The 110960-nt window shown below is 69.2% G+C and carries 105 protein-coding genes, 17 pseudogenes and 1 riboswitch (1 of these 123 running past the window's edge); of the genes and pseudogenes, 72 read left to right on the forward strand and 50 right to left on the reverse strand.

Annotated features, from left to right (window positions below; all coding sequences use genetic code 11):
• On the forward strand, positions 1 to 495 hold the 3' portion of the coding sequence (locus ACZ7DE_RS32175) for an FAD-dependent oxidoreductase (protein ID WP_470767390.1). 1320 nt of this gene lie to the left of the window's left edge; the window shows 495 of its 1815 coding nt (coding positions 1321-1815); its start codon lies beyond the left edge, outside the window; its stop codon occupies positions 493 to 495.
• 336 nt (positions 496 to 831) lie between these two features.
• Here the strand turns inward: ACZ7DE_RS32175 and ACZ7DE_RS32180 are convergent, their stop codons facing one another.
• The 11 genes from ACZ7DE_RS32180 to ACZ7DE_RS32230 form a co-directional block, all read right to left on the reverse strand.
• Complete coding sequence (locus tag ACZ7DE_RS32180) at positions 832 to 1890, reverse strand: LLM class flavin-dependent oxidoreductase (RefSeq protein ID WP_470767392.1); 1059 nt, start codon at positions 1888 to 1890, stop codon at positions 832 to 834.
• Positions 1887 to 3578 carry a dipeptide ABC transporter ATP-binding protein gene (locus tag ACZ7DE_RS32185; protein WP_470767394.1) on the reverse strand — a complete coding sequence of 564 codons (1692 nt, stop codon included), beginning with the start codon at positions 3576 to 3578 and terminating at the stop codon, positions 1887 to 1889. Before ACZ7DE_RS32185 ends, ACZ7DE_RS32180 begins: the two co-directional genes overlap by 4 nt.
• Positions 3575 to 4492: an ABC transporter permease gene (locus ACZ7DE_RS32190; RefSeq protein WP_470767396.1), complete on the reverse strand. Its 918-nt coding sequence runs from the start codon at positions 4490 to 4492 to the stop codon at positions 3575 to 3577. Before ACZ7DE_RS32190 ends, ACZ7DE_RS32185 begins: the two co-directional genes overlap by 4 nt.
• The gene (locus ACZ7DE_RS32195; protein ID WP_470767398.1) at positions 4489 to 5448 is read right to left on the reverse strand and encodes an ABC transporter permease; all 960 of its coding nucleotides are present in this window, start codon (positions 5446 to 5448) and stop codon (positions 4489 to 4491) included. The genes ACZ7DE_RS32190 and ACZ7DE_RS32195 overlap by 4 nt, the downstream gene beginning before the upstream one ends.
• A gap of 3 nt (positions 5449 to 5451) precedes the next feature.
• A complete protein-coding gene (locus ACZ7DE_RS32200; protein WP_470767400.1) occupies positions 5452 to 7065 on the reverse strand; it encodes an ABC transporter substrate-binding protein in 1614 nt (537 codons plus the stop codon).
• A 203-nt stretch (positions 7066 to 7268) separates the two neighbouring features.
• Positions 7269 to 7385 (reverse strand): putative leader peptide, encoded by a 117-nt coding sequence (locus ACZ7DE_RS32205; protein WP_351224973.1) that lies wholly within the window; start codon positions 7383 to 7385, stop codon positions 7269 to 7271.
• Positions 7386 to 7419: 34 nt separating this feature from the next.
• Positions 7420 to 7532: riboswitch (SAM riboswitch) on the reverse strand.
• 88 nt (positions 7533 to 7620) lie between these two features.
• Entirely contained in the window at positions 7621 to 8445 is an 825-nt protein-coding gene (locus tag ACZ7DE_RS32210) for a DUF1684 domain-containing protein (RefSeq protein ID WP_470767402.1), read from the reverse strand.
• Between the two features lie 61 nt (positions 8446 to 8506).
• Complete coding sequence (locus tag ACZ7DE_RS32215) at positions 8507 to 9430, reverse strand: LLM class F420-dependent oxidoreductase (RefSeq protein WP_470767404.1); 924 nt, start codon at positions 9428 to 9430, stop codon at positions 8507 to 8509.
• 1 nt (position 9431) lies between these two features.
• Positions 9432 to 9845 carry a hypothetical protein gene (locus ACZ7DE_RS32220; RefSeq protein WP_470767408.1) on the reverse strand — a complete coding sequence of 138 codons (414 nt, stop codon included), beginning with the start codon at positions 9843 to 9845 and terminating at the stop codon, positions 9432 to 9434.
• A 292-nt stretch (positions 9846 to 10137) separates the two neighbouring features.
• Entirely contained in the window at positions 10138 to 10566 is a 429-nt protein-coding gene (locus ACZ7DE_RS32225) for a nucleoside deaminase (RefSeq protein ID WP_470767410.1), read from the reverse strand.
• Positions 10563 to 11438, reverse strand: coding sequence for a TIGR03619 family F420-dependent LLM class oxidoreductase (locus ACZ7DE_RS32230; RefSeq protein WP_470767411.1), 876 nt, complete (start codon positions 11436 to 11438; stop codon positions 10563 to 10565). The genes ACZ7DE_RS32225 and ACZ7DE_RS32230 overlap by 4 nt, the downstream gene beginning before the upstream one ends.
• Positions 11439 to 11533: 95 nt before the next feature.
• Here ACZ7DE_RS32230 and ACZ7DE_RS32235 point away from each other — a divergent pair, with 95 nt between their 5' ends.
• The 14 genes and pseudogenes from ACZ7DE_RS32235 to ACZ7DE_RS32300 all read left to right on the forward strand — a co-directional run bounded on the left by ACZ7DE_RS32235 (position 11534) and on the right by ACZ7DE_RS32300 (position 25147).
• Complete coding sequence (locus ACZ7DE_RS32235) at positions 11534 to 12004, forward strand: Lrp/AsnC family transcriptional regulator (protein ID WP_470767413.1); 471 nt, start codon at positions 11534 to 11536, stop codon at positions 12002 to 12004.
• 299 nt (positions 12005 to 12303) lie between these two features.
• Positions 12304 to 13143, forward strand: a complete 840-nt coding sequence (locus ACZ7DE_RS32240) for a hypothetical protein (RefSeq protein ID WP_470767595.1) — start codon at positions 12304 to 12306, stop codon at positions 13141 to 13143.
• Positions 13144 to 13687: 544 nt separating this feature from the next.
• Positions 13688 to 14929 (forward strand): vanadium-dependent haloperoxidase, encoded by a 1242-nt coding sequence (locus tag ACZ7DE_RS32245; protein WP_470767415.1) that lies wholly within the window; start codon positions 13688 to 13690, stop codon positions 14927 to 14929.
• Positions 14930 to 15849: 920 nt separating this feature from the next.
• On the forward strand, positions 15850 to 16746 hold the full coding sequence (locus ACZ7DE_RS32250; protein ID WP_470767417.1) for a TauD/TfdA dioxygenase family protein: 897 nt from the start codon (positions 15850 to 15852) through the stop codon (positions 16744 to 16746).
• Complete coding sequence (locus ACZ7DE_RS32255) at positions 16743 to 17636, forward strand: ABC transporter permease (protein WP_470767419.1); 894 nt, start codon at positions 16743 to 16745, stop codon at positions 17634 to 17636. Before ACZ7DE_RS32250 ends, ACZ7DE_RS32255 begins: the two co-directional genes overlap by 4 nt.
• Entirely contained in the window at positions 17633 to 18364 is a 732-nt protein-coding gene (locus tag ACZ7DE_RS32260) for an ABC transporter ATP-binding protein (protein ID WP_470767421.1), read from the forward strand. The genes ACZ7DE_RS32255 and ACZ7DE_RS32260 overlap by 4 nt, the downstream gene beginning before the upstream one ends.
• A gap of 42 nt (positions 18365 to 18406) precedes the next feature.
• Positions 18407 to 19465 (forward strand): aliphatic sulfonate ABC transporter substrate-binding protein, encoded by a 1059-nt coding sequence (locus ACZ7DE_RS32265; RefSeq protein WP_470767423.1) that lies wholly within the window; start codon positions 18407 to 18409, stop codon positions 19463 to 19465.
• Positions 19462 to 20787 (forward strand): LLM class flavin-dependent oxidoreductase, encoded by a 1326-nt coding sequence (locus tag ACZ7DE_RS32270; protein ID WP_470767425.1) that lies wholly within the window; start codon positions 19462 to 19464, stop codon positions 20785 to 20787. Before ACZ7DE_RS32265 ends, ACZ7DE_RS32270 begins: the two co-directional genes overlap by 4 nt.
• On the forward strand, positions 20780 to 21562 hold the full coding sequence (locus tag ACZ7DE_RS32275; RefSeq protein ID WP_470767426.1) for an ABC transporter ATP-binding protein: 783 nt from the start codon (positions 20780 to 20782) through the stop codon (positions 21560 to 21562). Before ACZ7DE_RS32270 ends, ACZ7DE_RS32275 begins: the two co-directional genes overlap by 8 nt.
• The gene (locus tag ACZ7DE_RS32280; RefSeq protein ID WP_470767428.1) at positions 21559 to 22371 is read left to right on the forward strand and encodes an ABC transporter permease; all 813 of its coding nucleotides are present in this window, start codon (positions 21559 to 21561) and stop codon (positions 22369 to 22371) included. Before ACZ7DE_RS32275 ends, ACZ7DE_RS32280 begins: the two co-directional genes overlap by 4 nt.
• 27 nt (positions 22372 to 22398) lie before the next feature.
• Positions 22399 to 23061, forward strand: a complete 663-nt coding sequence (locus ACZ7DE_RS32285; RefSeq protein WP_470767430.1) for an FAD-dependent oxidoreductase — start codon at positions 22399 to 22401, stop codon at positions 23059 to 23061.
• 122 nt (positions 23062 to 23183) lie between these two features.
• On the forward strand, positions 23184 to 24320 hold the full coding sequence (gene sfnG, locus ACZ7DE_RS32290) for a dimethylsulfone monooxygenase SfnG (RefSeq protein ID WP_470767432.1): 1137 nt from the start codon (positions 23184 to 23186) through the stop codon (positions 24318 to 24320).
• Between the two features lie 109 nt (positions 24321 to 24429).
• Positions 24430 to 24624: pseudogene (locus tag ACZ7DE_RS32295) on the forward strand (SfnB family sulfur acquisition oxidoreductase); the annotation flags it as partial.
• A gap of 280 nt (positions 24625 to 24904) precedes the next feature.
• Entirely contained in the window at positions 24905 to 25147 is a 243-nt protein-coding gene (locus tag ACZ7DE_RS32300) for a helix-turn-helix domain-containing protein (RefSeq protein ID WP_470767434.1), read from the forward strand.
• A gap of 32 nt (positions 25148 to 25179) precedes the next feature.
• Here the strand turns inward: ACZ7DE_RS32300 and ACZ7DE_RS32305 are convergent.
• A pseudogene (locus ACZ7DE_RS32305) lies at positions 25180 to 25278 on the reverse strand (integrase core domain-containing protein); the annotation flags it as partial.
• Positions 25279 to 25455: 177 nt separating this feature from the next.
• Entirely contained in the window at positions 25456 to 26403 is a 948-nt protein-coding gene (locus tag ACZ7DE_RS32310; protein WP_470767435.1) for an alpha/beta hydrolase family protein, read from the reverse strand.
• A gap of 165 nt (positions 26404 to 26568) precedes the next feature.
• On the opposite strand from ACZ7DE_RS32310, the gene ACZ7DE_RS32315 reads away from it, so the two are divergent.
• On the forward strand, positions 26569 to 26940 hold the full coding sequence (locus tag ACZ7DE_RS32315) for a MerR family transcriptional regulator (RefSeq protein ID WP_470767581.1): 372 nt from the start codon (positions 26569 to 26571) through the stop codon (positions 26938 to 26940).
• A gap of 100 nt (positions 26941 to 27040) precedes the next feature.
• On the opposite strand, the gene ACZ7DE_RS32320 is transcribed toward ACZ7DE_RS32315, so the two are convergent.
• On the reverse strand, positions 27041 to 27178 hold the full coding sequence (locus ACZ7DE_RS32320; protein ID WP_470767437.1) for a hypothetical protein: 138 nt from the start codon (positions 27176 to 27178) through the stop codon (positions 27041 to 27043).
• 249 nt (positions 27179 to 27427) lie between these two features.
• Here ACZ7DE_RS32320 and ACZ7DE_RS32325 point away from each other — a divergent pair, with 249 nt between their 5' ends.
• From ACZ7DE_RS32325 to mscL, 5 genes are all read left to right on the forward strand, one after another.
• Positions 27428 to 27865: a hypothetical protein gene (locus tag ACZ7DE_RS32325; protein WP_470767439.1), complete on the forward strand. Its 438-nt coding sequence runs from the start codon at positions 27428 to 27430 to the stop codon at positions 27863 to 27865.
• Between the two features lie 105 nt (positions 27866 to 27970).
• Positions 27971 to 28426 carry a hypothetical protein gene (locus ACZ7DE_RS32330; protein ID WP_470767440.1) on the forward strand — a complete coding sequence of 152 codons (456 nt, stop codon included), beginning with the start codon at positions 27971 to 27973 and terminating at the stop codon, positions 28424 to 28426.
• Between the two features lie 309 nt (positions 28427 to 28735).
• Positions 28736 to 29182: an ATP-binding protein gene (locus tag ACZ7DE_RS32335; protein WP_470767583.1), complete on the forward strand. Its 447-nt coding sequence runs from the start codon at positions 28736 to 28738 to the stop codon at positions 29180 to 29182.
• Positions 29183 to 29319: 137 nt separating this feature from the next.
• Complete coding sequence (locus ACZ7DE_RS32340) at positions 29320 to 29835, forward strand: hypothetical protein (protein WP_470767442.1); 516 nt, start codon at positions 29320 to 29322, stop codon at positions 29833 to 29835.
• 270 nt (positions 29836 to 30105) lie between these two features.
• Positions 30106 to 30549: a large conductance mechanosensitive channel protein MscL gene (gene mscL, locus ACZ7DE_RS32345; RefSeq protein WP_470767443.1), complete on the forward strand. Its 444-nt coding sequence runs from the start codon at positions 30106 to 30108 to the stop codon at positions 30547 to 30549.
• Between the two features lie 774 nt (positions 30550 to 31323).
• On the opposite strand, the pseudogene ACZ7DE_RS32350 reads toward mscL, so the two are convergent.
• Positions 31324 to 32033 (reverse strand): annotated as a pseudogene (locus ACZ7DE_RS32350) (IS5 family transposase); the annotation flags it as partial.
• Between the two features lie 197 nt (positions 32034 to 32230).
• On the opposite strand from ACZ7DE_RS32350, the gene ACZ7DE_RS32355 reads away from it, so the two are divergent.
• The 4 genes from ACZ7DE_RS32355 (at position 32231) to ACZ7DE_RS32370 (ending at position 34631) form a co-directional block, all read left to right on the forward strand.
• On the forward strand, positions 32231 to 32581 hold the full coding sequence (locus ACZ7DE_RS32355) for an STAS domain-containing protein (RefSeq protein WP_470767445.1): 351 nt from the start codon (positions 32231 to 32233) through the stop codon (positions 32579 to 32581).
• Positions 32581 to 33513 carry an anti-sigma factor RsbA family regulatory protein gene (locus tag ACZ7DE_RS32360; protein WP_470767447.1) on the forward strand — a complete coding sequence of 311 codons (933 nt, stop codon included), beginning with the start codon at positions 32581 to 32583 and terminating at the stop codon, positions 33511 to 33513. Before ACZ7DE_RS32355 ends, ACZ7DE_RS32360 begins: the two co-directional genes overlap by 1 nt.
• A 481-nt stretch (positions 33514 to 33994) precedes the next feature.
• Positions 33995 to 34300: a hypothetical protein gene (locus ACZ7DE_RS32365; RefSeq protein WP_470767448.1), complete on the forward strand. Its 306-nt coding sequence runs from the start codon at positions 33995 to 33997 to the stop codon at positions 34298 to 34300.
• Positions 34301 to 34406: 106 nt separating this feature from the next.
• Entirely contained in the window at positions 34407 to 34631 is a 225-nt protein-coding gene (locus ACZ7DE_RS32370) for a hypothetical protein (RefSeq protein WP_470767450.1), read from the forward strand.
• A gap of 48 nt (positions 34632 to 34679) precedes the next feature.
• Here ACZ7DE_RS32370 and ACZ7DE_RS32375 read toward each other — a convergent pair whose 3' ends face one another.
• From ACZ7DE_RS32375 to ACZ7DE_RS32385, 3 genes and pseudogenes are all read right to left on the reverse strand, one after another.
• Positions 34680 to 35528 carry an RNA polymerase sigma factor SigF gene (locus ACZ7DE_RS32375; RefSeq protein ID WP_470767452.1) on the reverse strand — a complete coding sequence of 283 codons (849 nt, stop codon included), beginning with the start codon at positions 35526 to 35528 and terminating at the stop codon, positions 34680 to 34682.
• A gap of 784 nt (positions 35529 to 36312) precedes the next feature.
• Positions 36313 to 36828, reverse strand: coding sequence for a hypothetical protein (locus tag ACZ7DE_RS32380; RefSeq protein WP_470767453.1), 516 nt, complete (start codon positions 36826 to 36828; stop codon positions 36313 to 36315).
• Between the two features lie 29 nt (positions 36829 to 36857).
• Positions 36858 to 37523 (reverse strand): annotated as a pseudogene (locus tag ACZ7DE_RS32385) (IS256 family transposase); the annotation flags it as partial.
• Positions 37524 to 37930: 407 nt separating this feature from the next.
• Here ACZ7DE_RS32385 and ACZ7DE_RS32390 point away from each other — a divergent pair.
• From ACZ7DE_RS32390 to ACZ7DE_RS32400, 3 genes are all read left to right on the forward strand, one after another.
• Complete coding sequence (locus tag ACZ7DE_RS32390; protein WP_470767455.1) at positions 37931 to 38140, forward strand: hypothetical protein; 210 nt, start codon at positions 37931 to 37933, stop codon at positions 38138 to 38140.
• A 341-nt stretch (positions 38141 to 38481) separates the two neighbouring features.
• Positions 38482 to 39906, forward strand: a complete 1425-nt coding sequence (locus ACZ7DE_RS32395; protein WP_470767456.1) for a PP2C family protein-serine/threonine phosphatase — start codon at positions 38482 to 38484, stop codon at positions 39904 to 39906.
• The gene (locus tag ACZ7DE_RS32400) at positions 39903 to 40271 is read left to right on the forward strand and encodes an STAS domain-containing protein (RefSeq protein WP_470767457.1); all 369 of its coding nucleotides are present in this window, start codon (positions 39903 to 39905) and stop codon (positions 40269 to 40271) included. Before ACZ7DE_RS32395 ends, ACZ7DE_RS32400 begins: the two co-directional genes overlap by 4 nt.
• Before the next feature lie 825 nt (positions 40272 to 41096).
• Here the strand turns inward: ACZ7DE_RS32400 and ACZ7DE_RS32405 are convergent.
• On the reverse strand, positions 41097 to 41687 hold the full coding sequence (locus tag ACZ7DE_RS32405; protein ID WP_470767458.1) for an alpha/beta fold hydrolase: 591 nt from the start codon (positions 41685 to 41687) through the stop codon (positions 41097 to 41099).
• Between the two features lie 62 nt (positions 41688 to 41749).
• Here ACZ7DE_RS32405 and ACZ7DE_RS32410 point away from each other — a divergent pair.
• The 5 genes and pseudogenes from ACZ7DE_RS32410 to ACZ7DE_RS32430 all read left to right on the forward strand — a co-directional run.
• Positions 41750 to 42098: pseudogene (locus ACZ7DE_RS32410) on the forward strand (IS5 family transposase); the annotation flags it as partial.
• 52 nt (positions 42099 to 42150) lie between these two features.
• Positions 42151 to 42783 carry a hypothetical protein gene (locus tag ACZ7DE_RS32415; protein ID WP_470767460.1) on the forward strand — a complete coding sequence of 211 codons (633 nt, stop codon included), beginning with the start codon at positions 42151 to 42153 and terminating at the stop codon, positions 42781 to 42783.
• A 386-nt stretch (positions 42784 to 43169) separates the two neighbouring features.
• Entirely contained in the window at positions 43170 to 43541 is a 372-nt protein-coding gene (locus tag ACZ7DE_RS32420; protein WP_470767585.1) for a phage holin family protein, read from the forward strand.
• Entirely contained in the window at positions 43538 to 44020 is a 483-nt protein-coding gene (locus ACZ7DE_RS32425; protein WP_470767461.1) for a DUF3618 domain-containing protein, read from the forward strand. Before ACZ7DE_RS32420 ends, ACZ7DE_RS32425 begins: the two co-directional genes overlap by 4 nt.
• A gap of 313 nt (positions 44021 to 44333) precedes the next feature.
• The gene (locus ACZ7DE_RS32430) at positions 44334 to 44537 is read left to right on the forward strand and encodes a cold-shock protein (protein ID WP_010982331.1); all 204 of its coding nucleotides are present in this window, start codon (positions 44334 to 44336) and stop codon (positions 44535 to 44537) included.
• A gap of 626 nt (positions 44538 to 45163) precedes the next feature.
• Here the strand turns inward: ACZ7DE_RS32430 and ACZ7DE_RS32435 are convergent.
• Positions 45164 to 45673, reverse strand: coding sequence for a hypothetical protein (locus ACZ7DE_RS32435; protein ID WP_470767462.1), 510 nt, complete (start codon positions 45671 to 45673; stop codon positions 45164 to 45166).
• Positions 45674 to 45962: 289 nt separating this feature from the next.
• Between ACZ7DE_RS32435 and ACZ7DE_RS32440 the strand changes: the two genes are divergently transcribed.
• A complete protein-coding gene (locus tag ACZ7DE_RS32440; protein ID WP_470767464.1) occupies positions 45963 to 46271 on the forward strand; it encodes a hypothetical protein in 309 nt (102 codons plus the stop codon).
• A gap of 420 nt (positions 46272 to 46691) precedes the next feature.
• Here the strand turns inward: ACZ7DE_RS32440 and ACZ7DE_RS32445 are convergent.
• Positions 46692 to 46805 (reverse strand): annotated as a pseudogene (locus ACZ7DE_RS32445) (transcriptional repressor LexA); the annotation flags it as partial.
• Positions 46806 to 47096: 291 nt separating this feature from the next.
• Between ACZ7DE_RS32445 and ACZ7DE_RS32450 the strand changes: the two are divergent.
• The 6 genes from ACZ7DE_RS32450 to ACZ7DE_RS32475 are packed head-to-tail and all read left to right on the forward strand — an operon-like array spanning position 47097 to position 55983.
• Positions 47097 to 49640 carry a Pls/PosA family non-ribosomal peptide synthetase gene (locus ACZ7DE_RS32450; protein ID WP_470767465.1) on the forward strand — a complete coding sequence of 848 codons (2544 nt, stop codon included), beginning with the start codon at positions 47097 to 47099 and terminating at the stop codon, positions 49638 to 49640.
• Entirely contained in the window at positions 49640 to 52105 is a 2466-nt protein-coding gene (locus tag ACZ7DE_RS32455) for a non-ribosomal peptide synthetase (protein ID WP_470767466.1), read from the forward strand. The genes ACZ7DE_RS32450 and ACZ7DE_RS32455 overlap by 1 nt, the downstream gene beginning before the upstream one ends.
• A 30-nt stretch (positions 52106 to 52135) precedes the next feature.
• Positions 52136 to 53152 (forward strand): TauD/TfdA family dioxygenase, encoded by a 1017-nt coding sequence (locus tag ACZ7DE_RS32460; RefSeq protein ID WP_470767468.1) that lies wholly within the window; start codon positions 52136 to 52138, stop codon positions 53150 to 53152.
• The gene (sbnB, locus tag ACZ7DE_RS32465; RefSeq protein ID WP_470767470.1) at positions 53149 to 54216 is read left to right on the forward strand and encodes a 2,3-diaminopropionate biosynthesis protein SbnB; all 1068 of its coding nucleotides are present in this window, start codon (positions 53149 to 53151) and stop codon (positions 54214 to 54216) included. Before ACZ7DE_RS32460 ends, sbnB begins: the two co-directional genes overlap by 4 nt.
• A gap of 44 nt (positions 54217 to 54260) precedes the next feature.
• Complete coding sequence (gene sbnA, locus ACZ7DE_RS32470) at positions 54261 to 55250, forward strand: 2,3-diaminopropionate biosynthesis protein SbnA (RefSeq protein WP_470767471.1); 990 nt, start codon at positions 54261 to 54263, stop codon at positions 55248 to 55250.
• Positions 55251 to 55260: 10 nt separating this feature from the next.
• Positions 55261 to 55983 (forward strand): 4'-phosphopantetheinyl transferase family protein, encoded by a 723-nt coding sequence (locus tag ACZ7DE_RS32475; RefSeq protein ID WP_470767473.1) that lies wholly within the window; start codon positions 55261 to 55263, stop codon positions 55981 to 55983.
• A 3-nt stretch (positions 55984 to 55986) separates the two neighbouring features.
• Here the strand turns inward: ACZ7DE_RS32475 and ACZ7DE_RS32480 are convergent, their stop codons facing one another.
• Both ACZ7DE_RS32480 and sigK read right to left on the reverse strand, forming a co-directional pair.
• Positions 55987 to 56733, reverse strand: coding sequence for an anti-sigma factor (locus ACZ7DE_RS32480; RefSeq protein ID WP_470767475.1), 747 nt, complete (start codon positions 56731 to 56733; stop codon positions 55987 to 55989).
• Positions 56730 to 57341: an ECF RNA polymerase sigma factor SigK gene (gene sigK / locus ACZ7DE_RS32485; RefSeq protein ID WP_470767477.1), complete on the reverse strand. Its 612-nt coding sequence runs from the start codon at positions 57339 to 57341 to the stop codon at positions 56730 to 56732. The genes ACZ7DE_RS32480 and sigK overlap by 4 nt, the downstream gene beginning before the upstream one ends.
• A gap of 474 nt (positions 57342 to 57815) precedes the next feature.
• Here sigK and ACZ7DE_RS32490 point away from each other — a divergent pair.
• Positions 57816 to 58083: pseudogene (locus tag ACZ7DE_RS32490) on the forward strand (hypothetical protein); the annotation flags it as partial.
• Positions 58084 to 59212: 1129 nt separating this feature from the next.
• Here ACZ7DE_RS32490 and ACZ7DE_RS32495 read toward each other — a convergent pair.
• The 6 genes from ACZ7DE_RS32495 to ACZ7DE_RS32520 form a co-directional block, all read right to left on the reverse strand.
• Positions 59213 to 59620 carry a hypothetical protein gene (locus ACZ7DE_RS32495; protein WP_470767479.1) on the reverse strand — a complete coding sequence of 136 codons (408 nt, stop codon included), beginning with the start codon at positions 59618 to 59620 and terminating at the stop codon, positions 59213 to 59215.
• Positions 59621 to 59808: 188 nt separating this feature from the next.
• Positions 59809 to 61071 carry a multidrug effflux MFS transporter gene (locus ACZ7DE_RS32500; protein ID WP_470767481.1) on the reverse strand — a complete coding sequence of 421 codons (1263 nt, stop codon included), beginning with the start codon at positions 61069 to 61071 and terminating at the stop codon, positions 59809 to 59811.
• A gap of 40 nt (positions 61072 to 61111) precedes the next feature.
• On the reverse strand, positions 61112 to 62053 hold the full coding sequence (locus ACZ7DE_RS32505; protein WP_470767483.1) for an SMP-30/gluconolactonase/LRE family protein: 942 nt from the start codon (positions 62051 to 62053) through the stop codon (positions 61112 to 61114).
• 95 nt (positions 62054 to 62148) lie between these two features.
• Positions 62149 to 62799 carry an NADPH-dependent F420 reductase gene (locus tag ACZ7DE_RS32510; RefSeq protein WP_470767485.1) on the reverse strand — a complete coding sequence of 217 codons (651 nt, stop codon included), beginning with the start codon at positions 62797 to 62799 and terminating at the stop codon, positions 62149 to 62151.
• Positions 62800 to 62837: 38 nt separating this feature from the next.
• Positions 62838 to 63842, reverse strand: coding sequence for an SMP-30/gluconolactonase/LRE family protein (locus ACZ7DE_RS32515; protein WP_470767487.1), 1005 nt, complete (start codon positions 63840 to 63842; stop codon positions 62838 to 62840).
• A 46-nt stretch (positions 63843 to 63888) separates the two neighbouring features.
• The gene (locus ACZ7DE_RS32520; RefSeq protein WP_470767489.1) at positions 63889 to 64668 is read right to left on the reverse strand and encodes an MBL fold metallo-hydrolase; all 780 of its coding nucleotides are present in this window, start codon (positions 64666 to 64668) and stop codon (positions 63889 to 63891) included.
• A gap of 128 nt (positions 64669 to 64796) precedes the next feature.
• Between ACZ7DE_RS32520 and ACZ7DE_RS32525 the strand changes: the two genes are divergently transcribed.
• The 8 genes from ACZ7DE_RS32525 to ACZ7DE_RS32560 all read left to right on the forward strand — a co-directional run bounded on the left by ACZ7DE_RS32525 (position 64797) and on the right by ACZ7DE_RS32560 (position 70412).
• Positions 64797 to 65699 (forward strand): AraC family transcriptional regulator, encoded by a 903-nt coding sequence (locus tag ACZ7DE_RS32525; RefSeq protein ID WP_470767491.1) that lies wholly within the window; start codon positions 64797 to 64799, stop codon positions 65697 to 65699.
• A gap of 62 nt (positions 65700 to 65761) precedes the next feature.
• Entirely contained in the window at positions 65762 to 66277 is a 516-nt protein-coding gene (locus ACZ7DE_RS32530; protein ID WP_470767587.1) for a MarR family winged helix-turn-helix transcriptional regulator, read from the forward strand.
• A 368-nt stretch (positions 66278 to 66645) separates the two neighbouring features.
• Positions 66646 to 67257 carry a DsbA family protein gene (locus tag ACZ7DE_RS32535; RefSeq protein ID WP_470767589.1) on the forward strand — a complete coding sequence of 204 codons (612 nt, stop codon included), beginning with the start codon at positions 66646 to 66648 and terminating at the stop codon, positions 67255 to 67257.
• Between the two features lie 35 nt (positions 67258 to 67292).
• Positions 67293 to 68099, forward strand: a complete 807-nt coding sequence (locus tag ACZ7DE_RS32540; protein ID WP_470767493.1) for an MBL fold metallo-hydrolase — start codon at positions 67293 to 67295, stop codon at positions 68097 to 68099.
• Positions 68100 to 68101: 2 nt separating this feature from the next.
• Positions 68102 to 68512 carry a nuclear transport factor 2 family protein gene (locus ACZ7DE_RS32545; protein ID WP_199875997.1) on the forward strand — a complete coding sequence of 137 codons (411 nt, stop codon included), beginning with the start codon at positions 68102 to 68104 and terminating at the stop codon, positions 68510 to 68512.
• 26 nt (positions 68513 to 68538) lie between these two features.
• Positions 68539 to 69240: an alpha/beta fold hydrolase gene (locus ACZ7DE_RS32550; RefSeq protein WP_470767494.1), complete on the forward strand. Its 702-nt coding sequence runs from the start codon at positions 68539 to 68541 to the stop codon at positions 69238 to 69240.
• A gap of 74 nt (positions 69241 to 69314) precedes the next feature.
• Entirely contained in the window at positions 69315 to 69605 is a 291-nt protein-coding gene (larC, locus tag ACZ7DE_RS32555) for a nickel insertion protein (RefSeq protein ID WP_470767496.1), read from the forward strand.
• Between the two features lie 33 nt (positions 69606 to 69638).
• Positions 69639 to 70412, forward strand: coding sequence for an adenine nucleotide alpha-hydrolase family protein (locus tag ACZ7DE_RS32560; RefSeq protein WP_470767498.1), 774 nt, complete (start codon positions 69639 to 69641; stop codon positions 70410 to 70412).
• 21 nt (positions 70413 to 70433) lie between these two features.
• Here ACZ7DE_RS32560 and ACZ7DE_RS32565 read toward each other — a convergent pair.
• Positions 70434 to 70616 (reverse strand): annotated as a pseudogene (locus ACZ7DE_RS32565) (hypothetical protein); the annotation flags it as partial.
• Positions 70617 to 70772: 156 nt separating this feature from the next.
• On the opposite strand from ACZ7DE_RS32565, the gene ACZ7DE_RS32570 reads away from it, so the two are divergent.
• Entirely contained in the window at positions 70773 to 72044 is a 1272-nt protein-coding gene (locus tag ACZ7DE_RS32570; RefSeq protein ID WP_470767499.1) for an aldehyde dehydrogenase family protein, read from the forward strand.
• Between the two features lie 83 nt (positions 72045 to 72127).
• Here the strand turns inward: ACZ7DE_RS32570 and ACZ7DE_RS32575 are convergent, their stop codons facing one another.
• A complete protein-coding gene (locus ACZ7DE_RS32575) occupies positions 72128 to 73798 on the reverse strand; it encodes an FUSC family protein (protein WP_470767501.1) in 1671 nt (556 codons plus the stop codon).
• A gap of 247 nt (positions 73799 to 74045) precedes the next feature.
• Complete coding sequence (locus tag ACZ7DE_RS32580; RefSeq protein ID WP_470767503.1) at positions 74046 to 75110, reverse strand: Glu/Leu/Phe/Val dehydrogenase dimerization domain-containing protein; 1065 nt, start codon at positions 75108 to 75110, stop codon at positions 74046 to 74048.
• A gap of 179 nt (positions 75111 to 75289) precedes the next feature.
• On the opposite strand from ACZ7DE_RS32580, the gene ACZ7DE_RS32585 reads away from it, so the two are divergent.
• Positions 75290 to 75682, forward strand: a complete 393-nt coding sequence (locus ACZ7DE_RS32585) for a winged helix-turn-helix transcriptional regulator (RefSeq protein WP_470767591.1) — start codon at positions 75290 to 75292, stop codon at positions 75680 to 75682.
• On the opposite strand, the pseudogene ACZ7DE_RS32590 reads toward ACZ7DE_RS32585, so the two are convergent.
• Positions 75675 to 76120 (reverse strand): annotated as a pseudogene (locus tag ACZ7DE_RS32590) (transposase family protein); the annotation flags it as partial. The gene ACZ7DE_RS32585 and the pseudogene ACZ7DE_RS32590 sit on opposite strands and share 8 nt — an antisense overlap.
• Positions 76121 to 76272: 152 nt before the next feature.
• Positions 76273 to 76722 (reverse strand): hypothetical protein, encoded by a 450-nt coding sequence (locus tag ACZ7DE_RS32595; protein WP_470767504.1) that lies wholly within the window; start codon positions 76720 to 76722, stop codon positions 76273 to 76275.
• Positions 76723 to 77589: 867 nt separating this feature from the next.
• On the opposite strand from ACZ7DE_RS32595, the gene ACZ7DE_RS32600 reads away from it, so the two are divergent.
• From ACZ7DE_RS32600 to ACZ7DE_RS32610, 3 genes are all read left to right on the forward strand, one after another.
• Entirely contained in the window at positions 77590 to 78024 is a 435-nt protein-coding gene (locus tag ACZ7DE_RS32600) for a hypothetical protein (RefSeq protein ID WP_470767505.1), read from the forward strand.
• A gap of 140 nt (positions 78025 to 78164) precedes the next feature.
• Positions 78165 to 78836, forward strand: a complete 672-nt coding sequence (locus tag ACZ7DE_RS32605) for an ISAs1 family transposase (RefSeq protein ID WP_470767507.1) — start codon at positions 78165 to 78167, stop codon at positions 78834 to 78836.
• Entirely contained in the window at positions 78833 to 79009 is a 177-nt protein-coding gene (locus ACZ7DE_RS32610) for a hypothetical protein (RefSeq protein WP_470767509.1), read from the forward strand. The genes ACZ7DE_RS32605 and ACZ7DE_RS32610 overlap by 4 nt, the downstream gene beginning before the upstream one ends.
• 407 nt (positions 79010 to 79416) lie before the next feature.
• Here the strand turns inward: ACZ7DE_RS32610 and ACZ7DE_RS32615 are convergent, their stop codons facing one another.
• The 3 genes and pseudogenes from ACZ7DE_RS32615 to ACZ7DE_RS32625 form a co-directional block, all read right to left on the reverse strand.
• Positions 79417 to 79701 (reverse strand): hypothetical protein, encoded by a 285-nt coding sequence (locus ACZ7DE_RS32615; RefSeq protein ID WP_470767510.1) that lies wholly within the window; start codon positions 79699 to 79701, stop codon positions 79417 to 79419.
• Positions 79702 to 80111: 410 nt separating this feature from the next.
• Positions 80112 to 80807 (reverse strand): annotated as a pseudogene (locus ACZ7DE_RS32620) (IS6 family transposase).
• 218 nt (positions 80808 to 81025) lie between these two features.
• The gene (locus ACZ7DE_RS32625) at positions 81026 to 81775 is read right to left on the reverse strand and encodes a hypothetical protein (protein WP_470767597.1); all 750 of its coding nucleotides are present in this window, start codon (positions 81773 to 81775) and stop codon (positions 81026 to 81028) included.
• Between ACZ7DE_RS32625 and ACZ7DE_RS32630 the strand changes: the two genes are divergently transcribed.
• A protein-coding gene (locus ACZ7DE_RS32630; protein ID WP_470767512.1) for an IS5 family transposase occupies positions 81657 to 82509 on the forward strand; the annotation gives its coding sequence in 2 pieces (ribosomal slippage) (positions 81657 to 81731 and positions 81733 to 82509; 852 coding nt in all). The genes ACZ7DE_RS32625 and ACZ7DE_RS32630 overlap by 119 nt on opposite strands.
• Before the next feature lie 45 nt (positions 82510 to 82554).
• Here ACZ7DE_RS32630 and ACZ7DE_RS32635 read toward each other — a convergent pair.
• A complete protein-coding gene (locus tag ACZ7DE_RS32635) occupies positions 82555 to 82950 on the reverse strand; it encodes a contact-dependent growth inhibition system immunity protein (protein ID WP_470767514.1) in 396 nt (131 codons plus the stop codon).
• Between the two features lie 222 nt (positions 82951 to 83172).
• On the opposite strand from ACZ7DE_RS32635, the pseudogene ACZ7DE_RS32640 reads away from it, so the two are divergent.
• Positions 83173 to 83511 (forward strand): annotated as a pseudogene (locus tag ACZ7DE_RS32640) (FtsX-like permease family protein); the annotation flags it as partial.
• Between the two features lie 155 nt (positions 83512 to 83666).
• Here the strand turns inward: ACZ7DE_RS32640 and ACZ7DE_RS32645 are convergent.
• The 5 genes and pseudogenes from ACZ7DE_RS32645 to ACZ7DE_RS32665 form a co-directional block, all read right to left on the reverse strand.
• Positions 83667 to 84869 (reverse strand): heparin lyase I family protein, encoded by a 1203-nt coding sequence (locus ACZ7DE_RS32645; protein ID WP_470767516.1) that lies wholly within the window; start codon positions 84867 to 84869, stop codon positions 83667 to 83669.
• A 19-nt stretch (positions 84870 to 84888) separates the two neighbouring features.
• Positions 84889 to 85311: a hypothetical protein gene (locus tag ACZ7DE_RS32650; RefSeq protein WP_470767518.1), complete on the reverse strand. Its 423-nt coding sequence runs from the start codon at positions 85309 to 85311 to the stop codon at positions 84889 to 84891.
• On the reverse strand, positions 85286 to 86152 hold the full coding sequence (locus ACZ7DE_RS32655) for a response regulator (RefSeq protein ID WP_470767520.1): 867 nt from the start codon (positions 86150 to 86152) through the stop codon (positions 85286 to 85288). The genes ACZ7DE_RS32650 and ACZ7DE_RS32655 overlap by 26 nt, the downstream gene beginning before the upstream one ends.
• A 203-nt stretch (positions 86153 to 86355) precedes the next feature.
• On the reverse strand, positions 86356 to 89121 hold the full coding sequence (locus ACZ7DE_RS32660; protein WP_470767522.1) for an ATP-binding protein: 2766 nt from the start codon (positions 89119 to 89121) through the stop codon (positions 86356 to 86358).
• 362 nt (positions 89122 to 89483) lie between these two features.
• Positions 89484 to 89768 (reverse strand): annotated as a pseudogene (locus ACZ7DE_RS32665) (glycoside hydrolase family 6 protein); the annotation flags it as partial.
• A gap of 189 nt (positions 89769 to 89957) precedes the next feature.
• Here ACZ7DE_RS32665 and ACZ7DE_RS32670 point away from each other — a divergent pair.
• Together ACZ7DE_RS32670 and ACZ7DE_RS32675 are read left to right on the forward strand one after the other, a co-directional pair.
• The gene (locus ACZ7DE_RS32670; RefSeq protein ID WP_470767523.1) at positions 89958 to 90980 is read left to right on the forward strand and encodes an alcohol dehydrogenase; all 1023 of its coding nucleotides are present in this window, start codon (positions 89958 to 89960) and stop codon (positions 90978 to 90980) included.
• A 703-nt stretch (positions 90981 to 91683) separates the two neighbouring features.
• Positions 91684 to 93282 (forward strand): ISL3 family transposase, encoded by a 1599-nt coding sequence (locus ACZ7DE_RS32675; RefSeq protein WP_470767525.1) that lies wholly within the window; start codon positions 91684 to 91686, stop codon positions 93280 to 93282.
• Between the two features lie 20 nt (positions 93283 to 93302).
• Here ACZ7DE_RS32675 and ACZ7DE_RS32680 read toward each other — a convergent pair whose 3' ends face one another.
• The 3 genes from ACZ7DE_RS32680 to ACZ7DE_RS32690 all read right to left on the reverse strand — a co-directional run bounded on the left by ACZ7DE_RS32680 (position 93303) and on the right by ACZ7DE_RS32690 (position 96764).
• Positions 93303 to 93845 (reverse strand): DUF6368 family protein, encoded by a 543-nt coding sequence (locus tag ACZ7DE_RS32680; protein ID WP_470767527.1) that lies wholly within the window; start codon positions 93843 to 93845, stop codon positions 93303 to 93305.
• A gap of 503 nt (positions 93846 to 94348) precedes the next feature.
• A complete protein-coding gene (locus ACZ7DE_RS32685; RefSeq protein WP_470767530.1) occupies positions 94349 to 95185 on the reverse strand; it encodes an enoyl-CoA hydratase/isomerase family protein in 837 nt (278 codons plus the stop codon).
• A gap of 274 nt (positions 95186 to 95459) precedes the next feature.
• Positions 95460 to 96764: a YhgE/Pip domain-containing protein gene (locus ACZ7DE_RS32690; RefSeq protein ID WP_470767532.1), complete on the reverse strand. Its 1305-nt coding sequence runs from the start codon at positions 96762 to 96764 to the stop codon at positions 95460 to 95462.
• A 378-nt stretch (positions 96765 to 97142) separates the two neighbouring features.
• On the opposite strand from ACZ7DE_RS32690, the gene ACZ7DE_RS32695 reads away from it, so the two are divergent.
• The 9 genes and pseudogenes from ACZ7DE_RS32695 (at position 97143) to ACZ7DE_RS32735 (ending at position 103324) form a co-directional block, all read left to right on the forward strand.
• On the forward strand, positions 97143 to 97691 hold the full coding sequence (locus ACZ7DE_RS32695; protein WP_470767534.1) for a hypothetical protein: 549 nt from the start codon (positions 97143 to 97145) through the stop codon (positions 97689 to 97691).
• A 120-nt stretch (positions 97692 to 97811) separates the two neighbouring features.
• On the forward strand, positions 97812 to 98429 hold the full coding sequence (locus tag ACZ7DE_RS32700) for a VOC family protein (protein ID WP_470767536.1): 618 nt from the start codon (positions 97812 to 97814) through the stop codon (positions 98427 to 98429).
• Between the two features lie 333 nt (positions 98430 to 98762).
• A complete protein-coding gene (locus ACZ7DE_RS32705; RefSeq protein ID WP_470767538.1) occupies positions 98763 to 99371 on the forward strand; it encodes a DJ-1/PfpI family protein in 609 nt (202 codons plus the stop codon).
• A 479-nt stretch (positions 99372 to 99850) separates the two neighbouring features.
• A complete protein-coding gene (locus tag ACZ7DE_RS32710; RefSeq protein WP_470767540.1) occupies positions 99851 to 99997 on the forward strand; it encodes a hypothetical protein in 147 nt (48 codons plus the stop codon).
• 53 nt (positions 99998 to 100050) lie between these two features.
• Positions 100051 to 100650 carry a GOLPH3/VPS74 family protein gene (locus ACZ7DE_RS32715; protein WP_470767542.1) on the forward strand — a complete coding sequence of 200 codons (600 nt, stop codon included), beginning with the start codon at positions 100051 to 100053 and terminating at the stop codon, positions 100648 to 100650.
• A gap of 191 nt (positions 100651 to 100841) precedes the next feature.
• Positions 100842 to 101015, forward strand: a pseudogene (locus ACZ7DE_RS32720) (IS110 family transposase); the annotation flags it as partial.
• 182 nt (positions 101016 to 101197) lie between these two features.
• Positions 101198 to 101341, forward strand: a complete 144-nt coding sequence (locus tag ACZ7DE_RS32725; RefSeq protein ID WP_470767544.1) for a hypothetical protein — start codon at positions 101198 to 101200, stop codon at positions 101339 to 101341.
• Positions 101342 to 101962: 621 nt separating this feature from the next.
• Positions 101963 to 102526 (forward strand): hypothetical protein, encoded by a 564-nt coding sequence (locus ACZ7DE_RS32730; protein ID WP_470767546.1) that lies wholly within the window; start codon positions 101963 to 101965, stop codon positions 102524 to 102526.
• A gap of 123 nt (positions 102527 to 102649) precedes the next feature.
• Positions 102650 to 103324 (forward strand): ribonuclease FAU-1 family protein, encoded by a 675-nt coding sequence (locus ACZ7DE_RS32735; RefSeq protein ID WP_470767548.1) that lies wholly within the window; start codon positions 102650 to 102652, stop codon positions 103322 to 103324.
• Positions 103325 to 103615: 291 nt separating this feature from the next.
• On the opposite strand, the gene ACZ7DE_RS32740 is transcribed toward ACZ7DE_RS32735, so the two are convergent.
• Entirely contained in the window at positions 103616 to 104056 is a 441-nt protein-coding gene (locus ACZ7DE_RS32740; RefSeq protein ID WP_470767550.1) for a hypothetical protein, read from the reverse strand.
• 354 nt (positions 104057 to 104410) lie between these two features.
• On the opposite strand from ACZ7DE_RS32740, the pseudogene ACZ7DE_RS32745 reads away from it, so the two are divergent.
• Together ACZ7DE_RS32745 and ACZ7DE_RS32750 are read left to right on the forward strand one after the other, a co-directional pair.
• Positions 104411 to 105129 (forward strand): annotated as a pseudogene (locus tag ACZ7DE_RS32745) (IS6 family transposase).
• Between the two features lie 72 nt (positions 105130 to 105201).
• Positions 105202 to 105570: pseudogene (locus tag ACZ7DE_RS32750) on the forward strand (transposase); the annotation flags it as partial.
• Positions 105571 to 105579: 9 nt separating this feature from the next.
• Here the strand turns inward: ACZ7DE_RS32750 and ACZ7DE_RS32755 are convergent.
• On the reverse strand, positions 105580 to 106788 hold the full coding sequence (locus tag ACZ7DE_RS32755) for a right-handed parallel beta-helix repeat-containing protein (protein WP_470767552.1): 1209 nt from the start codon (positions 106786 to 106788) through the stop codon (positions 105580 to 105582).
• A gap of 244 nt (positions 106789 to 107032) precedes the next feature.
• A pseudogene (locus tag ACZ7DE_RS32760) lies at positions 107033 to 107248 on the reverse strand (transposase family protein); the annotation flags it as partial.
• On the opposite strand from ACZ7DE_RS32760, the pseudogene ACZ7DE_RS32765 reads away from it, so the two are divergent.
• The 3 genes and pseudogenes from ACZ7DE_RS32765 to ACZ7DE_RS32775 form a co-directional block, all read left to right on the forward strand.
• Positions 107240 to 108037 (forward strand): annotated as a pseudogene (locus ACZ7DE_RS32765) (hypothetical protein); the annotation flags it as partial. The pseudogenes ACZ7DE_RS32760 and ACZ7DE_RS32765 overlap by 9 nt on opposite strands.
• Entirely contained in the window at positions 108034 to 109485 is a 1452-nt protein-coding gene (locus ACZ7DE_RS32770) for a hypothetical protein (protein WP_470767554.1), read from the forward strand. The pseudogene ACZ7DE_RS32765 and the gene ACZ7DE_RS32770, both read left to right, overlap by 4 nt.
• Before the next feature lie 420 nt (positions 109486 to 109905).
• Positions 109906 to 110199: a hypothetical protein gene (locus ACZ7DE_RS32775; RefSeq protein ID WP_470767556.1), complete on the forward strand. Its 294-nt coding sequence runs from the start codon at positions 109906 to 109908 to the stop codon at positions 110197 to 110199.
• A gap of 87 nt (positions 110200 to 110286) precedes the next feature.
• On the opposite strand, the gene ACZ7DE_RS32780 is transcribed toward ACZ7DE_RS32775, so the two are convergent.
• Complete coding sequence (locus tag ACZ7DE_RS32780; RefSeq protein WP_470767557.1) at positions 110287 to 110910, reverse strand: hypothetical protein; 624 nt, start codon at positions 110908 to 110910, stop codon at positions 110287 to 110289.
• Positions 110911 to 110960 lie beyond the last annotated feature (50 nt).

Raw genomic sequence — 110960 nt, forward strand, 5'->3', positions numbered from 1 at the left:
CCGCGGGTGGAGGTCATGCTGCACACCGAGGTCAGCGAGGTCATCGGCCAGGAGGTGCTGGAGGAGCTCGACGTGGTCGACAACCGCACGGGCGGGCACCGCCGGCTCGCGGTAGGGGGCCTGTTCGTCTTCACCGGCGCCGACCCCCACACCCCATGGCTCGCCGGCATGATCGCCCTCGACTCCCGAGGCTTCGTCCTCACCGGCCCGCAGGCCCAGGAGGCCTGCGCCCACCCCGAGGTGTGGCACGGCCGCGGGCGCCCGTGCATGACCCTGGAGACCAGCCTGCCCGGGGTCTTCGCGGTAGGGGACGTCCGTAGCGGCTCGGTGAAGCGGGTGGCCTCGGCGGCCGGTGAGGGAGCGATGGCCATCCACTTCGTGCACCGGCACCTGGGGCACTCGGCCGCAGCCTGCACCACGGGCACGTCCGGTGCCGCGGACGGCTCGGACGTCTCCGCACGCCTACGTCACAAGGAGTCCGCGTGGCTCGCATGACGTATGGCGGACGATGAGATCACGAGAAGGAAGAAGGAGGCGACGGCGGTGGCCATGCCCGTTCGGCGCCACCGTGGTGGCGGTTTGCAGGAAAGGCCCGTCTGGGCACCCACCCCTCTCGATCCCCTGGTCGAGTTCGACGAACTGCTCAACCAGATGAGCGGCCTGCTGGAGTCGACGGTGGGCGCGACACCCGCATGGGGGTTCCGGTCCTTGTCGGCTGGGCGTCGCCGCCAAGCGTGCCGTAGTCGGGAACAGGTTCCTGACGCGGTGTAGCGGCGATCACGGCGAAGATGCAGGTCAGGCGTGCATCCAGGCGGCCGGTCGGAACAGGACTCACCGGCCCGTCTCCTGAAACGCCGGGGAAGCGCGGCGCCAGCCCAGCTCGGGGGCGATCAGATGCCGTACGTCGTGCAGGATCTGTTCGTACTCCTCGCGATGGAACTCGTACGGCAGCTCCAGGCGCAGCTCCGACACCTGCGCGAGGACGGGATCGGCCGCCAGCTGTTCCAGTATCTGTTCCGCGGTGCCGACCACGTCCCGGGCGAACAGGAACCGCTTGTGGCCCAGCGCTGCCAGGGTCTGCGGCTTCAGGGTGCGCTCGTGTCGACTGGCCGCGTAGTCCAGGTAACGGGCCCGGGTGGCTGCGTCGGCGCTGTCGAACGGCACGATCACCCGTCCGAGCGCTACCCGCGCCGCCGGCCGGTCGTCGCCCAGGCTGCCTCGGTACTGGGAGAGCAGGTTCAGCTGGGCGGTGGTGAAGTCGTCGGTGTCCTCGCCGGAGACGATGTTGCCGGACAGCAGGTTGAGACCGTTCTCGGCGGCCCACCGCACTGAGCGCAGGCTGCCTCCGCCGTACCAGATCCGCTGCACCAGAGCGGGGTTGTGCGGCTGCAGCCGCGGCCGCTGGATGTTGCCGGGCGAGTGGATCACCGTGTCCGGGCTGCCGAGGTAGTCGCCGCGCAGGTTGTCGACGAGGCGGGCGATCCTGCCGTACGACAGGTCGAAGCCGCGCCAGTCCCCGTCGTACACCAGGTCGCCGAGCAGTTCGGCGTGCGGCATGCCGGTGCTGAAGCCGACCTGGAGGCGGCCGCGGGACAGTACGTCGGCCAAAGCGAGGTCCTCGGCCAGGCGGAACGGGCTCTCGTACCCGATGGGGATGACTGCCGTCCCCAGCTCGACCCGCTCGGTGCGTTGGCCGGCCGCGGCGAGGAACACCGCGGCGGAGCCGACGCCGTGCTCGAGGTGGCGCTGGCGGATCCAGGCCCCGTCGTAGCCGAGCCGTTCGCCGTATTCGAACAGCTGGAGGGTTTCCTCCAGGCCGGTATAGGGGTCGTCGTCGGCGAAGTTGCCCGGGGTGAGAAAGGCCAACGAGGTGATGGCGGGAGTGCTCATGACGCTGGTCCTCGGCTCGTGGTGGTCTCGGGGGTGGGCGAGGGGACACGGCCGCCGGGGATCGCCGCGAGCAGTTCGCGGGTGTACTCGTGGCCAGGGCGGGTGAACAGTTCCTCCGGCGGGCCTGTCTCGACGATGCGGCCGGCACGCATGACGGCGACCTGGTGTGCGATTTGGCGTACGACGGCGAGGTCGTGGGAGATGAAGAGGTAGGCCACCCCTGTGTCGGCCTGCAACTCGGCGAGCAGGTCCAGGACCTGGGCCTGCACGGACACGTCGAGGGCGGAGACCGGCTCGTCGCAGACCACCAGGTCGGGGGAGAGGGCGAGGGCGCGGGCGATCGCCACGCGCTGCCGCTGTCCGCCGGACAGCTCCGCCGGCCGGCGCTCCAGCGTGGCGGCGGGAAGCGCCACCCGGTCGAGGAGTTCGCGGGCCCGGGCGAGCCGGGAGGCGCGGTCGCCGACCTTGAAGGCGCGCAGCGGCTCGGTGATCACCTCGCCGATGGAGAAGCGCGGGTCGAGCGAGGCGTACGGGTTCTGGTAGACGAGCTGGGCGCGGCGGCGCAGCTGCCTGGCCTGGGCGCCCTTGGCGGTGGTGACGTCGGTGCCGTCGAACAGGATCTGTCCGGCGGTCGCGTCGGCGAGGCGGAGCACCAGGCGGGCGGTGGTGGACTTGCCCGAGCCCGACTCGCCGACCAGGGCGAGGGTCTGGCCCCGGGGGAGGGCAAGGCTGACGTCATCGACGGCGCGCAGGGTGCGGGGCGCGTCCCCGGTGCGGGGCAGCCTGAACTCCTTGACCAGGTTGCGGACTTCGATCAGAGGCGCCGTCTGTGCTTCGGGGCTGGAGACCGGGGTGCGGGGCCGGGCGGCGGTCAAGTTCGGGGCACTGGCCAGCAGATGCCGGGTGTAGTCGTCCTGCGGGTCGGCCAGGATGCGGCGGGTGGGGCCCGCCTCGACGACCTTGCCCTGGGACATCACCACCAGCCGCTGTGCCCGGTCGGCGGCGACCCCGAGGTCGTGGGTCACGAGCAGGACCGCGGTGCCCGACTCCTCGGTGAGGCGCTGGAGATGGTCGAGGATGACCCGTTGGACGGTGACGTCGAGCGCGCTGGTGGGCTCGTCGGCGATGATCAGTTCGGGCTGGGCGGCGATGGCGATGGCGATGAGGGCGCGTTGCCGCATGCCGCCGGACAGTTCGTGCGGATACTGCCGGGCCCGGACGGCCGCGTCGGGCAGCCCGGCCCGGTCCAGGACGGCGACAGCCTCGGCGGGGGCCGATCGGCGGGTCGCCAGACCATGGATGCGCAGCACCTCGGCGACCTGGTCGCCGATCCGCTTGACCGGGTTGAGGGAGACGGTCGGGTCCTGGGGGACCAGTCCGATCCGTGCTCCGCGTACCGTGCGCAGTTCCGCCTCCGACAGGGTGGCGAGGTCGTGCCGGCCGAAGCGGACCGTGCCCGCGTCGATACGGCCGTTCGCCGGCAGGAGCCGGGTGACGGCGTGCGCCGTCGTGCTCTTGCCGGAGCCGGACTCGCCGACCACCGCCGTCACCTGTCCCGGCCATACGTCGAGGTCCACGCCCCGGACGGCCTCGACCGTGCCGCCCCGGGTGCGGTACGACACCGACAGGCCGCGTATCTCCAGCAGTGGTGTGGTCACGTCCTCACCGTTCTCACGTTCGTCTGTCATCGCTGCCGGGACCATTCGCCGTCCAGCGCCCGGGCGATGCGGTTGGTGGCCAGCACGGTCGAGGCGATCGCCAGCCCGGGCAGTGCGGTCAGCCACCAGGCGTTGGCGAGGTAGTTGCGGCCGTCAGAGATCAACGTGCCCCACTCCGGGGCGGGCGGGGGAGCGCCGTAGCCGAGGAAGCTCAGGGCGGAGACGGCCAGGATGGAGGCGCCGAAGTCGAGGGTGGCCAGGACGATCACCGGGCCCGCCGCGTTGGGCAGTACGTGCCGGCCGAGCACCGAGTACCACCGGGCCCCGCTCGCGCGCGACGCCTCCACGAACACCGCCTGGCGCACTCGCAGCACTTCCGCGCGCGCCACTCGAGCGAACGCGGCGACGCTTGCGATGCCGACCGCGACCGCCACCTTCACCGTGCCGTAGCCCAGCGCGGTGACCAGAGACAGGGACAGGAACAGCGCGGGGATGGACAGCAGCACGTCGACGAAGCGCATCAGCACGTCGTCCACCCAGCGGCCCACGAATCCGGCGACCACCCCGAGCAACCCGCCGACGGCGAACGCCACCAGTACCGCGATCAGCGTGGCCTTCAGGGACAGCTGGGCGCCATGGACGACCCGCGAGAAAACATCACGGCCCAGCTCGTCGGTGCCGAACCAGTGACTGCCGCTCGGGCTGCGGAAGTTCTGCGACGGCACGCCCTTCAGTGGGTCCTGGGAGGTGAACAGGTCGGGCCAGAACGAGGCCAGTACCACCAGCGCGAGGACGACCACCGACAGCACCAGACCCGGGCGGCGCACCACGAAGCGCAGCAGCCGCCGTACGTCCACGCGGCGTCCGGGCTCCGGCCCCGCCTCGACCGGGCGGGCCAGTCCCAGCGCCGCCTCGGCCGGGTCGTCGACAAGGCTCTGGCTCATGCGAGTGCCGCCCTTCTGCCCGAGGCCACCGCGATCCGCGGGTCGAGGAGCGGATAGACCAGGTCGATGACCAGGTTCGTCGTCACGAAGATCAGCGCCCCGAACACCACCACACCTTGGACCAGCGGGATGTCCTGGGCCGTGACCGCCGCCGCGGTGACGCGGCCGAGGCCGTCGCGCGAGAACACCGTCTCGACGACCACCGAACCGGCGATCAGCTGCCCCACCAGCAGGCCGACGACCGTCAGAGCCGGCAGGCAGGCGTTGCGAAGGGCGTGCCGCAGATGGACCCGCCATCGGTCGGCGCCCTTGGCCCGCGCGGTCTCCACATATGCCTGGTCCAGTGCGGTGAGCAGGCTCTTGGCGAGCACCTGGGCGACCTGCGCGCCGGTCGGCACCGCAAGCGTCAGGGCCGGCAGCACCAGCCCCTCGAGTCCGTCGTTGCCGAACGCGGGGAACCAGTGCAGCCGGAAGGAGAACGTATCGACGAGCAGCAGCCCCACGCAGAACGTCGGGACGGACACCCCCAGCGGCGGCAACGACAGCAGCAGTTGCCGCAGCCAGCGCCGAGCGGTGCAGGTCGCCAGCACCGCAAGCCCACCGCCGAGCAGCACCGCCAACAGCAGAGCGGCACCGGTCAGTTGGAGGGTCTGCGGCAGCGCGTCGGCCAGCGTCGAGGTGACCGGACGGCCAGTGGCGACCGAGTCGCCGAAGTCCCCGCGCACCGCCCGTCCCAGATGGTCGGCGTACTGCACCAGCACCGGCTTGTCGAAGCCGTACTCGTGCCGCAGCGCGGCCAGCCGGGTCGGGTCGACGTCCCCCGAGTCCATCCCGGCACTGGCCATCGCGGTGACCGGGTCACCGGGCAGCCAGTTCAGCACCAGGAACGAAACCGTGTACGCCGCCCACAGCACCCCGACCGCCTGCGCCAGTCGCTTGATCACATAGCGGCGCATGCGCTAGCCGATCCAGGTGTCGTGCAACTGGATGCGGCTGCCCGAGTCGAAGTCGAGGCTGTGCACCTTCTTCGACACGGCCAGCTGGGTCTGGAGTTCCACCACCGGCACGTTGTACGCGTTCTGCACGATCAGCTTCTGCGCCTCGTCCACCAGCTGCTCGCGCTTGGCGGTGTCCGTGGTCGCGGCCTGGCCGGACAGCGCCGTGTCCAGGGAAGTGGCGGGCAGGCGGTAGAAGTTGGCCAGTTGGGTGGAGAAGGAGGTACGCAGGATGTCCGGGTCGGAGCGGGTCACGTTGCTCCACACCAGGTCGAAGTCACCGCCCTGGAGCGTGGTGGCGAACTGGCTGACCTGACCCTGCTTGAGCGCCACGTCGATCCCGACGGCCTTCAACTGCTGCTGGACCAGCTCCAGTGCAGGCTGGTTGGTGGCGGCGTTGGGGAACCAGCCGATGGTCAGGCTCAGCTTCTTGCCGTCCTTGGCGCGTATGCCGTCACTGCCGGCTTTCCAACCGGCCGCTTCCAGGGAGAACTTCGCCTTGGCCGCGTCGAAGGCGAGGTCCGAGGAGAGGTCGGTGTAGTCGGGCGTGGTGTGCGCCAGGACGCTGGTCGCCGGCTGGGTGCCGGTCGGGAACACGGTGTCGGCGATCTGCTTGCGGTCGATGGCCGCCAGGATCGCCTGACGCACCTTCACATCCTTCAGCAGCGGCCGCGAGTTGTTGACGCCGAGCCCGAAGACCACACCGGGGTTGGCCCGGCGCAGCAGGGTGACCTGACCGCCCCCGAGCGCCGCCTCGTTGGCCTTGCCGACGCTGCTGATCGCGTCCACCTGCCCGGACTGGAGGCTGCCGGCCCGCACCCCCGCCTCGGGGACGACCTTGAAGACCAGCTTGTCCAGGTAGGCCTCGCCCTTCTTGGACCACAGCGAGGAGCCCCAGTCGTAGCCGGTGCGCTTGGCCAGAGCGATCGACTGGTTCTGGACGTACTGTTTGAGCACGAACGGCCCCGACCCGATCACACCCTCGCTGCACTTCTGCTGCGGGGTCTTCTTCACGCTCGCCGACGACTCGATGCCCAGCGAGTGGGTCGAAGTCGCCTGGAGGAACTGGGCATTGGGCTCCTTGAAGGTCACCTTGACGGTGAGCGGGTCCACCGCGGTGGTGTTCTTGACGCCGCTGAGATAGCCCTGGGCGAGGACCCCGAGGGCGCCGAGCTTCGGCACCGCGTCGAAGTTGTCCTTGACCACCTGCGCGGTCAGTTGGGAGCCGTCGCTGAAGGTGACGCCCGAGCGCAGATGGAAGGTGAACTCCGTGGCGTCGGCGTTGATGTCCCAGCTCTTGGCGAGCCACGGCACGATCTTGCCGGTCCTGGGGTCCTGGTCCGTCAGGGAGTCCACGGTCTGGCGCACCGAGTAGATGCTCTCGTTGCTGCCGACTTGCTGTGGATCCCCGCAGCCGGCGTCGGAACCCACCGCGAAGGTCAGGGTGCCACCGGACTTCGGCCGGCTGCTTCCGCTACTGGAGTCGTCGCCCGAACCGCAGGCGGTCAGCAGAACACTGGTGGTCAGCAGGGCGGCGAGGGGCGCACGGGGGGCTCTGAAGGCCGGAAGTGCGTTCACGGAGGGTTCTCCTACTCGTGTCACCAGGCGTGGAGGCGCCGTACGAGGCACGACCGTGCATGGGTGTGCGGCCCCGGCCGGTGCAAGACCGGTGGCGGGGAACCGCTGTGCAGACAGGGATCAGGGGGGAGCGGAGGTCAGCCGCAGGCGGGTGCCGTGACGACCGGCGCGTGCCGGACTGCGACCGGCGGCGGAAGGGTCCGTCAGGCCTGACAGAGGCAGCTGGTCGAGCGCTTGAGGTCGATGTGGCGCCGACGCGAGAGCCGGGAGAACACGGTGGCGCCGACGAAGCGGGCGCTGAGGTCACCACCGTGCCGCATGCCGGTCCTCCACATTTCCGGCCCCGGTCACGGGGCCACGCGCTTGCGGGATCGTCGGTGATCCTGCCGGGCTTTCACCTGGAGCACCCCACCGCGTAGGAGGGTTGCCGGTCAGCGAGCCAGGGCTTGACGCTGACACTCAATGCCGTTCGTGATCGTACGGAGGGCTCTTGTCGTCCGTCAATGCCGCAAAGCGACGTCCTGCAAGGGCAGTCGGACAGGTACCGGGACCAGCTCAGGAACCGCCGCGCTCGCGGGGGATCTTCTGGCCGGCCTCGATCGCCACCGGCAGCCGGTTCTCGGCCGGGGGCAGGGGGCAGGTGGCCAGGTCCGTGTAGGCGCACGGCAGGTTCGCGGCGCGGTTGAAGTCCAGGACGACCGTACCGTCGGCGGCGGGCGGCTCCAGGGTCAGGGCCCGGTTGGCGGCGTAGGTGGTGACCCCGGAGGTCGCGTCGGTGAACAGCACCATCAGTCGGCCCGCGCCATGGCCGGGGAACGTGGTCAGCGACAGCTGCTGCCCGTACAGCTCGAACTCCACCCTGCCCGGAGCGTCGTAGACATGCTCAAGACCTTCCACCGCGGCGCCCACGGTGGTCGGCCGGGGCTTGTCGAAGGGGACGTATCGGCCCGTCAAGGCCCAGCGCGGGTCGGGGGCGTAGGCGGGCGTTCCGGTGAAGGCCGTGCGCAGCGGCGCGTCCGGGTGCCGGGGGCGCACGATGTCGTGCCCGCCGCGCCTGGCGACCTCGATGACGGCGTCTCCCCAGACGGCATCGACACTGCCGCGTTCGGGAAGCACGCCGAAGCGGTGTTCACCGTGCACCGACGTTCCGTCGACGATCAGTTCCTCGCCGTCGTCGAGGTCTACGACGACCCCGTCGGGGCCGGTGCGCCACGCACCGGGCGCGTCCGCAAAGCGCTGGGGCCGGTCGTCGAGCCAGTGCAGGCCGGTGATCGCCAGGAACCCGTGCGGGTCGGCGAGCCGGGCCTCCTGGGCGCGATACCACGCCAGCCAGTTCTCGGTGAAGGCGTGGAAGTCGGTCGCGGTGGCCTCGGTGGTCATGGGCTCTCCTTCGTCAAGGGGGTGCAGGGGGCCGGTCGGGCCGTCGGTTCGACCGGTGTGCTCAGCGGGCCAGTTCGCCGAGGAGTCGCCAGGTGCGTCGGCGGTCGGCATCACCCGCGATCTCGGTGCCCGAGAACACGACCTCGGTGGCGCCGGCGTCGCGGTAACGGCGTACCTCGGCCTCGACGGCCTTCTCGTCGCCGATCACGGCCAGGTCGGCGGCCCGCCGGCCGCCGGAGAGTTCGATGACCCGCGCGTAGGACGGGATCTGTTCGTAGAACGCGAGGTTCTCGGTGGCCTTGGCCCGCACTGCGTCCACGTCGTCGGTGACCACGCCGGGCACCAGGGCCACGATCCTGGGCGCGGGGCGGCCGGCGGCCTCGGCTGCGGCGGTCAGGGCGGGCACGATGTGTTCCGCCAGGGCGCGCGGTCCCGCCAGGTAGGGCAGGATCCCGTCCGCCAGCTCACCGCTGACGCGCAGCGCCTGCGGCCCCATCGCGGCGACCAGCAGGGGGACACCGCTCTCGGCACCCGGTACCCGCGCCGGGACCGGGGTGGCCGCGGTGAGCAGCTCACCGCGGAAGTCGGCCGTGCCGGTCTCGGTCAACTGCCGCAGGGCGGTGAGGAACTCTCGCAGCCGGGCGATGGGGCGTTCGAAGGGCAGGCCGAAGCCGGTCTCCGTCAGCAGTTTCGTGCCCAGGGCCAGACCGAGGTGGTAGCGGCCGTGGGTCGCGGCCTGGGCGGTCTGGGCCTGGCTGGAGACCAGCAGCGGGTGGCGGCCGAAGACGGGGATCGCGGAGGTGCCGACCTGCAGTCCGGGCACTTCCCGCCCGACGATCGCCGCGAGCTGGGGTGAGTCCGCGCCGAAGGTCTGCCCGAACCAGGCCGACGTGAGAGCGAACTCCGCTGCCTCTTGGGCCAGTTGTACGGTGGCGTCGACCTGGTTCGGCGCCTCGGACGCGTTGAGCGCTACTCCAACAGTCATGTCAGTCAGAACGGGCGTAGGTCGAACCCGCATTCCGGTCCGTGTGTGACAGCTTCTTGTCAGTCATGTGTATTCGGTCCTGAGTGGAAGGGCCATCCCGGTGCTCAGCCCTCCTGCCGTCGGTCCCGCGCGGATCGGTGCGTGAGGGTTCGCGCAGGCCGAGGTCTTCGCGCAGGGTGGTGCCGGTGTACGCGGTCCGGTAGATCCCGCGTTCCTGCAGTTCCGGGACGAGCAGGTCGACGAGGTCGTCGAGGTCGTCGGGGATGGGGTAGGGCGTGACGTTGAAACCGCCGAGCGCGCCGTGCCGCACGAAGTGGGCGAACTTGTCGGCAAGACCGGACGGAGTGCCGACGTGCCCGCGCTGGCGGCCGAGCGCGATGACGGTCTCGCGCAGCGACCAGCCGTGCGCCTCCACCTTCCCCGCCACTCGCCACGACCGCGCGGGTCGGCGATGCGCCGGGCGCCGAAGGAGCCGTCGTTCTCGGTGACGACCGGATCCTCCTTCGGCAGTGGCCCGTCGGCGTCGCGGTCCGAGAGGTTGACGCCGCACAGCGACCCGGTGATCCCCAACGCCGTCGCCGGGATGGTCTGTTGGAGCCGAATCCAGCGCCTCTTCTCCTGGCCCTCCTCCTCGGTGGCGACGAGGATGATCTCGGTGCCGGGCAGGATCCGCAGGTGGTGGCGGGCTCCGCTCCCGGGCCCGGCGGTCAGCGGTAGTAGGGCTCGACCGCGGCCCGTACCTCGTCGAGCAGCGCGGGGCCGTCCTGAGGCACGGGCAGTCGGCTGCTGCCCGGCCTGATGTCCAGGAGCTGTTCGTTGGACAGGGCGAACACCACTCGCCGCAGCCCTGCCCATTGGATGACGGCCTCGCACATCCCGCACGGCTGGCAGCTGGTGTACATCGTGGTGCCTGCCGCCGTCTGCGCGTCGAGCTCTCTTGCGCCCCACCTCGCCAATTTGAGTTCCGGGTGTGCAGTGACGTCGTTGTCGGTGAGGGTGGTGTTGTACTCCTCGGCCAGGACCGTTCCGTCCGGTCCTGCCAACAGAGATCCAAATGGCGGGTTGCCGCTCGCGCGTGCCTTGGCCGCGAGCGAGATGGCCTGCCGGAGGAGTGTGTGGTCGTCGGGTGTGATCATGACTGCTCCATCGTGGTGCGGGATGGGGTGCCGGGCTCGTAGAAGTGTGCGGCCACGGTGGCGAGGGTCTGCCAAGCCGCCTGCGGGTGACACGTCGCGCGGGGGTCGCCCGGGTAGGTGTCGAGGACGACGGACGTGGCGCCCAGCAGCCGCAGTTGGTCGAGATCGTCCAAGATCTGGTCGATGGCTCCCTCACCGGCGAGCCGTCCCGCTCCGTCGACCGGTTCCTTGGTGAGTCGCAGGGCGATGCGGGGCGCCAGGGCGGGCACGGGCAAGTGCTGCTCGTCCGCGTACGTCTCCAGCCTGCCCGCGGCTTCGCGCAGCCACGGCACGGTGGGGCGCAGCGGATGCCATGCGTCTCCGAGTCGTACGGCCCGGCGCAGCCCCGCGTCGCTGTTTCCGCCGACCCACACCGGGATCCGGCGCTCTCCGTAGGACGCGGTGTCCTTCCAGGCGGCCCGGATGTCCCGCAGGTGGTCGTCGGTCAGCTGTCCGCGCTGCGAGAACGGGATGTCGAGGGCGGCGAACTCCTGCCGTGCCCAGCCCACTCCCACGCCGAGGACCAGCCGGCCGCCGCTCAGCTCATCCAGATTGGCCGCCATTCGGGCGGTGAGCAGCGGGTGCCGGTAGGGAGCGATGAGGACCGTCGTGCCGAGCTGGATACGGGTGGTGAGGCCGGCCAGCCAGGACAAGGTGGTGAAGGGCTCGTAGAAGGGTGCCGGATAGCGCTCGGCGACATCGGGCGTGATGGCTATGTGGTCCGAGATCATCAGTAGGTCGAAGCCCAGGCCCTCTACGGTCTGGGCCCAGCTGCGCAGCACTCCGGGGTCGGTGCCCGGGCCGAAATTGGGGACGTTCACTCCGATCTTCACGGAGCCCAACCCTAGGCAGGACGTATGGGTCGTCAGAAGGGATTCCCGCCTGTTCAGAGGCGGTTCAGCCGTGGATCCGCCGGTAAAATGGGCGTATGACCGAGAGTCTCGACGCGACGGACTGGGCGATCCTGACAGAAGTCCAACGGGACGGCCGGATCCCGTTCACCGAACTGGCACGGCGGGTGAACCTGAGCGCGTCGGCGACCAAGGAGCGAGTGCGCCGACTCGAGGAGGCCGAGGTGATCACGGGGTACCGCGCGGAGGTGAACCCGGAGCGGACCGGTTACCCAGTGATGGCGGTGGTCCGGCTCAAGTACCCGGGGCCGGGAACCCGGCACGAGCCGCTGCGCCGGCTGCTGGAGGAGCGCCCGGAGATCCTGGAGTGCCTGCGCACCACCGGAGACGACTGCTACATCATGAAGGTGGCGGCCACGTCGATGGCCCACCTGGAGGAGATAGTCGACGAGCTGGCCGAGTTCGGGAGCACCACCACCAACCTCGTCCTCAGCCAGACTCTCCCGTTGCGCGGCCCGGGGGTGCCTCGGGGGAACACCGTCAGGTAGGCGCGGATGCCATTCCACCGCCGGGGCCCGGCCTGGCGGCCAGCAGCGGCGACAGCCCCAAGCGCCCGGGAAGACCATGGCCGAGGTCGTGTCCGACGAGGTCCCGCGCCTGCTGGAGCGACTGGCTGAGGTGCCCGACCCGGCGGGACCCACGCGGCGTACGGCACGCTCTGGTTGCCGTGCTCGCGCTGACCGCGTGCACGGTTCTGGGCGGAGGCGACCTCTGTGCCGGCAGTCAGCGAGTGGATCGCCGACGCCCCACGGCACATCCTGGAACGCCTCGGCATACGCCTCGACCCATGGCTCCCAAAGCGGCTCCTGCCTCGGAAACGACGGTCAGGAGTCCGCTGGCCCGCATCGACGGCGACGCGCTGGATCGGGCGGTCGGACACTGGCTCGCCGACCGCCGACCGCCGACCGCCGACCGCCGACCGCCGACCGCCGACCGCCGACCGCCGACCGCCGACCGCCGACCGAAGGTGACCGGGCTGCGCGGTACCGTCAAGCGCGACCAGAACAAGCTCCGCCGGCAGCTCAACTCCCTTCTCTGGAAGGACATCCCCCTTCAGGGGGGACGCATCCGGGGCATCGGCCATGGCCGGTCGGAGATCCGCCGGAGCAAGGCCGCCACCGTGAACAGCCTCCTCTTTCCCGGAGCCCGCCAGGCGGTCCAGATCAAGCGCCGGCGCACCGACCGCGAGACCGGCAAGACCACCGTCAAGACGGTCTTCGCCGTCACCAGCCTGACCGCCGAGCAGGCCACCGCGGCCCAGCTCGCCGAACTCGTCCTCGACCGCTGGAAGATCGAGGCCGTGCACCACGTCCGCCGAGGACGCCTCCCAGTTGCGGACCGGCAACGCGCCCCGCGCGATGGCCACCTGGCGCAACCTCGCCATCGGAGCCCTCTGCACGGCCGGAGTGAAGAACATCGCGGTCGGCATCCGCCGCAACGCCCGCGCCCCTCGCCGACCCCTCGCACTCCTCGGCCTCAGATGATCACAAACCGGGCGTCATGCGACTACGCCGAAGCCCTGCCAGCCGTCCCACAACGCGCTGGCCACGGTGATGAACTCCTCGGCGCGCCGGACGGGGGTCCCCCGGTTGCAGCGAACTCGAAAATTAAGTCGCCACCCCAGTGAGTGTCAGGGTCGAACACGGCGAAGGGGCACCTCATTTGCCGGGACGCGTGGTGGACGCACCTATCCCGTTGTGCTTTGATCCGGTCATGGAAACCACTGGCCCCGCGCACACTGTGCTGCTCGACCCGTTCTGGGTGAGCCGCCGCGCCGACCAGTTCGACCAGGTCTGTTACTGATCGCCGTTCGACGGCTCGCGATCTCGCTCATCTAAGGGTGACGGGATCCTGCAGATGGCCCAGCGCAGCGCGGTGGCCGACTGTCTCAGTGCTGTCCCCGCGGTGTAGCTGCACGCCGCTTGTGGTCCGCCGGGAGGCGGTCACGCCCGGGCCTGTTACCCGCTGGGGCCTGTTGTGTCTGCGCGGGTCTGCTCGCTGTGACCCCGCTGCTGTCCCTGCTGTGCCGGGCCGCCACTCCGCCCCGCCCGTCGGTATGCGCGCCGGCGACCGGCCTGGTCCCCCCCCCCCAAGAAGACGACCTGACCATTCCTGGCGCGGGTGCCCCACCCCGCCAGCCCCCTCACCCCACCGCAACCCAAGGAGAACACGTGAGTTTGACCAGAACCCGGCCGGCCCTCGTCGTCCTGGCCGCGGCGGCGCTGCTGACCGCGTCCGTCGCCGTTCCGCGGGCCTTGGCGGCCGGACGTACGTCCACGGCTCTCGCCTGGTACGACGCGACAGCCGAGACCGTCGCGACGGCCGGGGCGTCGACTCAGATCACCAACAGCCGTACCTGGGCGATCAGTTGGCTCGCGGCCGCCCGGGCCACCCAGAGCGTCCCAGCCGGTGTCGACCGCGGTGCGTATCAGGAGGCGGCGCTCGCCGGGGCTGTGCACCGCGCGCTGGTGACGCTGGCACCGAGCCGAACGGGGCAGCTCGACGCGAAGTTCAAGGAGACCCTCGAGGCGATTCCCGACGGCCCGGCGGAGGAGCGGGGCGTCGCGGCGGGGGAGAAGCAGGCAGATCTCGTCCTGAAGTCGAGGGAGGGCGATGGTCTCGACCCCGCCTCGGTCAACGCGCCCTATTCCGTCAAGCCCGCGGCGCCGGGTGTGTGGCAGCCGACGCCACCCGACTACGCACCGGCGGCCCAGTACGGCAACCGTCTCGCCAAGCCGTTCCTGCTGAAGACGCAGAGCCAGTTCCGGCTCGCCCCGCCGCCCGCCCTGGACTCCGAACGCTATGCCTCCGATCTCGCGGAGGTGCGGGCGTACGGCTCCGCGGACAGCGCGGTGCGCAGCGCGCACCAGACCGAGACCGCCACCTTCTGGCTCGGCTCCTCCCTCACCCTCTACACCAAGCCGCTGCGTGTGGCCCTCTCCCGTACACATCAGGGGATCGCCGGGCAGACGCGGCTGATCGCGCTGTTCCATGTGGCGCTGGTGGACACGCAGATCGCCACCTCCGACACCAAGTACGCCTATGAACGGTGGCGTCCCGTGACCGCGATCCGAACGGGCAGCATCGAACCCGACCCTGGCTGGGCGCCGTTGCACACCACCCCGGCGCATCCGGACTACCCGAGCGGCCACAACACCTACGCGGGCGCCGCGCAGACCATCCTGTCGGCGCTCGCAGGTCCGCGTACCGCCCCGTTCGCGCTGACCAGCCCCGCCGCGCCGGGCGTGACCCGGACCTACACCGCCTGGAAGCAGCTCTCGGACGAGAACGTCGACGCCCGGGTCTTCTCCGGTATCCACACGAGGTCGGCCGACGAGGCGGGGATCACGCTCGGCACGAACGTGGCACGGTATGACCTGCAGAACACGGGACGGCTCTTCGCTCCGCGCTGACTCTTCTCGCGCTCACCGGCATCGCGGCGCTCACCTGAACGCCGCCGCCGCGTCACGCCGGGTCTGGCCACGGCCGCCGGTGAGTCCGGTCCCGGGGGCGCCCGGGCGGTAGGTGACCGAGCGGAGGGTGCCGGTGTAGCGGAAGACGCCGTGCCGTTCGTACAGCGGCCAAGAGGCCGGCGAAAGCGTCCTGCGGCTCGGCAACTACGTGCGGCGACAGACCGGCCGGGCGCGGCAGCGACTCGCGCGACCATCAACGTCCTTCCAGTCGCACATCGAACGCCCGGAGAACACGGTCCGCTGACACTGGGCACGCACCTGGAACAGGCGATCACGCCCGACCCGGGGTGCGTGCCCTCGAGTTCGTTGCTGACAGACCGCGTGGGCGTGTCCCGAAGAGGCGGAGAAGTTCTCCGTGTCCGCAATGCAAGACCGGTCCGGGAAGTTCTTGACCAACCTGCTGGACATCTGCTGAACTCCCGTCCCATGAACCCGCGCGTGGACCTGACCCGGCGGCGCCACATCGATCTGGCGCACGTCTCCAGCGCTTTTTGTTGTCGCTGATCCGGCAAGTGGTCCCCGGCAGCGGCCGGTGCGCGCCCATGGCGCGCGCCGGGCAGCGGCGGTGCGAGGCCGCCCGCACCGCGATGCCTCCCCGCGGGATCGTCGTATCCACCTCCTGAGGGCTCCCGCTTCCTCTCCTTCTCTCATTCGTATGAGCCGGGAGCCTGCGCGCGCACGCCGACGCGGTCGCTGAGAACGCGGCTGTAGCGGTCCTGCGACCACGTGCTTTTCTCGCCGGCCCGCCCACCGGCGCTTCGCGTGTGGTCGATCAGTCCTGCGCAGTACCAGCTCCATCACCCGACTCCCTGAACCTCAGCACCCCTTGGTGTGCCCGTCTGTCCGGGAGGGACCCCTTCATGCCTGTGTCCATCCGTAAGCTCACCGGCCGCATCGGCGCGGTCGTCGAGGGCGTCGACCTCACGAAGACCCCCGATCTCTCGACGGTCTCGGCGCTCCGTGACGCCCTCAACGAGCACAAGGCGATCGTCTTCGACGACGTGAACCTCGACAACGCCGGTCAGGAGCGCGTGGCCCGGTGGTTCGGCGAACTCACCACCGCCCACCCCAACGTGCCGGCCACCGACGGCACGACGAACGTACTCGCCGTCGACAGCGAGACGTCCAAGGCCAACGAATGGCACACGGACGTCACCTTCGTCATCAACCCGCCTCAGCTCACCACGCTCCGGTCGATCGTGACGACGCCGTACGGCGGAGAGACACTCATCGCCAACGCCGCCGCGGCCTACCGCGACCTGCCCGCACCGCTGCGCGCCCTCGCCGACACGCTGCGCGTCGTGCACACCAACCAGTACGACTATGCCCGCCCCGCGGCCACGACCGCACAACGGCAGGAGTACGACCGAGCCTTCGTGTCAACGCCGTACGAGGCGGAGCACCCGGTCGTGCGGGTGCATCCGCCGACGGGCGAACGCGGGCTGTTCATCGGTGGGTTCGCCAAGCGGATCGTCGGCCTGTCGAGCAGCGACTCGGCGGATCTGCTGCGCCTCCTCCAGTCATATGTGACCCGCCCGGAGAACATCGTGCGCTGGAACTGGTCCCCGAACCAGCTGCTGATCTTCGACAACCGGATCACCCAGCACTACGGGGTGGACAACTACGACGATCACCCGCGCCGCCTCAACCGGGTGACGGTTGCCGGAGAGGTGCCGGTCGGTGTCGACGGCCGCCGCAGCGAGCAGCTCGTGGGCGATGCCTCGCACTACAGCAGTGCGCTGGCGGTGGCGGCATGACCGAGCTCAGCCTCGAAGCGCCGGCCGTCACCAAGGGCCCGGACGCCGAACCGACGAGCGCGCGGCAACGCGAGGTGTTTCTGCCGCGCGACGCCCGCCGCCGGACGCCGCTCACCGCGCTCCGCGAACGCCTTCGCTGGCCCCTCGGGGTCTATACGACTCCGGTCGTGATTCTCATCGTCTGGGAGGTACTCGCCCGTGCCGGAGTGGTGTCGAAGACCTACGCTCCGGCGCCGACCTCGATCGTGAGGTCCGCCGCCGATCTGTGGCAGCAGGGCGTCCTCGGGCCGGACCTGGCGATCTCGCTGCAACGGGCCGGTATCGGACTCGCGGTCGGTCTGACGGTGGGCATCGTCACCGGCGTGCTGGGCGGCCTGCTGCGCAGCGGTGAGTACCTGTTCAACGGCGTCGTGCAGGTCCTCAACACGATCCCCCTCCTCGCGGTGCTGCCGCTGATGATCGTGTGGTTCGGTATCGACGAACTCACGAAGGTGTTGCTGATCTCCTTCGGCGCCGGCGTGCCGATGTACCTCAATTTGTTCGCCGCGATCCGGGGCGTGGACCAGCGGCTGATCGAGATGGCGCGGACGACGGGTGCGGGCACCTGGCGCCTGGTGACGCGGGTGCTGGTGCCCGGAGCCCTGCCGGGGTTCCTCGTGGGCCTGCGGTTCTCCCTCGCGTACAGCGTCCTGGGCCTGGTCGCCGCCGAAACGGTCAACGCCGACCAGGGACTTGGCTTCCTCATCACTCAGGGGCAGACCTATCTGCAGACCAACCAGGTCTTCGTGGGGCTGGTGATCTACTCGCTCCTCGGTCTGCTCGCCGACCAGTTCGTCAGGGCTCTCGAGCGGGTGCTGCTGCGGTGGCGCCCCAGTTATGAGGCGTCATGAGCAGCACGATCGCGACGGGGCCCCGTCGGAAGACCGGGGCCGTCGTCGAGCAGGTGGTCCGTCGGTTCGGTGACCGGGTGGTGCTCGACCACCTCGACCTCACCATCGCCGACGAGGAGTTGGTGATCCTGCTCGGCCCCTCCGGCTGCGGCAAGAGCACCCTTCTGCGTCTGCTCGCCGGACTGGACCGGCCCGACGGAGGGCGGGTGGAGGTTCCGGCGAAGCGGGCGATCGTCTTCCAGGCCGACCGGTTGCTGCCGTGGCAGCGGGTCCTGCGCAATGTCACCCTCGGCCTGCACCGACCCGACGCGGAAGCGCGGGCCCGCGAGGTGCTCGCCGAGGTCGGGCTCGCGGGCCGTGAGAGGGCATGGCCCAAGGAGCTCTCCGGTGGGGAGGCCCAGCGTGTGTCGCTCGCGCGGGCACTGGTCTCGGAGCCCGAACTCGTGCTGCTCGACGAGCCGTTCGCGGCCCTCGACGCCATCACACGGCTGCGCATGCACGACCTCGTACGGGCGCTGCGGACCAAGCACCACGCCGCCATGCTGCTCGTCACCCACGATGTCGACGAGGCGATCGCCCTGGCGGACCGCATCGTCGTCATGAGCAGCGGCCGCATCGGCACCTCGCACGAGGTGCACCTCTCCGCCCCGGACCGGGAAGCGGGCGTCGCACGCGAGGAACTCCGCGCCCGGCTCCTGGAAGACCTCGGTCTCGCAGGCCAGCACTGACCTCCCCGAACACCCTCACCCAGCACAGAAAGCACGACAACCATGCGAAAGAGAACCACCAGACTCATCGGCGTCGTCAGCCCGCTCGCTCTCGCGGGCACCCTCGTCGCCTGCGGATCGTCGTCGTCGGACACCGCAGCTCCGCTGAGCAACGCCGCCGACGCGAGCGATGCCAAGCACCCCGAGTGGAGCAAGTACACCTTCACCATCGGCGACAACGGCGGTGACGGCAGCCAGGAGCTGGCGAAGATCACCGGCGTGTTCGACAACGCGCCCTACAAGGTGAAGTTCGCCCGCTTCACCTACGGCCCGCCTCTCGTGCAGGCCGCCGCGTCGGGCGACATCGACCTCGGCAGCGTCGGCGACGTACCGCCGATCACGGGTGCCGCGAAGGAGTACGGCTTCAAGATCGTTGCCGTCAACCGCTCGCTCACGCCCGACCAGGCACTGGAGAACATCATCGTGCCGAAGGGCTCGAAGCTGAAGACGGCCGCCGACCTCAAGGGCAAGAAGATCGCTGTTCCGCAGGGCAGTTCGGCCCACGGCCTGGCCCTGAACGCGCTGAAGAGCGTCGGCCTCACCCCGAAGGACGTGAAGCTGACCTTCCTCGATCCGGCGGCAGGCGCGACGGCGTTCAACACCGGCAAGGTGGACGCCTGGTCGATCTGGAACCCGCAGTCGGCGATCGCGGTCAAGAACGGCGCGCGGATCCTGGTGAAGGGTCTCCCGCCGATCGACCAGACGAGCAGTTACTACGTCGCCAGTGACACGTCACTGAAGGACAAGGCCAAGCGTGCGGCTCTCACGGACGTCCTGAAGAGGCTGTCGCGGGAGTTCGCCTGGGCCGTCAAGAACCCCGACACATACGCGCAGGCGCTCTCGAAGGAGCAGGGCATCCCGCTGGCCGACGCCAAGGCGTCCCTGGCCGCCTACTCGAACCGGGTGACTCCGGTGGAGCAGTCGGACATCGAGCTGGAGCAGAAGCTCGCCGACGCCTTCCTGGAGGCAGGCCAGATCACCACGAAGGTCGACGTCAAGTCGATCACCGACAACCTCCTGCCGGCCGGCTACGACAGTTCCAAGCTGAAGGTCACCTCATGAGCGCGAGACGACGGCTCCACCTCAACGCCTTCCTCATGGAGGCGGGCCACCACGAGGCGGCGTGGCGGCTCCCGCACAGCAACCCCCGGGCGGACTTCGACCTGAGGCACTGGATCGAGCTGGCGCAGCTGGCCGAGAGCGCCAAGTTCGACTCGCTGTTCCTCGCGGACGGCCCGGCACTCGTCGGCACCGGCGAGTTCCGGCCGCCTGGCCAACTCGAACCGCTGACCCTGCTGACCGCGCTGTCCCAGGCGACCAGCAGGATCGGCCTCATCGCGACCGTGTCGTCGACCTACAACGAGCCGTACAACCTCGCCCGCCGACTCGCGTCGGTCGATCACGTCAGCGGCGGCCGCGCCGGCTGGAACATCGTCACCTCCGCCGGGGCCGACGAGGCCGCCAACTTCGGCCTCGACGACCGCCCCGGCCACGCCGAACGCTACGCCCGCGCCGATGAGTTCCTGAAAGTCGCCAAGGCGCTGTGGGACAGCTGGGAGTCCGAGGCCGCCGTCGCGGACAGGACCACCGGACGCTACGCCGACCCCGAGCGGCTGCACCGCCTCGACCACCGGGGCCGGTACTTCAAGGTGGCCGGCCCGCTCAATGTCGAGCGGCCCCCACAGGGCTACCCGCTGCTCGTCCAGGCCGGCTCCTCCGAGGACGGCAAGGACTTCGCGGCCCGCCACGCCGAGGCGATCTTCACCGCTCACACGACGTACGAGCGCGCGGCCGCCTTCTACGCCGACATCAAGGCCCGCACCAGGGCCGCGGGTCGCGACCCGGACGGTGTGATCGTCCTGCCGGGCATCGTCCCGTACATCGGGTCGACCGAGGAGGAGGCCCGGGCGCTTGCGCGGCAGTTCGACGAGCTGCGCGTTCCGGAGTACGGGCTGCGTCAGCTGGCCGCCGTGTTCGAGACCGAGCCGTCGGTCTTCGAACTCGACGACCCCCTGCCGGACTTCATTCTCGCCAGGCCGACCCTGGAAGGCTCGCAGAGCCGCTCCGACCTGATCATCGATCTTGCGGTGCGCGAGCAGCTCACGGTCCGGCAGATTATCTCCCGGCTGGGCGGCGGGCGCGGTCACTTCGAGTTCATCGGGACGCCCGAGCAGATCGCGGACACCATCATCGCCTGGTTCGAGGGCGGTGCCGCGGACGGGTTCAACATCATGGCGCCCGCCCTGCCGTCGGGCCTCGCGGCGTTCGTCGAGCATGTGCTGCCGATCCTGCGCGGCAAGGGGCTGTTCCGCGAGGAGTACGAGGGCACGACCCTGCGCGAGCACTACGGGCTCCCGGTCCCGGCGAACCAGTTCCATGACTGACCCGCTGGCGACTCCTGCCGCTTCCCGGAGCGGTGGGAGTACGCCCGCACTCCGGGTCGAGGGCCTTCGCAAGACCTACGAAGACGGTTTCACCGCCGTGGCCGGGCTCGACCTGGAGATCCCGGACGGCGCCTTCTTCGGCCTGCTCGGCCCGAACGGCGCCGGGAAGACCACGCTGATCGGCTCGGTGTGCAACATCGTCCGGCCCACCGCCGGCACCCTCTCCGTCTTCGGCCACGACCACCGCAGCCGTCGGGCCCGCAGGCTGTTGGGTCTGGCCGCGCAGGAGATCAACGTCGACCGGTTCCTGTCCATCCGGCAGATCCTGATCTACCACGCCGGATACCACGGCATCGGCCGGAGGGCGGCCGCCCGGCGCGCGGACGAACTGCTCGCCCTGTTCCGCCTCGACGACAAGGCCGACGTACGCGCCTACGAACTCTCCGGCGGCATGCAACGGCGCCTCGTCCTCGCGCGGGCCCTCATGCACCAGCCCCGACTGCTCATCCTCGACGAGCCCACGGCCGGCGTCGATGTCGAGCTGCGCTCGGAGATCTGGCGGGTCGTCAAGGGCCTCAATGCCGCTGGCACCACTGTGCTGTTGACGACTCACTACCTGGAGGAGGCGGAGACGTTGTGTGACGACATCGCGCTGCTGCGCGCGGGCCGGATCGTCGCCCGCGGCTCCGCCGCCTCGCTGCGGGAGCGGTACGCGGCCCGGGACATCTCCGAGGTCTACGACCGGGTCATCACGGCGGCGGAGGTCGCCTCGTGAGCGGCACCGAGGCCCCGGCCCTCCCGGCGTACGACGAACCGTTCCGGGCGGAGCGATCACCGTTCCTCTGGCTCCTGGAGCGCGAGGTCCTGCGCTTCCTCACGATCTGGCGCTACAGCGTCGTCGGCCCGGTGCTGTCGACCGTGCTGTTCGTCGTCGTCTTCGGGTCGGCCGTCGGCCGGCACGTCGACACGATCGACGGCATGGGCTACGGCAAGTTCATCGTGCCCGGCCTCTTCACCCAGGCCATCGTCAATGTCGGCTTCTTCAACGGGACGACCAGCCTGTTCGAGGCCCGGCGGGACCAGTACATCGACGACGTGTTTGCCAGCCCGCTCAGGTGGTGGGAGATCAACGCGGCACTGGTGGGCGGCGGAATCGCCCGAGGCGTCGTCGTGGGCGGGGGTGTCCTGGCGGTGGCACTCCCGCTCACCCACGGCGGCGCCCCGGCCCGCCCTCTCGTCCTGCTGCTCGGCACGCTCGGCGTGCTCCTGGTCGCCGCACAGGTCGGTGTGATCGCCGGCGGCCACGCGAAGTCCCTCGACCACGTCTACTCCATGGAGTCGATCATCGTGCTGCCGCTGGGCTTTCTCGGCGGTGTCTTCTACTCGGTCCATCAGCTACCGCCGTTCTGGGACGCCCTGAGCCGCCTCAACCCCGTCTTCTGGCTGGTCCAGGTCGAGCGGATCGGCTTCCTCGGCCAGGGCGACGTCGGCGCGGGTTGGGCCCTTGCCGTGGTCTGGGGCCTCGCGGCGGCGCTCACGGCCTGGTCGGCCGCGATGTTTGGCACCGGTCGCCTCAAGCCCTGAACCCCGCGACGGAAGGAGCGCAACGTCATGACGAGCACCGAACCGGAACAGACCCTGCCCACGGACGTGTTGGTGATCGGCGGCGGCCCCGCGGGCTCCTGGGCGGCGATCAAGGCCGCTCAGGCGGGAGCCGACGTAGTCCTGGTCGACAAGGGATACACGGGTGCGAGCGGAGCGACGGCCTCCGTCGGTACCGGTATCTGGTACGTCGACGACGGCCCCGAACTTCGGGAGGCCGCAATGGCGAGCCGCGAGGTGCTCGGCGGATTCCTCGCCGACCGGGACTGGATGGCGCGCGTCCTCGACGAGACCCACGCGCGCATGGACGAACTCGCCCGCGTCCAGCGCTACCCGTTCCCCGTCGACGCCCATGGCCGTCAGCTGCGCGGCGACCTCCAGGGGCCGGAGTACATGCGCCGGCAGCGGACCCGGGTACGGCGCCTCGGTGTCCGCATCCTCGACCACACCCCTGCCTTGGAACTCCTGACCGATACCGACCGCGTCGTCTCGGGGGCGCGGGCGCTCGACCGCACGACGGGCGAGACCGTCCGCATCGAGGCGAGGGCGGGACCTCACGCGGCGACGCCACGTCGACCTTGCGCGTGTTTCCAGCGCCTTCTGTCGCTGTCGGGTCTGAGCGCACCCGAGGGAAACCCTCCCACCCGCTCCCTCTGCAACTCCCTTCCGTGAACTCCGGTCCCGGCCCATTTCCTCCGTGACGACGGCTTTCCCGGAAACGCCGCTCCAGCGTGCCTGAATTCCGCGGAGCTCATTCGTCCTGCCCGCACAGCATTCTCCAGCCAGGAGTTCCCATGCCCGCATCCTCCGCACATCCCGGATCCGCTCCCGTCCGCTTCGCCTACTGGGTGCCGAACGTCAGCGGCGGTCTGGTCACCAGCACCATCGAGCAGCGCACCGACTGGGGTTACGAATACAACCGCGAACTCGCCGTCCTCGCCGAGAACAACGGCTTCGACTACGCGCTCAGCCAGGTCCGCTACATGGCCAGCTACGGCGCCGAGTACCAGCACGAATCCACAAGCTTCAGCCTCGCCCTGCTGCTCGCCACCCAGCGGCTGAAGGTCATCGCCGCCGTCCACCCCGGCCTGTGGCACCCGGGCGTCCTCGCCAAACTCGGCGCCACCGCCGACCACCTGTCGAACGGCCGCTTCGCCGTCAACGTCGTCAGCGGCTGGTTCAAGGGCGAGTTCACCGCGCTGGGCGAACCCTGGCTGGAGCACGACGAGCGCTACCGGCGCTCCGAGGAGTTCATCCGCGCCCTGCGAAAGATCTGGACCGAGGACCACGCCGAGTTCGCCGGTGACTTCTACCGGTTGCGCGACTTCTCCCTCAAGCCCAAGCCACTGAACAACCCCGAGCGCCCGCACCCGGAGGTCTTCCAGGGCGGCAACTCCACCGCCGCGCGCGCCATGGCCGGCCGCGTGTCCGACTGGTACTTCTCCAACGGCAAGGACTTCGAAGGCGTCACCGAGCAGATCCAGGACGTCCGCTCCTCCGCCGCTCAAGTCGGCCGTATCGCACCGAAGTTCGGCCTCAACGGCTTCCTCATCGCCCGCGACACCGAGGCCGAAGCCCGCGAGACGCTCCGCGAGATAGTCGCCAAGGCCGACACGCAGGCCGTGCACGGCTTCCGCGACGCCGTCCAGCAGGCCGGTCCGTCCACCGGTGACGGCAAGGGCATGTGGCAGGACTCCACGTTCGAGGATCTCGTGCAGTACAACGACGGCTTCCGCACGGGTCTGATCGGCACCCCTGAGCAGATCGCCGAGCGGATCGTCGCCTACAAGCGGCTCGGCGTCGACCTCTTCCTCCTCGGCTTCCTGCACTACCTGGAGGAGGTCGAGTATTTCGGCAAGCGAGTGCTGCCCCTGGTACGCGAACTGGAGGCACAGGCAGCCGCGTCCGAGTCCGCTGCCGCCCACGCCTGATCGCGGCCCGTACACGAAACGACGAACTGACGGGTCCTCCCATGGCAACTGTCCTGTCCGTCTTCGAAACCCCTCCGCCACCTCCTGCACCGCTCGGCTGCTGTGCCACCTGGACGAGCGGCTCATCGCGCAGGGGTCCGACGTCCTCTCGGCCAGGGCGGGTGGGGCCGGTCCCGAGTGTGCTGGAGCGGCTGTCCGCCTCGGACTGCTCGCCGTGACCGTGCCCGCCCGGTTCGGCGGCGCGGACGTCCGTGTGGACACGCTCGCCGAGATCTCCCGGCTGCTGGCCGCCGCCGACGCCAGCCGGCCACACTGCCGCCGCCCATGCGGTCTTCCGCAGAGCGGATCGCCGCGTGTTCTTCCGCGTGGGGTGGCCTGCGCCGCTCGTCCCGTCCTGGAAGGTCTCACCTTGGGCCTCTGTGATCTCGCCGCCGTGCAGCAGCCACGTGTGCAGTAACTTTCCTGCGAAACATGGGTGTTCCTGACCTTTCCGTTCAGTGTCGGGGCTGACATTGCTAGATCCCTGCGGTACGCCGTGGCAGGGCGGTGGCTGCACTCCGCAGGGTCAGGCCGCGCGGGAGCGGGTGCGCATGCTCGCTGCCGAGGGCTTTGCGAGGGGTGAGAAGAACACGGTGATCGCGAAAGAAGTGCGGGTCAGTGTCCGGTCGGTGGAGCGTTGGCGCCGGTCCTGGCGTGAGGGAGGGCGACAGGCCCTGCGCCCTTCGGGGCCAGCCAAGCGACCGAAGGTCGGCGACAGTGACTTCGCTGTGCTCGAGCCACTGTTGCTGGAAGGCGCGATGGCTCAGGGCTGGGCAGATGAGCGGTGAACGCTTGTCAGTGTGCCTCTGACGATCACTGATTACGCCTGGGTCATGGTCTTTTGCTTGAGGCGTTCGTAGGGGGTCTGGCCGCCGAGGCCGCCGTGGGGGCGATGGTAGTTGTAGTAGTCCTCCCACTTGAGTACCGAGGGACGCCGCCGACCTGTAGCCAGCTGAGAATGCGTAGGCGTAGTCGGCCAGGCCGGTCCCCACGAAGTATCGCCGAGCTCGTTCACCGGTGCGAGACGCCGTCCTCGGACGGCTGATGCCGTGCCAAGGGCTGCGACCGCCCCGGAGGTGGTTCACTTCTCAGAGCTTCACTTGGATTCGATCCGCCCCATGGGGGCGACGCTCTCCGACAAAGCCTTCTGCGCTGCCGTCCAACTGGTGTCCTCGATGCCGAGTGCGTGGCGAAGGTAGGCCCAGGTGACCCGTTGGATCAGGGCTACGCGCTCGGGGTTCTCGTCCGTCGTCTCCCGGACTTCGTAGCCGGCGATTCCGCCGAGGGAGTGCTCCGCGCCGAACAGAGTGAGCAGGCTCTTGCGCCCCGGGCTCAGGTGGTACGGGTCGGCGAGCCACTCCGGCCCTCTGACGGACAGCGGTAGCTCGTCCTTGTCCCCTGCGACCACGAGGGTCGGTGTGGTCATGTGCGCGAAGTCCGGTCCCTTCAACCACGGAAGGTTCTCGGCCGCGAAGGGAGTCAGGTCGGCTCCGCCCCTGCCGGCCGTAGCAAGCAGCACGCCCGCCTTGATCCGCGAGTCGGACAGGTCTTCTGCCTTCTTGCTCACCGGATCGAGGACGCGCAGGCCCAGGAGATTGCCCGCCGTCTGGCCGCCGAAGGAGTGTCCGGCTGCGGCAACGCGGCTTCGATCCAGGCGCCCGCTGAGACCGGGAACAGCGCCCTCCAGCAGATCAAGCTGGTCAAGGATGCGCTTCATGTCCTGGACCCGGAAGCGCCAGAGCCGCGGTGTGCGGAGATCGTCCTGGGGAAGACCCACGGTCCTGGAGTCGAGATGGGTGGGCTGAATCACCACGAAACCGTGAGCAGCCCAGAAGTCAGCCAGAGGACCATAGCCGTTCAACGACGACCCGAAACCGTGCGAGAAGACGATGATCGGCAGTTCGCTCCCGGTGGTCGGCGCGGAAATTCTCACCCGAAGGCCCTCACCGCGGCCCGGTGCTTCCAGCACTACCGGCTTCACCGAGACGATGGGGGCGGGGGCGGTGATGGCCACGTCCGTGGCCGCCGCCTCTGATGCAGTCATGGGCAGATCCTTCTTCACAATTCCGATGGGGGAAGCCGTCGAACAAGCCGGTCACGGTCGCGTCCTTCGCCTTGGCGGAGGGGGTGAGCCGTCGCGAGATACGCTAAAACCTGACGCTAACGTCAGAGGCAAGAAGTGTTGTCCGCCGCCCATCGGAGAGACATGATGCGTATCGGCGAGCTCGCCACCAGGACAGGCGTCAGCGTTCGGGCGCTGCGCTACTACGAGGAACAGAACCTGCTCGCCTCGGAACGCAGCCCCAGCGGCCAGCGGCAGTACCCGGACAGCGCGGTTGACCGTGTCCAGCTGATCCAGCAGTTGTACGCCGCCGGGCTGCCGAGCAGGTCGATCGCGGATCTGCTGCCGTGTGTCGTGAACGGTGAGGCCACGCCAGAGCTGATCGACCGGCTTTCGGCGGAACGGGATCGCATCGACAGCCGGATCGGCGATCTGGTGGGAGCCCGGGACAGGCTGGGCACCGTGATTGCCGCCGCCACCGTGAACTGGCGAACAGGCCAACACTGCCGACTCCAGTGAGCCCCCGTCAACTTGAAGTCGCAGGTCAAAGGGCTGGTGTGACCAGTTCTCGGCGTGCTCACCCTGGTCGTGGGCGGCAGTCTGCGGCGTAGATCGTTTGTCAGCGGTTGACTTCGAGGTTCGTCAGGACGAGCAGAGCGCGCAGGAGGTGGGTGGCGCGGGCGGGGTCGGTGCGGAGTTTGGTCAGGGTCCGCCAGTTCTTGAGGTGGACGAAGCCGTGTTCGACCGGTGCGACCAATGAGCCCGGGATGCCCTCTCATTGGGTAGCGGACCACACCCAGGGGGAATAATGAATCATCGCTCAGGCCGTGTACTCGGTATGACTGTCGCCGCGTTAATCGGCCTTGTCGGTTGCGGCAGCAGTAAGCCCTCCGACGGCTCTGCGTCCGAGTCCCGCTCGTCTGCCGTACCTGCGTACGTTGCCGCCTACCGTGCCGGATACACTGCGGGCAAGGCCGTCTACGACTCCTCGGGCAAGGGGGCGGCCGTGCGCGAGACCGTATGGGGCGGCTGTACGCGCCGGGCCCTACAGGCCGGCAGCGCCGCCGAGATGGATCGTGGTTCCTGGGTGCGGGGCTGCCTCAACGGCGTCGCCAACGCCCCTGAGCAGTTGCCCACCGGTCCCGTGACCAAGCGGACCACGGATGCGAAGCTGCTGGAGCGGTTCCGTGCCTGGGCTCGCACCAAGGGTGAAGCGCAGCTAGTCGACCACGTCCGCATGCTGGTCGCAGTCCAACTGACCGAACACGACTATGACGTTGAGTTGAGCACGGACTACCCGGCAGGGTCCGGAAACCCTGGATCTGAATCGCTTGCCCACAGTTTCGTCGAGTGGTGGGACGGTGACCATGGCCGGGACGGTATCGCCAGGAACGTTCTGGTCCTTGGGGCAGACGGAAAGAGGCTGACCGCAAAGCGCATCTGAGGAGCGTCAACGGCCCCGTAGCGCTGGATCTTCGGCAGCTTCGCCGAAAGTGCCGAATAGCCGGTTCCTGCGCGCTGTAGCCGGGCGGCATCTACGACCCGGTGCATGCTGGATCCCGAGATGTTGGAACGGATCACCGCGCGACGCGTGGAACTGGACGAACTCGAAGAACAGCTGGCCAAGCAGCTGGCGGAGGTACGGGCCGAGCGGGACGAACTCGCCGTCAACGAACGTGTCCTTGAGCGGATGAGCGAGCAGCTCGCCGACGAGCGCGCCTCGGCCGCGCCGGCGCCCGGACAGGTCGGCGGACAGGCTGTGATGCTGATCCCGCACCGCGCGCCGGACGTGGAGGAGACCATGCTCCCGACGGACTACCAGCGCATCCTCGCCGCCGTGCGGCAGGCCGCCGGACCGGTCATGGCCCGGCAGGTCGGCGAGATGCTGGGAGTGGACGTCAGCGTGCGGGGCAAGCTGGAAACGCTGCGTTCGAAGCTGGTCAGACTGACCGACCGCGGGTGGCTGCGGAAACTGCCCGACGGCCGGTTCACCACCCGCCTGTGACCTGTTCCGCCTCCCGGAGCGGTGCAGCCCGGGCGTAACCGGGGTGCCCTTGGCGGCCGTTGGAAGGGCGGCCCCTGCCTTGCGGCGCCCGGCCCTCCGGCAACAGCACGATCCGTGTAGTGCCCGTCCCCACCGGTCCCCGTCGAGATGCCGTACGGCGAGATCGGCGAGGCCATTGGGAAGTCCGCGGCGACGGTACGGCAGGTCGCGCGGCGGGCACGCGAGCACGTGGCCGCCCGGCAGCCGCGCATGCGGGTGAGCCGGGCCGAGCAACCGGAGAGAGCAGTCCCCGAGGGCGAGGGCGGCGTGATGTCTGACGCCCAGCCGATACGGGACACCATCGCTCTAGACGGTGACGGGTCCTGCATCGCCGAGGCACGTCACCGTGCGGGGGACTTCCTTACCCGCGTCCAGGCTGATCACGGCCTGCCGGTGTCCGCGCGCGCCATGGACCTGACGCAGCTGGTGGTCAGCGAGCTCGTCACCAACGCCCGCAAGTACGCGCCCGGACCGGTGCTGATGGAGCTGCGCATTGTCGGGGACCTGGTGGAAGTGGTCGTGTGGGACAGCGATCCGGTCCTCCCGGTGGCCCGGGCCACCGACGCGGGCAGAGTCGGCCAGCACGGCCTGGAGATCGTCATGGCCGTCGTCCAGAGCTACGAGGTCCACCGGGAGCCGGTCGGCAAACGCATCACCGCCCGCATCGTCCTGCCCGACGACCCGGGCGGTGACATCACCGGACGCCGCCCCCGGTAGCAGCCAGTGCTCCCCCTGTCCTCACCGTCCTTTCCTGGCGGGCCTGCGCCGGTGAAGACGACGATCAGCGCGCTGATCACGGCCAGCACCATGCGCTGGAACGGGTATCCGTCGGCTGTTCGGGCACACGAGACGTCATGCACGGACAACATGCGCGTCCCACCAGCAGCAGTCTCATCGGCCAGGCCTCCACAGCCGAGACATCGCCGCCCGGTCACGACGGCGCCAAGCACTCACGCCGAGGGCGGCGCACCGGCCGCCTGCGCCGCCGCATCCTCGCCTACCGGGCAATCGATTTCCTGTCCACGCACATCCCGGACGACCCCGGCCCGGGCGACGAATGCCTGCTCCTCGTGCACACCCGCCAGGTCGTCGGCCAGGTCCGCTACCGGATCTGCACTGACTGCGCTCAGGGCGTCATTACCTCCGTCGCCATCAACGAGCGCTTCCACAGCACCGGCCTGGGCACCCGTGCGCTGTCACACCTACGGTCCCGCCACCCGGGACTGACCTGGCGCAGCACGCTACGCAAGCGCACCACCCGTGATCTCCTGCGGCGGATGCGCATTCCCACAACCACTTCTGCCACGCCCTGCCCGCACGCTCACCAGGCACTCTCTGCCCCGGCCGGTCCGATACTCGCCAGCGGCTGACCCCAACGCTCACCAGTCACAGCGCGCGGTGGAGAGGGCACCCCCTCATCCTGGGCCTGCCTTAAAGGGCGGTATATGAGCCATGCCTGTTTTGGGGTGCACCTCAGGCTGAGCGACCGGTCGCGATGGCGTGCTTGACGTACGTCACCGCGCCGCGCGGCGGAGCCGGCATGGGGGACCAGTGGTGGGGCATGCGAGGCGAAAAGGGCGTGGGCCGACCGCGGTTTCGGTGCCGCCCGTCGACGTCGAGAACCTCTTAGGGGTGAGAAAGTGAAGGGCTTCCGCAGCTTCATCCTGCGCGGCAACGTGGTCGACCTGGCCGTCGGCATCGTCATCGGGGCTGCGTTCACCGCCGTGGTGAACGGCTTCGTCAGCGCCTTCCTGACACCACTCGTCGGGCTGGCCACCGGCGCCACCGGCGACATGAGCCGCAAGACCTTCACCCTGGGCAACACCGAGTTCCCCTACGGCGCCTTCATCAACGCGGCGATCAGCTTCCTCCTCCTCGCCAGCGCCCTGTACTTCCTGGTCGTGCTCCCGATCAACAAGCTCCACGAACGCCTCGCCCCGCACCAAGACGTCCAGGCCCCCAAACGGGACTGCCCCGAATGCCTCAGCCCCGTACCCGCCCAGGCCCGGCGCTGCGCCTCCTGCACCGTCTCCCTGCCGGCCGTACCCGCTCAGGCGGGGGAGACAACCCAGCGCGCCGGGTGACCCGACCTCCATGGCCCGGCCTGCGTTGCCGGGCCCGTCGCGGGCACTCCCGTGGTGACCGTAGGGGCGCGTTGGCGCTGAGGGCGAGCATGGGACCTCCCCGTGACTGTCGGCCTGGGTCCGATCAGGGGGCCGGTCTTCAGGGTGCGGCCGAACGGTTGACGCCGCATGTCGTACCGCAGCTGCCGGGGGCCCGTCGGCACCACCCGCTCAAGAGGTCACGGCCCATGGAATCGCAGGGTCTCCCGGAACCGCATGCGGTCGACCAGCGGCACGTCCTGCATCTGGTCGGCGAGGACCTGGCCCTCGTTGTCGACTCTCACGAACGGGTCCCCGTACATGGTGCACCGCGCCTCGAACAAGTATGAGATCTCGCTATGCCGGTCGGTCGGGATCCCGGGGGACCGGGTGCCGCCGTCGTGGAGCTGGATGGTGAAGCCTTCGACGCAAGTGCACGACATGGCGGGAGGGTCCCAGCGGCCCGGAGCCTCAGCTTGCTCCCGGCGCGGCGCGTACGGGCGGTCCCCAAGGTTGACGGCGGGGAAGATCGCCAATCGGCCCCGCAGGATGACGCCTCGGCGCATTCTCTGGCGTTCGCGTGTGGATTGGACGTCCGAGAGCACCGACGGGGCCCACAGGGGCGTACAGCGATTTCCGCAGGTCGGTGGTCTGATCACCGGTGATCCGTGTGACGGATGCCCGATCTGCGCGACTCCGCGCGGAGCGCGGGCCCCGGGACAGCCGTCTCCCAGGGAGACGCCGGGGCCGGCCATCGCGTCGTTCCCAGCGGATGCGCAGGCGGCGGAAGCCGTGCAGCCGGGCGATCGTCCGCTCAACGACCCATCGAAAGGTGCCCAGGCCGGTGCCGTGTGGCTGGCCTCGTTCGGCGATCGCGGGCCGGATGTCGCGCTGGCGCAGGAGCCGGCGGTAGTTGTCGTGGTCGTAGCCGCGGTCGGCGAAGAGCATGTCGGGCCGTCTGCGCGGCCGGCCGACGACTCCGGCCACGGCTGGGATCTTGTCCAGCAGGGGCAGGAGTTGGGTGACGTCGTTGCGGTTTCCGCCGGTCAGCGGCACCGCGAGCGGGATGCCCTGGCCGTCGGAGAGGACGTGGTGCTTGCTGCCCGGCCGTGCGCGATCGACCGGGCTGGGTCCGCTTTTGGGCCCCTGCGTCCAGCCCGGACGTGAGAAGAATCGATCACCGCCCGGTCCAGCTGATTCTTCGAGCGCAGCGTGTTCAGCAGCAGTTGGTGGAGCTGGTCCCAGACGCCGGCTTCGTTCCAGGCTGCCAGGCGGCGCCAGCACGTCATGCCCGAGCCGAAGGCCAGTTCTTGGGGCAGATACTCCCACTGGATGCCGGTATGCAGGACAAACAGGATGCCGCACAAGGCCTGGCGGTCGGGCACCCGCGGCCGCCCCTCGACCTGCTTCGGCGGCGGCTCGGGCGGCAACGGCTCGATGAGCGACGACAGTTCGTCCGACACGATTCACGGCCGCGACTGACGCTTTCCCATGACCACATCAACGAGCGATCAAGCCGACAGTCACATGATCAACCGCTTTTGTTAGAGCCAGTACAGAACCAGGCATGTTTGCCGTCTGGATACACTGCCCCGTCGGGAGGAGCCTTTCCTCTGCCCGTGCCGGGACGGCGGCAGGCGGCTTGATGTGAAGGAGTCCGAGCGTGGATGCCCCACATGTGGTGGGCCGGCCCCCGGTGGTGCCCGGGAGGGCCGTGTTGGAGGTGAGCCCGTTGCCCGGTCGTTCCGGGATACGTGCCTGCGGTGAGATCAGCGTCCTCACTCGCCCGTCGTGGGAGCAGGCCCTGTCCGAGCTGGCCCGGCGGCACGCGGGCGTGTCGTACGTGGAGCTGTCGGATGTGGCGTTCGTCGACGTGGCCGGGGTGAGTGCGCTGGCGGTCACCGCCATGAATCTGCCCGACGGGAGGGTTGTGGTCGAGAATCCCCCGCCGCAGCTGCCGCGGGTTTTGGAGATGTTCTGGCCGGGCCTGGACCGGATCGAGGTGGCTCTGTGATGAGCACGGTGACCACCCAGGACGCGTTCGTGCACCCTGCCCTTTTCTACCGCACCGAGCAGGAGTACACGCGGCAGACGGTGGCCTTCCTGCGCGAGGGCCTGACCGACGGCGAGCCGATGGCCGTGGCGGTGCCCGGCCCCAATCTTGAGCTGATCCAGGCAGGTCTGGGCGTGGACGCCGAGGGCATCCTGTTCCTGGACATGACCGAGGTCGGCCGCAACCCGGGGCGGATCATCCCCAAGGTGCTGCGCGGGTTCGCCGACGCCCACCCGAAGGGGCGTGTGCGGATCATCGGCGAGCCGATCTGGGCCGGGCGCAGCGCGGTGGAGTACCCGGCGTGCGCGCAGCACGAGGCGCTGATCAACGCCGCGTTCGAGGGCAGAGCGGTGACGATCCTGTGCCCCTACGACGAGGTGCGGCTGGATCCGCAGGTGATCGCCGATGCGCGGGTTACCCACCCGACCCTCATCAGCGGGGAGGGCCGCGAGTCGGTCAGCGACGTCTACGACTGGCAGGCGGTCGTCTCTCGCTACAACCAGGAGCTTGCACCTGCACAGGACGCCGCGGCCTTCTCCTACGGTGATGAGGACCTTCCGGCGGTCCGCCAGTTCGCTCTTGCTCAGGCGGCGCGGATGGGACTGGCCGGGGAGCGGCTGATGGATGTGCAGCTGGCGGTCGCGGAGCTGACGACCAACAGCGTGGTCCACGGCGGAGGCCGCGGGACACTCGCCATCTGGGCCGAGCAGGGGCAGTTGGTGTGCGAGGTCCGCGATGAGGGTCGGCTGACCGATCCGCTGGCCGGCCGCCGCCCGCCGGAGCACGGCCAGCTGGGCGGCCGGGGCCTGATGCTGGTCCACTACGTGTCCGACCTGGTGCGCGTGCACACCGGCGACGACGGCACGACGGTGCGCTTCTACCTCAGCCTGTAACCGCACGCGTGTGCGGCCACCCAAGCAGAAGCGGGCAGGCGGCCGCCCGGACACCGGACCTCCGTCGCCGACTTCCTGCTGGCGGAGGTGCTCAGACGGCAGCCCGCCGCGACCCCGGACACCCGGCCGGTCCTGACGAGGAGCGTGCCAGTCCTGCCGCGAGCAGGACACGCCGCCCGGTGGGGCAGCGTCCCCGAGCGGCGCCCGGTGCGGTGGACGAAGCAGCCCGGATGGAGGCGGTACGACATCTTCGACACCCGGCCGGACGGGGCTTCGACCGCATTGCCGCGATGGCCGCACGGCTGTTCCGGGCGCTGTGGCAAGCGTGACGGTCGTTGGAGGAGCCCGGTTCTGGTTCAAGGCCGCCCACGGGCTGGACGGCGTCAGCGAGATCAGCCGCGAACCCGCTCCGTGCGACTCGACCGCAACGTGAAGCACTTGTGTCCGAAATCGTCAGGAGGTGTGCGGATAGATTCTGGTGGTGACCTCTGAACCTGTGGAGAAGCTGTTCGCTGATGTGTGCGGGACGTTGGCCCGTGCGGGCTTTGATGTGTCGTCGGCTGGCGATGAGGGCAGGCCTGGTCTGCGGGTGTGGCGGGAGACGGACTCGGTGCTGGTGGAATGGGTGCCCGGCAGCGAGTTGGATCCTGCGGGGCGGGAGGATGCGGGATTCGATGGCATTCGCGCTGCTCTGCGGTCAGCACTGTTGGCGATACTTACGCAAGCCGGTCATGCCGTGCAGGTGGACCGCGAGAGCGGTGAGGTACGGGTCAGGCTGCTTGCGTGACCGTGGGCCACAAGATCGCGGTGCCCTCAGGCCGTGGTGGTCCGGCACCCTCCTGACAAAGGCAGCCGACGCGCCGCACGGCCATGCCAGGAGCAGGCTGGGAGGCGTGACCAGCGCTCCGATTGTCGTACACCAGCCCTCGCGCACCGGCGGCCGGAGTGTCACCGTGCACTCGCACGGTCGGGACGAGATCCTCGGCACCGCCTACAGCGATCACGATCTTGTGGTGTTCCTCGAAGCCGCGGGCGTCGACGATCCCGAGGGCGTGCTGGACGATCCACGCTGGGTGGAATGGCGCGCCGGCGGACCACACGAGTGGAGCGCGCCCTGAATGTGGTGGCGTGGTGTACGGGTCCACCACGGCCGCGAGGTGGCGGTGTCAGTGGGTGGTGAGCATGCCTTCGCGGAGCTGGGCCAGAGTGCGTGATAGCAGTCGGGAGACGTGCATCTGGGAGACGCCGAGCCGTTCGCCGATCTGGGCCTGGGTCAGTTCCTCCACGAACCTCCAGTGCAGGATCCTGCGCGACCGCTCATCGAGATCGGCGATCATCGGAGCGAGTGCGTGGAAGTCCTCCACCAGTTCCAGTGCGCCGTCCTCGTTGCCGATGAAGTCGGCCAGGGCCGTCTCGCCGTCCTCGCCGTTGCCGATCGCGGCGTCCAGGGAGGAGGAGCGGTAGCCGTTGGAGGCCAGACGCGCCTCGATGACCTCCTCCTCGTCCAGGTTCATCAGCTGGGCCAGTTCGGCCACGGTGGGTGTGCGGCCCAGGCGGCTGCTCAGCTCCTCGGTGGCGCGCGCCAGATGGACGCGGGCCTCCTGCAGGCGGCGCGGAACGTGCACGGCCCACGTGGTGTCACGGAAGAACCGCTTGATCTCTCCCACGATGTAGGGGATCGAGAAGGAGGTGAACTCCACCTCGCGGGAGAGCTCGAACCGGTCGATGGCCTTGATCAGGCCGATCACACCGACCTGCACGATGTCCTCCATCTCCTCCTGGTCCCGGCTGCGGAAACGGGAGGCCGCGTAGCGGACCAGGGAGACGTTCATCTCGATCAGCGTGTTGCGCGCGTACTGGTACTCCGGCGTGCCCTCTTCCAGCTGGTTCAGCTGCTGGAAGAACAGGCGGGTGAGTTCACGCGCGTCTTTCGGAGCGACCTTCGACGGGTTGGCCACCTCCGGCATTTCAACGCACCGAACATCTGCCGTCCCCACTGCCGTATCCGTAATCATGTGTCCCTCCCCTTTCGGCCATGCCGCCCCGGCCCACTTCAACTCGCCGCTGCCGCGCCTACCCCTTCCCCCCGCCTTCATGCCTACTCCTTCCGAGGAGCAAGCAGGTCGGCAAACCGCTCTACGGCCTGCATCACCCTCCAGGAGTGACACGACCGTCTGCCGCCCGCTTGCCGCCCGCCTGGCCTGTGTCATGGCCGTGCGCGGTGTCGTATGTGGCGCCACCCGTACGCGGGACACCACACCGTCGATACCGACGCGTACCGAGTCGCGGCGGTTGACCGCGTCCGAAAGCGGCGCAGGCCACCACGCGCAGGACCACCCCTTCGGCAGGAGTCAGGATTCCGATGCCGTCGTTATCTTTCGTGTGGGAGTACACGGTGAGCAACGCATCGACGGGGAAAGCCAAGGCACGCGGACTCTCGTCGGGTGTGCGGCTTACCGCGGAGATCTGGCTCGTCGCGCGCTGAGGCTCATGCTGGAGGACGCCGGAACCCGGATCCTGGGGATACACAGCGACACGGCTTTTGGCCCCTGCCTCTCCTCGCACTGCCCCATGGCAGGCCACCTGACGCTCGGAGGGGGACTTGTCCGAGTACGGGGCGGCGGCTGACCTGGTGTGTGTGGCTTGTCGACAGGTGGTGGGCGGGCGAGGTGTACGAGCTGGGGTTCCGCTGGCAGAAGCCGTGCCGCCGGCCACGCATCCGGGAATGTCTCACCACCGGCTGGTCAGGAGTAATTGTCAATATGCGTGGATGAGCTGGCCTGGGGAGGGCTTGTTTTGTTAGTCGGCCGTGAGGTTGCTCGGTTCCTCTCCGCGATACGGTATCCACCAGTATCCGGGCTGGAACACTTCGTAGTCGGTGCTCGGGGCGAGTTCGGCATGCAGCTTTTCGCAGAGCACGAGTCCGTGGAGGCTGCCGTCGTCCAGTTCGTCTGACCACTCGCACCTTAGCTCAGCAGGGTCCAGGAGTGATTCCGGATCCCAGCCGACTTTCGCGGCGACATATCCGTGGAACTGCGCGAGCAGTTCGTAGAGTTGGTGTCCCAGTTCGGTCAGCTCTGCTGCGGTGAGCTGGAATCTGGGGAGGCTGCCGTCCAGGCCACAACCCCAGCTGACGGCCACGGGCAGGATCGAGAGCTCGATGTATGAGCCCACCTTCGCCAGCATCGGCCGGTGGAGAGGGATGCGGTGGGCGCCCGCGCGAAGCACCCATGGCCTGGGGTCGATGCGGGCGGCAGCCTGTGCCGCCTCGGCGTTGTCGCCAAAGTTCACCACGAGCATGAAACAGATCGCCACGGCTCTTCTGCCTCCCCGGCCCCACGGCCTCACGCAGCCCGCGTTTCAATACGTTCGACGAGGATGCCATTCTCGAACCTGGCGCCCGCGCGGACCAGGGGCACAAGGTGAGATCCGGTGATCGCCCGCCAGCGTGCCTGGGCGGACTCCACGAGCTTGAATACCATCGCGAGGGCAGCGGCCGGGCTTCCGGCCCCGCGGGTGACCTTGGTCCGTAGCTTGACCGTGGAGAACGTCGACTCAATCGGGTTCGTAGTCCGCAGATGGACCCAGTGCTCGGCGGGGAAGTCGTAGAACGCCAGCAGCTCGTCCAGGTCGTCGGTGACCTTCGCGGCGGCTTTGGGCCATTTGGTGCCGTAGTCCTTCGCGAACGCACGGGCCGCCTGCTCGGCATGTGCGCGGTCCTCGGCGTTGTAGATCTCCTGCAGGGCCTTGCGGGCCCCGGTGTGCACGGACTTCGGCAGGGAGTTGATCACGTTCCTGGTTTTGTGAACCCAGCACCTTTGATGTCTGGCCTGCGGAAACACCTCCGCCAGAGCCCGCCACAGGCCCATCGCCCCGTCCCCGACCACCAGGGCCGGATCCTTCATTCCCCGCCGCCGGCAGTCGCGCAGCAGGTCGGCCCATGATTCGGTGGACCCCCGCAGACCCTCCGCGAGTCCGATCAGCTCCTTGGTGCCATCACCGAACTCACCGCCGTTGCTTGATGGGTTGAGCGCCTGAGGTGTCTACACCGCCCGGCGCCGCCCACCCACCCCCGCACCCGGCCCGGACTGGGCAACCCCGGCCGATCCCGGCGATCCGGCTGCGCCCCGGCCCCCGGACCAGAAAGCGGGGGAGTGGGAAATACCCCGCATCCCGCCGCAGTACGAGCGAGCTGTCCTCGCCGGCGCGGTGGTGCGGGAGAAGTTGCGCACCGCCACCGCCACCGCTACTGCTGTGCGGGGCCGGGCGTGCGACGTCTTCGCGCACCAGCAGGCGGTGATGCCCGAGCAGCTGCTCGCGCCCGCGCCGCCGCCCCCGAGCACGAGGACCAGGAGCCGGACGCCGGGAGGCGATCGACCTGACGGCGCTGCGGGCCCTGAGGGAGTCGCGCACGGACGTGGGAGCCCTCGATCTCGCGGCCGAGCGGCTGTGCCACCTCGGTGCCGCCTTCACCGCGGCGGCCGACCGAGCCCGGGCCACCATGGACCGCTACGCCGAACAGGACGATTCCGACGCGGCGCGCTCGCGTCCGGTGCGTCAGGGCGACGAGCGGGCGCACCGCCCGCAGGAGCCCGGACCGCACCGAGGCCGGGAGGCCGCCCACTGAGTGGATCCGATGCCGCGCACCCGATGCCGTGGTGCGCACGGACGCTCCGGCACCCTCTCCACCGAGTGGAGTCCACCGGCCCGGAAGTGGACGACATCGTGGGGGAGTGCGTGGGCACTGTCACGTTGGCTGACTGCGAGCGCGTACGTCCGTGGGTCACGGGCTTCTTCCGCAAGCTTCTGGACCGGCCGCTCGGCGGCGCCTGCTGAGCGGTGATGCTGAGGGCGTTCGGTAGAGTTCCGGGGTGCTGGCTGTCTGGTCGGTGCCTTCCTGGGGGGGATGACGAGACGAGGAACATGCCGGAGCAAGCGAGCCCGCCTGTGATAGCACCGAGCGGGCCTGTGGCCGCACCGGTCGAGGCGGCACGGATGGCGGCGGTGCGCCGGTACGACATTCTCGACACTCCGCCGGACGGCGCCTACGACAGAGTCGCGGCGCTGGCGGCACGGTTGTTCGAGGTGCCGGTGGCGACGGTGACGATCGTTGACGAGGACCGAATCTGGTTCAAGGCCGCGCACGGCCTGGAAGGCGTCAGCGAGATCGGCCGCGATCCGGGCCTGTGTGCCTCGGCGGTGCTCACCGATGACACCACCGTCATCCCCGACACTCTGCTGGACCCGGTCGCCTGCTCCAACCCGCTGGTCGCCGGCCCGATGGGCGTACGGTTCTACGCCGCCGCTCCGATCATCACCGCCGACGGGTACCGGCTGGGCACGGTCAACATCCTCGACACCCGCCCCCGCGAGATCAGCGAGGCCGATGCCTCCACCCTCGGGGACCTGGCCGCGGTAGTGCGTGACCAGCTTGAGCTGCGGCTGTCGGCACTGAACGCGGTACGCGCCGAGCAGGAGCGCCGCAAGGTCGAGCAGGAGAAGCGCCAGGCGGAGGAAGAGGCCCGCCAGCGTGCGGAGCGGGACAAGGCGGCCATCGCCGCGTTCGCCTCCACCTTGCAGCGCACCCTGGTCCCCCCGGCACTTCCCGCGGTACCGGGCCTGGAGCTGGCCTGCCACTACAAGACCGCCTCCCCGCAGGAAGTGGGCGGGGACTTCTACGACGTCTTCCCCGTGGGCGGGGGCCGGTGGGCGTTCTTCCTGGGCGATGTGTGCGGCAAGGGCGCCGAAGCCGCCTCGATCACCTCTCTGACCCGCTACACGCTGCGGGCCGCAGCTCTCGTCGACGCGGACCCCACGGCTGCGCTCAAGGCCCTGAACACCGCGCTGTTGCTGGACGCGGCGGTCGGTACCCGCTTTTGCACCGCCGTCTTCGGCCTGCTCGACCCGGCCCGGGATGGCGGTTTCACTGTCACGCTGGCCACCGGCGGTCACCCGCCCGCCTACCACCTGAGCCCAACCGAGGGCGGCGGCGTGCGGGTGGAGGCGGCCCGCGCCAAGGGCGGCATGTTGGTCGGCGCGTTCGCCGAAGCCGCCTTCGCCTCACGCACTCTGCACCTGGCACCCGGCGAGGGATTGCTGCTGTACACCGACGGGCTGACCGAGGCCCGCACCGCCGATGGCCGCATGCTCGCCGACACGGGCCTGACCGACTTCCTGGCCCGGCGGCCGGCGCCGGTCAGTGCCGGCGCCCTGATCGACGACACCGTCGCGCTCCTAGACACCCTTCCCGACACCGAACGCGACGACGTGGCCTTGCTGGCCCTGTCCGTCCCCACTCCCGATGCTGTTCCCGCCGGCATCACCACCACCGCCCACAGCGCCGCCGCCCCGACCGCCGACGTCTCCGTCGGGCAGGAGAACCCACGCCCATGACCGACGCATTCCACATCGACGTCCCGCACACCGACGGTGCCCTGGCCGTGATCGCCCTGTCCGGCGAGTTCGACATCGCCGCCGCACCCGCCGTACGGGCCCGCGCCCTGAAACTCATCGCGAACGGCCACCCTGACCTGGTCGCCGACCTCTCAGGCGTCACCTTCTGCGACTCCTCAGGACTGGGCGCCCTCGTCGGCATCTGGCGCTGCGCCAAGGACGCCGACGGCTCCCTGACCCTGGCCGCTATCCCCGACCGGCTGGGCCGCCTGCTCAGCGTCACGGGGATGGACGCCTTCCTGCCCGCCTACTCCAGCGCCGACGCCGCGCTCGCCGCACGCCAAGGCAACCGCACCACCGCCTGAAACCCCTCGCTCGCCAGGCAATAGCTGGCTAGCACTGCACAGCCCGGCCGTTCTCCGCCGGCCGGCGCCGGGGCATGGCCAAACGCGCGCCGCGACCAACATATTGGTTGCGACGCGCGCTCATCCCCTCCGCCGTGGCGCTACACGTCGAGCGGCGGCGTGCAGCACACCGGATGCTGCACCCATGTCACAACATTGGGCGCAACCAGGCAGTTTCTGCCTATGTCCATCGTTCGTGGCTGGAAACCGACAGGGGGAGATGTCTAGTTAAGGCGTGTTGTCCGACCATGATCATCTGGTGAGATCCTGAGCCACGCAGCTCTTCGCTGCGCGCTGAGGTCCTTCTCCCTGTGGGGGTTGGGCCTTTCTTCATGTTGAGGCGATTCGGAAAAAGGAGAGGGCCCACCACGGGCTTCCGGGGAGTTGCAACGTGGCGGGCCCTTGAGCCACAGATCGAAATGTTCGAGCGCAACGTGCGCGGCCTTTTCCCTGCGGGTGCCGACCAACACCCGCTCTGCGGCTGGCTGCTGGCGCGAGGCAGTCCACAGGGCCGTGGTCGTTGCCGCGAAGGTCCCTACCGCAGACAGCCATTGCGGGGCCGTCCCCGACCATTGCGAGGTCGTCGCGGGGTCTGCCCCGCCACAGGACAACCAATGAGAGGTCACCGCAGCAACATAGCTATTTCCATATAAATCGGTGTGTTCACACGCGGAAGGCTAGTGAACGGTCTTCTTGGACGCGCTACGTCTGCACGCGATCGGCCTGGGCTTCCTGTCCGTGAACCGATCGGTTAGAGCCTGTCCGGGCGATCTTGTCTGGTGGTTTCTAATGGCCGAGAGAGCCGATGAAGCGGTCCAGCCGTGAGACGACTTGGTGCAATACGTCAACGGATCCCGTGGCGTCGTCCGCGAGCTCCAGTGCGTGATCCGCTGAGGGAACTTCCAGGACGTCATGTCGTAGGGACTCGGCGATCCGTGAGTCCCACAGCCTGTCGGCGCTGCCGCCGATGAGGAGGGTCGGCGCTTGGGCTCGCTGGAGGGCACGGGCCACGTGGCCGATGGTCAGGACAGGAGTGAGCCAGGCCGCTGCGATGTCTCGCTCGGCTGCGATGCCGCAGGCGAGTGAGCCCAAGGACTTGCCGACAAGGAGGCGACAGGCCCCTGCCTCGGCGTCGACGGCCTGAGTGACCTGCCGCTCCACCCACGCGATCCGGTCGTCCACGGTGAACTGCGAGAAGTCTTCTGGGATCTGCCACCACAACTCCTGGACCGTCCAGCCGCGCTGGAGGAGCACGCCGCGAGCGAAGTGCAGCAGTGGCCTGGCGGGCGAGTAACCGACGCCTGGAAGGACGACTGCGACACGGTCAGGGGCACCATCGAAGCGGGTGGGCATGGCGAAGGGGGAGGGATCGGGCATGGCCGCAGGCTACTAGCCAGCTGATCATGTGACTGGCGTCCTGTCGGATCGTTGTTCGGGACATGGGGCGAGGTGATCTGACGGATGCCGAGTGTGAGCGGCTTGAGCCGTTCCTGCCGGTCAGCAATGGGCGGTGTGGCCGGTGGCCGGATCACCGACAGGTGATCGATGGGATTTTGCACCGGGTGCGGACCGGGGTGCAGTGGCGGGATCTGCCTGAGCGGTTCGGGCCGTGGAAGACGGTCCATGAGCGGCCATCGGCTGTGGTCAGCAGATGGCACCTGGGAACGCCTGCTGCAGCAGGTGCAGGCCGCGGCGGACGCTGCGGGCGAGATCGACTGGGACATCTCGGTTGACTCCACGATCGTGCGTGCCCATCAGCATGTGGCAGGCGCCCGTACCGATGCGCCGCCGACCGGCTGCTGATCCTTGATCCCCGCCACCTGATCAGCCGGGCCTTCGGATGGCTGCCGATCTGGGACATCCGGTTCCCGCCGTAGGGCGCACCAAGCCCACCGGCCGCCGCAAGATGGCCGCCCGGGCCAAGCAGACCCTGCGCCACTGCAGTGGGCTGTACGTCAGCGACGTCCTGCACGTGATCACTCGCGACGAAGGCACCACGCGCCGGGTCTACGACGACGCCGACCTCAAGGCCGCCTACACCGCCCAGGGCCAGCGCATCGCCGACGCCGCGATCGACTATCCCGGCACCTGGATCGTCATCGAGGTCACCACCACCCAGCTGCGCCGCGAAGCCGCCACTGCCGTACCCGGCGAATCACAGATCGAGGACATCGACAAACTCCGGGACCCGTTCTTCAAACGGTTCTTCGAGGGACTGCACCCGAGCAACTTCGCCGAAGGTGTCGAACTCCAGGGGCAGTACGGGAATAGAAGCTCCGTTCCAGGGGGCGGGCCTGCCGCCTGCTGCTGTGCATCCGCACGGCCCGGCGGCGTAGAAGATGGAGGCAGGGCTCCCGTTCTGTGTTTCCCCCGAGCCCGGACGGGAGGCCGCCTGCCCCGGCCGATGGTTGGGGCGGGAATGCCTGCGCGGGAGAGCTGCACAGTCCGCACATCGGTCACGGCGGTCACGTGACGGCATCAGCGTTTTCACCGGGCAGCAGGCTCTTGGTCACCGGTGGTGCCGATGGTGAACTACGCATCAGGACTCTGCCGTCGGCAACGTTGGGTGAGCGGCCGGAGACCTGATGCTCAGTGGCACTGGAGCGCGACGCCTGCGTCCGACTCCTGGCCAAGCTCCTAAAACGGCGCACCACTGTGTCCGTCCGGGGCTGTGATCAGGCCACGCCGCCCGCCCTGAAGTCGTCTGTTCGGGGTACTCGCGTGCCCATCGGATGGTCGGGCCCATGAGACGGCCCGGCCTGCAGGAACGCAGAGGGACGGGAGGTGGCCGTCGTGTCGAGCACGCAGTCGCACTATGCCGGGTCCGACCACAGCACGGACCGCTCTGGCCAGGAGCCGGTGGGCGAGCTGGTGCAGCGCGCCTCGCAGCAGCTGACCGAGCTGGTGCGCGGCGAGCTGAGGCTGGCCCAGGCGGAGATGAAGGAGAAGGGCAAGCGCTACGGCAAGGGCGGTGGCCTGTTCGGCGGCGCCGGAGTCGTCGGCTTCCTGATGGCGCAGGCGCTGGTCGCCACCGCGATCGCCGCGCTGGCGGTGCTGCTGCCGGTGTGGGCGGCGGCGCTGATTGTCACCGCGGTGCTGGGTGTGATCGCCGCGATCATGGCCATGAGTGGAAAGAAGCAGGTCGACCAGGCCACGCCGCCCGCACCCGAGCAGACGATCGAGAACGTCAAGGCCGACGTGGCCGAGATCAAGGAGAGTGCCCACCGATGACCCAGCCGCCTCATGACGAGCCCACCGCCGCCGGCCCCGACGAGTTGCGCGAGCAGGTCGAGCAGACCCGTGAAGAGCTCGGGCAGACGGTCGAGGCGCTGGCGGCCAAGACCGACGTCAAGGCGCGCGCCCAGGAGAAGGCCGCCGAGGTCAAGGAGCAGGCCGCCGCGAAGGCCGGCGAGCTGAAGGAGCAAGCGGTTGTCAAGGCCGGGGAACTGAAAGCGAAGGCTGCCGACCTGGCACACCAGGCGCAGGACAGGCTGCCCGACCCGGTCAAGGACCAGGCCGCCCGGGCCGCCGAGCAGGCTCGGGCGAAGGCAGCCCATGCCGGTCAGCTGTGGGAGGAGAAGGCGCCCGAGCCGGTACGGCAGAAGACAGCCCAAGGGGCGCAGCTGGCGCGGGACAATCGCAAGGTGCTGCTGGCGGCCGCGGGCGTGGCCGTCGTGGTGTGGCTGGCCTGCCGCCGCCGGAAGGGGTGAGCCGGGTGAAGGCATCCAAGATCGCTTACAAGCCGGTCGGTCTGGCGCTCGGGGCGTGACCGCCCGTGGGCGCAGTCGGCGGCGCCCGGCGCAAGCACGCAGCGGTCGGCGGGCGGCGGCACGTGCGGGCGATAGCAGCGGGCGTCGGCTTACCGGTGTAGCGTTGGAGTTAGCTGTCGTGGTTCCGAAGTACCGGTCGCCCGTGAGCGTGCGCACGGGCGTTTCTGCTGTTCAGAGTGTCTGAGGACCAAGGCGATCACCTCCGGTTCCCGCGCAGTGCAGGAACCGATTTCCAGTCCCCTTGGAGGGCAGTATGGCCAGCGGAACCGTCAAGTGGTTCAACTCGGAAAAGGGCTTCGGCTTCATCGAGCAGGACGGCGGTGGCCCCGACGTCTTCGCTCACTACTCCAACATCGCCAGCTCCGGCTTCCGTGAGCTCCAGGAAGGCCAGAAGGTGAACTTCGACGTCACCCAGGGCCAGAAGGGCCCCCAGGCGGAGAACATCACCCCCGCCTGAACGGCTTGCATCTCCACGGCACCCGCCCGCCACCTCGCTGGGCGGGTGCCGTGCGCTCTGCAGTGGCCCCCGGCAGAGCACCAACTACACCCCCGGCGGACGGTTGCCGTCGCGCGCTCGCCGCGCACGTTGCGCCCCGCCCGCCGTCCCGACTAGGCCCGGCCTTCGTGGCTATGAAGGGGCGACAGACCGCTGGGATGCGGGAGCTGTCCCCCAAGCGCGACATCGTCCCGAACGATGCGCTGGCTTCGAAAATGGGGGCGCGCCGTCCAACGGCGCTGCGGCCCTCGCCGTTACGCGGTGGCCCGCTGGGGCTCAAGCGCCTGGAGTAGTCGCCGACGCGTCCCGGCTGCCAGCGGCGCTGTATCCCTTGCCGAAGCCGCCGCCCGCCCGGCACCGCTCCCGCTCACGGCAGTACCCCGAGGGCCAGCCCAACGCATGGTGCTCCACGCGCCTGCGTCGCCGTCGGGGATGAGCGGCCACGGTGGACTCTGAGAGTGGAGCCCACGGTGGTATGCATCGAGTGAGTGGACGCTGGTCAGGCGCCCAACGACCGGTGAGTGCCCCAGGTTGTGCCGTCGGCTTCGGGCTGAAGTTGGCGGCGGGAGGCTGTCCAAGATACCGGCTCATGACCTGCGGTCCTTGGCGTCCGCCTGCCGGGGCGTGGTCCAGCTGTGGTGAACCCCGCAGGGCTCCCGATCATCCGTCCTGGTCACCTCGGGGGTGTCAAAGCCCTGAGTCAGGATCAGACTGCGCAGGGTGCTGTACCCGAGCAGGATGGTCGCGGCCGCGGTGAAGTACAAGCGGAGGTCGGCTTCCCCCAAGCCGTCACCCGTCCGCAGCACATGCACGAGGCCCCAGCCGCTCAACACGGCCAGCAGGGCCCACACCGGCCACAGCAGCCGGTGTGTACGCCGCCGCTGCCGTACGTCGGCCGTGGACCGGAGCACGACCCGCAACCGCGCGTCGCAGTGCTCGCAGAAAACGCTTATCTCACTCGGCCGCTCGTCGAACCGGTCCAGGCTGCCCACCTCAGCGTTGACCAAGGTCGCCGTCTGTGTGCTGTCACCGACATGCCGTGTGACGTAGGTGTGCATGATGCTGTACCGGAATCTGCCCGAGATCTTGCTCCCCACAGGGCCTCCCCGCTCTCCCGGCTCCCGCCGACTTCCTTCCCGCTCCTGACAGTCCACACCCATGGGCGACAGAGACGGTTCCAATACTGGGACTCCGCCCCGGCAGAGATCTCGGCGTGCCGTATGAACCGCCGGGACGTGACGACCCCTCCAACCACTCGCTGAACAAGGCGCCCGGGGAGGCCACCCGTTCGGGGCCTCTGGCTGGGCACAGGTCCGCGCGCCGCGTTTGTCTGGTGGTGTTCCGCCGGCAACAGGAGCCCAGCGGGGTTCCATGCGAGGAGAAATCATGTCCCAGCAGACCATCACGCAGTACAAGAACGCCCACACCGCCCTGTACGGCGGCACCGGCCTGGACCGTCGCATCACCGAGGAACAGGCCGGTCACGCGGCCGCCTGGGAGGCCGCCCGGCAGCTGAAGGACTCGGAGACGCCGATCGACGAGGACAAACTGCCCCACACCCTGAAAGCGCTGGCCCACCAGCAGGCCGACCATCTGCTGACCGCCCTCGGCCTGGACTACCTGGATGACCAGCAGGTCACACGCCATGCGGTAGCCGCAGCAGCACGTATCGCGGCCGAGTTCGTCACCGCCTGAACGCGACGACTCGAGCAGCGTCACGCAAGCTCACCAGCGTCGGCACGCGCATCCGACGCACGACCGGCGCTGCGGCGGCCGCGCTCGCCGACGAGACCTGACGTCGATGACATTGAGCAGCAGGGTTGCCCTGCCCGGCCCCGGCGGCCAGTGCTCCCATGGGCGCGGCAGCATGTGCCACAGGGCTCTGAGCCAGTCGGGCGGGTTGGTCAGGAATGTGTCCACCAGGCGGGCCGTGAAGGACCGAGCGGCGCCCTGGACTGGCGCGGCGGTCAGGCCGGCACCGGCAGCGGGCTGCTGAGCGGGCGACGGGTCGGGCGCGGGAACGTTGTCCCGGGTCATGATGCTGCTCGAACCGGCGCAGGGGTCACGGGGCCCGGTCAGAGGGCGTGCCTTCGAAAGGCCCGTCCGTCGCAGCCGTCATACGCTCCCCAGCGCTGCCACCACCTTGGCGAGGATGGTCCACGTCGTCGCCGGGGTCGGCTCGTAGGCGCAGTTGTGCGGGAGGTGCCAGACGTGGCCGTCCTCGCGTTTCCTCGCAGTCCGGCGCGTGCAGCACCCCGTGGGCCGGACCCCGGGCCCACGCCGGGCCGACTCTGACGGACATCGCGGCAGGAGCGTGATCGGAGTGTCTGGGCGCTCTCGAAGAGCATGACCCGAGTCGCCGGTGGCCGATGTGCTCTGATCGCCGGCTGTGAGGCATCCGGCTGGTGAGACAGCCGCTCGCGTTCCGAGAAGAACGCCCGGACATTCATACCTGGGCTGCCCGGCTACGAATCCCAGTGAGGCGGAACACGCGACAGTCGGCAGCCGAGGGGGCCTCTCATGGCGGGACAGCAGTTTCAGGAGGTGGCGAGGGGCCTCGTGGAGGAGGCCCGGCTCCGTGAAGCGCCGCCGGATCCATCCGTGGTGTCCGTTGTCGCCGAGCGGTTCGCCGGGATGCTGGCGGAGGTCGCACACCTGGACCAGGTGCGTGTCGACAGCGACTTCTTCGATGATCTCGGCGCCGACTCCCTGGTGATGGCGCACTTCTGTGCGCGGGTGAGGAACCGGCCGGACCTGCCGCACGTGTCGATGCGCGACGTCTACCAGCATCCGACCGCCGGCGGACTGGCAGCCGCGCTTGTCGGCAGCGCGCCTCCACCACCGGGCGAAACCGAGGCCCCCAGCCCATCGGAACTGGCCAGGGCCATGGCCCGGGAGCCGGCTCCGCCGACCGGCCGCCCGCACCGTGTGCTTTGCGGGGCACTCCAGCTTCTGGCCTTCCTCGGCTACGCCCTTCTCCTCGCCGCCGTCTCGGCCCAGGGCTACGAATGGATCTCCGCGCAGGTCCATCTGCTCGACGCCTACCTGCGGAGCGTCGTGTTCGGCGCCGCGCTGCTCATCGTGCTGTGCGCCCTGCCCGTGATCGCCAAGTGGCTGCTGATCGGCCGGTTCACGCCGCGGAGGTTCCGTGTCTGGAGTCTTGCCTATTTCCGGTTCTGGCTGGTCAAGACGCTGATCCGGTCGAGCCCGCTGGCCCTGTTCGTAGGATCGCCGCTCCATCCGCTCTTCCTGCGGGTCCTGGGTGCGCGGATCGGCAGAGGAGTGACGATCCTTTCGCGCTCCGCCCCGGTCTGCACCGACCTGTTGACCATCGGTGACGGCGCACTCGTCCGCAAGGACGTGCTGCTCAGCTGTTACCACGCGGCCGACGGCGTGATCGAGACAGGGCCGGTCATCCTGGGCCGGGACGCGGTCGTCAGCGAGGCGACGGTGCTGGACATCGGGAGCCGGATCGGTGACGGATCCCGACTCGGGCATGCCTCCTCCCTGCACGCCGGCCAGGCGGTCCCCGACGGCGAGCACTGGCACGGCTCTCCGGCCCAGCCCGCGGACGGCGACTTCCCAGAGGTGGAGCCCGCCCGGTGCGGCACCGCACGGCGAGCGGTTCACGGTGTCCTGCTCATGCTCATGGCGCTGCTGGTGTACGTGCCGCTGGCGGTGGGCTGCCTGGACGTGCTGCTCTCCCGGGTGCTGGAGGGATCCGCGGTGAGGAAGGCAGACGGGGCGAAGGTCCTCTACGTCGATCTGCTGGTGGTCACGAGCGTGGTCTTCTTCGGCGGCGTGATAGCCGCTCTCGCGGTCCTGGCCACCGTCCCACGGCTGCTCGGCAGGTTTGTCCGGCCTGGCCGGACGTACCCGCTGTTCGGCTTCCACCACACCGTGCATCGGACGATTGTCCTGATGACGAACAGGAAATTTCTGACCCGTCTGTTCGGCGACAGCAGTTGCATCGTGCACTACCTGCGCTGGATCGGCTACCGCCTCTCTCCCGTGGAGCAGACCGGCTCGAACTTCGGCACAGCGGTCAAGCACGAGACCCCTTACCTGAGCAGGGTCGGCACCGGGACCATGGTCGCGGACGGACTGTCCCTGATGAACGCCGAGTACTCCAGCACCTCCTTCCGCCTGTCGCCGACCGTGATCGGGGCGCACAACTTCCTCGGGAACCGGATCGCCTACCCCTCCGGCGGCCGGACCGGCGACAACTGCCTCCTCGCCACCAAGGTGGCGGTCCCCGTCAGCGGACCGATCCGGCACGACGTGGGCCTTCTTGGCTCCCCATGCTTCGAGATCCCGCGCTCGGTGGCGAGGGACAGCACCTTCGACGAAGTCAAGTACGGGGACGGCCTGCGCCGTGGCCTCGCGGCCAAGAACCGGCACAACGCCGTCACCATGGCATGTCACCTGCTCACTGGATGGCTGTTCTTCTTCTGCGTCGTCCTGCTCTTCGCGCTCGCCGCGAGCCTGTACCCGGTGTGGGGCACAGCGGTCCTCGCGCTCGCCAACACCGTCCTGCTGCCGTTCACCCTCCTCTACTACGTCCTCCTCGAGCGGGCCGTCACGGCGTGGCACTCTCCGGAGCCACTGTTCTGCTCGATCTACGACCGCCGCTTCTGGCGTCGTGAGCGGTACTGGAAGGTGCCGTCCGAGACGTATCTGCACATCCTCGACGGCACGCCGTTCAAGAGCGTCGTGTGGCGCATGCTGGGCGTCCGGATCGGGGCGGGGGTCTTCGACGACGGCTGCCATCTGACGGAGCGCCCCATGGTCCGCATCGGGGACGGCTGCACCCTCAACGCGGGCAGTGTCATGCAGTGCCACTCCCAGGAGGACGGCACGTTCAAGTCGGACCGCAGTGCTCTCGGTGCCGGCTGCACCCTCGCCGTCGGAGCGTTCGTGCACTACGGCGTGACGGTCGGCGACGGCGCTGTGCTGGGGGCGGACTGCTTCCTCATGAAGGGCGAGTCGGTCCCCGAGCACACCCGCTGGGCGGGAAATCCGGCCCGCCCGGCCCTCGACGAAAAAAGCGGAGGTGCGCGGTGATGGCAGCGACAGTGGCGGCGACCGACGCCCGCGTCCCCGGATACGACAGCCGGGTCGAGGGCGGCTTCACGGCCGCGCCCCGATGGGCGATGGAGCCGATGCCCGGTACGGGGGAGCACGTCAGGCGCGTCCCCGGCGAAGTGACGGCGTCCCTGCGTCGGCGGGCCCGTGAACTCGGCGTGCCGCTCACCGCGATCCTCCTCGCGGCGCACACGCAGGTGCTCGCCCTGCTCTCGGGTGATCCCGATGTGCGCAGCGGCTATCTGGCCCCGGGCCGGCCCCGGCCACTGCCCTTCGAGCTGACGGCCGGGCCAGGCACCTGGCGCCGACTGGTGCTGGATGCCCGGCGGGCCGAGGCGGTGGCGCTGTCGCCCGGGGCCGGCACACCGTCCCGGGGCGGCCCTGAAGTAGTGTTCGCGGCCGGGCACGAGGTCACCGTCCCGGTGGACGGAGCCGTGCTGCTCGGCGTTTCGGCGGGTGAGGAGCGCGGCCGGCTCGTGTTGCGCCTGCGGCACCGAACGGACCTGCTGGACGCGGGCTGCGCCGCCCGGGTCGGCGGATACCATCTCGCCGCGCTGGAAGCGATCGCCGCCGACCCCGACGCCCCTCGTCACCGGCGCAGCCTGCTGTCCGCGGACGAACTGCGGTTCCAGCTCGACGGGCTGGCGGGGCCCCGCCGTTCGCTGCCGGACCGCCGGTTCCACGAACTGTTCGAGGAGCGGGTGCGCAAGGCTCCGGACGCCGTCGCTGTGGTCCACCAGGGCCGCGGGTGGACGTACGCGGACCTCAACACGCGGGCCAACCGGCTGGCCCGCGCCCTGCTGGCCGAAGGGCTCGGCCCCGAGGACACGGTCGCCGTGGTGACGGAGCGCGACCTCCACTGGGCGGCCGGCGTGCTCGGCGTCCTCAAGGCCGGCGCCGTGTACCTGCCCGTCGACCCGCGTCACCCGGGCGGCCGCATGAGCGCGATGCTCAGCCGCGCCGACTGCTCGTACGTCCTCACCGAGCCGGACAGAACCACGCAGCTGGACCGGGCCCTGGCATCGCTCCCCGGAACCCGGCGGCTACTCGTCCCGGACATCATCGACCGGGCCGCCGACGGAACCGACCTCGGCCTGGACATACCGGCGGGTCGGCTCGCGTACGTCTTCTTCACCTCCGGCTCCACCGGTGAGCCGAAGGGCGCGATGTGCGAGCACGCAGGCCTGCTCAACCACCTGTACGCCAAAATCGGCGACCTGGGTATCGGCGAGGGCACCGTGGTGGCGCAGACGGCCTCGCAGTGCTTCGACATCTCGCTGTGGCAGTTGCTCGCGGGGCTGCTGACGGGCGGGCGGACCTTGCTGGTCGAGCAGAACGCCATCCTCGACGCGGACCGGTTCCTGGACCGGATCACCGAGGGCCGCGTCAACGTCCTGCAGGTGGTGCCGTCCTATCTCGACGTCATCCTGTCCGCCCTGGAACGCCGCCGGCGTGACCTGCCGGACCTGCGGTGCGTGTCCGTCACCGGCGAGGCGCTGCGTGGGGAACTGGTCCAGCGGTGGTTCGCCACCGGTCCCGCCGTGCGACTGGTCAACGCCTACGGACTGACCGAGACGTCCGACGACACCAACCACGAGGTGATGGACCGACCTCCCGCCACCGACCGGATCCCGCTCGGCCGGCCCATCGCCAACGTGTACCAGTACGTCGTCGACGACAACCTGCGCCCGGTTCCGCTCGGGGCACCCGGCGCCATCGTCTTCTCCGGGGTCTGCGTCGGCCGCGGCTACATCAACGACGCCGAACGCACCCGGCTCGCCTACCTGGCCGACCCCCACCGCCCCGGCCAACGGCTCTACCGCGGAGGCGACTTCGGGCGCTGGCGGCCCGACGGGAAACTGGAGTTCCTCGGCCGCCGGGACGCGCAGGTGAAGATCCGGGGGTTCCGGGTCGAGATCGGCGAGGTCGAGAACGCGCTGCTGCGCGTGCCCGGCGTCACGGACTGCGCGGTCGTGGTGACCGGCGCGGAGGATCACGGCCGCCAGCTGGCCGCCTTCTACACGAGCGGGCGCGCGGTGACCGCCGAGAATCTGCGTGAGCGGCTCGTGAACCTGCTTCCCGCGTACATGATCCCGGCGTCCTTCCACCGACTGGACCGCCTGCCGCTCACAGCCAACGGCAAGACCGACCGCAAGGCGCTCGCGGCGCACGCCGAGGACCTCGGTCCGGCCCGGGACTCCCGCGGCGCCCCGCGGACGCCGGCCGAACGGCGGCTCGCGGCGCAATGGGAGGCGGAACTCGGCCTACCGCCCGGACGGATCCGCCGAGACGACAACTTCTTCGACCTGGGCGGCACCTCCCTGTCGGCGGTACGGCTCGCGGTCTCGCTGGGTCGGGTGATCACCCCGCGCGACCTCGCCGGGCGTCCCGTGCTGGCCGACCTGGCCCAGCTGATCGACAGCCGTACCGGCGGAGAACCGTGACGGACACCAGGAGTACGAGAGGAGATCGGCATGTTGTCGGCACTCTTCCGCAAGAGCAGGGCCACCAGGGCACCGGCTCCGGACGTCCTTCCGGCACTCGATGCCGCAGGCACCCCGGACGCCACGGACACGGCGGCCTGGGTGGCCGGCCGGCGGGACGCGCTGCGTGAACTCGTCGCCGAGCGGGGGGCGCTCGTCGTCCGCGGCCTTGGCCTGCGAAACCCAGCCGACGTCGAGTCGGTCCTGCGCCAGGTGGCCGAGCGCCCCATGGCCGAACGCGAGGGGTTCGCCACCCGCGACCGCCACGCGGACGGCGTCTACTCGTCGTCGGCATGGCCGCCCAGCCAGCCCATGTGCATGCACCACGAACTCAGCTACGCCTTCGAGTGTCCCGGCCTGCTGCTGTTCGCGTGCCTGGAGCCGCCCGTCGAAGGCGGCGCCACCGCCGTGGCTGACGCGACCGAAATGGTGCACGCGCTGCCCGCCGAACTCGTCGACCGTTTCGCCCGGGAGGGCTGGCTGCTCGACAGGGCCTACAACGAGGGGATCGGTGCGACGCTCGCTCAGTCCTTCGGCACCGGCGACCGCGGCGCGGTCGAGGCCTATTGCCGTGCCCACGCGATCGACTGGTCCTGGCAGCCGGACGGTTCGCTGCGCACGCGGCAGCACCGACACGCCGTCGTGCGGCACCCGGTCTCCGGCCGGCGCTGCTGGTTCAACCAGATCGCCTTTCTGAACGAGTGGACGATGGCACCCGAGGTCAGGGAGTTCCTGATCGACGAGTACGGACCGGACGGGCTGCCCTTCAACACCCGTTACGGCAACGGCGATCCGGTGCCTGCGGACGTCGTCGAGCAGATCAACAAGACGTACGAAGCCCATACCGTACGCCGGTCCTGGCAGCGCGGGGACCTGATGCTGGTGGACAACATCCGCACCGCGCACAGCCGGGAGGCGTACCGGGGGCCGCGGAACATCGTGGTGGCGATGGCCGACCCCGTGCGTCCCGGCCTTCCCGGACCGCAGACAGGGAGTGAAGCGGCATGACCAGCGTGCACACCGTCCCGCAGACCGCCCGGGGGGATGCCCCGGTGGTGCCGTCCTTCGCCGTCATCCCCGGAAGCCAGGTCAAGGAGGTGCTCCGGGGTCGTGAGAAGACCGTGGTGGAGGTCGTCGAGGCGACGTACCGCCTGCACGGTGCCGGCCGTACGGTCAACCCGCCGTCCTCCTTTCTGCGCTTTCCCGAGCGGCCGACATCGCGGATCATCGCGCTGCCCGCCTCGCTCGGCGGCGAGGGCGGGGTGGACGGCCTGAAGTGGATTTCCAGTTTCCCCGCCAACGTCGCCTCGGGCATCCCACGGGCGTCAGCTGTACTCATCCTGAACGACCCCACCACGGGCTACCCCTTCGCATGCGTGGAGAGCTCGATCATCAGCGCCGCCAGAACCGCGGCGTCCGCCGCTTCGGCGGCAGACCGGCTCAGCAGGGGACGACCGCGCCCCGTCCGCCTGGGGTTCGTCGGGGCGGGTCTGATCGCCCGCTACATCCACACCTACCTGGAGGGCACCGGCTGGTCCTTCGACGCCATCGGTGTACATGATCTGTCCCCCGACAGCGCCGCCGGCTTCCGCACCTACCTGGAGCAGTCCGGCGCCGTCGGACGCGTCACCGTGCACCGCACCGCTGAGGAGCTGATCCGGCTCAGTGACCTGATCGTCTTCGCAACGGTCGCCGACCGGCCGCACATCACCGAGCCGTCCTGGTTCCGGCACAACCCGGTGGTGCTGCACGTGTCGCTGCGCGACCTCGCGCCGCAGGTGCTACTCAGCTCCACCAATGTCGTCGACGACGTCGACCACTGCCTCAGGGCCGCCACCTCACCGCATCTTACCGAACGCCTCACCGGCAACCGTGACTTCCTGCTCGGCACGCTCGACGACGTGATGGCCGGCCGCGTGACGGTCCGGGCCGACCGCCCGGCGGTCTTCTCACCGTTCGGCCTGGGCGTGCTGGACCTTGCGGTCGGCAGCTACGTCTACGACGAGGTGGCCCGATCCGGCGAACTGCGGGTCATCGACCACTTCTTTCACGAGCTGAGCCGGCACGGCTGAGGGCGGAACGCGTCCACCGTCGGGCCTGTACGAGGAGAACAATCGTGCCTGTCATATCCGTCCCCCACGCCTTCAACGAGGAGGACCTGTACGTCGACCTGGAGCCGACGACGGGCCACCGGCTCTTCCTCAAGTGCGAGGGCTTCAACTTCGCGGGTTCGATCAAGCTGAAGGCCGCGACCGAGATGGTGGAGTCCGCCGAGCGCAGCGGAACCCTCCGGCGGGACTCGATCCTGATCGAGTCCTCCTCCGGCAATCTCGGCGTGGCGTTGAGCATGATCGCGGCGAGCAAGGGCTACCGCTTCGTCTGTGTGACGGACTCCCGGTGCAACCTCGCCACCCGGCTGATGATGGAGGCTTTGGGCAGCCAGGTCCACGTCGTCTCCGACGAGCACGCCACGAGCGGTCTGCTGGGCGCGCGGCTGGCGCATCTGCGCGGTCTGTGCGCCGCGGACGACCGCTATGTGTGGCTGAGTCAGTACACCAACCCCGACAACTGGCGGGCGCACTACCTCAGGACGGCCCCGGCCATCGCCCGCTGGTTCCCGCTCCTGGACGTCCTGTTCATCGGCGTCGGCACGACCGGCACGCTGATGGGCTGCGCCCGCTGGTTCCGTTCCTGGCACCGGCCGGTGCGGATCGTCGCCGTGGACAGCGTCGGCTCCGCGATCTTCGGCGACCCGCCCGGACGGCGGATGATCCCCGGCCTCGGCATGAGCCTCCGGCCGCCCCTGCTCGACGAGAGTTACGTCGACGAGGCGGTCCGCGTCGAGGAGGCCGATGCCATCCGTACCTGCCGGAACCTGGCGAGGCGGGGCTTCCTGTTCGGCGGGTCGACCGGCACGGTCGTCAGCGGGGCGACGAGCTGGCTCGCCCGGCACGGAACGCCGGGTCTCACACCCGTCGCGATCGCCCCGGACCTCGGTGAGCGCTACCTCGACACGATCTACCAGAGCAACTGGGTGCAGGCCCTGTACGGCAGTGACGCGATCGAGGACCCCCGCGCTGTGCGGGCGCCCTCCGACCGACCGTAGGCGGCTGTGCATGTGCCTCCTTCCCGCGCGACCGATCCTGCGCCCCGAGCGGCTGACACCCGCGGCCTGGGCACGGCCTCCGGAGCCGCCTCGCCCCGGCCGGCCCCGGCTGTGGCTGGCACGGGTGGAGGACCTCCGCGGCGCCGTCACCCCACTCGCCGGCACACTGCTGGACAGCCGGGAAAGGGCGCGGGCCGCGGCACTTCACCGGGTGGCGGACAGGGACGGATACCGGGTCGCCCACGTGTGCCTGCGCATGCTCCTCGGCGCCTACCTCGGGGTCGAGCCGTCGGACGTGACGCTGGTACGGCAATCCTGCCCCGTGTGCCGGGCCCCGCACGGCCGTCCCGACGTGCCCGGCGTGCCCCTGTGCTTCTCCGTCTCCCGTACCGACGGTTTCTGCCTGCTCGCCTTCGCGGACACAGCGGTCGGCGCGGACATCGAACGGCTGCCCGCCTCCGACGTCGTCTCCGCGCTCACGGCGACGCTGCATCCCCGGGAGGCCGCCGAGCTTGCCGCGTGCCCGCCGGATCGGCGCCCCGCCGCCTTCGCCCGCGTGTGGACACGCAAGGAGGCGTATCTGAAAGGGCTCGGTGCCGGACTCGGACGTGACCTCCGCTTCGACCACCTCGGCGCCTCCGCGCACGGGCCCCGCCGGATGCCGGGCTGGAGCATCGAGGACGTGGCGGTGGGGAGGGGATGCGCGGCCGCCGTCGCGGTGGCCGAGCAGTGAGCGTCACGGGGGGACGGAGATGACGCCGAGGGGGTGCGTGGTGGGCTGGCGGGAGCCACCGGCCGGTTCCACCGTGACGCAGACGCCAGTGGCCCCGCCGAGGGGCCCGTCCAGGACACGTACCTCACGTCCGCCCGCGGTGGTGGACAGCAGTCCGGCCGGCCGGAACTGCCCCGATTCGGTGTACCAGAGTTGGTAGACCCGGTCGTCGGTGAGCGGCGGCAGCCCGGAGCCGAAGAAGGCGGACCGGCCTTGTGCCCGGGAGGCGACGACGCTCGCGGTCCCGCCGCGCGCGAGCTCGTTGGTGCTGATCGTGGCGTCGGGGGCGGTCAGGACATCGGCGAGTTGCCGGTACTCGGCATGGTCCTGGGCGGACTGCTCACGCGCGGTTTCGGCCTCGGAGCTCTGCCACCAGGCGACACCTCCGAGAGCCAGGGCTGCCGCCACGGACGCGGCCAGCGCCAGCTTCACACCCCCCTGCCGACGGCGTTGGCGCCGAGACGCGAATGCGTCGGATGGGACCTGACGTACGGTGGTGATCTGGTCGAGCACCCGGCGGCGCAGGTCCGCGGAGGGCGCGCTCGTCTCGGCCGCCCCCAACTCGACGGCCCCCTTGGACAACTGTTCGACCTCCAGGCGGCATGGGATACAAGAGGCCAGGTGGTTCTCGAATGCTGCTTCCTCAGCGGCCGGCAGCGCGTGCAGCACATACGCGCCGACATCGAGATGCGGGTCGTCGGTGAGGTTCACGAACCGGCCTCCATACAGTCGTACAGGCGCTTCAGCCCCTGACGCATCCGCGACTTGATTGTTCCCGGCGGCGTCGAGAGGGCCTCGGCGACCTCCGCGTACGTGAGCCCCTCGTAGTAGGCCAGCACCAGGGGCAGCCTCAGCTCGCGGGCCAGCTGAGTCAGGCAGCGGAAGACCACGCGCTGTTCCTCCCTCACCTCGACCTCTTCGGCGACGGTGTCGAAGGACCGCTCCTGTTCCCGGACCGCGGCGCGCAGCTCGTGGGCACGGCCCGCGGTGACGGACCGCACCCGGTCCACCGCACGGCGGTGTGCGAGGGTCAGCACCCAGTTCCGGGCGGCCCCGCGCGCCGGCTGGAACTGCTTGGCGGTCCGCCACACCTCCACCATCACGTCCTGGGTCACCTCCTCCGCCTGTGCCTTGTCCCGCACCACACGGCACGCCAGTCCCATCACCGTGTCCACCAGAGCCTCGTACAGTCCGGCGAAAGCCTCTTCGTCGCCCTCAGCGGCGCGGACGAGCAACTGGTCCAGCCCGGGCTCGTCCGTGGACTCTCCTCGCCGCCCTTGAGTGTCACCTTCCGTCTGAGATCCGGTTCCTCGGTCCATCGCGCCTCCTCGGCTCAGCTCGACACTGCCCCCTTCCGCGAAGAACGCATCCGGTCCAAAGCCGTCCGTCCGACAGATTCACCTGCCTGCCGCAGCGTTCCCCTGCATCCTTTGTTCGGAGCTGTCACGGCCACAGATCAAGATCAGTCGCCTCCGGAGTGCGAGAAGGGGCCGCCGCCGGTGACCCCGGCAGCCCCTCCTCTCGCCTCCTGGACCTGACCCCGGGCCCGTCACCACCGGGGCAGCACCACCGCATACGCGGCCAAGCAGATCCAACGTCGGCACCGGCGAGAACGCGACCCTTGGGCACAAGCCCCTTCGCCGCCGCCGCGATGATGGTCTTTCCCGTGCCACACGCGGCGTGTACCTGCCCGCGCAGCCCATTAGCAGGAATGCCGTCCGACGGGGTATCGGCGGGGTGCTCGCCGGTCGTCGTACGGCGGACCGCGGTTGGCCAGGAGCCCGCAGATCTACGCCGTGCTGCGGGAGACCAAAGCGGGAAAGATTGTCGTCAAACCGGGCATAACATGAAGTCGCCGCACGAACTTTGGTCCGATCCTGTCGAGGCCGAGGCGCTGAAGGTTCGACTCGACGATCTGCACCGGGCGAAGATCCGGCTTGCTGATGAGGTGCTGTAGTTGGCGACTACATCGGAGACAGCACCCGAGCCGAAATCGCCTACGCCCGGTCGCTGGGCAAGCCCGTGCGGTTCACGCACCCCGAAATCGACCCTGACGCCTGACCGCCCGCTGCCACCTCGACAACCAGGGCCAGCAGCCCGCCGCCTGACCGTCTCGCAGTGGCTTCGGCCACCGCCCACCCCACACCCTCCGCGTGCGTTCCTTGGAATTGATCATCTAGTTCCGGGGCCGAATAGCGCAGGGTTGGAACACCGACTCTTCCCCCGTCCGATGGGCCGATGGGATCCACCGACTGGACTCCACTCCGGTGCGCCGGATGACGATGCACGCCACGTGGTGCGCACCGCGATGTCCGCCACCGCATCCGGCGGCGCACCACCCGACGACGCCCCGCACTCGCGCGCGCCGGGTGCGCCGCACCCGATGTCCCGCACCGCACCGGTGCGCCCACCGCCGACCGACCCCTTGACCAGCTGCGCCGGGTACGCGCGCGACCCCTTGACCAGGTCCGCCACCGAGCACGTTTCCCCTTGACACAGCCCCTTTTCGGCTGGCGATCAGGTCGTGGTCAAGGGGGGTGTGACAGGGAGGCCCGCCGAGCCGTGGCGCGCGCCGGCACCATCGCCTCCGGGCGAGGACCCACGCGTGCAGTTGCTGGTCGCTGGATTCGGCGGCGGCCCGGGCGGCGGTGGCGAACCAGGCACGGACTCCCGGCGGCTGCCCAGATCATGTAGGACGATCGTGGTCATCCCGGCCATCTGCCCGGCCGTCCGGCACAGCCTGGCCCGGACGGGTGCGGGCTGCGGGACGGTGAGCAGCGGGCGCAGGGTCGTGAAGTCGGTGACCAGGTCGGCCAGGACGCGGGTGGGTGCCTGGCCGTGGTAGCCGTATCCGTAGCTCTCGGCTGCGGCCCCGTGTCACCGATGAACGGCCTTTCTCACGGAGGCTGGCGTCGTGCCCGCCGAAGCGTTCTGCGGCGAACTACTGGTCATCGGCGCGTCACTTGCTGCCCCTCGCGGAGGTCGCTCAGCGTGTCCGCGATCATCTGCGTTGCGGCGCCCGCTACGGCGGAGCCGATCCGCTGGTTGGGCTGGGGCGAGGACGGCGAAGAGAAGGAGGTCCTCACCACGAGGACACGGGCTGAGCCGCATCGGCTCTTCAGGAACTGTCGGGACAGGCGTGGCAGGGGGTGTTCACGCTGTCGACCCGCCTCATCGCGTGGAGAAGGGCCTATGCGGATGCCAGGTGGAGGAGTTTCGATACGCCCTGGGCGCCGGCGTAGGGCTGGAAGCGCGGGAGGAGGTCGTCGATGAGGTGGACGCAGCGGGGTGCGCCGATGCGGCGGGCCAGGAGCAGAGACTGGGTGGCGGCGGCTGCGGCGGGTTCAGGTTCCTTCTGGTCGAGGTAGCTGGTGGCGCGGTAGGCGAGGAACACGCTGCGGGTTTTGTCGCGGGTGGTGGGCAGCCGGCGTTCGCCTTCGGTGATGAGTTGGTGGGCGCGGCCGGTGTCGCCGAGGTCGAGGAGGGCCTGGCCGGTGTCGACGGCGAGGTCGGCTTCGGACACCCATGAGCACCAGGTCGGCCGGTCGGCACCGGCGTCGCTGAGGTGCAGTTCGGCCGCGGAGAGCGCGCGCAGCACGGCCCGGGGTTCGCTTTTATTGGTTTGTGCGGCGAGGGTGCGGGCGAGGCGCAGTTGGAGCAGGCAGCGTGCGGCGGAGTTCGTACGTCGAAGCGCGCAGGTTGGCAGGCTCTCAGATTGCCTTGCGGACGAACGTTCGCCTCCGGCTCGTTCTGTCGTCTCGGCCGCGAGTTCGTGGGGCGCCTGGCTCACCGCGCCAGCGGGTCTGCAGTGGGCCTCCACGGGCGGCAGAGGGCGAGGAAGCTGCCTGACGCGGCCAGCGCGAGGCCGAGGACCGATGTGGCCATGGGCAGGGCTGTGCCCTGGCCGCCGAGACCGGCCAAGGCCGGTGCGAGGGCGCCCATGAGGAACTGGGTGGTGCCCAGTAGTGCGGAGGCGCTGCCCGCCGCGTGTGGGGCGCGCTGGAGACACAGGGCCGTGGTGGTGGGAAGGATCATGCCGACGGGGCAGGCCGTGAAGAACAGCGTGGTGGCGATCCAGGGCAGACCCGCGTGTGTGGTGGTGACCAGGAGGAGCAGGGTGGTGCTGGCGGCTCCTAGTACGGCCAGGCCCGTTGCCAGGACGCGGTGCGAGGGGAAGCGGCCGAGCAGCAGCTTGCCGTTGAGCTGGCCGGTGACGACCATGCCGATCGAGTTGACGGCGAAGAGCAGGCTGTAGGTCTGCGGAGAGGCGCCGTAGATGCGTTGGATGGTGAAGGACGAGCCGGCGATGTAGGCGAACAGGGCGGCGAAGCCGAGGCTGCCGGTGAGCAGGTAGCCGGTGAAGCGGCGGTCGCGGATCAGGTCGCGCATGGTGCGCAGCGTGGTGGTCAGCCCGCCGTGCCGTCGATGTGTGGTCGGCAGGGTCTCGGTGAGCAGGATGGCGGTGGCGGCGAGGATGGCGAGGCCCAGCAGGGTGAGGGTGACGAAGACGCCGCGCCATGAGGTGAGGCGCAGCAGTTGGGCGCCGAGCACGGGGGCGAGGATCGGTGCCGTGCCGGAGACCAGCATCAGTGAGGACAGCAGGCGGGCGGCGGCGAGCCCGTCGTACAGGTCGCGGACGACGGCTCGGGCGATGACGATGCCAGCGGCGCCTGCCAGACCTTGGACCAGGCGCATGCCGATGAGCACCGCAGGATCCGGGGCGAGGGCACACACGGCGCTTGCCACGACGTACACCGTCAACCCCGTCAGGAGGGGCCGTCGTCGGCCCAGGGTGTCGCTGAGCGGACCGAGGACCAGCTGACCGACCGCTATGCCGATCATGAAGGCGGTCAGGGTGAGCTGGGTGACGGTCTGTGAGACGTGCAGGTCTGCGCTGACCTGGGGGAGGGCCGGCAGATAGAGGTCGATGGTGAGCGGGCCGAGTGCGGTCAGGGAGCCCAGGACCAGGACGAGTGACAGACGGCGGGGCGTCGGCAGGCGGGGCACGTCTTCCGAGATGGCGGTGCCGGCCTGAGGGGTTTCGGGCATGTCCGTTTCCAGGGCTTCTGGGGCGAGTGGAGCGTGCGCGTCAGCGGTCGAGGTGCGCGACGAGGAGGTTGGGGTCCTTGTTCGTGAGATACGCCGCGCTGGGGACGTACACCGTGTGGCCGTGGACGGCGACGGAGGTGGGGGTCTGCAGGCCGTCGGCCGCGGTGAGGACCGCGGTGTGGGTGCCGTCCGGGCGGACCAGGTCGACCCGGTTGTCGTCGCGTGCGGCGAGGAGGGTGTCGCCGTGGCCGGTGAAGGCGAAGTCGTCGATGGACGGCATGCCGGTGGCGCGGACCTGGACGGGACCGGCCGTGCCGCGGGCGGTGACGGGGATGCGCAGGACGGTGCCCTTGTCGAGGTTGGTCGCCCACACCGCCCCGTGGTGCAGCTTGATCCCGTTGGCACCGGCGAAGGAGCTCGGCTCGAGGGCCTCGCCCTCGGCCCACACGACGGCCTCGCCGCCTCGTACGGGAACGCGGTAGACGACGCCGTGCACGGAGTCGGTGACGTACAGCCTGCCGGTGCGCCGGTCCAGGGCGAGACCGTTGGGCAGGCCGTCGGCGGGCAGGGCGGCGATGCGGTGCGGCCGGCCGCCGGGGCGGACGGCCCAGACGCCGGTGAGGTCGGCCGTGCCGGTGGCGTAGGTGACGTAGAGGGTGCCGTCGTCCGTGCGGGCGATGCCGCCGATGAACGCCTTGCCCAGGTTGGGGGTGCTGGCCTTGGCCGCGGCGGGAAGTGTGGCCAAGACGCGAGGACGGCCTCCCGGAGTGACGCGGACGATCTGCCGGGCGAAGGAGAAGGTCAGGTACGCCGTTCCGGCGTGGTCGACGGTGATGTTCTCGGGCTGCTGCGAGGCCGCCAGGTCGAAGTGGTTGGCGATGTGGGGTGCCGTGAGTGGCTCGGTGGCCGCGGTGGCGGTGGTCGCGGAGGCCAGCAGGGCCGCGGCGGCAGCGAGCGTGGTCAGGGAGGTGCGCAGATGCATGGGGTGGTCCTCTTGGTGGGGGATCGGTGACGGTTCACCGCCGGCCCGTGCGGGTTGCGGGCCGGCATCGGGGCGATGGAGTTGCTGCCGGGCGCTCAGGGGGCGACGATCTTGACCGTGCTGGCCCAACTGTGGCCGCCTTCTCGGGTCTGCAGGGCCATGTGCAGAAGCTGGAAGCCCTCCAGCTCGCGGGCGTGCTTGAGAGCGCCGACGTCGACCGGGTTCAGCCCGCCGGAGGTGACCAGGTCGGCGACCTGCCTGCGGGCGGCCTCGTCGTCACCGGCGATGAAGACGTCGAGCGGAGTCCCGCTCACCTGTCCGGCGACCAGGGTGGTGGCGAACGTGGTGTTGAACGCCTTCACGACCCGGGTGCCCGGGGCGGCGGCCTCGGCGATCTCTTCGGCGGCGGAGGCGCCCGGGGCGACGACGAGCGCGTCGAGGGAGGCGTCGACGGGGTTGCTGATGTCGATCAGCACCTTGCCGCTCAACTGTGCCCCGTAGGCGGTGGCGAGCTCCTTGGCGGCGTCGAAGGGGACCGCGAGCACCACAATGTCCGCGGTGTCCACGGCCGATGCGTCGGCGGCGGCGATCCGGCCTTCGCCGGTTGCCTGCCCGCGCAGTTCGTCGACGAGACGTACGGCCTTGTCAGGGTCCTTGGCGGTGACGGTGACCGTATGTCCGCCCGCCAGGGCGCGGGTGGCGATGCCGCGGGCCATGTTGCCGGCACCGACGATGGTGATCTGCATGAGAGTGGTGTCCTGTCCTGCGCTGTGCCTGGTGTCTGTCAGACGTGGACCCGCACCACGTTGAACGGGAGCTTCGGGTCGGCGATCTGGAACTGGAAGTTGACGATCAGCAGGTCGTGGCCGTCGACGGCAGCCGTGGAGGGGCTGTGCATCCCGTGGCCGTGGACCGTACGCACGAGCTTGGCCTTGGTGTAGTCCCGGCTCAGCTTGAGGATGCTGATCTGGCCCTCGGGGTGGTCGAGTTCGGTGACGGCGGTCAAGGTGTGGGCCCGCAGCAGCAGGCCGTCGCCTGAGACGCCCCTGGCGCCGCCGAGGTCGATCGGGACGACCTGGTGGGCGCGGACGTCCACGCGGTAGAAGGCGTGGTCGTTGTAGTCGGCGAGCAGGACGTAGCGGCCGTCGCCGGTGACCACCAGGCCGTTGCCGTTGAAACCGTCGTCGTAGACCATCGGGGAGTTGGTGAGGTCCACGCCCACCTGCAGCGGCTGCTGGACCTTCTCGTTCTTCAGCTCGGCGGCGGTGATGTGCCACAGCGCGGGGTGCATCGAGTCGGAGATGTAGGCGTCGCCGTTGGGGGCGAGGGCCACGTCGTTGAGGAAGGTGTCGGTGCGGCCGGTGTCGAACACGTGCAGCAGGGCGCGGGTGCGGGTGTCGTAGACGAAGACCTTGCCGGTGCCGCCGCCGGCGACGATGAGCCGCCCCGCCCGGTCGGTCTTCATCCCGGCGACGGAGACGCGCCCGTCCTGGCCGCCGGGCAGGAACACCTGGGTCGCGCTCTGATGGACGTCGCCGCGGTAGATGGTGCCGTCGCTGGTGCTGCCGACGTAGAAGAAAGGCGTGCCGCTCTGACGGGCGATGCCCTCGGGGTAGGTCTTGTCGCCGGGGATCGTGTAGCTGGTGGGCAGGTGACCTCGGTGGTGCGGGAGGGGCGTGTGAGGCAGGTCGCCGCCGGGGGCGGCGAGGGCCTGGGCAGCGCCGCCCAGGACGAGAAGCGAGGCCACCGCGACGGCGGCGGCACGGGTACGGCGAAGACGGACTGACATGGCAAGTCTTCCTGAATGGGCGAGAGTTGAGGAGGGAGTCGGAGGCTCAGTGACCGGCGCCGAACAGGGACCGGTTGGCGATGTCGATGATGAACGGGCCGACATGGGAGGGGTAGCGGTCCACGATCGCCTTCTTGTACGCCTCGCCGTCGTCGCCGAGCAGTTCGCGGGCGTCGGCGAGGTACTGGCGGATCCCGGCGTAGACCTCTGGCCCCGCGGGCAGGCCGTGGCCGGCGAGGATCGTGTCGTAGCCGGTGTCGGCGGCCAGGGTGTCGACGGCCTGCTGCCAGCCCGTGATGTCGTTGTTGCCCAGGTAGAGGTGGACGTCGTTGTAGACGAGGTCCTGGGCGATCAGGACGCTCTGGTCGGGCAGCTTGACGAGGAGTTCGTCGGCGGCCTCGCCGCCGGAGACGGCCTCGAAGACGAACCGGACGCCGTCGATGACCTCGGTGCCCGGGGTGATGTCCATACTGGAGGGCAGGTCGGTGGCCGGGACGGCCAGGCCGCTCGGCAGCTGGGCGGCGGGGCGCGCGGCGATCTGTTCGCGCACCTGGGGCAGTACGTGGACCGGCGCGCCGAAGCGGTCGGCGCCGTTGTAGTGGTCGGGGTGGGCGTGGGTGATGATCAGGCGGTCCAGCGGCTTGCCGAGGCCCTTGGCGTAGGCGACGGCCTCGTCGGCGTAGGCGGGGTTCAGCTGGGCGTCGATCACGACGATCCGGGCCGGGGTCTCGATCAGCTGCGTGGTGGCGTGGAAGGTGTCCGCGGGGGACATGTAGCTGTGGATGCGGACCGGGCCCTTGTCGAGGACCGTGACCGTGCCGTTCATGGGGAGACTCCTTGCGGTGGAGGCGGCCGTGCGTCGCCTTGACGACCTCCACTCTCGCCGCGAATCCGCAGGCAGACGAGATACGCTGAAGACCCTGCATGGTGAATCGAGGACATCTGGAGACTGTGATGGTTCCCCCGGGCTTGGACGGCGGTGATCCCTCCCGGGGAGGTGCGATTCCCCGGCTCGACTTCAATCCGCCCGAGGAGCGCGTTCCGGGCTTCGAGATCGTCGATCTCGCCACCCTGCACGAACGGCGCCGACGACGGAACAGCCGCCCCGACGCGGTCCATCGGGTGGACTTCCACACCCTCACCCTGATCACCGAGGGCAACGGGGCGCACGCGATCGACTTCGTGACCCATCCCTGCCGCCCCGGGACCCTGATGTGGATCCGGCCCGGGCAGGTGCAGCGTTTCGCCGACCCCGGAACCACCAACGGCACGCACCTCCTCTTCACGCCCGCCTTTCCGCCGCACTTCAGCAGCGCCGAGAGGCTGGTGAACGAGTGGTACGGCCCCGCGTGCTGGCAACTGGGCACCGACCCCGCGTACGCCGTCCTGTCCGCCCTGTTGGGCCAGTTGCGCGCCGAATACGACCGCACCGGGCAGGCCGTTTCGCCGGAGATCCTCCAACTCCTGCTGGCCACCGTGCTGTTGCAGATCGACCGGCTGCCGCACCCCGACGGCGGCACCGACCCGCACGCCGGTGGCGAGGTGTATGCCCGCTTCCGCGCCGAACTGGAACGCTCCTACGCCACCACCCGCCGCGCCGCCGACTACGCCCACCGCCTCGGCTACACCGTCAAGACCCTCACCCGAGCCTGCACGGCCGCGACCGGACAACCCGTCAAGCACGTCATCGACGGCCGCGTCGCCCTGGAGGCCAGGCGGCTGCTGGCGCACACCGACGAGCCGGTGGCGACCATCGCGCGCCGCCTCGGTTTCCCCGAGCCCACCAACTTCGGCAAGTTCTTCACCCGCCACACCGGTGCGACGCCCGGCGCGTTCCGGCTTGCCCAGGGCCGGTAGCCAAGTCGGCAGACCCGCCGCTCAGCCGGTGCGGCATGATCGGTGGGCGGATGGAAGCACGAATGGGAAGGGGCGTCAGGGGGGTGGACGAGCATACGGAGATCTCGACGTCGAGCGACGCCGCGAACAACGCGCTGATCATGGCCTTCGGGCGCTTGCAGGGGGCCGCGAACCGGCTGGAGTACATCCTGGGGCGGGCTCTGGAGGTGGACTGCGGTATCAGCCATCTGATGTTCGAGGTGCTGCTCATCCTGGGCAGGGCGGGGGAGTCGGGGCTGTCGATGCGGGCCGTCGCCCAGGAGCAGGTCCTCACGACAGGTGGCGCCACGCGTCTGGTGGACCGTATGGAGGCGGCCGGCCTGGTCGAACGCGTCGAGGATCCCGGTGACCGGCGCGGGAGGCTGGTGCGCCTGACGCCGCTTGGCGAGGAGACGACGGTCTCCGCGTCCCGGGTCCATGTCGAGAACATCAGGCGCTACTTCCTGGCGCCCCTCCCGGTGGAGGACCGGGACCGGTTCGCCGAAGACCTTCGCATCCTGAGCCACACGGCACGGGACACACTGCCCCGGCTTCCCTGAGGGTTGTGGGCCGTTCCGGAGGCTCCTCCCCGCATGCGTCGCTGCACCGGCGACGACCTCCAAGCCGCGCAGCACCTCATCGACCTGCGCCCCCGCGTCATGGCGCACGTCATCCTGGCTGTGGGCCTGCTCCCGGCGATCTTCCCCGCGCGGGCAGCGCGACCTCAAGGCGAGATGCGTCCGAATGGGCGCAAGCTTTGTCACTCCTTGACTCCGCGTTCGTGCTGGATTCATGAGCTGCGCCGACACATGGAGCAGGGTGAATCGCCTGACAGCCGAACACCGGAATACCTGACTAGTCAGATACTGTTGTCCTCGGTGAACCGCTCGCACCCGGCGAGCACCCCACCCCGATGCCGAGGATCTCGATGCAGCTCGTCTACGCCTTCGACGCCTACTGCGGCTGGTCGCACGGATTCTCCCCCACCCTGCGCGAAGTCGTCTCCCGCCACCCGGACCTTCCCGTGCAGGTGATCTCCGGTGGCCTGTTCACCGGCTCGCGCCGGGTCCCGATCCGCGAGTTCGGCTACGTCCGGGGGGCCAACGCCCAGATCGTCGAGCTCACCGGCGCCGAGTTCGGTGAGGGGTACAACCGGCTGATCGCCGACGGCTCGTTCGTAATGGATTCCGAAGACGCGGCGCGTGGCGTCGCCGCCCTGCGCCGGGTGGCCCCCGACCGGGCGGCCGAGCTGGCCGGTGCCCTGCAGCGGGCCTTCTACGTCGACGGCCTCAGCCTGTCCGAGCCCGCCACGTACCGGAAGGTCGCCGAAGAGGCCGGCCTTGACGCCGACGCTGTCGTTTCCGCCTTCGACTCCGCCGAGGCGTACGACGCGGCGGCGGACGACTTCCGGCGCTGTGCCGAGCTGGGCGTCACCGGCTTTCCCACCCTGCTCGGCGTCGACGGCGACCGCGTCGCCGTCCTGGCTCACGGTCGCGCCACCGTCGACGAGGTCGACAGGCGACTCGCCGCTCTCTCCTGACTGCGCCACCCCCATCCCCGCAAGGAGCACCAAGCATGAGCACCCTCGATTTCAGCATCTTCGATCTGGACTTCCCGGCCGGCAGCAAGAACAAGACGGCCACCCTCGTCACCGGGGAGAGTGAGGCGCTGCTGGTCGACGCCGCTTTCACCCGCGCCGACGGCCACCGCCTGGCCGCGGAGATCCTCGACTCGGGCAAGACTCTGACCACCGTCTTCGTCTCCCACGCCGACCCTGACTTCTACTTCGGCGCCGAGGTGATCGCCGAAGCCTTCCCCGACGCGAAGTTCGTCGCGACCCCGATCGTCATCGAGCACGTCCAGCACTCCTACCAGGGCAAGCTCAAGGCATGGGAGGCCCTCGGTCCGAACCTGCCCACGCGGCTGGTCGACCTCGAGCCCCTGACCGGCGACCTCACCCTTGAAGGACACCGCTTCGAACTCAAGGGCGGTCCTGCTGGACTGCCCGACCGCCACTACCTGTGGCAGGCCGAGCACCGCGCCCTCCTCGGCGGTGTCCTGCTCTTCCAGCAGGAGCACGTCTGGGTCGCCGACACCCCCACCCCCGACGACCGCGCCGCCTGGGTCACCCTGCTGGACGAGATGGCCGCCCTCCAGCCGGAACTGGTCGTCCCCGGCCACCGCCTGCCCAACGCCCCGGCCAACGCCTCCGCGATCTCCGCCACCCGCGACTATCTGCTCACCTTCGAGGAGGAGCTCGGCAAGGCCGCCGACGGCGCCGCGCTGACCGAGGCTCTGGTCGCCCGCTACCCGGACAACGGCATGCTCATCGCCGCCCAGATCGGCGCCAAGGTCGCCAAGGGCGAAATGAAGTGGGGCTGACCATGACCGACTTCGCAACGTCCACAGCCCCCGCCGACGTCGTACGCCGCCAGTACCTGGCCTCCGCTGCCGGTGACCTGGAGGCCCTGCGCGCCACCCTCGCCCCCGACGTGGAGTGGACCGAGATGGCAGGCTTCCCCCTGGCCGGCACCTACCGCACCCCCGACGGGGTCACCACCAACGTGATGGAGCAGCTGGGCAAGGAGTGGGACGGCTGGACCGCCCACGACGACACCTACGTCGTCGACGGCGAGAACGTCGTCGTCCTCGCCCGCTACACGGCGGCCAACAAGGCCACCGGCAAGAACATCGACGTCCGGGTCGCCCACCATTTCGTCGTGCGCGGCGGCCTGATCGTCCGTTTCGAACAGTTCGTGGACACCGCGCTGGTCCGCGACGCCATGACCGACTGACCTTCCGCTACTTGAGGACAGCTCAGATGAACCCCACAGTCGTTCTCGTGCACGGAGCGATGCACACCCCGTGGATCTTCGAACCCCTGCGTGAGAAGCTCAGCGCCCGCGGCATCGCTTCCCGAGCCATCCAACTGCCAAGCAGCAGTCCAGACAGCGCGGCCGCCCAGGGGCTGGCCGAGGACGCCGAGGTGGTGCGCGCCGCCGTCGCGGCTGTCGACGGACCTGTGGTGCTCGCCGCGCACTCCTACGGCGGAGTGCCGGCGACCTGGGCCGCCGCAGAGTCGGACCAGGTCACGGAGCTCGTCTACATCGCCGCCTTCGCCCTCGAAGCGGGCACCTCGATGATGGAGTGGATGGGCGGCGACTTCCCGCCCACCTGGAACCACTCGCCCGACGGCCTGGCCGTCAAGGCGGGAGACGCCGAGGAGTCCATCTTCAGCGGAGTCGACCCCGCCCTGACCGCCGAGGCCGTCAAACGCCTCAACTGGCAGGGCATGCGCGCCTTCACCGAGAAGCTGGGCGCCGCGCCCGCCCAGGTGCCCCTGACGTATGTCGTGGCCACCGAGGATCCGGCACTGCCGCCCGCGGTACAGGAACAGTGGGCCGCGCGTGCTGCCCACAGTGTTCGTGTTCCCTCCGGGCACTCTCCGCACCTGTCCCATGCCGACGAGGTAGCCGACGTTCTCGCCAAGGCCGTCGCGCGGGCCTCGTCCAACAGGTTCTAGCGTCCACACGGCTGGCTCCTGGCGTTCACCCACGCCAGGAGCCAGCCTTTCGTCATGAGACCGGACAGCGCTGTGTGCTGACCACTCCGAAGCACGAACGGCGGCTGCGGGACCTCGTCCTGGCCGAGACCGGCAGCCTCGGCGTCCGCCGCGTCACCGCCACCCGCACCACGCTGCCGCGCGGCTTGACGGACATTCGGTACGGATCAAGCACGGTCCCCCATAGTGCCAAGCCCGAGCACGTCGACGTCGTGGCCGCCGCCACGGAACTCGGCCTCCCGTGGCGGGCCGTCGCTGCCCGCGCCCTGCGCCTGCGCCTGACCGGCGACCGCCGCCCCCCAACGACCGTAGGAGGAGACGGGTGAGTGACGACAGCGTGGAGCAGAGTCTCCTGAACCGTGCGGACCATCGGACCGGTCGCCGTCGCCTATTCCGGCGGTGTCGACTCCGCCCTCGTCCTGGCCGACGTCGTACGCGCCCTCGGCCTGGAACGCGTCCTTGCCCGCACGACCGTATCGGAGAGCCTGGCGGCCGGTGAACTGCCGCGCGCCCGTCGGCTCTCCGACGACCTCGGCGTCACCCACCTGACGCCGTGCACCGGCGAACTGGGCCGTCCCGGATACCGGGCCAACGGTCGCGACCGCTGCTACTTCTGCAAGTCCGAGGTCCTGGACACCTCACCACTCTCGCCCACGATCATGGCCGCACGCAGGTGGCCACCGGCACCAACGCCGACGACACCCGCGCCCCCCCACCGCCCCGGCATCCCGGCCGGCCGGGAACGCGGTATTCACACCCCGCTCCTCGTCACCGGCCTGGACAAGTCGGGCGTACGCGAACTCAGCAGGACCTGGTCGCTGCCGACCTGGGACAAACCCGCGCCCGTGTCTGGCTTGCCGGATCCGGTACGGCGTCGAGGTCCCGCACCGGCTGGCCCGGGTCGACCGGCCGAGATCGCTGTGCGGGCGGTCCTGGCTGACGCCGGGCCGGACGTGACGGACCTCCGGGTCCGGGACCTGGGCGACACCGCGCGCCTGGAGGTGGATCCGCCGCTCGTCCGCCGGATGGCGCAGCTCCCGGGTGTCGCGGAGGCGCTGGCGACGGCGGGATTCGGCGCCCTGCCGCACAGCGTCGAGCCCTTCCGCTCGGGACGGCTCAACGCCGAGTCCTGACGAGACCCGGCGTCGAACCGTCTGCGGTGCGGCCCGGTAGCCGGCGCCGATGGCGGTGAGGTCCAGGTGGCGATGCGTGGCCGAACCGGCCTGCGGCCAGTCGGAGAAGTTCAGGCACATCAGGTTGTATCCGGCCGAGTGCGCGGTGCTCGCGAACGCGTGGCACTCGCCGTTGTGGTGGACGACGGTCGGGTCCTTGATCCCAGGTCAGGGCCGGTGGACTTCTCAGCGTCGACATCGCCACGAGCCGTTCCCGCGTCCCCCGGCACTGCTGAGGCACAGACGCCGAACAAGATTGTTGAACGATGCTACGATTCCTGCTTCTGGTTGCTGCGGCATTCGGACAGTGAGAGGAAGCCCGTGACAAGCCACGAGGACCACCGAGCACCCGCCTCCTTGGATGTCGTGCGTGCCTGCGCCATCCGAGCCAAGCAGGGTGGCACCGCCCTCATCGGTGCCTCGGACGCCGAGATCGACTCGGCGCTGCATGGCATGGCGGAGCGTCTGGGATCGGCGCATTCGGCTCTCATGGCCGCCAACGAGAAGGACCTCGCGGCTGCCGTCTCCGCGGGCATGTCGCCCGCGCTGCAGGATCGCCTGCGACTGACCTCAACGCGGTTGGAGGCAATGGCGGCGGAGCTGCGCACGCTGGCGGACACCGCGCACGAGCCGAGGGACAGGGTCGTCGAGGTGCGCCCGGACGGCCTCACCCTGCTGGAGCGCAGGCGTCCGGTCGGGGTCATCGGCGCCAACTTCGAGGCTCGTCCGAACGTCACGCTAGACATCGCCTCCCAGCTCCTCAAGTCACGCAACGCGGGTGTGCTGCGCACCGGATCGGCTGCGCTCGGCTCGTCCCGGACGCTGGTGGATCAAGTGATCGCACCGGCGCTCGCCGAAGCGGGGCTGGATCCGGACGCCATCCAGCTGGTGCCCAGCGAAGACCGCTCGGCGGCTTACGCGCTGGTGGCCCTGCCCGAGCTGATCCCGCTCGTCATCCTTCGCGGGAGCGGCGACAGCACCCGCGACCTCGGCCGGGAAGGCGCACGTCACGGTGTGCGGACCCTCGCCCATGCCGACGGCGGCGGAGTCCTGTACGTGGACTCGGCCGCCGCCGAAACAGCAGCGCACCGGCTGATCACCGACAGCCTCGACCGCCTGGGCGTGTGCAACCGCCTCAATCTGCTGCTCATCGACCGGCCTGTGTACGAGGAGCGGCTGCCCGGCATTCTTCAGCTCCTGCACCGCCTGGGCATCACCGCTTCTCTTCCCCCGCACACCCATCCGCGCGGATTCGAGTGGGCACTCGACTCGGAGCGTGCGGCAACCGTGACGATCGACGCCGCCGACGGTCCGTCGGACGCGGCGCGGATCGCGAACGAGGAGACGTCCGGGCTGGCCGCCGCCATCGCGACCGACGACCCGGCCGCCGCTGCCCGGTTCATTGATGCTTATGGCGGCTCTGGGGTCTTCTGGAATTCCCCCACGCGACTTCTCGACGGCTTCAAGCTGCTGCGACTGCCGGAGACCGGTATCAACATTGACCGGGTTCCCGGTCCGCGTGGGCCGGTGAGCTTCCGCGATCTGTACTTGCGGCAGTACGTGGTCGTGCCCAGTTCAGAGAATCTCGGCTAGAAGCCTGGCTGCCGGAACGCTGGCCGCTCGGTGGGTGACAGGCTCTGAGGCTCCGTCGGGTTTGTCGGGTTTTATCGTCCCAGTCATGCTCGGGCGTCCTGTCCTGTGGTGCCCGCGTCCTGGCCCAGGGAGGCAGGCCTCTGACGTCGTAGTGCCTCAGCCAACGTCTGGTGTCCGGACTGCTCGGCGTGCACGACTCTGTCGCTGGGCAGGGCGCGCTGCCACCACTCGCCGGCTGCGGTGTCGGCCGAGGCGCGCAGTTCGACCAACGCGGCGCCGAGGCGACGTCGGGCGGCGTTCAGCGCGCTGGACACGGGATCCGGCTCGGCGAGGAGAGCCGCCGCGTGTTCCTGGGCGTGCTCGACGGCGGTGAGCGCGTGCTCGAGGCGGTCGCCTGCGCGCCGGTTGGTGACGGCCAAGGCTGCGACGAAGCCGACGAGCGTGCCGACGAGAGTGTCCGTGATCCGTCCGGTGATCAACTGGACGGAGTCCTGGGTCCGGGCGAACTCGGTGATGAGCAGGGCCATCGGGGTGACGCAGACGGTATGAAGCCAGTAGTTGGGGCCGATCAGTGCCGCGGCGGCGAAGCAGAAGGCGAGGAAGCACAGCACGAGGGCCGCCGGATGCAGGTGGGCGAGCGGAACGGTCGCGGCGAAGGCGAGGACGCCGATGAGGTTGCCGACGACCCGCTCGACTGCGCGTCGCCGGGTGAGCGCGAGGTTGGCCTGGTACAGGGAGGCGGCGGTGACGAGGGCCCAGTACGGGCGCCCGATCCCGAGGGCGAGGGAGGTGTATCCGGCAAGCGCGCAGCCGATCCCGGTGCGCACCGCGATGGGGGCGAGCAGATTGTGCCGGCTCCACCAAGCCGCCCGGGGCGACGCGGTCGTCTCGGCGTCGACGTCGAGGAGTTCCTCGCCGTCCGGCACCGGGGGGCCGACGTACAGGACCGGGCCCGAGCCGCGCAGGTTGCGGGCCCACGCCTGCAGACGCTCCGGGTCGGCATCCCCAGGGGCGGTGACGGCGACTTCGGCGCAGGCGACGAGCCGTCTGAGGGAGCGGCGCGTGAGGTCGTGTCGGGCGCCGGCGGCCGGCAGGCACTGCCAGGCGGCCTGCACAGCCGCAGCAGCGGCGGTGTGGGCCTTGACCTGGACCTCGGCCGTGCCGCTCACGGCGACGTACGCGGCGACCGTGTCGAGGGCGTGGGCGGTGGCGCGACGCTCGGGTCCGTGGGGGCGCAGCAGGCCGGGCGCCATGCAGACCAGCCAGGCCCAGACACCCCCCAGCAGGGCCAGCCCGATATGCCAGGGGACCTGAGCGGGAGTCTGAGGCAAGAACAGCGCGGTCGAGCTGATGAAAGTCAGGACCACACTCGCGGGCGGGCCGATGCGGGTGGCGTCGCAGACGGCCTTCTGTAGGGCGGCCATGAGAGCGCCGACACCGACCAGGACAACTGCGTTGGTGGTGGTCGCCGCCGTGAGCAGTGCGACGGCGAGGCCACCGACCATGCCGAGCACCACCCAGGCCAGAGCCCGGCACCGAGCAGCGTAGGGGCGGTGGTGGCAGTACAGCGCGGACATGGCGCCGGCTATCGGGTACATCGCCAGGTCGAGTCTGCCCAGCACGAGCATGGACAGAGCGGGCAGGGCGGTAGCGGCGAGCACGCTCAGCGCGGGCTTGAACCAGATGTCGGAAGGCCGGGCGCATCGCAGCACCCCAGCCTGGGCCACGCGGCGCAGGGCCGCACGCGTACTCATCGATTCTCTCCGTGAAATGCGCCGTCACCCGCAAGAGGGGCGATCGGCGCTTGGGGGTGTCGTGCCGCGCGGTGAAATGCGAGCCGCGAAAGGCGGCGAACGCAGCCGGCTGTGAGCCTTCGCGCTGGGGCAAGCGCCGAGATCGGAACAGTTCTCAGATGCCGGCGCGCGAGCACGACCCGGCGGGCGAGGGCGTCCGCGGCAGAGAGGCGTCCCTCGACCGGCGGGTCGGTCGTCGAGCAGAGCGTTATCGCCCGGCGCCGGCCAGAGCGCGCTCCGCGATCCGGTTGGCGGTTGCCAGGGTGGTCGTCGCCTCTTCGGTACTCCGCCGCAGGATCTCGGCGGTCGTCGACTGAATCGACCTCAGCCGGTCCCGGGACTGCTCGGGGCTCAGGTGGTGCAGTTCCACGCCGGTCCCGTACATCACTCCGCCGGCGTTGGCCACGAAGTCGGGGGCCCAAGCTATTCCTGCCTTGGCGAGATCGGCGGCCACCTCGTCGGTGGCCAGCTGATTGTTGGCCGAGCCGACCACTGCGCGGCAGCGCAGCGCAGCCGCCAGCTCACTGGTGAACACTCCGCCCAGTGCGCATGGCGCCAGGATTTCCGTCTCCAGCGTGTAGGCGCCGTCGAGTTCCACCCACTGCGCCCCAGCCCTCTCCGCGGCTGCGCGACGGGTGATGTCGATGTCGGTTGCCCTGACCTGGGCCCCTGCGGCCACCAGGCGTCGGGTGAGTTCCTCGCCCACGGCTCCGAAGCCGACGACCACGACGTCCCGGCCGTGCAGATCGGCGGCACCCCACAGATGCTCGGCAGTGGCCAGCATCGCGTGCTCCACCCCCGCAGCCGTGCCGAACGTTGTCGCGCCCAGTCCGTTCTCGGTGGTCGAGTAGCCACCGACGTACGGAGTGCGGCGACGGATGCGGAGCATGTCGGCGGTGCTGCTGCCCACGTCCGGCGCCACGTGGTACGCGCCGTCGAGTTCGTGCACCACTTCGGCCAGGTCCATCAGCAGCCCGTCACGCAGCGCCTCGTCCAGTTGCTGCGGGCCGCCGGGAAGCAGCGGTACGACAGCCTTGCCGCCGCCCGTGCCGTTGCCGACGGCGGCGGCCTTGTACGTCATGCCCCGGCTCAGCCGAAGGCAGTCGACGAACGCGTCGGCCGGGGACGCGTAGCGGGTTATGCGGACGCCGCCCACTGCGGGCCCGAGGCGGGTCGAGTGGATGGCGATGATCACAGGGAGGCCGGTCCGGCGGCCTGACCGGACCACCACCTGCTCGTGATCGAGAGTTGCTTCCAGGGCTGCAGCTGACATGGGGAACCTCCAGAGGTGGGCGGACGGCTGACTTAACGTACCTTAAGTCAGGCTCCTCGTAGAGTGGAGGGGTGACGTCATCCCTGATTGGCCTGCTGGCCGACCGCGACAACTGGCGGTCCGAGCGCTGTTCCGCCGCTCGCGCCCTGGAGGTGCTCGGCACCCCGGCGAACCTGCTGGTGCTGCGCGAGGCGTTCTACGGCACGACGTACTTCCAGGACTTCGTGCGGGAAACCCCGCTCAGCGAGCCCGCGATGTCCAAGCGGCTCAAAGAACTCGTGGACGTCGGGCTCCTGACCCGGGTGCCTTACCAGGAAGCCGGCCAGCGCACACGGCACCGCTACGAACTCACCCCGCCCGGCGAAGAGCTCATGGTCGCCTTCTTCGCCCTCATGGAGTGGGGCGACCGGCATGCCGCCCCTGACGGAGGTCCGGTACGTCTGCGGCACCGGGATTGCGGGGCACCTGTCCACCCCCGGCTTTCCTGCGCCGAGGGCCACATCCTGCCGCCGGGCGAGGTCGAAGTGGTCGCGGCACCCACCCTGCTGAGCACCGTGGCAGCCGACGACTGATCGATGCCTCGAGCGTGCCGTGCTTCTTGTGCTTTTGCGAGTAGTACGGCTCGTCGGCCCGGATGCGGTCGGTGGGAATCGGCGTCCCGTCGACGATGACGAAGTCGTTCTCGCCCAGGCCCACCAGGGCCTCGTGCGGGCCCGGCGCCCAGGCGGCCAGGACCTCGATGGTCTCGTCCACGTACCGCCACGCCGTCGCCTCCGACACCCCGAACCCGGCCCCCAGCTGGGCGAGCGTCTCGTTCTTCCGCAGATGGGCCAGGACGAGCAGAGCCTGCTTGAAGCAGCCCAGCTTCCGTCACGGCGAGTTCAGTTCACGCCATCGGGCGTAGATGAGCCAGGAGACGTGCTCGACCAGCTCATACGGGAGGTCGAGCATGGAAGGATACGGAACCAACAGAGCCCCTCGGCCGCCGGTGTGATGAGTGAGATCACCACGCCAACGACGAGGGGCTCTGCCACGTCACCACCCTCGCCGACCAGCTCATTTCACCCCTGCAGCACAGGATGAAAGAGGCTCAGTCAGTAGCGTCCATTGCCTGCGATGTGCTGCGCTCGGGGCGCTCGGCCTGGACGGCCGGCGAAAGCGTTCAAGCAGATGACCAGGCCGACGGGGGGCGGGAAGCGATCATTTGTTCGCATATCGCTCGATGCTCCGGGTATCGGGCAGCGATCTCTGCAAGCTTGGAGTTCATCTCGGAAGCCGTTGGCAGGGGCCAAACTCCTTGATGGAGGGCCATGTGTAGTCGGACGGTGTCGTCCGCCCTGCGCACCCAGTCGTCGAGAGTGTGCTGCATCGAAGCGCCGTTGTCCGTGCCCGACCATTGGGCGATGTTTAGGAGGACGGTCGCCTGCCCTACCGTGACGCGCCCTGAATCCACAGCCTGAGCCACGATCTCGGCGATGTCGTTCGCAGCGTAAGCGTCAATAAGGTCGTCCACGGCGTCGAATAGAGCGTCCGGCAATTCGCCGGATTCATCCTCCGGGATTTGCGCGGCGCACAACCTCTCCATCGCCGCTTCCCACAGCCGTATCGTCATCAACCCCGCCTCCCCTGATTCGAGTTGGCCAGTCATGATACGAGGAGTGGACACATCCTGAGTCCGATGTGGTCTCCGGACGATCCGATGCCCGCTTCGCATTGGGTTCGCCTGGGTGACCGCCGGGTGAGATCGCACCCGGTGTGCACGCCGGGTCCTCCAGCGGCTCCCCCTGCCGGTAGCTGTACTGACAGGTTCCCGCCGCCGGCTGCGGCTGCACCGTGTAGTGCTTCTGCGGGCCCGCCCCCACGGCGATCGCCCGCTCAGTTGCCCCACCGGTGGCGGCCGTCCCCGGCGGGCCCGGTGTCGGAGTACCTCTCGCAGACGCGGACAAGCCACCGAGCGAGTCGGGTGAGCAGCCCGCCACGAACAGGGTGGCGAGCAGGACGGATGGAGCAGCACGGCGAGTAGAACGCATGACGACCCCTCACGGGCAGGCGGTGGCTGAGCAGATGCTCCCCTTCAATGCCCGCCAGTGTGACCCCTGCCCGACCGGTCCTCGTGCACCCGGGGGCGCTCGGCCCGCACCGTAAACGCAGACGGTGAAACAGCCTTGCCGGGCCGTACGGGTGGCGGAGTGGTTGGCTGCGCGATCGCGCAGCTTCGGTGCACGTGTCGTAGGTAAGCCGGGTGAACACGCGAGCAACTTCACTCGGCGATCAATCTGCCGGACAGGGCCCGTCCCGGGGGGCAGTGTTTCGGCGGCGCGACCGACCACGCAACCGTCACCCCGCGGACCTTTATGGGGGACCCTGTGAACGCCCCTAAGACGCCGCAGGCCTGCTGGATAAGCTGCGCTGACGCCCAAGATCAAACACGAAGGGCTGCCTCGCAGGGGCGTAGGGGTGGCCGGACAGGTACGGAAGAGTGCGAAAGACAACGGGGAAGATCCTCGCGCTGGGCACCATGGCGACACTGGCGGTGGCCGTCAGTGCCTCGCCTGCGGCTGCGGCTGACAAGACGATCCGCAACGTCAAGGGTGTGTATGGCATCAGCGGGGAGTACTGGTACAAAAGCGGGTCCTCGACGCGCGGCCTGAACTCCGTCGGGGCTCACAAGTCGGATCTCAAGAAGAAGTCGACGCTGTACGCCCGTTGGCTCTACAAGAAGCCCGGCGGCACCTACAAGGTGGGCAAGTCCTGGAAGAAGGCGACACTGACCCGCGTGTACGACGGAACCTACGACGCCCACGTCGGCTGGGGGAAGAACGACAGCCACACCGGGCCCAAGTTCCCCAAGAACACGGTGATCTGCACCCAGTTCAAGGGCAGCTCCACGAAGGTATGCGCCACCCTGAAGTAGGGCGCTGGTCAAGGCTTCGGCGTAGTCGCGTGACGCCTGGTTCGTGACGACCTGTCAGCTCGGCGGTGCCACCGGAACGTGACAGGCACGGCTTCCAAGATCATGGAGTTCTCTACGCTCCGTGATCCGAGTGGAAGACCGTGCCCGCCGACGCATCATCGCTGATCCCGCCTGCCCTTGACCAGCTCCGCGAGCATCCCGAGGTCGTACTCGCCGAGGTCCCGGGCCTGCGGGAGCGGCTGGCCGAGGTCCCCGACCCAAGAGACCCACGCGGCGTACGGCACGCTCTGGGTACCGTGCTCACACTGACCGCGTGCGCGGTTCTGGCGGGGGCAACCTCTGTGCTGGCAGTCAGCGAGTGGAGCGCCGATGCCCCGCCCTACATCCTTCAACGCCTCGGCATACGCATCGATCCGCTGTTCCCGAAGTGGCTCCTGCCTGCGGAAACGACGGTCCGGCGGCTACTGGCCCGCATCGACAGCGGCGCGCTGGAACGGGCGGTCGGACGCTGGCTCGCCGACCGCCGCCCGAAGGTGACCGGGCTGCGCGGCCTTGCGGTGGACGGCAAAAGCCTGCGCGGCGCAGCCAAAGCGACCGGCCGCAAGATCCACCTGCTGGCCGCACTGGAGCACGCCACCGGCCTGGTCCTGGCCCAGCTGGATGTCGGTGAGAAGACGAACGAGATCACCTGCTTCCAGCCGCTGCTGGACACCGTCGCCGACCTGGCAGAAACCGTCGTCACCAGCGACGCCATGCACACCCAGCGCGAGCACGCCCACTATGTCCTCGGCCGGGGGCCCACTGCATCGTGATCGTCAAGGGCAACCAGAAGGAGCTGCGCCGACAGCTCCAGGCCCTTCCCTGGAAAGACATCCCGCTTCAGGGCCGCGCTCGGGGAACCGGCCACGGCCGCTCGGAGATCCGCCGGATCAAGGCCGCCACCGTCAACAGCCTCCTCTTCCCCGGAGCCCGCCAGGCTGTCTAGATCAAGCGCCGGCGCACCGACCACAAGACCAGCAGGACCACCGTCAAGACGGTCTATGCCGTCACCAGCCTGACCGCCGAGCAGGCCACCGCGGCCCAGCTCGCCCGACTCGTCCGCGACCACTGGAAGATCGAGGCCCTGCACCACCGAGGACGCCTCCCAGCTGCGGACCGGCAACGCACCCCGCGCGATGGCCACCTGGCGGCGCAACCTCGCCATCGGAGCCCTCCGCACGGCCGGAGTGAAGAACATCGCGGCCGGCCTCCGCCGCAACGCCCGTGATCCTCGCCGCCCCATCGCACTTCTTGGCCTCGGATGATCACGAACCGAAGGTCATGCAACTACACCGAAGCCCTGGGCCTGACGTGACCACGAAACGGCATACCTCCGGGACTCTGCCCGCCGGCCTACTCGCCCGGCGGAACTCGAACGAAGCCCTCGGTCCAGTTGTCCTCATCGAGCTCGCAGGCGGCGAAGTAGAAGCACTCCGGTTCGTCACGGAAGCCTGGTAGCAGTCGAGCCTGACGCATACGTCCTTCAACCCGTTCGAGAGTTGAGTAGATGCCGAGCAGCTTCACGTCGTCGCCGTCCGCCTCGTCGCAGAACACTGCGCTCTCATCTACGTGCACTGTCGAGCCGTCGTCGCCTGCTTCGTTCTGGTGGCCGACATGCCACAGCGGATACACGATCACGGACGGGAAGCTATCAGCACGCGAGTGCGTGGGCCTGCGACGTTCGGCGCCCCTCACCTCCTGGGACCTCACGAACACAAACCGGGCATCACGCGACTTCGCCGAAACCTTGGTGGCCTGGTGGGGAGCAGTGCGCTCCCGAAAGGTGTCACGTTAACAGTGCGTGAGCGTGACACCTCCCGTCGCGCTCCCGGGAAAAGTGTCACGCCGCTTCGACTATGTCCCCTGGGTCCTGTGAGCCCTCGGGTCGGGAACGGGATTTCGAGGGCGGAGCGCGACACTTGTGATCATGCATCGCGCGTACCCGTGAGCAGCACAGAACGTAACGACGACGGTCGGCGTTGTCACGTTGTTGGCTGTGACTGCCTGACGGCGCGTGGGGGCAGGGGGCTTGGGAGCCGGGCCTGTGCTCAGGCTGCGGTGGCAAGGCCGGCGACGCCGGTGATCTGCTCCCAGATGGCGAAGCGGACGGTCATCTCGGCGCGGTAGTCGTGGGCGGGCATCAGATGGCGGCCGGGGCCGGAAGTGGGGCGAGACACCGCTGAACGCGGACAGGAACCGCTGGGCCCCGCCCACGGAGCGGAAGCCCTTCATCGCCCGTTCACGCTGCCGGGTCGGCTGGTGGCTGTTCTCCGCCCGGTTGTTCAGGTACTTCGACTGGCGGTGCTCGACGCAGGGCATGACCTCGCGGTGGGCAGCGCCGTAGGAGCGGAGCTTGTCGGTGACGACCACCCGCGGCACCGCGCCCGTCCTCTTCATCAGCCTGCGGAAGAAACGGCTGGCCGCGGCCTTGTCCCGCCGGTTCTGCACCAGGATGATGCCGTTTTGGTCGACGGCCCGCCATAGGTACTGCAACCGCCCGTTGATCTTGATGAAGACCTCGTCCAGGTGCCACTTGTCACCGGGCCGGGGCTGCCGCTGCGCAGCGCGTTGGCGTAGGCCTGCCCGACCTTGGCGCACCAGCGGCGGATCGTCTCGTAGGAGACGGTCACGCCGCGCTCGAGCATGAGCTCCTCGACCTCGCGGAAGCTGAGCGGGAAGCGGTGGTACAGCCACACACAGTGGGAGATGACCTCGCCCGGGTACCGGTGCCCCTTGTACGACAGCGACGCGCTCCGCCACGGACGACCCTTCCCAGGCTGATCAACCAGAAGATCAGCCCACCGGTCAGCCCACGTGACAGTGCCGTCTGGAGGGCTGCGAGGTTCCTGGCCTGCCGGTCTCGCGAACGCGTACGGTGATCCGCTGTGTGTTGGTGCTGCCATGCGGTGGGGGTTTGCGGGTCACCTCGCGTCTGTGCGGACCCCCGCCGGGGTTGCTGCTGTCAGGTTTTGATGATGGCGGCGGGCAGGGTACCGGTGAGGATCGCTTCCTTCGGCAGGGTCAGACCGAACCGCTGTTCCAGGATCTCCATGGGGCGCCGCTTGTCGGCTTCCAGTGCGGCGACCAGCTCGGCGTTGTTCCCAAGGACATTGACGACTCCTACCCAGTCGTCGTTGTTGAGATCACACATCACTTCGTACACACCGTCGTGGTTGTAACGGAAATGCGGGGGAGGGACGTTCGGGTGCTCGGCCATGAAATAGAGCTCGTATGTATGCGCACCGCCGTGCGAGATCTCAGGAGTTTCGAATTGGCTGAGGGTCTCCTGCCAGGGGCCGTAGCCGATGGAGAAAGAAAGGTCACCGACCGATCCGTAGCGGACGCCCACGGTCGTGTCCACGGGCTTGCTGCGGTCGATCTGGAACAGGTCGGCTTCAAATGCTTCATGTGTCCGCAGGCCGATGAAGCGGGGCTCGGCATTAGGAACGAGCCGCCGTACGAGGTCTTCGGGATCGATACCGCGCGCGAAGATGGTGCAGTAGCCGCCGGGGAGGGGAACCGGGTCTTCGAGCCACTGAGACCGTGTTTGAGATCTGTCGTGTCCCGGGGCGGGAGGGGTCGTTGGGCCTTGGGTGAGTGGCTCTGGGGACGGGTATCCGTCGGATCTGACAGATGAGCAGTGGGCTCTGGTCGAGCCATTACTGCCGGCGGCGAGGGTCGGGCCGAGGCGGACGGCGGGAGAAGCACCCACGTCGGCGGATCGTGGACGCGATCTTCTATGTAGTACGGACCGGGTGCGCTTGGCGCCAGCTGCCGAAGGACTTCCCGCCCTGGCCCACTGTGTACTGGTACTTCACCTGGTGGCATGACGACGGCACCGTCGAGCGGGTCCACGACACGTTGCGTGGCCGGGCCCGTGAGGCTGACGGCCGTAACGCGGAGCCGAGCGCCGGGCTGATCGACTCGCAGTCCGTGCGCACGGCCGATACGGTCCCTGCCGACAGCCGGGGCTTCGACGCGGGCAAGAAGGTGAAGGGCCGCAAGCGGTTCATCGTCACGGACACTCTGGGCCTGCTGGTGGCAGTTCACGTGGTCGCGGCGAACATCCAGGACCGCGATGGCGCGAAGCGTTCACTGCTGTGGACCCGCCTTGATCATCCGAGCGTGCAGAAGATCTGGGCGGACCAGGGCTTCGCCGGCCGCCTCGTGGAGTGGTCAAGCACGATCCTCGGCCCTGAGTTGGAGATCGTGCGCAAAGCTCCGGACCAGCGCGGATTCCAGGTCCAGCCCAAGAGATGGGCGGTTGAGCGCACTTTCTCGTGGCTCACCGCTCACCGCCGTCTCGCGCGTGACTACGAGAGCAGCCCGGCCCGGTCGGAGACCATGATCCGCTGGGCGATGATCGGCATTATGGTCCGCAGACTCACCCGTGGCCGACCAGCGACGCGTCCGGGCCCGCGCTTGCTCCTGCGAGACGTTCCGTAGATTTGTCGGCCGTCCCTTCGATGGGGACCGTCCTGCGTCGGTGCTCTATGGAGCCAGGAAGCGTTTAACCTTCTGCTGCAGGGCAGGGGGCAAACCGGTCAGCTTCAAGACGATCACGCGAAGTTCTCGGCTGAGTTCGGAACACTCGGCCCAGACTGATGGGTTCCTGGTGAGGACCGCGGACAGCAGATCGCCTTCGTACATGTGCCCCTCTGCCATCGGGTTGTCCCGCAGTACCTCCAGTGCCAGTGGCAGGAGGTGGGGCAGGCCGATGTCCTGCCCGATCAACAAGCGCATGTCCTCGACGGTCAGCTCGCCGATCGGCCGACGCCGCAAGGCGAGTGCAGTAGCGACAAGACGGGTGTCGTCGGCTGACGGGGCTGGCCAGCGGTCGCGTTCAAGCTCTTCAAGGGAGCAGTCACGATTCAAGGGGCGCGTCACCGATCGATTGTCCTACGACGAGATCTCAAACGCGGTCTGAAGGCCGTCGGTCATGAAGCAGCATCTCCTGTCAGGAAAGGAGCGGGGGCGGCGCCACCGTAGTCGATGCGCACCACCCCCACAGGTTGTTCAGGTCACTTGACCGTGCACTTCACGGTCGCTGCGGTTGCGCTGCACCCGGAGAATTCGGGGGCGTAGTACCAGTAGGCGTCCTTTTCGAGTATCCGCATCGCCAACAAGCTGGTCGCGCCCGCGGCCCAGCGCCGTACGGAGATCGCCGCGCTGCGGCTGGTCGGCACGACGCCGCGGCAGATCCGGGCGATGATGCGCCGCGAGGCGGCCGTGAGCGCAGCAGCGGCGCTCGTCTCCAGCCTGCTTCTCTCCGCTCTCCCGCTCGCCCTCCCCGGCCAGGGCTTCCTGGACCGCCCCTGGCCGGCAGGCCCGGCCTGGCTGCTCCCCGCCATCGCGGCGACCATCGTGACGACGGCCTTCCTCACGATCGAACTCCGCACCCGCCAGGCCCTGCGCACGGCCCCGGCCGACGCGATCCGGATGACGTGAGGATCCATAGGATCCACCTGCAATCGCCTTTGCCGATGAATTCTGAGGACCTCTGGGGGCGCTGGAAGCACGAGCCTGTACTTGTTCCAGTCGTCGTGTCGGAGGGCGGAGCGCCTTGCACGGGCACCCCGCCCTCCGTCACCTCGTCCTCCGTCTCACAGGCCCAGAGCTGCGGCCTCGGTGATGCTCGCCCAGTCGTTCTCGGGGTTGCCCCGGAAGGTGATCTTGACGTAGCGAGCGTCTTGCGCCCCGTCGGTGAACAGCGTCTTCTCGGGCGCGGTCGTGGTTCCCGAACTGCGCCCTTCCCACGCCTTGCTGTAGGTGACGCCGTCCTGGGACACGTAGACGGTGTAGTCGTTCCATCGGAGGTCTCCGCGGTGCCAGGCCACCGTGGCTCCGCAGAGTTGGCGCCGGACGCCGAGGTCGAGGATCAGTGAGGCTCCGGAGCCTTGCCCCGACCAGCGCGTCGTGAGGTTGCCGTCGACGGCGTTACCCGGAGGATTCGCCGGCTCGTAGGTGGTCGCCGTCGCGCCGGTCGGTGAGACAGCCCTCCCGCACGTACGCACGGGGCTGACGTCCGGGTAGGCGGCCCGCTCGTCCCCCAGTCGCAGTGCGTCGTAGAGCATCACGCGCTGGGTCGTGTCGGAGGGCGCACCGGTGTTCCAGTCCCACTTGTAGATGCCGAACTTGAAGTACGGAGATCGTGGACCGCCGCTGTGTGTGGCCCCGGTACGGCGCATGACCTGCTCCCCGTCGCGCCAGACTTCGAGCACGCCCGCGCTGTCGGTACGCCATGTGACGTGGAAGACCCAGTCGGCCCAGGCACCGGTGGTGTACGGACCGAGATCCGTGATCTGGCCCTTGAAGTCGATCTTCCACCGGCCCTCGTCCGTGAGCAGGGCCAGAGGAGGGGAACCCGAGGGGCACTGAGTGTCGCACTGGTGCCACTGACTGACGATCTCGGCTGACCTGTCGTAGCTCCAGGACGACGGCAGGTTGATACTGAAGCCGTACCAGCGTTCGGCGTTGAGAGGCTGATCGTCGCGCTGGGTGATCTCCGCCCGTTTGCTGCCCGACACCACAGGGTCGTCCTTGCGCAGTTCGAAACGCGCGGCGTAGGAGCCGTCACGTACCGGGGACGTGGTGGTTGTGGCGCCGTACGAGGTGGCCCACTGCTTGCCGAAGCCGCTGGGCGCCGCCGCGGGAAGGGTGCGGTCGGCAGGGTTCTCCCAGTCGAGCGTGCGCTGCACCCCTGCGGGGTTCGCGCTCACGGCGGGGGCTGACGCCCCCACGGCGCCGGCCGCCAGCAGCGCGACGGCAACCAGTACGGCTCGCGCCCTGTGCCGTTTGGGTGTCATGTCTCAGCTCCCGTCCGGCTCAGCTCGCGGTGACGGACAACGGCGAGTACGCGTTGTTCCTGACATTGATCGGCACCCCGCCCCACCAGCGGTTGATGCACCGTGTGGTGCCGGCCTGCACGGGGATGTACTCGGGCGACGCGCCCAGGCGGGTCTGGACGCGTGCCTCGCCGTACTGCGTGCCCCGGTTCTTCACGCACAGCTGGGTGCCGCCGAAGAACCAGGTGGGGAAGTCCGCGCTGCTGCCGTACGTGCGCAGGTCCGCCGGTCCGGTGACGGCGGCCCGCAGGGGCACGCCGGACCGTGCGCCCTGCTCGGCTACGGACACCGCGGGGTGCGTCGACGCCTGGGCCTGGCCGGCGACACCGACCCCCAGGACGCCCGCAGAGGCGACCACCAGGGCCATGGCCGCGGCATCACGCCTGATCGATAGCTTGTTCATGGTGACTCCTTCGCGGATCAGTGAAACGGTCCATGTCACGAAGCCAGGGGGACTCGTCCGAAGCCGCGTTCGCTCCCGGGGCGGCCCCCTCGGGCCGTGGCTTTTCATGCTGATCTCCTACCTGTCCCGGGAGCGCCGCCCAACGGCTCCTGAATCGTCCCGCACCCTGGACGGGCCGACCGGGAGGGCGGTGCCCGAGCCCGTGACCGCGCGCCAGAGCCGCTGCCTTCTCGCGGTTCTCCACACCGAGCTTCCGCACGACACAGGACACGTAGTTGTGCACGGTGTGGCGCTCCAGGGTGAGTTCGCGGGCGATGCGGGCAGGCTCCATGCCACAAGCGAGCAGTTCGAGGACCTGGCGTTCGCGCCTGCTCAGCGACGGGAAGGGAACCGTGTCCGCCAGCAGACGGGCGGCGGAGTGGGCGACGGCGGCGCGCACGTGGTGCTGGACGCGTTCGTCAAGGACGGTCAGGCCCTGGGCGGTTGCGGTGATCGCGGCCAGCAGAGCCTCGGCGGAGCACCGCTTCGACGCGTATCCGCTCGCGCCGACACACAAGGCCTCGCTCACCAGCGCCGCGTCGTCACACGCCGACACCAGCAGGACAGGCGTCCGCGGGCGGCTGTCCGCCAGGGCGCGGACGCCGCTGAGGCCTCCGCCGTCCGGGGTCTGCGGCTCGAGCACCACCACGTCGGGCTGAACGCCTGCGAGGACGGCGAGTGCTTCATGGCCGTTGCCCGCTTCTGCGACCACCTGCATACCGACAGCCTCCGCGCAGTCGCGCAGACCTTTGCGGAACACCTGGTGGTCATCGACCAGGACCAGTCGGATGGGATTCATCATGGGCCGCCCCCTTGGCTCGTTCGGCTCGCTGCCGACGCTACGGCCGAGGAGGTGCCCGGCACCCCAGGGACGGACCTGGGGACGACCCCGGGCCGATGCCCCGGCCACGTCACCGGTGGGACGCAAGGCACGGCCGGGTACCGACGGGTGTGCGGCACGAGATCCTGCCGCACCTGCTCTGCTGCGCCTGATCCGACGAGTGATCAGCTGCCCGGGTCGAGCTTGCCCAGCAGGTCTGTACGGGAGGAGATGCCGAGCTTGGCGTAGGTGTTGCCGAGGTGGTACTCGATCGTCTTGACGCTGAGCACCAGCTCCCGCGCGATGTGGCGATTGGTCATCCCTCGGGCCGCCATCTGGGCCACGGTGAGCTCCTGGGCGGTCAACACCGGATGGACCGCCTCCCGGGGGCGGACGGACACACGGCCGCAGGCAGCCAGCTCGGCGTCGCACCGCTCCACATACGGAGTCGCCCGGAGGCGATGGAAGACCCGCCAGGCGGCTTCGAGCTCCGACACCGCGCTGCTGCGACTTCCCGTCCGGCGCAGGAAGGCTCCGTAAGACAGGCGCAACAGCGCCTGCTCCCAGCACGGCTCCCCACGGTGGCAGTGGCCGAGCCCCGCCCGGAAGGCGCGTTCGGCGGCCTGAACGTCCCCGCGGGCCCCCTCCAGGACGCCGCGGCAACGGGCGGCCGCCGCCTGGTCGAGCCAGCGCCGGCGTTCGGCGGCGCCCGTTTCGTAGGGGACCAGCACCTCTTCCGCGGCGTCGATCTGGCCGGTGCGCACCAGGGCCTCGACGAGCAGGGGCCGCCACCCCACGAGCCCCACTTCGTCGATGCCGTGCCGGTGCACGATGTCCTGCCCCAGAAACGGGCTGAGCGCGGCGACCGTCCCTTCGTGATGCCCCCGCGCCGTGTGCACCAGGGCGAGCGCCGTGGCCGCGAACGCGGCGTCATTGACATCTCCCAGCACGCGCGCGTGCTCCGCCGCCGCGGTGGCGTGGGTCTCGGCTGCGCGGAAGTCGCCACGGCCGGCGAGAGGGCAGGCGGCGAAGGCGTGCACCACGGCAAGGATGGAGATCTGATCGGTGTCCTCGGCCAGCGACACCGCCTGCGTGCCGTGCGCGATCGCCTCGTCCCACCGGCCGGAGCGGTATTCGGCATCGGTGAGGAAGCCCAGCGCCACGAGAGCCGCGTACGGCAGTCCGCCGCGCCGGTGAGAGGTGAAGGCGTCCTCCAGATCTCGCCGGGCATCTCCGAGCTGCCCGTTCCACAGGTGCAGCATGCCGCGCGCGAGCAGGCCGTCCAGCTGCTCGGGGCTGTTGCGCGGACCGCGGGCGGGCAGGTGGGCGAGGGACGCCATGCCCTCCCCGTAGTCGCCGGAGATCGCCAGTCCGATCGCCAGGGAGTCGCGCAGGAACGTCGACCGCGTGCCGGGCGGCAGGCCGAGGCCGCGGCGTGCCCAGGCGACGATGCCTCGCGCGTCGCCCTGGATGAGACACAGCCAGGCCATCTGCTCGGCGGCGCTGCGCAGCGTCTCGACTGCGGCCCCGCCGCTCTCCCAGCACGCGTTCAGTTCACGGCGCGCCTCGTCGAGCCGGCCGGCGGTGAGGGCCTGGTGGCCGAGCACGTAGTGCTGTTCGGCGCTGGGCGGCATCTCCCGTACGCTCCGCTCCAGTTCGGCGGCCTGGCTGACGTCACCGGCGAGCAGCAGGTATTCGACCGCCCGCAGTGTCTGCTGGGCGCCGCGGGAGGGGGTCGTGGACAGGCGGGCGGCGGCGATGGAGGCGGAGGCAGCCGTGGACCAGGCCCCTTTCTCACTCTGGCCGACGGCGAACCGGACCAGGTCGTCCGCGAGTTCCGCGTCGGGTCCGACAGCGGCGTGCACGCGGTGCCCCAGCGTGATGCCTGGCTCGTGCACGGCGTCTGCGGCCAGGCCGTGCAGGCGGGAGCGTACGGCCGGTTCCAGACCGTGGTACACGGCGGCCCGCAGCAGGGGGTGAGGGAAGACCGCCCTCGGTACGGAGCCGACCGCTCCCTCCTCCAGCAGCTCACGCGCCATCGCCTCCGACAGGGCCTCCAGGGGATCGGGCACGGTGCCGATCTGTGCTGCCAGGTGCAGCGGGCTGGACATGCCCAGGACGCTGACGGCACCGACCAGTCGGCGGGTAGCGGGCGCGCAGGCCTCCAACCGCTCGGCGATGAGCCGCTCGTAGGCACGCGGTGCGGGAAGGGATGTGCTGCCCCCGCTGAGCACCTCGGCGGGCAGCTGTTGGAGCAGCGCCCTGGTGTGCAGGGGATTGCCGCCCGTGTGCTCTCTGAGGCGGGCGATGGCCCAGCGGGGGAGCGGAGAGGGTCCCACGGCGGCGTTGAGGGCGGTGAGTTCCGGCAGGCCCAGGCCGTCCAGCGCCAGTTCGAGCGTTGTGTCGGTGTCGAGGATCCTCCGCAGCCCCGGCGGCAGCCGGAGGTCGGTGGCGTCGCGTGTCACCAGCAGCGTCAGGACACGGTCGAACCGCAGACGTCGCAGCACGAACGTGAGCGCGTGCAGGGAGGGGGTGTCGGCCCAGTGGATGTCGTCGATCACCAGGACGCCCGTGGCGTGGTCCTGGATCCGGCCCAGTGTGTCCAGCAGGCAGGAGCCCACCGTGATCGGATCCGGCACAGGGCCGCCGGGGCTTGTGGTGCGTTCGAGTTCCTCCTCGGGGACGTCGACGACCTTGCGCGCATGGGCCAGCAGCTGGGCGGCCACCCCGTACGGCAGGTGCATCTCCATCTCGTCACCGCTGGCGCGCAGGACATGGCAGCCGCAGCCCGGATGCGCTGAGCCGAGGAAGCGCCGGATCAGCGAGGTCTTGCCGATGCCTGCGGGCCCGTCGACGAGGACGATCTGGGGCTCGCTCCGGGCGGCTCTGGCCAACCGGTCGCCCAGCTGCTTCAATGCGCCCACCCGGCCGAAGAACGGCGCCTCAGACACAAGCCTCCATCCCGAAGGAGCCCGAGTGCAGCGCTACGGGACCCTTCGCTGTCTTTTCGTGGCGCACGCCGTCTCCTCGTTGCCCCTGTGTCCGACCATGGTGGCGAACCACACCCGGCTAGGAACGAGAAGATCAGAACCAGGGACAAACGCACCTCATGTCCGCTAAAGCAGCCGAGTTCCGGAGAAAGCGGCCGCTTTTGTGAAGCAGGGGGGCGGTGTCCTCCATGTCGGGTCCCGGTCGGGGGAAGGCCGTTTCGGCCCGTACCGGTGCTCCCTGGCGTGATGTGCCGAAACGCTCCCGGCCCTGGGAACGGGTCTACGACCTGTTCCGGCGCCGGCAGCGCGATGGCCTCCGGGCCGAGGGCGCCGAGCTTGTTGAGGGCGTAGGAGACGCCCTTCTCGTGGATTGCGTTGCTCTTCGTCCCGCACGCGTCGGTGGCGGGTGTTGGTGCCGCCGGCGTTGGTGACGAGGTTGGGCAGCGAGTCGGGCTCGATGACGGTGCGATCCGCAGGTCGGCGTACTTCGGTTCGGACAGGATCGAGGCGATTGGGTCGATGTTCATGGCGGCGATCCGGTCCAGCCACACGGCGGCGGGCTGGTCGGAGATGCGGCTGCCACCGTTCGACGTCCGCTGCTCGCTGGAGACGTCGGTGAGCCAGGTGGTCCCTGGACGCGCTTGGGCGGGAAGCCGACGATGCGTACGAAAACCAGGCGTTCGACCAAGCCGTCGATTTCGTTCGAATGCCCACGTTGGTCCAGCGTGCATGATGGGCTCAGAGCTGGTCTGCTGGACGTAGGGGTGCCCCGACACGCCTACCACGGAGAGATCCTGATGAGTGCCTATCGAGTGGCGCAGGCGGCGATGGCCGGCGGCCCCTTGGAGATCGTCGAGCGTGAGGTTCCGCAGCCCGGCCCCGGCCACGTGAGGATCGCCGTGGAGGCGTGCGGTATCTGCCACAGCGACGCCGCATTGGTGAATGCCCTCCTGCCTGGCATCCGGTTCCCCCTGGTCCCCGGGCACGAGATCGCCGGGCGTATCGAAGAGGTCGGCGAGGGAACATACAGCGGCTGGCGGGTGGGCGACCGGGTGGCCGTGGGCTGGTTCGGCGGCAGCTGCTGGCACTGCACACCCTGCAGACAAGGCGACTTCATCGTGTGCGAGAGCCTGAAAGTACCCGGATGGGCATACGACGGGGGGTTCGCCGACACGGTGATCGCACCGGCCGATGCCCTGGCACGGATCCCCGACGCCCTGGCGGCGACCGACGCGGCACCCCTGGCCTGTGCTGGGGTGACCGTTTACAACGGCCTGCGCCGCAGCTCCGCACGGCCTGGCGAATTGGTCGCCGTACTCGGCATCGGCGGCCTTGGCCACCTGGGAACGCAATATGCGGCCGCGATGGGGTTCGAGACCGTTGCCATCGCCCGGGGACCGGACAAGGCCGACTTCGCCAAGCAGCTTGGCGCCCAACATTACGTCGACAGTACGGCGGACATCACGGTCGCGGACGCCCTGCAGTCACTCGGTGGCGCCAGAGTGGTTCTGGCCACTGCGGCCAACTCCGCTGCTATTGCGGCGACTGTGGAAGGGCTCCGCCCCCGCGGCGAGCTTGTGGTCATCGGCGCCGACGCCGAGCCGCTGGGACTCAGCCCGAACCAGCTCATATTGAGCGGCAAAGTCATCCGCGGCCATCCGTCCGGCACCGCTCAGGACGTGCAGGACACCATGGCGTTCAGCGCCCTGCACGGGATCCGTCCAATGATCGAGACCGTGCCGCTGGACCAAGCAGATGAGGCGTACAAGAGGATGCTGTCCGGCGCCGCCCGCTTCCGGATGGTGCTCACCACCGGTTGAAGCCCGCGGCGACGCGGACCTCACGGCAGTGGCGAGGCACCGGTAAGACAGGCCTGACGTCCGTCGCTCGGCGGTGTGACGCTGAGTTCGCCAGCTGGTGGGTGGCCCGCTGGAAAACGGTCGGCGCGGGAGACGAAGGAATCAGCCCTCGTCGGCGTACTGCCGTCATGGTCTACCCAAAGCGGTGTCGGCCTTTTCGGGACATACGGTCCGGATCCTAGGCTCGGGTCTGCGAGAGCGGGGTCCGTCTTCGCGGTCACTTCGCGCAGAACGGCCATGAACGGCCATGGGCCGACTGTAGACATGATCGTGTCAATGAGGCCCGTAGTGCCGCGCCGGGCCAGCGCGACGATCTCTGTCTCTCGTCCGCCGGGGTTCGCGCTGTAGACGATCCCCTCCACCTGATTTCCCCTGAGCCGGACAGTAGCTTCAGGCGCGGCGAGCGCCTGCTGGTACGTACCGAGGGCTGCCGAAGCAGCGTCACGACCGGCGATGCGGGGCGCAGCCAGTGGAGTCGCGAGTGAGACGTCTTCGGCAAGCGCTGTGGGGGCCTGTCCCGAAAGTGCGGCGTTCAACTAATCCGGTTCTGGCTCAGCTTCTGTGATGCGGCCACGCTGAGTGACGGCTCGTCGTCTCCAGGCGGTACGCCAAGTCGCCTGAAAACGGCCTGTGGACGAGGTCGTTGGGTCGACAGTTCGGGGCCGTGGCAGAGGTCGTGCTCCGACTGAAGGAGCTGTTGTTCCCGTCGATCGCGGACGTTGCGGTGCTGTCGGTGGACGCGGATATCGAGATAGTGCGCGTCGATGCGCACTGCACTACGGACGGTGCCCCGTGCCCGGTTTGTGGGGTCTGGTCGAACCGGGTTCATGGCTCCTACCTGCGGTTTCCCGCTGATGTGCCGAGCGCTGGACGAAGTGTTGTTCTCCGGCTGCGGGTCCGCCGGTTCGCCTGCCGGAACTCGGACTGCGTACGCCGCACCTTCGTCGAGCAGATAGCCGGCCTGACCCGTCGGCACGGTCAGCGGACCGAGCGGCTGCGGTCGACTCTGGTCGCGGTCGGTCTCGCCCTGGCAGGCCGGGCCAGCGCTCGCCTGGTCTCTGCCCTCGGGGTGTCCGTCAGCCGCAGCACTATCCTGCGCCTGGTTGAAGCTCTTCCCGAGCCTGAGGTGCCCGCTCCGCGGGTGGTCGGCGTCGACGAGTACGCCACCCGCAAGGGCCGCCACTACGGCACGGTCCTCGTCGACATGGAAACCCGCCGTCCCATTGATCTGCTGCCCGACAGGGAGGCATCCAGCCTGGCCGCCTGGCTCGCCCACCGGCCCGGCGTCGAAGTCGTATGCCGGGACCGGGCGCCGTTTTTTGCCGAGGGCGCCGCCCTCGGCGCGCCACAAGCCATCCAGGTCCCGGACAGGTGGCACCTCTGGCACAACCTGAGCGAAGCCGCCGAGCGGAGCGTCGCCCAGCACCGCCGCTGCCTTCGACCCCTGGTTCCCCCGGCCCCCGAAGCCGGGCCAGAACCCGCCCCTGCCGAGGAAGCGAACGGGTCACCCTGGCCACGAGAACACCGGTTCGCCGACCGCACCCGGGCCCGGCACGCCGACGTCCACGCACTGTTGGAGGCCGGGCACAGCCGCCGCTCGATCCAGCGCCAGCTTGGCATGACCTACCGCACCGTCAAACAGTTCACCGACGCCGCTACACCGGAAGAGGTCTTCACCGGCCAGTGGCAGCACCGGCCCTCCGTCCTGGACGAGTACAAGCCCTACCTCGACGACCGCTGGAACGAGGGCTGCACCAACGCCTGGAAGCTGTGGGAGGAGATCCTGCCGCTCGGCTACAAAGGCAGCTACCAGCGCGTTCGTGCCTACCTGCACGACAAGCGCACCTCACCACGGCCAGTGACCGCCCGGCCGCCCTCGCCCCGGGCGGTCGCCGGATGGATCCTCCGCCGCCCGGAAACCCTCACCGAGCCCGAACAGCTCCAGCTCAAGACCGTCCGCGCCCACTGCCCCGAAATCGACGCCCTCACCCGGCACGTGCGCTCCTTCGCGACCATGCTCACCGAGCGCCAGGGCGAGCGCCTGCCTGACTGGCTCGACGCCGTCCGGCAGGACGACCTGCCCAGCCTCCACACCCTCGCCGCCGGCATCGCCCGCGACGTCGACGCCGTCATCGCCGGACTGGCCCTGGCCTGGAACTCGGGTGCCGTCGAAGGGCACGTCAACCGGATCAAGATGCTCAAGCGCCAGATGTTCGGCCGAGCCGGCTTCAAGTTGCTACGCAAGCGGGTACTACTCGCGTGAGCCGGCTGGCTGAGTTCCGGCTACTTCAGGAGCCGGAAACCGGGCTGTTGGGCCCACGCTCGGAGGAATTCCGCCGAGCCATACACGGCGGGCCACGGATCGGTCATCGTTGCGACGATGCCGGGAAGGCCGGCCACGATTGAAACCTGATCTTCTCGCAGTTCGGCGTTGGCGACACCACCGATGACATCCATGACAGCGGCGGTCAGCAGGGCCGTGACGAGGTGGTCGACAGCACGGTTGCAGAACGCGATGACGTCGACCGCGTGGGTGGGGGTGAAGCCGATGAGGGGTTCCTGGTCGACTTCGTCGGCGTGCTCGGCCTCGAAGATGTCCTCGTCACCGATTCCAGGCCCCATGAGAGAGACCAGGACGGGCCGACGTCCGTCTACGTCCCCGGCATCCGTGATCCCGAGGCTCTCCGCGTGAATGTTCAGGTCGTACTCGCCGACCCGCTTCTCCTCAAACCGTGCAGAGGCGCCGAGCAGGAACTCGCGGAGCCGCTGGATCGCCACGCGGGGGACGGCCTCCGCCAACTCGATCACCAACACCGGTCCGCTCATGGCCCGGAGCCTAACCAGCCGGGACTGTCACCCCCAACCGATTACTCATCGTGACCGCGTCACAGAAGCTGAGCCAGAACCACTAATCCGACATCACGCGCCCTCCTCGTGGTCACGATCAAGGCGGGCCCGGGCTTCGGGGAGTACTCGCGCGCGAGTCGTGCGGGCACGCTCGGCGCCGGCGCCCTGAGGCCGCCAAGAATCTTGTGACGTGCTACGGCTGCACCCAGGCGGTGTGACGGATGCGTGCGCCGCAGCTAGGCCGTCGCTGCCTTCCAGCACGCGCCTGGAGCATGGCGCGGCACATGCTGGAGGACGTGGCCGCTCCTTGACCTCGGCTCCATGGGCCTGGAAGGCTCGGGTGATTTGTAACCGCCACGGATGCTGCGCCTGTTCAGCCGACACACTGGCGGCCGGCCACACGACGGCTTCGCCCGGCGCCCGGCGCGCGGGCGCAGGCCCTTCGGATGAAGCGCGCAGCCTGCTGGACGGGAGACACCTCGTCAACGTCGATACTCCGCCACAGCTTTGCCGAGGTCGCGTTCGACCTCCCCCGCTCGCTGGAGACCTCGGTGCGCCAGGTGGTCCAGACGCTCGCGGGTTTCGGCCAGGGTGATCAGTGCCTGGAAGGTGGCGGCGTCGGAGCGGATGTGCGCGGGCTCCGGCAGCGTGAGGTCGTTGATCACGCGCTTGGCGGCCTGGACGCCCTTGGGCGGGAAGCCGGCGATGCGCTTGGCCAGGCGTTCGACGAAGCCGTCCAGTTCGGCGTCGGGCAGGGCACGGTTGATCCAGCCGTAGCGTTCGGCGAGGTCGGCGGGGAAGTCGTCCGCTCCGGTGACGGCTTCGATGGCGCGAGTACGGCCGAGTCGCCGGGTCAGGTGCTGGATTCCCCCAGCGCCGGGCAGGGCGCCGGTTCCGCACTCGAACTGACCGAAGACCGCGTTCTCACGCGACGCGAAGATCATGTCGCAGGCCAGCGCGAGTTCGTTGCCGCCGCCGCGGGCACGGCCGCGCACCTTGGCGATCGTGATCACAGGGACGCGCGACAGTCTGTGCAGGAACATGCCGAGTGAGGCGTCACCGGGTCCGCCGGCCTTGGCCGCCTCCGCGGTGTACTGCGGGACCGCGGTGAGATCCACGTGGGCTGAGAAGTAGTCCGGCGAGGCGCTGTCGATGATGACGACGCGCACGTTGCCGGGGTCGTCGTCCAGCGTGTCGACGAGGGAGACCAGGTCACGGACCAGATCGACACCGAGGAGGTTGAGTGGGCCGGCGTCGAGGGTGGCGGACAGAACACCGTCGTCGAGTCGAGTCCGGATCGAGGAATAGGCGAACGCCATGATGACTCCATTGAGTGAGCCCGGTTGCGGGACTCGATTCGAGCGCGTACCGCTCCTGCCGTATGACCGCTGGTGGGAGGCCAACTGACCCAGGCCCCGCCGACCGCGGTGCGGCAGGGCCAAAGGCCCGCACTGGCTGTTGAACGCTCGACGTGCTTTCACTCGCTCGACAGGTTGCCGCGTGTGCAGTGGGACCTGGTAGCCACAGGTGGCCGACGCAGCTTCTTGCTCGACGGACGTACGGTGTGTGCACTCTCGGGCGGCTCGGGGCCGATCATGCTGCCTCACCGGGTCTTGCGGAAGGCCGCGCGGTCAGGCGGTGCAGCCCCTTGCGGTCGTAGTAGAGGGTCATGGCGAACCCGAACAGCAGGGCGAGGCCAACGCCCATGGCGATCATGGACCAGCCGCGGGTCAGGCCGGCGTCGGCCCGGGCGTCGAAGTAGAGGATGGATCGCACGCCGTCACTGAGTTGCCGCATCGGTTCGAACAGCGCCAGGAAGCGGTAGAAGCCCGGAACGGCATGGAGGGGAATCGTCGCGCCCGAGGACGGCAGGGCCAGGGCGATGAACACGAACATGGACACCACCTGGCCGATCCCGCCGAAGGCCGCGTTGATGGCCTGCACCCCCAGGCCCACAGCCAGGCTCGCGCAGTAGGAGAAGATCCACAGCAGCGGCAGGTGCGATGCGTCCATGCCCAGAATCGTGATTGCGGCGATCATCAGCAGGCTGGTGGTCAGCACGGTGATGCCCGCGGTCATGAGCATCTTCAGCAGCAGCGTCTGTGTGCGGCTGATCGGCACCGTCGGCCGCCGGGTGTGCCAGGGGCCGATCTCGTTGTCCGTATACCCCAGGCCCGCGTCGACCCCGCTGTTGATGATGTTTCCGCCCACGAACCCGGTGAGCACCAGGAGCAGGGTGAAGTAGAAGGCGGTCAACCCGAGGCCGCTGTGCTTGCCGATGGGGTGGCCCACCCGAACAGTGACACCGATCGGGTCGCCCAGAAGCGCACGAGTCCTGGCATCGGCGCCCTGGCTGGAAGCCTGGGTGGTCAGCTGCCGGCCGATGGTCAGGGATGCCTGGTGAGCCGCACGCTGGGTGATCTGACTGGCCAGGGACGAGCCGAGGCTGCCCAGCCCGGGGTTGGTCAGGACCGTGAGGGAGGGCCGCGCCGAGGCCCGCGGAGTCGTCAGCGCCGCCACCGAAGTGGTGAAGTCGGCTGGAATGACCAGGGCGCCGTAGACCTTGCCCGACGCCAGCTGGTCCCGCATCTGCGCCTCGCTGAGCCGACGCCACTGCACGGTGCCCGCTGGGGTCGATGCGACGATTGACCGGCTCAACTGCGCGCCCAGGGCCTGTTGCTGTCCGGGCAACGGCGGGCCCTGGTCCGTGTCGACCAGGGCGATCGGCAATCGGCGCAGGTTCCCGTTCGGATCGACGATGCCGCCCATGTAGAGCAGCGTCAGGAACAGCGCCACCAGCGCGCACAGGACGGTCGGCACCAGCCACAACCGCCCATGACGAGCCACAGCAAAAGCGCGCGCGAGCGCTTGCGGCTGCCCGGAACCCGCCGAGGTCATGGAACTCCAATGGGGATACGGCCCTGCGCTGTCGGGATTCGCCTGCGGGGTCGGCTGTTCCCAGGAGCCACACGCCTGTGCATCAGCTGTCCGCACCCTTGGATGTAGGCGAGTAACCGCGGACCCCGTAGGGACGATAACCGTGTGTCGACAGGTCATCACTCAAAGACACGGCCGGTGTCCGTGGCGAGCGCAGGTGACGGCAGTCCCGAAATGAATCTGCACGTCCCCCCGCATGCGTCCACGGTCCCTCGCCGCCTGCGCTCGCGGACGTTCGCCGGCCGCCGGATACTCGATGCGGGCCGTATGCCTCTGCGGCGCGGCCCGGGGGAGGAAGGGCATCATCGTTTCGGCCCTGACCGACATGGAGATTGCGTCATGTGCTCCCGGAGAATCTCGCTGACTCCCCTCGCGGCGGTCACGGCCGGCCTGCTGGCCGGGGCGGTGGGAACGGTGTGTCTGGATGCCGTCCATTATCTGAAGTACCGCCGCTCAGGCGGGACGGACAGCCCACTCGCCTGGGAGTTCGCGCCGGTCGAAAGCTGGGAGAAGGCCCCCGATCCGGGGCAGGTGGCGAAGCGGGTCATCGAGGGTTTCACCCAGCGCCGGCTTCCTGAGGGGGCAGCCTGGCTCACGAGCACCATCGCTCACTGGGCCTACGGCTCAGCGGTAGGCGCCGCCTACGGCATCGTGGCCGGATCACTGCCCCGGCCTTCCCCTGTCCATGGCGTGCCATTGGGCGCCGCGGTGTTCGCCGGTGACTATGTCGCCTTGCCGATCGCAGGGCTCTACAGGCCGATCTGGCAGTACGACACAAAGGTTCTGGTCTGGGATTTCGGCGCACACGTCGCCTACGGCACCGGCACCGCAATCACCTTCTGGCTGCTCACCCGACTCGGCACCGGCGCCGTCAGAGACAGGCCATAGCCGCCTGCCGGCCACGGGCATGCCCATGCCTGCCACCGACCGGACCCCCGGCGTCGCCCGCGTCCGGCGACGCGTGTCCCCCGTGGCGGCATCTTGTACGCACCCAGGAGGTGTCAGTCAATGGACATGAAACTTGAAGTCGTGGTGGTGCCGGTGTCCGACGTCGACCGGGCCAAGAGCTTCTACACCCGACTGGGCTGGAGACTGGACGCGGACGTCGCCCCGGGTGAGAACTTCCGGGTAGTGCAAGTGACGCCGCCGGGCTCACCGGCATCGGTCATCTTCGGCACCTCGGTCACGTCCCAGAGGCCGGGCTCAGCTCAGGGCTTGCACCTGATCGTGGACGACGTCAACGCTGCATACGCCGAGCTTGACCGGCTCGGCGCCGAACCGAGCGCGGTGTTCCACGACGCCGGCGGCGTCTTCCACCACGCCGGGACGGAGGCCCGGGTGCCAGGATCGGATCCACGGCGCACCAGCTACAGCTCGTTTCTGGCCTTCAGCGACCCGGACGGCAACGGCTGGCTTCTGCAGGAGGTCACCAGCCGACTTCCGGGACGCCTCGATCCCGCGACCACGACGTTCGCCTCGGCCCAGGACCTGGCAAGCGCCCTGCGCCGTGCCGCGGCTGCGCACGGGGAGCACGAGAGGCGCATCGGTGCAGAGGACAAGAACTGGCCGGACTGGTACGCCCAGTACATGGTGGGCGAGCAGGCAGGGACCGAACTGCCGTCGTGACCGCATCGCCCAGCAGGAGATCGGGGCCGGCTCCTCTTCACAGTCGAACGTCGCGGCGGGGGAGGGCCAGGCACTTGACGTGGACGCGACCGCCGCTGTCCGCCGACGGACGCAACGCATGCGTGCAGCCGGACCGCGCCGGGCCGGGGGGCCTCGGGGAGCCGGGGGCGCAACGGTCGCGTGATCGTTCTGGGAGTACCGTGCTCGGGACCTGATGCGGGTAGGTGCTCGAGCGACGGTCGGCAGGCCACGGGCGGCAGATTGGCCCTCGGCCGGTACGGGTGGCCCGGGAGAGACTGCAGATGGCGCGGATGCCATACGTGAGGAGTTGCGATGCAGGTAGCAGTGGTCACCTTCGACGGGTTCAACGAACTCGACAGCTTCATCGCTTCCGCGCTGATCAACCGGTGCCGCGGGGACGGCTTGGAAGCGTTCATCACGACGCCGACACCGGTGGTCACGTCGATGAACGGCGTCGAGGTGACGGGGCAGCGCCCGATGGAGTTCGTCACCGAGGCCGACGTCGTGCTGATCGGCAGTGGCGTGAAGGCGCGAGAGGTGGTGGCCGACGATCAGCTGATCTCCGAGCTGCGGCTCGATTCGTCGCGCCAGCTCATCGGCGCCCAGTGCTCCGGCGCTCTGGTGCTCGCCCGCCTGGGGTTCCTGGACGGCATGCCGGCGTGCACGGACATGAAGTCCCGGCCCTTCGTCGAAGCGCGCGGCATCCCTGTGCTCGACGAGCCGTTTCACGCCGAGGGGAACATCGCTACGGCGGGCGGTTGCCTGGCGTCCCAGTACCTGGCCACCTGGGTGATCACTCGCATGCTCGGGGAGGACGCAGCACGCAACGTCCTCGACTACGTGTCCCCAGTCGGCGAGAACCAGGAGACGATCGAGCGCGCCCTGCGCGCCGTCCACTCAGCCGAAGGCGCACTCGCCTGACGCGCGAGACCACGCCGGCCCCGGACACGACCGCACGGGTGCGGTACCGGAACCTGCTGGTGCACAGTGCCGGGCGGAGGTGCATTCTGGAAGTTGGCCATTCCGGTCATTGCGGACCGGCGGCGGCGAAGTGAGTCAGGCACGCGAGCGATGAACGCCGAAGGCGCCGGCAGGCAATGGTCATCTCGAACCAGGGAGCAGTTCATGCCATCCCTTCACTTCCAGGTGAACTCCTCGATGAGCCCGGACGAGGTGATGGGCGTGCCGACGAACTTCACCCCATCCCGTGTCGAGGAGTGGTCGTCCATCGATGCCGAGCACCCCCAGATTCACGAGCGAGGTGAAACCTGGGCGGAGGTGACCGAGGGGAACGAAAATCGTGGGAGCGTGCCCGCTACGAATGGGACCCTTCGGCGAACAGGGTCACCGTCACCACTCGTGACTCGGTGCCCTTCGGCTCGGGGGGCTGGCAGTCCCAGATGACTCCCACGGACAACGGCACCCGCGTCGACATCAGACTCGAGCGGCACCCCACCTCGTTGAAGTCAAAGGTGTTGTCCTCGATCATCCCCTTCGCCGGGCCGGTGTTCCGCAAGTCCTTCAGGGAACCTCTGCACACCGTGTAGTAGCGCGGTCGCTGAAGACGCGGCCTCGTCGACATCTCCGAGGGGATCCGCTCATGACCACGGCGAAAGACCTGTTCATGATCGCCATCGAGCCGGAGCATTCCGTGGGACAGGGTGACCTGTCCCTCGCCCTCGCGGGAGCCGAGCTGATCGATCTCATCGGTGCGGGGACGGTCGCCCTGGACGGCGACCGCATAGTGCCAGGTGGACCGCCGCCGCTCGACGATGGGTTTCTGGGCGAGGTTGCGGCAGGTCTCACTCGGCAGCTGCCCTACGAACGGGTCGAAGACTGGCTGTGGCGTCGGGGCCGGGACCTCTCGGCCACCTACCAGGCCGCCCTGGAAGAGAGCGGTGAGCTGACACCGCAGCGAAGCAGCCGGTCGCCCTTCGGCTCGAAACACCTGCAACCGGTCGATACGCCCGCCCGCCGCCGCGCAGCGGACCGATGGAGACACGGGGAGCCCGTCCTGACCGCCCTCGCCGCGGCCGTGGGCATCGACGACGAACGATCCGATGACGGGACCGGCCTCGACGACGAGGCGGTGACGCGTGTGGTGGCCGCCGTCCACGACGCGGTGATGGAGCTGGAGGCCGTGCGCCAGAGGCGGACCATCGAGAACGCGGCCTTCGCCAACATCTGGCGCGGGCCATGAGCCGACCCCCGTGCCCGCTCCACGGGGCAGCCGAGGCGCAAAGCCGTTGCGTGACATGCTGCGCTTCGGGGGCGGTGCTCCCTCCGCGTATGCCAAGCGCCTGGTGGCGGTACAGAGTTCCACGACCAGCGTGCCGCCGGGGCCGGGCGTGGAGCGCATCTGTTCCAGTGACGTCCTGCTCAGCAGCCGTGTGCCGTCGGGGGCCGTTCCGCCCCCGGGACCTCTACCTCAAGGAGCGCGCTGAAGGGCTGATCCACACCCAAGCACTGCTCGCCCTTGCACGCCGCCGAGTCGACGTGCTGTGGGCCAAGCTCCGCGACAAGAGACTATTCACCCCCACCCCGCCAGCCTCCCAACCGGCTTGACACAGTCATTGAGACTCACTCCACGAGTGCATGCGGAAGGTCGAGTGCGGCAGGATGGATGACCAACGAGGCCCCCGAGCAACGTGATTGAGACGTCAGACATTTCGATCAACAGCCCGGGGGCCTCGCTCGTTGCGCTTCACGGCCCATCACCCGATTGGTGGCCAACTCGAAGAAGCTCAATGTTCGGGTCGGAATCACCGGTCGTCGACCCCGATGCCGAGCCCCAGCCCTTCCTGACCTACCCCGCCAACTCCGGTGCGGACCTCATCCCCCTGATCCCCTTCTCCGCCGAATCCACGGTCGGAGGCGCACCCCCGATCTGAAAGACCAGATCTCTTGGGAGAAGAGGAGGTTGTCCTGCAGGGTGGGCCTGCCGTGGCCTTCAATTGTGCAGCGTGGGGATGGGCCGCCCGGTGCTGGTGTTGTGCACCGCGCTGTCGCGGTGTCGGAGGGTGGCTTTCGGCGGGCGGGGGTGAACAGGTCTGGCAGACCGTCCGTTGCTGCACCCTTCGTGAGGCCGTCACCGTTACCGGTTCGACCGGAAGTTGTCGGCCGGTGCGGAGCCCGGCGTGGCACCCCTTGACCAGCAGGTCAGACCCCTTGGCGACGGGGCCGGTCGCTGACTGGTGGAGGCAAGTTGTAGGGCTACTTGCAGGGCAAGTTGTAAGAGCAAGCTGCGGCGTTCCGTGCTCGGCGTCACTGAGAGACGGCGGCCGCCGTCTCTCGGCTCGGCAATGGGTACGTCCAGCGGGCGGACCTGGTGGTGCGGGCGCCGACGGCCGGGGTGCCGGTGATGCTGCTGGAGATCGACCGCCGTACCGAGGACGCCGACGACCTGGTGCACAAGCTGCGCCGGTACTGGGAGTGGGGCCGGCTGCTGGCACCGGACGCGGACAAGCACACCGTGGACCTCGTCCGCTCCAAGCCGGACGCGATTGCGAGCATTGACCACGAGCATCGGCTGTGGCGGCGGGGTCTACCCGCAGACCGGCCGGGAGGGCCTGGTGCCGGTGGCGTTCGTGTTTGCCGACACGACCAAGGCGAAGGTCGACAACACCGTGAAGGTCCTCGAGGAAGCCGGCCGCCGCTTCTGGGCGCCGCGCCGGGACGAGCACGGCGCGGACGCGGCAGTGTGGCGGCGCCTGGGGCGCGCGGACGAACAGACGCTGACCGACGCGCTCGACAACCCCGACGGCGAGGACCTCTACCGCGACCAGATGGCTCGCGCCGATGCGAAGGAGAAGCGACGTCGTGCCGCTGAGTGGGAGGCGCGGCCGCCGGTGTGCAAGCGGTGCGGGCAGAAGTTCACCGACCAGCCCTGGGAGGAGACCACCGCGCACCGGACGGCCTGGAACGCCGGGGACGTGTCCGTGTGCGGCACCTGCCACGCCGACGACCTCGCCCGCGAGGAAGCCGCCCGTCTCCAGGCTGCCGCACCGCCGGAGCCGGAGGACGACGGCCAGGAGCCGGGCAAGCCCCGCCGCAGCCTGTTCCGCCGGCGGGCCTGACCCGGGCAAGCCAAAGGCGCTCCTGGGCAAGCCCCCCTCCAACGGGGGCTTGCCCAGGCCGTACCCTCGGCGCTGGGCTGGAGACCGCGCGCCGAGACCCGGCCCGCGGCGAAGGAGGAACAGGTGAGCACCTTCGAGACGGGACAGACGGTCGTACGGCGCGACGTACACGGCTCAGGCCGGGTGTGGAGCGAGCACGCGCTACGCGTCGTCGCCGACACCAGCGAGGCCCTGGTGGCCGCCTGCCCGCCAGGAGCCGAGACGCGCTGGCCGGCCCTGTACGTCAAGGCCCGCGATGATGGCGACCGATCGGTACGCACGGAGGCGTTCGACGCGATGGCGACTGGCGTGTGGGAGCTCGCGGACGCCGTGTGGCAGGAGACCGAGCTGCTGCTGTGGAAGCCGCCGACGGCATGGTTCAGCGTCAACGCCTTCTACACGAGCGGCGGGCTGCGGAACTGGTACGTGAACTTCGAGCACCCCACCCGCCGTGCGAGGGACGGGTTCGACACCTTCGACCTCACCGTGGACCTGGTCGTCGACCCCGACCTGACCAGCTGGGAGTGGAAGGACGAAGACGAGTACGCGCACGTGCGGCGGCTCGGCATCGTCACCGACACCGAGCATCAGGCCGTGGACGCCGCCCGCGACCAGGTCATTGCCATGCTCACCGAGCACTCCGGCCCGTTCGCCGACGCCGCCTCGTGGATGTCCTGGCGGTGGAACCCGGCCTGGCCCGCCCCCCGACTGCCGCGCCCGACGCAGGGCAGGGAGGGGGTTGCACCGACGGGCGGCTGAACCGTTGTCTGGACGGTTGCCCCCAGCGGGGAACCGAAGGTGTGACCGGGCTGGGAGCCCCCAAACCGGACACCGCCCGTTCCCGCCGGTCAGCTCCTATGGGCAAGCTCAGCCGGTTGCGCGTCGGCCGGGCCGCCGCGCCGCTGTCAGCGCGGCGACGTCAGGCGGGGAACATCGGCGGGGGAGAGGTCCGGCTGCGGGCGATGTCAGCGTGTGGGGAGAACGTTCCCAGCGCTCCGGCCGCGTGGGGGCGGCGGGGCGCGGCGCGGGGGTGAGCCGTGTGGCGCATGGTCAGTCGTCGGAGCTCAGGCCGTTGGCGCGGACGATGCCGTCCAGCTCGTTGTAGAGGGCCTGCTGCCCAGTGACGAAGCGACGGTGCTTTTCGCGCAACTCCTGCAGTTTCGCCGGGTCGTCGGCGGAGGAGGCTTCCACGATGGCGAAGCCGGGGCTGCCGTCGGGGCCGGGCATCTCCACGAGTCGGTGGTCCATGCGGCTGGTCAGGAGAATCGCCAGGACCGTCGCGTACTCCCGCTGCACCTCATCGGTGAACTGTGAGGCGTCACCGACAGGGCCGGCCTGATGGCCCTCGGCTATCAGGTGCGCTGTCTCGTGCACGGCCTTGGCCAGGACGTCGTACTGCTCGGGGTCCATGCGGGCCTTGAGCGTCTCCATGTAGAGGGAGACGTTGTCGATCCTCCCGTCGTCCGAGCCGGAGTCGTTCGCGTCGTTCATCTCGACAGCCTGGCCCGGGAGGCGGCAGGCGTCCAGGCCCGTACGCGGGGCGGCGCAGAGCGGTACAAGTACAAGTACAAGTACAAGTACCGGTATGGCATCCAATCGGATCCGGCAGTCGGCCGTGGTGGACCGGGCCCGTCGAAGCGCTGTACAGGCTCAGGCGGGTATCGGTGCCGGACGCAGCGACGCGAGCGGAGAGCGCCGGAGTCACCTCATGCTGACCGGTTCGGCCTCGTCGGCCAGGTCGGTCAGGATGTCGCTGATGCCCTCGATCAGCCGTGAGAAGGGCGCTGTCACGTTGGCTGACTGGTGGGATGATATTCGGGTTGATCAGCCAGGGAAGGATCGTCTGTGGGGAGCGCGTCGCTGTCGTACAAGGGTCACCGGTACCCGGTCGAGGTCATCTCCCACTGTGTGTGGCTGTACCACCGCTTCCCCTGTCGTTCCGCGCAGTCGAAGAGCTCATGCTCGAGCGCGGGATCGTCGTCTCCTACGAGACGATCCGCCGCTGGTGCGCCAAGTTCGGGCAGACCTACGCCAACGCGCTGCGCCGCAGACGGCCCCAACCCGGGGACAAATGGCACCTCGGCGAGGTCTTCATCAAGATCAACGGACGGTTGCAGTACCTGTGGCGCTCCGTCGACCAGGACGGCAACGTCCTCGACATCCTCGTGCAGAACCGGCGCGACAAGGCCGCCGCCAGACGCTTCTTCCGCAGACTCCTCACAAAGACCCGCACTGTGCCCGGGGTGATCATCACCGACAAGCTCCGCTCCTACAAAGCGGCCTACCGCGAGGTCATACCCTCCGTCGAGCACCGCTCACACAAGGGCCTGAACAACAGGGCGGAGAACAGCCACCAGCCCACGCGGCAGCGTGAACGGGCGATGAAGGGCTTCCGCGGCGTTGGCGCAGCCCAGCGGTTCCTGTCCGCGTTCAGTGGGATCTCACCCCACTTCCGACCCCGCCGCCACCTGATGGCAGCCTCCGGCTACCGAGCCGAGATGACCATCCGCTTCACCATCTGGGACCAGATCACCCGTGCCGCCGGCCGACCCACTACGGTTTGAACACCCACCCAGACCGCGTGCCCACCGCGCCCCGACGCACCATCAGACAGTCGCGCACCCAACAACGTGACAACGCCGTTCAAGAAGTTCCTGATCAAGCTCGACAAAGAGGTGCCCGCCGGCCTGGATGTCCACCTCATCTGCGACAACTACGCCACGCACAAGACCTCCGCCATCAAAAGGTGGCTGCTGGCCCACCCCCGTTTCCACCTGCACTTCACGCCGACTGGCTCGTCCTGGCTGAACCTCGTCGAACGGTGGTCCGCCGAGCTGACCAACAAGCAGATACGGCGAGGCGTTCACAGGTCCGTCCAGTCGTTGGAGAAGGACATCCGCAACTGGATTGCCGCCTGGAACACCGACCCGAAGCCCTACGTCTGGACGAAGACCGCGGACGAGATCCTCGTACGCCTCGCCAGTTATCCTGAACAGAATTCCTGACTCAGAAGACTAGAGGCAGATGCCGGGAGGGGCCGCGTTCGGACCAATGTTGCCGGTCCAGGTGTTGGCAGTGCCATCGGTGGCGGTGCCGCTGGTGCTGTCGCGGCAGTCGAGCATGCCGTTGCGGCGGGCGACGTTGGACTTGATGGTGTTGCCCCCGTTGCCGCCGGCATCGATTCGGATTCCGTCGCCCGCGTTGTCGTCGGCGATGTTCCCGGAGATGACGGAGTTCGTGAGGGAGTTCGCTGCCACACTGATGCCGTGACCAACGGTGCTTGATTCGGAATTTCTGATGATGTTGCTGGCGATGGTGACGTTGGTGCTGGGCGAAAGACCGAAGGCGTTGGCCCGTACGCCTAGAAATCCCCTTTCAATGATGTTGGAGGTGATCTTCAAGTTCGTGTTGTTGTCGCCCAAGAAGATCCCGGGGGCGCCAGAGTTGTCCCGGATGATGTTCCTCCCTACGCTGGCGTTGCTGGACTTGAAGATGAATGCAAAGGCCCTGTCTTCCAAGGAGGTGTTGCTGTTTATTTTGACATTGTCGACTTCTCCGGGCGTCAGTGCGTCCAGAAGGACGCCGGAGTTTTCGTTACCAGAAAATGTATTTGTTTCGATGTCCGCATTCTTCAGGCCCGCGTCTGAGTAGATTCCGCTGCCACTTGCAGAACCTGGTTGATTGTTCTGGCGAATGCAGTTCTGCTCAACCTGGGAAAGACTTGTGCCACTGGAGTGGAAATAGACTCCGATAACATTGTTCTGGATCATGTTCTGCCGGACTTGGTGGCCTGAGTGTGCCGCACTCGTGACGATGCCATAACTGGAGGTGTTGTTCTGAACGGTGAAGCGGGAGAATCTGATGCCGTTCTCCAGCAAGCGGACACTGCCTGAACCGCCCGCCGACTGAATGATCGCCTGCCTGGACGGATCCGGAACTCCGGCCTGGCGGCACGTTGCCCCTGTGGGGGCGGCGGCCGGTCCGATCAACTGCAAATTCTCCTTGTCCACGGTGACAACCTCGTTGTACATTCCGGCACAAACTCTGATCACATCCCCTGGTGCGGCTGCAGTAATCGCTGCCTGGATCGTGGTGAAAGGTGCACCCGGACATTGTGCTCCATTGTCATCCACAACGAGTACAGCCTGAATTGCCTGGCTGGGCACTGCCGAGAATGCCGTAGCCACTGCCACGCCCGCCATGACGAGGACGGTCTTCTTCATAACCTTCTCCTTGGATTTCGGTGCAGCCCGCAATCAGGTCGTGCGGCAGCATGGTCGACTAGGTGGCACATGGCTGGCAGCGAAACCAATGGAATCACCTGGCATTGGCAGGACTCCATCAGCTACGTAACCCGAACGAAGAGCGGGTAGTTTCCGCCGTTTACGAACTTAGACGTGCCACGTTAGGTGTGCAAGCGGTAGCACTCTGTATGTGCCGCTGGGCATGCGACGCCACTGAGCGTTTTCAGCGTTGCCTCTCCAGGGTGTGGACGGCTTTGGCGATGACGGTCATGCGGTTCGGGCTGATGCGGGACCTGCGGAAGATCTGCCAAGACTTCAGCCGTGCCATGCCGCGTTCGACCGGTGCCCGGGCTGCGGCCAGGGCCCGGTTGACGGTGCGCTGGGTGAGGGTGAGCTCGCTGCCCGGTGGCCGTTTGAGTCCAGTGGTGATAACGGCCCCCTCGGTGCGACGGCGTATTTCACCGACCTGCCCGCTCTGCAAAGCAGCAGGTCCGGGCCAGAGTCGGGTTTTCCACCAGTGGATAAACCTACGTTGGCTGATCGCTCCACTAAGAACACCAACAGAAAGAAGACCAACAAGCAGAACACCAGCCCCCTCCGTCCGTGCCGCGGCGACGCGTCGCGAACACCGGGACGGACGGACCGGCCGGACACCCCGACGTCCCCGCCGGCCGCGCCCGCGGCGGACGAGATGCACCCGGGGATCCGGCTGCTCCTCGACCTCGGGGCGGCCCGCCCCGAGCTGCTGCTGACCGGGCAGGCGCTGACCGATCAAGGCCGCGTGGTGACCGTGATGCTGGAGGCCGGCTGGAACGCCGAGCAACTGCGGCACGTCATCGCCGACAGGCCCCTGCCCCATCCGGTCCGGACCACGGTCGGCGCGATCATCGCTGCTCGCCTGAGCGCCGCCCAGGCCTACCCGCCGCCCACCCTCGCGGCCGACCACCACGACCAGCCAGTGTGGGACGACCCGCCGCCGCAGCCGATGACCGGCTCCGCCGCCCGCACGGTGAGCGAGGCCCTGACCTACCGGGCCCTTACCGAATGCGCAGGCTGCGGCGCCCCCGGAACCGCCCCCGGCGAGGACCTCTGCCCGGCCTGCCTCGGCTGGCCGCTCTGCCGCACCTGCCCCGGCCCCACACCGCGGCGCGCCCACCCCGACGGCGACGGCCGCTGCACCACGTGCGCCTCCGCCCTGACAGACCACCACCTGAAAGGAAGCCCGTGACGGACACGCTCCACACACCGCCGCCACCGACCGCGGCTGCACACCACGAGCGCCCCTTCACCCGTCATCCGGGTCGGTGGGACAAGGAACGCTCCCGAGCCCTACCGACCGGGCACGTCCGCGACCACACCTGCTCCGCCGCCTGCGAAATGGTGCTCGTCCACGAACGCACCCCGTGGGGCTGGCTCGCCTGGACCGTCCCCGGCGACGGCAGCCCCGAGACCCCCCACCAGATCGCGGTGCTCACTCCATCCGCCACGCGTACGCAGCGCCTGGCCCTGCGCTGGCTGACCCGGCACCCCGCCCAGCGCATCGCCCCGGACACCGTCCCCGGATCGCTGCGGCTCGCCGCCGCGGCCGTCGCGCTCGTCAGTCTGGTCACCGGCCTGTTCGCCATCCGCCACGCAGTCCCCCTCGACGTCGCCCTGCCGGCGCTGCTCCTCGCCCCGCTGCTCGCCGAGCACCTGCCCGACCGGCTGGACAGCCGGGCCCGCGCACACGTCCGCATCGTCGAAGGCGACGCCGCCTGCCGCTACCTGCAGCGCCTCGCCACCCTGCACACCTCCCTGGTCCAGGCCGCCGCCGGCAGCGAACGCTACGAACTGCGCCGCTCGGCCGAGGTCGGCCAGCACTTGCTGTGGGATGCCGCAGGCCTGCTCCAGGCCCAGGACAGCCGCTCGGCCTCAGCCGACCTCATCGCCGGCGAACGGCTGATGCTCCAACTCGCTGACCAGGTCGCACAGATCCTCGAGCACACCGCACAGGACGGCACAGCCGACGCCAACCAGGCCTCCGACCCCGTCCCGCTCTTGGGCCCGTACCCGCCTGGCCCCCGGCCGACGACCCATCCGACAGCTCGTCACGCACCGAACCCACCGCTGCAGAAGGGAACCCTCCCCATGACCCAGCCCGAACCCGCCCCGGCTACCCCCACGGACGTCTACCTCCTGTCCGCGCACGAGCCCTACTACCCGGTCGGCGCCCAGGAGATCAACACCACCGTCGTGGCCGCCGCCTCCCTGCTGCACCCCCGCGTACGGCAGCCCGACGGCGCCCGTATTCATGATCGCCTCGTCCATGGCCGCCGGGCCGGCGAGATCGTGCCGCTGTCCACGCTCACCCACGAACTCGACGCAGGCGCGCGCTGGCCGCAGGTCGGCGACTGGGAGGCAGCCACCGAAGACCTGCTGCAGCTCATCCGCGACCATGACTGCAACGCCCTCAACCTGGGCTTGCCGGAAATCGCCCGGGCCCTCATGTGCGTCGGCCCGCACAGCGAGGTCCGCGCCGTCGACCCCACGTCCGGGGCGCATCGGGCATACGGGCCCGCTGACCGGATCGAGATCCTCGTCGAGGTTGGCCGGCACCTGGCCTGGGCGGAAGCAGGATCTCCCCTGTGGCCCGGCGACGGCCTGCTTTCCCCGACCACCTCCGGGGATGCCAGCTGATGTTCGGCTACGCAGCGTACGAAGTCTGGGCGGAGCTCCGTCGGCTGATGGCCGGACGCCGAAACCGCAACCACCGCTGTCACGGCAGATTCTGCTGCCGACGTCAGAGCCGCCTGACAGACTCCGCTCGACCCGGCCCCCTCTCCGAACGGACACGCGCACAGTGCCGACGGGCTTCCTGATCGTGGGTGATCGGTTTGCCGATCGGTCTGGTGCTGGGGCCGGTTGCTCGGTTGCCGGCGCCCTCTGGGCACGAGCGTCACTTAACACACTCAGGACGTACTTTCCTGAGCAGCTGAGGCAGAAGTAACAGGAGATCCGTAACGATGGCCGGTTCCGCGAAGCCGTGCGGCTTCGCGGGGGAGAGGTGGCTGGCCTCTCCATACCGGCCATTGTGCGGCGTCTGGCCCGCCGGGAGCCGTGAGTACGTCCTCGCCCGCCACCGCCGGCCCGGAAGTCATCGACCCGGCCCCGGACGCCTTCGTCCTCCCGTTCAACCGGCTGCGGCCCGGCTTTGACCCCGAGCAGCTGCCACGTTTCTGCGACCTGGCCTGGCGCCTGGCGCTGATCAGCCCCAAGGAGTCGAACCGCTCGCTCGTCACCGACTGGAGCCGCTGCCCCGCCAGGCTGCCGCCCGGCTTGATGCGCGCGGTCTTCGCCGAACTGAACATCCCGACCCCGGCCGTGCTGCTCCAGCAGCGCGAAAGACCGTGATCCCGCAGAGCCTTCCGCCGCGCAGGCGACCGCCCGCCATGACCGCCAACGCCTGTCCCTGTCCTGCCTGCTCCGCAGGCCAGGGCCTCAGGCGGCGAATGGGTTGGTGTGGCCGGGCAACTGCTGCCCCGGGCGCAGGAAACGCTGGCTGCCCTGTTCGTCACGCACCGCGAGGAAACCGGCAGCCGTCAGCCGTTGTGCGATCTTCCCGCGGCGGATTGCGCCCACCTTGAACGCCACGGTGAAGAGCAGCGCGACCGCCCCGCCGGAGGCGACCGCTTCGACCGGCGATTTGTCGATGAGTAGGAGTACGGTCAGGACCGCGCAGGCGAGGTAGCCGATCACCTTTTGGCTCCGGTCGGCGACGTACTGGGCCATGATGTCGAAGGTGATGAGGTCCTTCAGTACGGCCACCGCACCGACCGCTTCAGGCAGTGGCTTCAGCGAGCCCTGCTCCAGCCCCGGAACGGTCCCGCCGTTGCCTGCCTGCGGATGCGTAGAGATGGTGGCCGCCTCACGGACGCGCGCTTCGAGTTGCGGGTCCCGATACATCCGCACCTGCACGAGCGAGTTCTTGAACCCGGTCCTATACGCCATGCCGTACATGTAGCCGTACCGCTCCGCCACGTGCGCCAGGGCGGCCGCCTTCGACGTGGAGCCCTGCGGGGCGATCTCGACAATGTCCTGCTGACGGGCGATCTGCTGAAGCATCCCCACTATGTGACGTTCTACGGACATCCTGTTCCCCACCCCCTGAGACC

It is taken from the genome of Streptomyces sp. NPDC037083, from assembly GCF_055606485.1.

What these genes read in the sequence shown, in the direction of transcription:
- ACZ7DE_RS32455 (WP_470767466.1), top strand. Translation starts at nt 49,640, where the DNA reads ATGGCAGCGACAGTGGCGGCGACCGACGCCCGCGTCCCCGGATACGAC.
- ACZ7DE_RS32265 (WP_470767423.1), top strand. Translation starts at nt 18,407, where the DNA reads ATGCGAAAGAGAACCACCAGACTCATCGGCGTCGTCAGCCCGCTCGCT.
- ACZ7DE_RS32690 (WP_470767532.1), bottom strand. Translation starts at nt 96,764, where the DNA reads ATGACCTCGGCGGGTTCCGGGCAGCCGCAAGCGCTCGCGCGCGCTTTT.
- ACZ7DE_RS32705 (WP_470767538.1), top strand. Translation starts at nt 98,763, where the DNA reads ATGCAGGTAGCAGTGGTCACCTTCGACGGGTTCAACGAACTCGACAGC.
- ACZ7DE_RS32440 (WP_470767464.1), top strand. Translation starts at nt 45,963, where the DNA reads ATGTCCCAGCAGACCATCACGCAGTACAAGAACGCCCACACCGCCCTG.
- ACZ7DE_RS32725 (WP_470767544.1), top strand. Translation starts at nt 101,198, where the DNA reads ATGTTCGGGTCGGAATCACCGGTCGTCGACCCCGATGCCGAGCCCCAG.
- ACZ7DE_RS32530 (WP_470767587.1), top strand. Translation starts at nt 65,762, where the DNA reads ATGGGAAGGGGCGTCAGGGGGGTGGACGAGCATACGGAGATCTCGACG.
- ACZ7DE_RS32700 (WP_470767536.1), top strand. Translation starts at nt 97,812, where the DNA reads ATGGACATGAAACTTGAAGTCGTGGTGGTGCCGGTGTCCGACGTCGAC.
- ACZ7DE_RS32225 (WP_470767410.1), bottom strand. Translation starts at nt 10,566, where the DNA reads ATGATCACACCCGACGACCACACACTCCTCCGGCAGGCCATCTCGCTC.
- ACZ7DE_RS32520 (WP_470767489.1), bottom strand. Translation starts at nt 64,668, where the DNA reads ATGAACGGCACGGTCACGGTCCTCGACAAGGGCCCGGTCCGCATCCAC.
- ACZ7DE_RS32335 (WP_470767583.1), top strand. Translation starts at nt 28,736, where the DNA reads ATGTCTGACGCCCAGCCGATACGGGACACCATCGCTCTAGACGGTGAC.
- ACZ7DE_RS32500 (WP_470767481.1), bottom strand. Translation starts at nt 61,071, where the DNA reads ATGCCCGAAACCCCTCAGGCCGGCACCGCCATCTCGGAAGACGTGCCC.
- ACZ7DE_RS32655 (WP_470767520.1), bottom strand. Translation starts at nt 86,152, where the DNA reads ATGATGAATCCCATCCGACTGGTCCTGGTCGATGACCACCAGGTGTTC.
- ACZ7DE_RS32450 (WP_470767465.1), top strand. Translation starts at nt 47,097, where the DNA reads ATGGCGGGACAGCAGTTTCAGGAGGTGGCGAGGGGCCTCGTGGAGGAG.
- ACZ7DE_RS32645 (WP_470767516.1), bottom strand. Translation starts at nt 84,869, where the DNA reads ATGACACCCAAACGGCACAGGGCGCGAGCCGTACTGGTTGCCGTCGCG.
- ACZ7DE_RS32250 (WP_470767417.1), top strand. Translation starts at nt 15,850, where the DNA reads ATGCCTGTGTCCATCCGTAAGCTCACCGGCCGCATCGGCGCGGTCGTC.
- ACZ7DE_RS32285 (WP_470767430.1), top strand. Translation starts at nt 22,399, where the DNA reads ATGACGAGCACCGAACCGGAACAGACCCTGCCCACGGACGTGTTGGTG.
- ACZ7DE_RS32185 (WP_470767394.1), bottom strand. Translation starts at nt 3,578, where the DNA reads ATGACAGACGAACGTGAGAACGGTGAGGACGTGACCACACCACTGCTG.
- ACZ7DE_RS32235 (WP_470767413.1), top strand. Translation starts at nt 11,534, where the DNA reads ATGACCGAGAGTCTCGACGCGACGGACTGGGCGATCCTGACAGAAGTC.
- ACZ7DE_RS32215 (WP_470767404.1), bottom strand. Translation starts at nt 9,430, where the DNA reads ATGACTGTTGGAGTAGCGCTCAACGCGTCCGAGGCGCCGAACCAGGTC.
- ACZ7DE_RS32180 (WP_470767392.1), bottom strand. Translation starts at nt 1,890, where the DNA reads ATGAGCACTCCCGCCATCACCTCGTTGGCCTTTCTCACCCCGGGCAAC.
- ACZ7DE_RS32240 (WP_470767595.1), top strand. Translation starts at nt 12,304, where the DNA reads ATGGCTCCCAAAGCGGCTCCTGCCTCGGAAACGACGGTCAGGAGTCCG.
- ACZ7DE_RS32580 (WP_470767503.1), bottom strand. Translation starts at nt 75,110, where the DNA reads ATGTCAGCTGCAGCCCTGGAAGCAACTCTCGATCACGAGCAGGTGGTG.
- sbnB (WP_470767470.1), top strand. Translation starts at nt 53,149, where the DNA reads ATGACCAGCGTGCACACCGTCCCGCAGACCGCCCGGGGGGATGCCCCG.
- ACZ7DE_RS32415 (WP_470767460.1), top strand. Translation starts at nt 42,151, where the DNA reads ATGGCTGCCGATCTGGGACATCCGGTTCCCGCCGTAGGGCGCACCAAG.
- ACZ7DE_RS32685 (WP_470767530.1), bottom strand. Translation starts at nt 95,185, where the DNA reads ATGGCGTTCGCCTATTCCTCGATCCGGACTCGACTCGACGACGGTGTT.
- ACZ7DE_RS32695 (WP_470767534.1), top strand. Translation starts at nt 97,143, where the DNA reads ATGTGCTCCCGGAGAATCTCGCTGACTCCCCTCGCGGCGGTCACGGCC.
- ACZ7DE_RS32340 (WP_470767442.1), top strand. Translation starts at nt 29,320, where the DNA reads ATGCACGGACAACATGCGCGTCCCACCAGCAGCAGTCTCATCGGCCAG.
- ACZ7DE_RS32525 (WP_470767491.1), top strand. Translation starts at nt 64,797, where the DNA reads ATGGTTCCCCCGGGCTTGGACGGCGGTGATCCCTCCCGGGGAGGTGCG.
- sfnG (WP_470767432.1), top strand. Translation starts at nt 23,184, where the DNA reads ATGCCCGCATCCTCCGCACATCCCGGATCCGCTCCCGTCCGCTTCGCC.
- ACZ7DE_RS32195 (WP_470767398.1), bottom strand. Translation starts at nt 5,448, where the DNA reads ATGCGCCGCTATGTGATCAAGCGACTGGCGCAGGCGGTCGGGGTGCTG.
- ACZ7DE_RS32670 (WP_470767523.1), top strand. Translation starts at nt 89,958, where the DNA reads ATGAGTGCCTATCGAGTGGCGCAGGCGGCGATGGCCGGCGGCCCCTTG.
- ACZ7DE_RS32475 (WP_470767473.1), top strand. Translation starts at nt 55,261, where the DNA reads ATGTGCCTCCTTCCCGCGCGACCGATCCTGCGCCCCGAGCGGCTGACA.
- ACZ7DE_RS32425 (WP_470767461.1), top strand. Translation starts at nt 43,538, where the DNA reads ATGACCCAGCCGCCTCATGACGAGCCCACCGCCGCCGGCCCCGACGAG.
- sigK (WP_470767477.1), bottom strand. Translation starts at nt 57,341, where the DNA reads ATGGACCGAGGAACCGGATCTCAGACGGAAGGTGACACTCAAGGGCGG.
- ACZ7DE_RS32270 (WP_470767425.1), top strand. Translation starts at nt 19,462, where the DNA reads ATGAGCGCGAGACGACGGCTCCACCTCAACGCCTTCCTCATGGAGGCG.
- ACZ7DE_RS32535 (WP_470767589.1), top strand. Translation starts at nt 66,646, where the DNA reads ATGCAGCTCGTCTACGCCTTCGACGCCTACTGCGGCTGGTCGCACGGA.
- ACZ7DE_RS32680 (WP_470767527.1), bottom strand. Translation starts at nt 93,845, where the DNA reads ATGAGCGGACCGGTGTTGGTGATCGAGTTGGCGGAGGCCGTCCCCCGC.
- ACZ7DE_RS32275 (WP_470767426.1), top strand. Translation starts at nt 20,780, where the DNA reads ATGACTGACCCGCTGGCGACTCCTGCCGCTTCCCGGAGCGGTGGGAGT.
- ACZ7DE_RS32575 (WP_470767501.1), bottom strand. Translation starts at nt 73,798, where the DNA reads ATGAGTACGCGTGCGGCCCTGCGCCGCGTGGCCCAGGCTGGGGTGCTG.
- ACZ7DE_RS32330 (WP_470767440.1), top strand. Translation starts at nt 27,971, where the DNA reads ATGCTGGATCCCGAGATGTTGGAACGGATCACCGCGCGACGCGTGGAA.
- ACZ7DE_RS32715 (WP_470767542.1), top strand. Translation starts at nt 100,051, where the DNA reads ATGACCACGGCGAAAGACCTGTTCATGATCGCCATCGAGCCGGAGCAT.
- ACZ7DE_RS32190 (WP_470767396.1), bottom strand. Translation starts at nt 4,492, where the DNA reads ATGAGCCAGAGCCTTGTCGACGACCCGGCCGAGGCGGCGCTGGGACTG.
- ACZ7DE_RS32515 (WP_470767487.1), bottom strand. Translation starts at nt 63,842, where the DNA reads ATGTCAGTCCGTCTTCGCCGTACCCGTGCCGCCGCCGTCGCGGTGGCC.
- ACZ7DE_RS32205 (WP_351224973.1), bottom strand. Translation starts at nt 7,385, where the DNA reads ATGCGGCACGGTGGTGACCTCAGCGCCCGCTTCGTCGGCGCCACCGTG.
- ACZ7DE_RS32550 (WP_470767494.1), top strand. Translation starts at nt 68,539, where the DNA reads ATGAACCCCACAGTCGTTCTCGTGCACGGAGCGATGCACACCCCGTGG.
- ACZ7DE_RS32360 (WP_470767447.1), top strand. Translation starts at nt 32,581, where the DNA reads ATGAGCACGGTGACCACCCAGGACGCGTTCGTGCACCCTGCCCTTTTC.
- ACZ7DE_RS32710 (WP_470767540.1), top strand. Translation starts at nt 99,851, where the DNA reads ATGACTCCCACGGACAACGGCACCCGCGTCGACATCAGACTCGAGCGG.
- ACZ7DE_RS32755 (WP_470767552.1), bottom strand. Translation starts at nt 106,788, where the DNA reads ATGAAGAAGACCGTCCTCGTCATGGCGGGCGTGGCAGTGGCTACGGCA.
- ACZ7DE_RS32780 (WP_470767557.1), bottom strand. Translation starts at nt 110,910, where the DNA reads ATGCTTCAGCAGATCGCCCGTCAGCAGGACATTGTCGAGATCGCCCCG.
- ACZ7DE_RS32505 (WP_470767483.1), bottom strand. Translation starts at nt 62,053, where the DNA reads ATGCATCTGCGCACCTCCCTGACCACGCTCGCTGCCGCCGCGGCCCTG.
- ACZ7DE_RS32260 (WP_470767421.1), top strand. Translation starts at nt 17,633, where the DNA reads ATGAGCAGCACGATCGCGACGGGGCCCCGTCGGAAGACCGGGGCCGTC.
- ACZ7DE_RS32400 (WP_470767457.1), top strand. Translation starts at nt 39,903, where the DNA reads ATGACCGACGCATTCCACATCGACGTCCCGCACACCGACGGTGCCCTG.
- ACZ7DE_RS32405 (WP_470767458.1), bottom strand. Translation starts at nt 41,687, where the DNA reads ATGCCCGATCCCTCCCCCTTCGCCATGCCCACCCGCTTCGATGGTGCC.
- ACZ7DE_RS32595 (WP_470767504.1), bottom strand. Translation starts at nt 76,722, where the DNA reads ATGACGATACGGCTGTGGGAAGCGGCGATGGAGAGGTTGTGCGCCGCG.
- ACZ7DE_RS32310 (WP_470767435.1), bottom strand. Translation starts at nt 26,403, where the DNA reads ATGACTGCATCAGAGGCGGCGGCCACGGACGTGGCCATCACCGCCCCC.
- ACZ7DE_RS32510 (WP_470767485.1), bottom strand. Translation starts at nt 62,799, where the DNA reads ATGCAGATCACCATCGTCGGTGCCGGCAACATGGCCCGCGGCATCGCC.
- ACZ7DE_RS32210 (WP_470767402.1), bottom strand. Translation starts at nt 8,445, where the DNA reads ATGACCACCGAGGCCACCGCGACCGACTTCCACGCCTTCACCGAGAAC.
- ACZ7DE_RS32375 (WP_470767452.1), bottom strand. Translation starts at nt 35,528, where the DNA reads ATGATTACGGATACGGCAGTGGGGACGGCAGATGTTCGGTGCGTTGAA.
- ACZ7DE_RS32740 (WP_470767550.1), bottom strand. Translation starts at nt 104,056, where the DNA reads ATGAACGACGCGAACGACTCCGGCTCGGACGACGGGAGGATCGACAAC.
- ACZ7DE_RS32315 (WP_470767581.1), top strand. Translation starts at nt 26,569, where the DNA reads ATGCGTATCGGCGAGCTCGCCACCAGGACAGGCGTCAGCGTTCGGGCG.
- ACZ7DE_RS32650 (WP_470767518.1), bottom strand. Translation starts at nt 85,311, where the DNA reads ATGAACAAGCTATCGATCAGGCGTGATGCCGCGGCCATGGCCCTGGTG.
- ACZ7DE_RS32430 (WP_010982331.1), top strand. Translation starts at nt 44,334, where the DNA reads ATGGCCAGCGGAACCGTCAAGTGGTTCAACTCGGAAAAGGGCTTCGGC.
- ACZ7DE_RS32460 (WP_470767468.1), top strand. Translation starts at nt 52,136, where the DNA reads ATGTTGTCGGCACTCTTCCGCAAGAGCAGGGCCACCAGGGCACCGGCT.
- ACZ7DE_RS32540 (WP_470767493.1), top strand. Translation starts at nt 67,293, where the DNA reads ATGAGCACCCTCGATTTCAGCATCTTCGATCTGGACTTCCCGGCCGGC.
- ACZ7DE_RS32545 (WP_199875997.1), top strand. Translation starts at nt 68,102, where the DNA reads ATGACCGACTTCGCAACGTCCACAGCCCCCGCCGACGTCGTACGCCGC.
- ACZ7DE_RS32255 (WP_470767419.1), top strand. Translation starts at nt 16,743, where the DNA reads ATGACCGAGCTCAGCCTCGAAGCGCCGGCCGTCACCAAGGGCCCGGAC.